Below are 111,939 nucleotides of genomic sequence, written 5' to 3'. Positions count from 1 at the left end.
TTCCTCGGCTACGCCCTGGCCGGGCTCGCGGCCGGGTACGACCTCGACCTGACAACGATGCTCAACGAGCGCGGCAAGCAGGTGCTGGGCGAGGTGGAGAAGTACTGCACAATCGAGGCGGTCGCCAGGTACGCCCTCACCCGGTCGGCCGACCTGACCGTCGACGGCAGGCCGTTCACCGACCACCTGGCGGAGCGCCCGGACCTGCAGAAGGTCGCCGATGAGCAGATCATCGGCAGGCTGAAGCCGAGTGTGCCGCTGCTGGTCAACCACAGTCGGCTCGACGACGTGATCCCGTTCAAGGTGGGCAGGAAGCTCGCCGCCGACTGGTGCGACCTGGGGGCGAACGTCCGGTTCTCGCCGAACCTCGGTCCGACGCATGTCGGGGGCGCGGTGGCGGACCAGCCGGAGATCTATCTCTGGCTCGAATCCCGCTTCGCGCGGGTTCCGGCACTGTCGAACTGCTGGAACGCCCTCCTGCCGTAGACGATCTCAGCCGACCCCGCTTCCTTAGCGTGGCGAACAGCGCGAACAGTTCGCGCGAACAAAGAACGTTGACACCTCCTGGGACCCAGCTCACAGTCAGGCAACGGGTTACTCATCGGTAACCATCCCTGCCGTTTCCAGGAGATAACTGTGACGTTTCGACTCTCCCGCCGCTTAGGGGTCTTGGCCGTCGCCGTGGGCGTGGCCGCCACCGGGCTGTTGGCCATCCCGAGCGCGAGCGCCCAGCCGTTCTACGAGACCCCGACGGCCCTGCCCGCCAACAACGGCGACATCATCCGCAGCGAGCCCTCGATCTTCTACCTGGACCCGATCAACCTGATCAAGATCGACGCCAACGTGCGGCGGATCCTGTACCGGTCCACCGACCGCACCGGCAAGCCGATCGCGGTCAGCGGCACGGTGATCACCCCGAAGTCCGCGTGGTTCGGCGTCGGCGAGCGGCCGATCGTCGGGTACGCCCCCGGCACCCAAGGCCTTGCCGACCACTGCGCGCCGTCGCGGCAGCTGACCGTGGGCACCGAGTACGAGGGCCCGTTCGTGCTGGGCATGATCACCCGCGGCTACGCCGTCGCGCTCACCGACTACCAGGGCCTCGGCACCGACGGCGCGCACACTTACATGAACCGGGTCGTGCAGGGCCACGCCGTCCTCGACTCGATCCGCGCGGCCCAGCGGCTGCCCGCGGCCGGTGTCCCGGCGAACGGGCCGGTCGCCGTGCACGGGTACTCCCAGGGTGGCGGCGCGGCGGCGGCGGCGGCCGAGTTGGCGCCGACCTACGCGCCGGAGCTGAAGCTCAAGGGCGTGTCCATGGGCGCGGTGCCCGCCGACCTGTCCGCGGTCGCCCGCACCCTCGACGGCAGCCTGTACATGGCGTTCCTCGGCTACGCGACCTACGGCCTGGCCGCGGGCTACGGCATCGACATGGCCCCGTACCTCAACGCGACCGGAAAGCAGGTCTTCGCCGACGTCGTGGGCAAGTGCACCCTGGAGGCGCTGCCCGCGGCGGCGTTCAAGAAGTCGGCCACGCTGACCGCCGACGGCAAGCCGATCACCGAACTGCTGGCGAACAACCCGCTGTTCAAGACCGTGATCGACGAGCAGCGGATCGGCCGGATCAAGCCCACCGTCCCGGTGCTGATCTCGCACAGCGCACTCGACGACGTCATCCCGTACAGCGTGGGCAAGACCCTGGCGTCGACCTGGTGCGACAAGGACGCCAACGTCCGGCTCGCCCCGAACCTGGGGCCGACCCACGTCGGCGGCGCGGTCGCGAGCTACCCGGGCGCGTTCGCCTGGCTGGAAGCCCGCTTCGCCGGACTGCCCGCGCTGTCCAACTGCTGGGCGGTGCCGTTCCTCTAGTGGGGATCAACACAGCATCGACACGTCTTATCGACACAGCGTGCCCATGAGGTCCTGTGGGCCGTCGACGCAAGGGACGTATCCGGCGCGGCGGAGGATGTTCTTCGCCGCGTCGGAGTTCATGTACTCCAGCAGCGAGTCCACCAGCTTGCCGTTCTGCGGCGGGCCGTAGGTGTAGAGGTACTCGACGGCCCAGAACGGGTAGCCGCGCTTGATCACCGAGTCGAGGTCCGGGTCGCGGTCGTCGAGTTTGACGCGGTTGAGGTTGGCGTACTTCGTCGTCGCGGTGACCTCGGCGTAGCCGATGGCGCCGGGCAGTCGGTCGACCTCGTCGAGCTGCGCGGACGTCGAGTCGTATTCGCAGCGGGTGACCTTCGCGTCCGGGTCGCGGTCGCGGCGGACACAGTCGTTGGACGACAAGCCGGGTTCCGGCCTGCCTAAGACCTTCTCCTCGAACGCCAGCCGAGTGCCCGATCCCCCGCCGCGGCTGACGACACTGATCGGCAGGTCCGGGCCGCCGACCTGGTTCCAGTTCGTCACCGCGCCACTGAAGATCGCCTTGACCTGGTCGCCGGTGAGCGCGTGCCGACCGGTGGCCTTGTTGACCACGACGGAGAACGCCACCACGCCGACCGGGTGCGGGGTCAGGTTGTGGTAGTTGCGCGACGCCGGGCCGTCGGACATCACGATCCGGGCCTCGCGCTGGGCCGGGTCGTTGCGGGCGAGGTTGTCGAGTTCGCGCAGCCCGTCGAGGCTGCCGCGACCCTGCACCGTGACGGCCGCCGAATCGCACTGCTTCAGGTAGGCGTCCACGATGTCCTTGGCCACCGGGTCGAACGCGCTCGAGCCGGTGAGCTTGACCTCGCCCGCCGCGCACGTTGTCGGGCGAGGGCTCCACGGGCTGCTGATCAGCAGCGCCAGGGACGCCCCGACGAGCAGCATGGCGATGCCGCTCAGCACGACACTCCGTTTGCTGGGGCCGTTCCCGGTCGTCGTGTCGCGGACGATCTTGCCGCCGCTGAGGAAGCCGACACACGCGACGGCGGACTTCGGCTCCGGCTTGCCGGTCAGCAGGACCAGCACCTTGATCCGGTTCTTGCGGTTGAGCGGGACCTTGGGCAGCACCAGTTCCGCGTCGCCCACCGGCGGCCACGACTTGTCCCGCGCGACGATCCGCATGAGAGTGTCGTCGGCCTCGATCACCTTTGCGTCGACCACCCGCCTGCCGCCGAACTCCAGTGTCAGCGGTTCACGGAAGTCGTCCTCGCGGATCTCCAGGCTGCCGGTGTTCATGATGCGCACCAGCGCGAAGCTCGGGTCCTTGACGACCTCGCCCTGGTAGCGCCACTCGACTTCGATCGCGCCGCCGTGCGCGGGCGTCACCCCGACCGGAGTGTCCAAATGGACCCGGTAGCTGATGCGCTTTCGCTTGAGCCACAACGCGGCAAGATAGCCGACCACCGAGGCCGCGAGTCCCGCGAGCCCGACCGTCGCTTCCAGATTGTTCGACACCCAGGACATCGCAGGCGCCACCTCCTTGGCACACCGTAGAAAGCACAGCCTGCCGCGAAGATCGGCTTAACCCGACGTTCGCCCGATGTTCAGCGCCCCGCGCGGTCAGTAGACCAAGTGCCAGCGGGGCGGTTCCCCCGGACCGGCGCTGCGGCAGACCACCGCGCGGAACCCCACGAACGCCAACTCGCCTGGGGTGTCGCACTGTTCGCCGACGGTCACGGTGCCGGGTGCGGGCTTCTTCGTCTTGGTCGGACGGCCCGTCGTCGTGGTCGTCGTCGGGACGACGGAGGCGGGCGGACCGGCGAGGACGGCCGACGCGACCGGTGGCGCCGCCTGCACGACCGACGGCTCCGCGGGCGGGCTGCCCTGGTCCACGGTCGTGGTGGTCGTCGTGGTGGCCGGCCTGCGTGGGTCGGCGCCCGCGGGCTGTGGCCGTGGACTGTCGGACAGCACCGACACGACCCCGACGACGATCCCCAGCGCGACGACGAACGCGCCGAACTTGAGGCCGAGCAGCACCCCGTCACGCTTCTCCGGCTTGCGGTGGCGGGCGCGGGGCGTTCTTTCGGGCTCAGGCATGCCGCCGTCCTCGACGGGCGGTATCACCGTGGACATGGTCCCCCGAGTGCGCGATGGCCGATTTGGTTTCAAGACCATAACGCACCGCTGTGGCTGCTTGGCAATACCACGATCTTATGACAAATGCGGTCACACAGCGTTTATCGAACGGTGAGCGGAAGCGCTGTCGGGTGGACCGGCGCGGGCAAATCGGACGCGCCGGTGAGATAGGTATCGACTGAGTGGGCCACCGAGCGGCCCTCCGCGATCGCCCACACCACCAGCGACGCGCCGCGGTGGGCGTCGCCGCACACGAACACGCCCGGTGCGGTCTGCCAGTCCTGCCCGCACGACAGCGTTCCGCGCGGAGTCAGCGACAAGCCGAGGCCGTCGAGCAGGGGCATGTGCTCCACCCCCTCGAAGCCGATGGCCAGCAGGACCAGGTCGGCGGGCAGCACATGGACGTCCTCGGTGACCGGCACGACCTGCCGGATGCCATCGATCCGCCGGACCTCGACCTCGCGCAGCTGCACGGAGGTCAGATTGCCGTCGGAGTCGCCGACGAACCGCTCGACAGCGACGGCGAAGCGACGCGTGCCGCTCTCCTCGTGCGCCGGGTAGGTCCGCAGGATCCACGGCCACACCGGCCACGGCGAGACCTCGTCGTCGCGGATCTCAGGCGGGCGCGGGTACTGGTCCAACTGGGTGACCGACGCCGCGCCCTGCCGGGTGGCGGTGCCATAGCAGTCCGCGCCGGTGTCGCCGCCGCCGATGATCACCACGTGCTTGCCGCGGGCGTCGATCGGCGTCGGGCCGTCGCCCTCGACCTCCTTGTTTGCGGGTACCAAGTGGTCCATCGCCAGGTGCACGCCGCGCAGGTCGCGCCCCGGGGTCTCCGGCGCGTCGCGCCCGCGCAGCGCGCCGACTGCCAGCACGACCGCCGCGTGCCGCTCACGGAGCTGCTCGACGGTCAGGTCGACACCCACCTCGCAGCCGGTGACGAACCTCGTCCCCTCGGCACGCAGTTGGGCGAGCCTGCGGTCCAGGACGCGCTTCTCCATCTTGAACTCGGGGATGCCGTAGCGCAGCAGCCCGCCGAGGCGGTCGTCCCGCTCGTACACCGTGACGTCATGCCCAGCCCGGGTCAGCTGCTGGGCGGCGGCCAGACCGGCGGGCCCGGAGCCCACGACGGCGACCGACTGGCCGGAGGACACAGTGGACACCTGAGGCTTGACGTCGCCGCGTTCCCAGGCGACATCGGCGATGGTGTTCTCCACCCGCTTGATCGTCACCGCTCCCCCGGCGTCCGGGGTGATGGCCAGCACGCACGCCGACTCGCACGGCGCCGGGCACAGGCGGCCGGTGAACTCAGGGAAGTTGTTGGTGGCGTGCAGCCGCTCGCCCGCGAGCGCCCAGTCGCCCTGGCGGACAAGGTCGTTCCACTCAGGGATGAGGTTCCCGAGTGGACAGCCCGCGCTCACCGAGTGGCAGAACGGGATGCCGCAGTCCATGCACCGGCTCGACTGCCCACGGACCTGCTTGTCGCGCTCGGCCGGGTCCAGCTCGGCGTAGACCTCGCGCCAGTCGCCGAGCCGGTCGGCCACCGGCCGCTTCGGCGCGTCTTTGCGCGGCTGCTTGAGGAAACCGTTCGGATCAGCCACGGGACGCCTCCATCACGGCTTCGTCGACATCGCGGCCCTCGACCCGGGCGATCCGCATCGCCTCCAGCACGCGCTGGTAGTCGCGGGGCATGACCTTGGCGAACGCGGCGGCCCGGCGGGTCCAGTCGCCCAGCAGCGACGCGGCGACGGCCGACCCGGTGGCCTTGTGGTGTTTGCCCACGATCTCCCGTAGCCAGCGCAGGTCGTCGAAGCCGGGTCGCTGGATCTCGACCATCGCCGGGTTGACCTTCGCCGGATCGAGGGCCAGCACGTAGCCGATGCCGCCGGACATACCCGCCGCGAGGTTGCGTCCGGTCTTGCCGAGCACCACCGCCCGACCGCCGGTCATGTATTCGAAGGCGTGGTCGCCCACGCCCTCGGCGACGATCACCGCGCCGGAGTTGCGCACGCCGAACCGCTCCCCCACGCACCCGCGCAGGAAGATCTCCCCGCTGGTGGCGCCATAGGCGATCACGTTGCCCGCGATCACCTGACGCTCGGCGGCGAACGGCGCCTCCGGGTGTGGACGCACGATGATCCGACCGCCGGAGAGTCCCTTGCCGACGTAGTCGTTGGCGTCGCCGACCAGGTCCAGGGTGATTCCCTTGGGCAGGAAGGCGCCCAGGGACTGGCCAGCGGAGCCGGTCAGTGTCACGTGGACGGTGTCCTCGGGCAGCGTATCGCCGTAGCGGCGGGTGACCTCCGCGCCGAGCAGAGTGCCGACCGTGCGGTTGACGTTGCGCACCGGCAGGTCCAGCCGCACCGGGAGAGCGTCCTCCAGTGCGGGCTCGGCCAGCCGCATGATCGTCCGGTCGAGCGCCTCTGCCAAGCCGTGGTCCTGCGCGCGGACCCGCCTGCGCGCGCCTGCCACGGGCGCCACCTCGAAGACCGGGGCGAGGTTCATGCCCTCGGTCTTCCAGTGCGACACCGCTTCGTCGACGTCGAGCAGTTCGGCGTGGCCGACGGCGTCGTCGATCGTGCGGAAGCCCAGCGCGGCGAGGTGCTCGCGGACTTCCTCGGCGACGAACCGGAAGTAGTTGACGACGTGCTCGGCCTGGCCGGTGTAGCGCTTGCGCAGCACCGGGTTCTGGGTGGCGACGCCGACCGGGCAGGTGTCGAGATGGCAGACCCGCATCATCACGCAGCCCGCGACGATCAGCGGCGCGGTGGCGAAACCGAACTCCTCGGCGCCCAGCAGCGCGGCCACGATCACGTCCCGGCCGTTTTTGAGCGCGCCGTCGACCTGCACGGTGATCCGGTCGCGCAGACCGTTGAGCATCAGCGTCTGCTGGGTCTCGGCGAGGCCGATCTCCCACGGCGTGCCCGCGTGCTTGAGCGAGTTGAGCGGCGACGCGCCGGTTCCGCCGTCGTGCCCGGAGATCAGCACGACATCGGCGTGCGCCTTGGAGACGCCCGCCGCGACCGTGCCGACCCCGGCCTCGCTGACCAACTTCACGTGGACGCGGGCGTTCTCGTTGGCGTTCTTCAGGTCGTGGATGAGCTGGGCGAGGTCCTCGATCGAGTAGATGTCGTGGTGCGGTGGCGGCGAGATCAGCCCGACCCCCGCGGTGGAGTGCCGGGTCCGCGCGATCCACGGGTAGACCTTGTTCGGCGGGAGCTGACCGCCCTCACCGGGTTTCGCGCCCTGGGCCATCTTGATCTGGATGTCGTCGGCGTGCACGAGGTACTCGCTGGTGACGCCGAACCGTCCACTCGCGACCTGCTTGATCGCCGAGCGCCTGCGCGGATCGTGCAGTCGGTCGGGGTCCTCGCCGCCCTCGCCGGTATTGGACCGGCCGCCGATGCTGTTCATCGCGATGGCGAGCGTCTCGTGCGCCTCGGCGGAGATCGAGCCGTAGGACATGGCGCCGGTGTTGAACCGGCGCAGGATCGACTCGACCGGCTCGACCTCGTCGATCGGGATCGGCGTGCGGCCCTCGGTCTTCATGTCGAACATCCCGCGCAGCGCGCCGCCCTCGCGGTTGAGCCGGTCGACCTCGGCGGAGTACTCGCGGTAGACGTCCTCCCGGCCGGTCTTCGTCGCGTGCTGCAACAGGAACACCGTCTCCGGGGTGAACAGGTGCAGCTCGCCCTCGCGGCGGTAGGCGTACTCCCCGCCGACCTCCAGCCGCCGGTAGACGCGGTCGGTCGGGTTCTCCGGGTGGGCTCGGCGGTGCCTGCTCTGGGCCTCGCGGGCGATCACGTCGAGGCCGACGCCGCCGAGCTTCGACTGCGTGCCGGTGAAGTACTCGTCGAGCAGGTCCTGGGCCAGGCCGAACGACTCGAAGACCTGCGCGGCGGTGTAGGCGCCGACGGTCGAGATGCCCATCTTGGACATGATCTTGAGGACACCCTTGACCAGCGCCTGGACATACCGGCGGATCGCCGTGCGCGGCTCGACACCGGTGATGGCGCCGTTGGCGATCAGGTCCTCGATCGTCTCGAAGGCCAGGTACGGATTGACCGCCGCCGCGCCGTAGCCCAGCAGCAGCGCGATGTGGTGGACCTCGCGGGCGTCGCCGCTCTCCACGACCAGCGCGACGCGCAGCCGCTCCTTCGTGCGCACCAGGTGGTGGTGCACCGCGGAGACCAGCAGCAGCGACGGGATCGGGGCCATGCGATGGTCGGAGTCTCGGTCGGACAGCACCAGGATGCGCGCGCCCGCCTCGATCGCGGCCGAGGCCTCACGGCGGACGCGTTCGATCGCGGACGCGAGCGCCGCGCCGCCGCCGTCCACCTCGTACAGTCCACTCAGGACAGTACTGGCGTAGCCGGGGAGGTCGCCGTCGTCGTTGACGTGGATGAGCTTGGCCAGCTCGTCGTTGTCGATGACCGGGTAGGGAAGCTGGATGTGCCTGCACGAGGCGGGCCCGGGCTCCAGCAGGTTCTGCTCCGGGCCCATGATGCGCCGCACGGACGTGACGATCTCCTCGCGGATCGCGTCCAGCGGCGGGTTCGTCACCTGGGCGAAGTTCTGCTTGAAGTAGTCGTAGAGCAGCCGTGAGCGCTGCGACAGCGCCGCGGGCGGGGTGTCGGTGCCCATCGAGCCGATCGGCTCGGCGCCGGTGATCGCCATCGGCGTGAGGAGGATCTTCACTTCCTCCTCGGTGTAGCCGAATGTGACCTGCCGGCGCTGCACCGACTCGTGCGTCTGCACGACGTGCTCGCGGTCGGCCAGGTCGGCGATCTTGAGCAGGCCGGCGTGCAGCCACTCCTCGTACGGGAGCTGGTCGGCCAGCTCGGACTTGACCTGGTCGTCGTCGACGATCACGCCCGCCGCGGTGTCGACCAGGAACATCCGGCCGGGCTTGAGCCTGCCCTTCGCGACGACCTCGCTCGGCGGGACGTCCAGCACGCCGGTCTCGCTGGCCAGCACGATCCGGTCGTCCTTGGTCCGCCACCAGCGCGCGGGCCGCAGGCCGTTGCGGTCGAGCACGGCGCCCACGAGCGCGCCATCGGTGAACGTCACGCAGGCCGGGCCGTCCCAGGGCTCCATCAGGCTGTTGTGGAACTGGTAGAACGCGCGGCGCTTCGGGTCCATGGTGGTGTGGTTCTCCCACGCCTCCGGGATCATCATCAGCACCGCGTGCGGCAGCGAGCGCCCGCCCAGGTGGAGCAGCTCCAGCACCTCGTCGAAGGACGCCGAGTCGGAGCCGTTCGGGTCGACGATCGGGTAGAGCCTGGTCAGGTCGCCCGGAATGCGGTCCGAAGCCAGCAGGGCCTCACGGGCGCGCATGCGGTTGCGGTTGCCGCGGACGGTGTTGATCTCGCCGTTGTGCGCGACGTAGCGGAACGGGTGCGCCAGCGGCCAGGACGGGAAGGTGTTGGTCGAGAACCGGCTGTGGACCAGGGCGATCGCGCTGGTCAGCCGCTCGTCGCGCAGGTCGGCGAAGAACGCGGGCACCTGGGCGGTGGTCAGCATTCCCTTGTAGACCAGGGTGCGCGAGGACAGCGATGGGAAGTAGATCTCGCTGCCCGCGTGCTCGACCCGCTTGCGCAGGCAGAACGCGAGACGGTCCAGCTCGATCCCGGCTGGGGAGGCCCCGGGGTCAGCAGACTCGGCGACCAGGAACGGCATGGCGAAATGCGGCATGACCGACAGTGCGGTCGGGCCGAGTCCGGCGCCGACCGGGTCGACCGGGACGTCACGCCAGCCCAGCACGCGCAGCCCCTCTTCCACGGCGATGCGCTCGATCAGCTCGACGGCCTTGGCCCGGTCATCGGCGTCGGCGGGCAGGAAGGCCAGGCCGGTGGCGTAGCGGTGGTGGCCGTGCTCATCGGACTCCGGCAGCTCGACGCCTGCTTCGGCGCGCAGCAACTCGTCCGGCAGCTGCACGAGGATGCCCGCGCCGTCGCCACTGGTCGGCTCCGCGCCCGCGGCGCCCCGGTGTTCGAGGTTGGCCAGGGCGGTCAGGGCGTCGGTGACGATGGCGTGCGAGCGGCGGCCGTGGATGTCGGCCACCATCGCCACGCCACAGGCGTCGCGCTCCGCTGCCGGGTCATAGAGGCCCATGGGCGACGGGAGTGCGGAAAAGATCATGCTGCGCCGGCCTTCCACTGTCTTGATCTCGCGCTCAGGAGCGGTCTTGCTTCGTCGATGGTGACTGAACGAAGCCACTCTGGCGCGGGACGGCAGCGGCCCGCGGGTCACCCGAGTTTAACAGTCCTGAAACGAGTCAGCCTGGGCGCGCGGGGTAGGGCGGGCAGGCGGCTGCTAGCGTCAGCGGGCCGGGCGGTTACGCCGTTCGGCGGCGTGCGCGGAAAGCGAAGTCCGGTGCGAATCCGGCGCTGTCCCGCAACTGTGGTGGCTCCTCGCGGAGCCGAGCCAGGTCGCCTGCCGACGCACGCCGACGCCTTCCGCCTCCGGCGCAGGGGTGCGGCGTCGCGACCGCGTCGAGCGGGGGCGGCCCGTGCCCGGCCCGGTCCCATGACTCGAGGTTCGCATGATCCCGCAGACCCCCAGACGCGCGCGACGTCTGGCACTCGTCCTTGTCGGCGCGCTCGCCATCGCCGGGTGCGCCACCCGCGCCGAGGAGCCCGCCCCGGCGGCCCCGGCCGACGCCTTCCCCCTGACCCTGACCGCGCCCGACGGCAAGCCGCTGACCTTGGCGGCCAAGCCCGAGCGCATCGTGTCGCTCTCGGCCAGCGCGACCGAGAACCTGTTCGCGGTCGGCGCGGGCAAGCAGGTCGTCGCTGTCGACAACCAGTCGACCTTCCCGGCCGACGCGCCCAAGACGACGCTGTCGGGTCTCACGCCGAACGTCGAGGCCATCGCCGGGCACACGCCCAACCTGGTGATCGCCTCCGGCGACGCGGGCGACCTGGTCGCGGGCCTGGGCAAACTGGGCATCCCGGTGCTGATCCTGCCCGCCGCGAAGAATCTCGACGACGTCTACGCACAGCTCGACCTGGTCGGCAAGGCCACCGGGCACGCGGCTGAGGGCGCGGATGTGGCGCGGCGGACAAAGGAGGACATCGAGAAGATCGTCCGCGACACGCCCAAGCCCGGCAAGCCGCTGAGCTACTACCACGAGTTGGACACCGACCTGTACTCCGTGACGTCGAAGACGTTCATCGGGCAGGTCTACGGCCTCTTCGGGCTGACGAACGTCGCCGACGCGGCCGATACCGACGCGAGCGGCTACCCGAAGCTCTCGGCCGAGTACCTGATCAAGGCGAATCCGTCGCTGATCTTCCTCGGCGACACCAAGTGCTGTGGGCAGACCGCGCAGACCGTGGCGCTGCGACCGGGCTGGAACACGATCGACGCCGTCACCGGCAACCGGGTGGTGGCGCTGGATGACGACATCGCCTCGCGCTGGGGTCCGCGGGTCGTCGACCTGGTCCGCGCGGTGGCGGACGCGGTGGCCGCGGCGAAGTGACACGCGCGCGACTCACCCCGGCGGTCCTGGCCACGGCACTGGTGGCCCTGGTCGCCGCCGTGTCGGTCTCGACCCTGATCGGCGCGGCCGGGCTGGGGTGGACGCGGGTGGTCGGCGAGATCGTCGCGCAGCTCACCGGCGGCGTGTCGCCGCTGAGCGAGCGGGAGGCGGCGATCGTGTGGCAGGTCCGCTTCCCCCGGGTGGTGCTCGCCGGTCTTGTGGGCGCGGCGCTGGCCGTGTCCGGGGCCGCCTACCAGGGCGTGTTCCGCAACCCGCTGGCCGACCCATACCTGCTCGGGGCCGCGGCGGGGGCGGGGATGGCGGCGACGCTGGTCGTCGTCACCGCTCCGTCGGCGGCGGGCTGGATCATCGGGCCGCTGCCGCTGGCCGCCTTCGCCGGAGCGCTCGGCGGGGTGGGGCTGACCTGGGTGTTGGGTCGCTCCGCCGGTGGCGGGACGGCGGTGCTGCTGCTCTCGGGGATCGCGGTGGCGGCGTTCCTGACCTCGATCCAGACGTTCGCGCAGCAGCTGAACACGGACACGATCAAGCAGGTCTACACGTGGATGCTGGGCGGGCTGAACACCAGCGGGTGGCATGAGGTGCTGCTGACGCTGCCGTACATCACGGTGTCGGCCATCGTGCTGTGCCTGTGCGGGCGGCTGCTCGACGTGCTCGCGGTCGGTGATGAGGAAGCCGCCTCGCTGGGTATCCGGCCGGGGCGGGTACGGGTGCTCGTGCTGCTCGCGGCGTCGCTGGCCACGGCGGCGGCGGTCGCGGTGAGCGGGCTGATCGGGTTCGTGGGGATCGTGGTCCCGCATGTCGTGCGGCTGCTGGCCGGGTCGAGCTACCGGGTGGTGGTGCCGCTGTCGCTGATCGGAGGGGCGGTGTTCCTGATCGTCGCCGACCAGGTGGCGCGGACGGTGGTGGCGCCCGCGGAGTTGCCGATCGGTGTGATCACGGCCTTCACCGGGGCGCCGTTCTTCCTGCTTGTGCTGCGGATGAACAGGGGGCGTGTGCGATGACACTGGTGCTTCGCGATGTCTCCGCCGGATACGGCGGGCGACCCGCGGTGTCCGGGGTGTCGGTCGAGGTGCCCGCCGGGAGCTGGCTCGCCGTGATCGGACCGAACGGGGCGGGCAAGTCGACGCTGCTCAAGTCCATCGCCGGGCTGGTGCCCAGCGAGGGCACGATCACCCTGGACGGCCGGGCCACCTCGTCGATGGCCGCGCGCGACCGGGCCCGCGCGATCGGGTACGCGCCGCAGACGCCGCTGATCCCCGAGGGGCTGTCGGTCACCGACTACGTGCTGCTGGGGCGGACACCGCATCTGGCGACGCTGGCCCGTGAGGGGCCGCGCGATGTGGCTGTGGTCACCCAGGTGCTTGCTCGGCTCGACCTGACCGGGCTGGCCGGACGGCGGCTGCGGACCCTGTCCGGCGGCGAGCGGCAGCGGGCGGTGCTGGCCAGGGTGCTGGCCCAGCAGGCGGGCCTGCTGCTGCTCGACGAGCCCACCACGGGCCTCGACATCGGGCACGCGCAGTCGCTGCTGGAACTGGTCGACCGCCTGCGCGCTGAGGACGGGACCACGGTGGTCAGCACGCTGCACGACCTGACCCTCGCCGCCCAGTACGCCGACCGGCTGCTGCTGCTGGACGCGGGCGCACCAGTCGCGACAGGGACACCGCACGAGGTCCTCCGCGCGGACCTGATCGCCGAGCATTACGACGCCGCGGTCGAAGTGTTATCCACAGGCCAAGGTCATCCCGTGGTGGCGCCCGCACGTCCCGTGACACACTCGTCGCATGGGGAATAAGCGCCTGGGGGCCGCGCTCGCAGTGATCATCGGCGTCATGCTGGCCGCCGTCGGACTGTGGGCGTGGGCAGGCGGGACACCGACCCAGGCGGGCTCCGACGGCCCACTGTCATCGACGGCGTCGACGCCGACGGACCCGGTGGCGCAACGAACTGTCGGCGGCTCGGCATACCAGGGCGACGGCCCGCCGAACCACGCCGACAACCGCGGTCACCCGCAGCCCCGGGAACTGACCCCGGAGGCCCGCGCCCTGTTGGAGACGAAGGCCGTCGAGGTCCAGACAGCACTTGACCGCCTGCGTGCCCCCGAGTTACCGCGCGCGGCGGCGGTCGAGGAGACCCTGGTCTCCCTCGGCTACCCCGCCGACTCCGTCTTCGTCGAAGACGTCGCGGCGGCGTCGGACCAGCGGGCGGTCGTCTTCGGCATCTCCACCTCGGGTGGCTGCGTCAAGGGGTCGATGCTGAGGACCCAGACGCGGGTCGAGGTGGACGGGCTGATCCCCGAGTGGGGATGCCGGACCCCGAAGACCCGCTAAGCCCGCCTCCCCGGAATTCTGGGTTTGGGTCACCTATCGCGCGATGGTGCGGCTTGCTGGTAACCGGAGTCGGCCACCATCCCGGCCCCTTAGGTGGGTTGTTTCCGGCACGAACGGACACGGCTCGCCTTCCGGGCCGACCTGCCCGCACCGACGGTCACCACGACGGTTCGGCTCTCCTGGTCTCACGTTCCCGGAGCATCCATGCGTGTTCCCGACACCTGAAGCGCCGCCCCCACCCGGCGGAGCGGGTGAGGGCGGCGCTTCAGGTGTTGAAGGCGGCTTCGAGGGCTGATCAGCTGGTGGGCTTGGCCTCGTTGCCGGACTTCGCGGTCTCGGTGGACTCATCCGGTGCGTCCGGGCTGTCGGTATCCGGGTTGTCGGTATCCGGGCTGTCGGTGTCCGTGCCGTTGGTGTCCGGGGTGTCTGTGGTCTCGTCGACACGCTCGGAGTCGATGGGGTCCACGGCTTCGAGGTCGGTGTCCTCGTCGATCACGGTGACCGGCGCGCCGTCGATTGCGTCCACTGTGGACAATTCCTCGCGGGGGCCGCGCCTGCGGGCGATGATGATGTAGGCCACCGCACCGACGAACAGCACCGCCGAGGTGAAGACGTTGATCCGCAGGCCGAGCACCTGGGTGGCCGGGTCGGTCCGCATCATCTCGATGATTCCGCGGCCCACCGTGTAGCCCGCGACGTAGACGGCGAAGGCGCGGCCATGGCCGAGGCGGAACTTGCGGTCGGCCCACACGATGAGCAGCGCGACGAGCAGGTTCCAGATCAGTTCGTAGAGGAACGTCGGGTGCACCGGGCTGCCGTCGATCAGGGTGTGAGTGGCCTCGGCGACCCCGTTGAGCGGGTCCTCGACGCCGAACTCGTTTTCCCGGCGGTAGATCTCCAGACCCCAGGGCAGATCCGTCGGACCGCCGTAGAGTTCCTGGTTGAAGTAGTTGCCAATCCGGCCGATGGCCTGCGCGGTCACGATGCCGGGCGCGACGGCGTCGGCGAAGACGGGCAGTGGGACGCCCCTGCGCTTGCAGCCGATCCACGCTCCGACAGCACCAAGGGCGATGGCGCCCCAGATGCCGAGGCCACCGTCCCAGATGCGCAGGGCGTCGAGCGGGTTCTTGCCCTCGCCGAAGTAGCGGTAATAGTCGGTGGCGACGTGGTAGAGCCTGCCGCCGACCAGGCCGAACGGGACGGCCCACACCGCCACGTCGATGACGGTGCCGGGGGCGCCGCCGCGGGCGATCAGCCGCCGCTCCCCCCACCAGATCGCGATGACGATGCCCACGATGATGCACAGGGCATAAGCCCGGAGCGGAAGCGTGATGAACCCGAGGTCGAGTTTCCACACGCCACGGTCGGGGCTGGGGATGTTCGCCAGGATCAGGCTGGAAGCGCTTGTCACGGGGCACACGGTAACGGCTCGCCGTCTCCTCGGCGTGAAGAGGTGGCCTCCAGGGCGTGGGCGCGCGACAATGCGCGCACCCCAGCAGTGCCAGGAGGCGGACGATGCCCAGCGTCGAAGAGAACCTCAACCAGTGGTCGAACCATGAGTGGTCCTCGGGTGGTGACGAGTGGTCGGTCGGCTACGGCGGCACCGAGGCGATGTGGACGTGGACGATCCGTCCCCGCATCGGCCCGTTCCTGCCCGCCGGGCACATCCTTGAGATCGCCCCGGGTTTCGGGCGCGCCACCCAGTACCTGGCGCCTTCGTGCAACCGGCTGACTGTCGTCGACCTGACCCAGCGGTGCGTCGACGCCTGCAGGAAGCGCTTCGCCGACCTCGACCACATCGAGTACCACGTCAACGACGGCTTGTCCCTCGACATGGTCCAGGACGACTCGGTCGACTTCGTGTTCAGCTGGGACTCGCTGATCCACGTCGAGGAAGACGTCATCCGCGGCTACCTGGCCCAACTGGCCAAGAAGCTGGTCCCCGGCGGCACGGGCTTCCTGCACCACTCGAACATGGCCGCCTACCGCGGCGCCGACGGCGAACTCACCATCGAGAACAAGCACTGGCGCGCGACCAGCATGTCGGCGGAGAAGTTCCGCCAGTTCTGCCGCGAAGCAGGCCTGCGCTGCCTGGTCCAGGAACTGGTCCCGTGGGGCGGCGTCGACTACACCGACTGCTTCTCCGTCTTCCGCCGCGAATCCCCCGGCCTGCTGCGCCGCAAGCCCCAGGTGATCGAGAACCGCGACTTCTTCGCCAACGTGCAGAAGCGCCAGGCCACGGAGATCCGCGAGATCACCCGGGCCTACCGAGAGGCGTGATCAGACCAGTTCGATGTCGACGGGAAACGGCTCGCTGAACCGCAGCCTGCCGATCTTGCTGACCGCGATCTCGACATACTCCTTGCCATCCAGGCGATACAAGGTCGCCGCTGAGGGACGAAGAGCAGGATCGACAAGCAGGTAGTAGCGACCACCAGCCTCGGCATACAGCATCCGCTTGAGCGACTTGTCGTGTGAGCGTGACGCGGGCGAGATGATTTCGACGGCCATCAGGAGGTCGGCGCTGTCGTAATAGGTCGCCTCAAGCCCTGGGCAAGTCATGATCGCCAAGTCGGGAATCAGCATGCGATGTGGGCCGAGGACCACGTTGATTCCAGGAAAGTGCTCAAGGTGGAGCGGCAGCTCACCGTCAAGCGCGACCTGCATGCGGTGCTGTACTTTCTGGTGCCTGCCGCCCGGCGTGGGGCTCACGTGGAGCGCTCCGTCGATGAGTTCGACGCGCTGACCATGGTCTTCGGGCATGGCCAGGACTTCCGCGAGCGTCCAAGGTTGCGGATGCCGCGGTATGTGCGGTCGTTCTTCGGGCGTGACGGGCATGCCGACTGTCACCAGTGACATGCCGGACCGGAGCAACTGGCGTACATGACGCCACTTTGATCAGCACCACCGACAGAAACGGCCCTCGTCAGCGCCTTGGCCCAGCCATTCACCCGATGGGGGTCGGTGCCTTCCGGACGCCCGCCGCCAGCTCCGCGGCCAGCTCTCGGACCGAGTCGACGCCCGAGGCGGCGCGGGTGACGAAGGCGGAGCCGACGATCACCGCGTCCGCGAAGGCGGCGACCTCAGCGGCCTGCGCACCCGAGCGGACACCCAGGCCGACGGCGACCGGCAGCGTGGTGTGCGCGCGGGTGCGGGCGACCAGGCCCGCCGCGGCCGAGCCGACCGCGTCGCGGGCACCGGTGACGCCCATGACGGCGGTGGCGTAGACGAAGCCGGACGACGCCTTCACCGTGCTCGCGATCCGCTCGTCCGACGACGACGGCGCGACCAGGAAGATCCGGTCCAGGCCGTGTTCGGTGGACGCGGTCATCCACTCGGCGGCCTCGTCCGGGATCAGGTCCGGGGTGATGATGCCCAGGCCACCGGCCGCGGCGAGGTCACGGGAGAACGCATCGACCCCGTAGCGGTGCACCGGGTTCCAGTACGTCATCACGACGGCCTTACCGCCGTGCGCCGACACCGCCTCCACCACGCGGAACACGTCACGCAGGCGGAAGCCGTTGCCCAGGGCCTCCACGGCGGCGGCCTGGATGACCGGGCCGTCCATCACCGGGTCGGAATATGGGACGCCGACCTCGACCAGGTCGCAGCCCGCGTCGATCATGCCCTTGAGCAGCTCGATCGAGGCATCGACGGTCGGGTAGCCCGCGGGCAGGTAACCCACCAGGGCGGCCCGCCCCTCGGCCCGGGTGCCCTCGAAAAGCGTGGCCAGCCCCATCAGGACTCCTCGTAGAAGCCGAAGTACTTCGCGGCGGTGTCCATGTCCTTGTCGCCCCGACCCGACAGGTTGACCAGGATCAGGCCCTCAGGACCGAGTTCCTGCCCAAGCTTGAGCGCACCGGCCAGCGCGTGCGCCGACTCGATCGCCGGGATGATGCCCTCGGTGCGCGAGAGCAGCTTGAACGCGGCCATGGCCTCGTCGTCGGTGACCGAGCGGTACTCGGCGCGGGCGGTGTCCTTGAGCCACGCGTGCTCGGGGCCGACGCCCGGGTAGTCCAGGCCCGCCGAGATCGAGTACGCCTCGACCGTCTGGCCGTCCTCGTCCTGCAGCAGGTACGACAGCGCGCCGTGGAGCATGCCGGGGCTGCCCTCGGACAGCGTCGCGCCGTGCTCACCGGACTCGATGCCGTGTCCGCCGGGCTCGATGCCGACCAGCCGCACGTCCGCGTCGTCGATGAAGCCGTGGAAGATGCCGATCGCGTTGGAGCCGCCGCCGACGCACGCGGTCACCACGTCGGGCAGCCTGCCCGCAAGATCCAGGATCTGGGCGCGGGCCTCGATGCCGATGACCTTGTGGAAGTTGCGCACCATCAGCGGGAACGGGTGGCCACCGGCCGCCGTGCCCAGCAGGTAGTGCGTGGTGTCCACATTGGTCACCCAGTCGCGCAGCGCCTCGTTGATGGCGTCCTTGAGGGTGCGCGAGCCGGACTTGACCGGGATGACCTCGGCGCCGAGCAGCTTCATCCGGGCGACGTTGAGCGCCTGGCGTTCGGTGTCGACCTCGCCCATGTAGACGACGCAGTCGAGGCCCATCAGCGCGCACGCGGTGGCCGTGGCCACGCCGTGCTGGCCGGCGCCGGTCTCGGCGATGACCCGCTTCTTGCCCATGCGCTTGGTCAGCAACGCCTGACCCAGCACGTTATTGATCTTGTGCGAGCCGGTGTGGTTCAGGTCTTCGCGCTTGAGGAACACCCGGGCGCCGCCCGCGTGCTCGGCGAAGCGGGGAGCCTCGGTCAGCAGCGACGGCCTGCCCGCGTAGTCCCGCAGCAGCCGGGCGAACTCGCCGGTGAACTCCGGGTCGAGCCGCGCCTTGTCGTACTCCGCGGTCAGCTCGTCGAGTGCCCCGATCAGCGCCTCCGGCATGAACCGGCCGCCGTACGGACCGAAGTGGCCCCGCTCGTCGGGATCGTGCGGGCTCGGCGCCTCGGCTTGGTGCGCCGTGCTGTTCGGACTCATCGACTCGGCCTCGGGCAAGCGGGGTGCGAACCGGCCGTGACCAGCTGAATCAGCGCGGCCCGCGGGTCGTCGGAGGCGACGAGGCCCTCACCGACCAGCACCGCGTCGGCGCCTGCTCCGGCGTAGGTCATCAGGTCGCTCGGGCCGCGGACACCGGACTCGGCGATCTTGACGATGCCCGAGGGCAGCCCCGGCGCGAGCCTGCCGAAGACATCGCGGTCGACTTCGAGGGTGTGCAGGTCACGGGCGTTGACGCCGATCACCTGGGCGCCCGCTTCCAGCGCGCGGTCGGCCTCTTCGGCGGTGTGCACCTCGACGAGCGCGGTCATGCCGAGCGACTCGACCCGGTCGAGCAGCGACGCCAGCGCGTTCTGCTCGAGCGCCGCGACGATCAGCAGCACCAGGTCGGCGCCGTGCGCGCGGGCCTCGTGCACCTGGTACGGGCTGACGATGAAGTCCTTGCGCAGCAACGGAATGTCCACGACGGCGCGGACGGCGTCAAGGTCGGCGAGCGAGCCGCCGAAGCGCCGCTGCTCGGTGAGCACACTGATGACCCGTGCGCCCGCCTCGGCGTAGTCCTTGGCCAGTGCGGCCGGGTCGGCGATGGCCGCCAGATCACCCTTGGAGGGGCTGCGCCGCTTGACTTCGGCGATCACGCCGACATCCGAGCCGCGCAACGCGCTCATCGCGTCCCTGGGCGCGGGCGCCTTGGCCGCCAGTTCCTTGATGGCGTCGAACGGAATCGCCGCCTCGCGAACGGCAAGGTCCTCCCGGACACCGTCGACAATCGATTCCAGGATGCTCACTGGCCACCCTCGATCGATGTTCGGCTCGTGTAGTGCCTCACAAGCATTGCCCCTTCCGCCTAAATGATGCTAACTCCGAGCCTTCCGACGGTCTGGCACCGGGTCCGCGCTTCAGCTCTCCCGCGCGGTGGGATCGTCCCCCTCCGACAGTGCCCGCCAGAGATCCGGTTCGGACTCGGTAGACTCGTTGGCCGCCTTCGGAGTCCGGTACTTGGAGCCGAGCCGGGGCATGCGGTGCCCGCGGACGACCAGCAGCGTTCCGGCGGCCACCATGAGCGCCCCTCCGGTCACCCCGAGTGCGTGCCCCCACAGCAGCGGCCGTTCGGCCAGCGCGATCAGCGGCGGAACCAGGCCCAGGGCCGCGACCAACCCGCCCACCACCCGACGGGCGAGGCCGCCCAGCGCGATGACCGCGGCGATGGCGGCGAGCGCGAACAGCGCCAGTGGCACCAGGGCGGGCAGCATGTCGGCGCCGACCACCGGCACCGACTCGTAGGCGTCGATGTCGAACGACGGCGACTGCGAGCGGTAGTCCTCGCCCCAGCTCAGCCGCGACGACCCCCACAGCGCCGAAGCCGACAGCGCCAGCAGCAGGCACACTATCCACAGTGGACGCTTAGCGTTCATGGCCGCGCACAAGGGAAAGCTCAGCCACCGGTGGCCTCACGCATGGTCTCCGCGGTGGCGATGGCGGCCAGGACCGCGCCCGCCTTGTTGACACACTCGGTGTCCTCGGCCGCGGGGTTCGAGTCGGCGACGACGCCCGCGCCCGCCTGCACGTACGCGACGCCGTCGCGGATGAGCGCGGTGCGGATGGCGATGGCGGTGTCGCCGTCGCCCGCGAAGTCGAGATAGCCCACGACACCGCCGTAGAGGCCGCGTCGGGTGGGCTCCAACTCCTCGATCAGCTCCATCGCCCGCGGCTTGGGCGCGCCGGACAGCGTGCCCGCCGGGAAGCAGGCCGCGACCGCGTCGAACGCGGTCTTGCCCTCGGCCAGCTCACCGGTGACCGTGGAGACGATGTGCATGACGTGGCTGTAACGCTCGACCCGGAAGAAGTCGACGACGTGCACCGTGCCGGGCTTGCAGACCCGACCCAGGTCGTTGCGGCCGAGGTCGACGAGCATGACGTGCTCGGCGCGCTCCTTCTCGTCGGCCAGCAGGTCCTTCTCCAGGATCTGGTCTTCCTCGGGGTCGACCCCGCGCCAGCGCGTGCCCGCGATGGGGTGCGTGGTGGCGCGGCCGTCCCGGACGGTGACCAGGGCCTCGGGGCTGGAGCCGACGATGCTGAACCCGTCGAGCTTCAGCAGGTACATGTACGGGCTCGGGTTGGTCGTGCGCAGCACCCGGTAGACGTCGAGCGGGTCGGCCTGGGTGCGCATCTCGAAGCGCTGCGACACGACGACCTGGAACGCCTCGCCTGCCCGGATGGCTTCCTTGGCGGTCTCGACGGCGGCCTGGTACTCGGCGGGCTCGCGCCTGCGCACGTAGTCCGGCTTCGGCCGGTCGAAGACCGCGGCGGTGGGCGCGGCGGGCGTCTGCAGGTCGTGGGTCATCGCGTTGAGCCGGGCGACCGCGTCGTCGTAGGCCGCGTCGACCCGCTCGGGCGAGTTGTCCCAGTTCACGGCGTTGGCGATGAGGGTGATCGTGCCCTCGTGGTGGTCGAGCGCGGCCAGGTCGGTGGCCAGCAGCATGACCAGCTCGGGCAGCTTCAGGTCGTCCTCGGCCAGCTCGGGGAGCCGCTCCAGCCTGCGGACGGCGTCGTAGCCGACGTAGCCGACCATCCCGCCGGTCAGCGGCGGCAGCCCGGGCAGCGGGTCGGTGTGCAGCGCCTTGACCGTCTCGTTGAGCGCCTCCAGCGGGTCGCCGCCGGTCGGCAAGCCCACGGGCGGGGTGCCGAGCCAGTGCGCCTCCCCGCCGGTCGCGGTGAGCGCCGCTGGGCTGCGCACGCCGACGAACGACCAGCGCGACCAGGAGCGGCCGTTCTCGGCGGACTCGAAGAGGAAGGTGCCCGAGCGGTCGCCCGCGAGCTTGCGATAGACCCCGACGGGTGTCTCGGCGTCGGCGAGGACGCGGCGCACGACCGGGATGACGCGCCGGTCCGCCGCGAGGGCGTGGAACTCCTCGCGGGTGGGGCTGATCTCACCCATCCCGATGGTCGAGGGGACCCGGGACGCGATGCCGATGGCGCTGACCATGGCGACATTCTGCCGGGTGCCGCGCGGGCGCGTGGGGGGTGGGCTAATTCAACATATGTTGAACTATTATCGCGTCTGCCTCATCATGGTCCTATGGCGGACGAAGTTCAGCAGACCCCGAAGCGCGGGCGTCGACCCGGTGGCACCGACACGCGCGCGGCACTGCTCGCCGCCGCCCGCGAGGTGTTCAGCGAACAGGGGTACGACGGGGCCACCGTCCGGACGATCGCGGCGCGCGCCGGGGTGGACGCCGCGATGGTCAACCACTGGTTCGGCGGCAAGGAGGCGCTGTTCGGGGAGGCGGTGCTGCAGCTCCCGTTCAACCCGAAGGAGATCATCGCCCACCTGCTCGAAGGCGGGATCGACGATCTGGGCACCCGGATCGTCCGCGCGTTCCTCACCACCTGGGACGCCCAGGGAGGCGGGGTGTTCGCCGCGCTGATCCGCAGCGTCGCCGCGCATGAGCAGGTGGCCGACGTGCTGCGTGAGTTCTTCCTCAAGAACGTGTTCGCGCAACTCGCGGGGAAGGTGGCGGACGACCGGCCGGATCTGCGGGCCAACCTGGTGGCCTCGCAGATGATCGGCCTCGGCGTGGTGCGCTACGTCGCCAAGTTCGACCCGCTGGCCGAGAGCGACGTGGAGGCGCTGGTTAGAGCGATCGGTCCGAACGTCCAGCGCTACCTGACTGGCCCCCTCGACTGACCTTACGGCTTCAGGAGTTGCCGGGCGTCAAAACAAGTGCGGTCGCCGGTGTGGCAGGCGGCGCCTTCCTGGTCGACGGTCAGCAGAACCGTGTCGCCGTCGCAGTCCAGGCGGACGTCGTGGACCTGCTGGGTGTGGCCTGAGGTCTCGCCCTTGACCCACAGCTTGCCGCGGCTGCGGGAGAAGTACGTCGCCCGGCGGGTGGTCAGGGTCAGGTGGAGCGCCTCGTCGTTCATCCAGGCGACCATGAGCACCTCGCCGGTGCCCCGCTGCTGGGCGACGGCGCACACAAGGCCCTCGGCGTTGCGCTTGAGGAGGCCGGCGATCTCCGGGTCCAGCTCAGTCATTCGGCACTCCAGTGAAATGGGCCCGCGCGGGGCCGGTCAGCAACAAGATCACCACGTACACGTGCGCCGCGGCCAGCAGGCCCGACGACACCCGGACCCACCACGGCAGCGCGCCGAGGGCGATCACGGTGTGCGCCAAGGCGAGCAGCCCGACCGCCACGACGGCGATCAGGCGGGCCGCTCGGAGCCGGGTCCACATCGCCGCGAGGGCGACGGCCGCGATCACCGCCAGCACCAACGGGAACCGCAGCACACCAGGATCTTCGCGCAGCAGGGCGTGCCCGAGGAAAACCACCGCGGCGGCGAGGACGATCGCCGCCGACAGCCGGACTTCCAGCGGTCTCACCGCACCTCGACCCCGGCCGCCCGCAGGGTGTCCTTGACCTCGCCGATGCGCAGCTGTCCGAAGTGGAACACGCTGGCGGCGAGGACCGCGTCGGCGCCGTGGGCGACGGCGGGTGGGAAGTGCTCCAGCGCGCCCGCTCCCCCGCTGGCGATCAGCGGCACGTCGACGACGGCGCGGACGAGGTCGATCAGGTCGAGGTCGAAGCCGGCCTTGGTGCCGTCGGCGTCCATCGAGTTGAGCAGGATCTCGCCGACGCCCAACTCCTGGCCGCGGGCGGCCCACTCGACGGCGTCGATGCCGGTGCCGCGCCTGCCGCCGTGGGTGGTGACCTCGAAGCCGGACGGCGTAGGCGCGGACCCCTCGGGCACGCGGCGGGCGTCGACCGACAGCACGATGCACTGGGCGCCGTAGCGGTGGGAGGCCTCGCGGAGGAACTCGGGACGGGCGATGGCGGCGGTGTTGATGCTGACCTTGTCGGCGCCCGCGCGCAGGAGCTTGTCGACGTCGCCGACCTCGCGGACGCCGCCGCCCACGGTGAGCGGGATGAAGACCTGCTCCGCGGTGCGGCGGACGACGTCGAAGGTGGTCTCGCGGTCCGAAGAGGACGCGGTGACGTCGAGGAAGGTCAGTTCGTCGGCGCCTTCGGCGTCGTAGGCGGCGGCCAGCGCCACCGGGTCGCCCGCGTCGACCAGGTCGGCGAAGTTGACCCCCTTCACCACCCGACCCGCGTCGACATCGAGACAAGGGATCACGCGCACCGCTACAGACATGCCTTCGAGCCTACGTGGCGACGATACTGGGCAGCGAACGACCATGAAGGGGAGGCGATGGCAGGCCGCAGACCGGGACAGACCCAGACACGCGAGCACATCCTGTCCGCCGCGCGCACCCAGTTCGGCGCGCTCGGCTACGGCGGCGCGACCATCCGCGGGATCGCGGCGGAGGCCGAGGTCAACCCGGCGCTCATCCACCACTTCTTCGGCACGAAGGAGCAGGTCTTCGTCGAGGCGCTGAGCCTGCCGGTCAACCCGACGGTGATGGCCGAGGTCGTGCTGAGCGGCCCCCGCGACCACGCGGGCGAACGGCTCGTGCGGCTGATGCTCGGCCTGTGGTCGGCGCCGGAGCCCGGCAAATCCTTTCTGGCCCTGCTGCGTTCGGTGTCGACCAACGAACAGGCCGCCAAGATGCTCCGCGAATTCCTGGAACGCGCGGTGCTGACGAAGGTCGCCGACGCGCTGGGTGTCCCCCGCCTGCGGATGACGGCGATGGCCGCACAGCTGGTGGGCCTGGCGATGGTCCGGTACGTCGTCCGGGTGGAGCCGATGGCCTCGGCGACGGACGACGAGGTTGTGGCCGTGGTGGCGCCGGTGATCCAGCACTACCTGGACGGCTGATCGGGCCGGTGTGGCGGCCTCGACTCCCACCGGGCGAAACCTCTTCTGGCGTGAGCGACGATTCCGTGCCGTCGGCGCGGTCTCACCTGTGGACGACCGAGACCGACTCACCCCATTCAGGAGCTCTGCCGAATGACCACACCAGAACGGAATACAGACCGCACGACCGGCATCTGGCCGCTGGCGCACGCCGAGCGCGCCGCGCTGGCTGCCGACCTCGCCGATCTGACCGACCTACAGTGGGCGACGCCGTCGCTGAGCACCGGGCTCACGGTGCGCGAGGTGCTCGCGCACCTCACCGCGGCGGCGAGTCTCACCCCCGCCCGCTGGCTGGCGGGGGTGATCCGCTGCCGGTTCGACTTCGACAAACAGGTCGCGACGCGCCTGGCCCAGCACTTGGGCCTGACGCCCGCGGACACGCTCGCACGGTTTCGCCAGGTGATCACCAGCACCACCAAACCACCGCTTCCGGTCGTCGCGATGCTCGGCGAAGCGGTGGTGCACGCCGAGGACATCCGGCGGCCACTGGGTCTCCGACGCGACTACCCGATCACCACACTCACGCGGCTGGCCGAGTACTACCGGGGTTCCGACCTCGTCGTCCTCGGCAAAGGCCGCGTCGGCGGCCTCCGACTCGTCGCCACCGACGGCCCCTTCACCACGGGCTCCGGACCGTTGGTGTCCGGCACCACCCTGGCCTTGATCATGGCCATCACCGGCCGCGCCCACTACTGCGAGGAACTCGACGGCGACGGCGTCGCCGTTCTCCGCGACCGTTGCGCGACAACGCGACCGTGACCCCGCCACCACCGCTCTCGCCAATCAAGGGGACGTCAACGGCTGTGTCCGACCGGTTTCGTGGCCAGCCGGACCAACCGGAGCGTCCGGCTGGGCCGGGCGACCGTCCACGCGGACCGCTCGACGGGAGCCTTGCCGTACGAGGGGATCCCGTCAGTGATCAGCTCGGTGATCCTCGGTTCGTCCAGCGACTTCGCCGCGAAGTCGTAGAGCTGTTCCAGTCGCGGGATGATCACGCCGAAGTCGAGCAGGCGCGGGAGGCTGCCCTCCTCGGCGACGAGGCGGGTCAGGGAGCCGCCCGCCACCGGGTAGTGCTGCGGGAACACCCGGCGCAGGCTGAGGAACAGGCCGACCGTCCCATAGCGAGGGTCGCCGAGGTGCCTGGCCGCGCGGCCCAGTCTGCCCGCGGCCAGTCGGGGCTCGGCGACCAGCGCGTGCGCGTAGAGGGCCCGGACCAGAGTCACGTTGATCATGAAGCGTTCTAGCGGGGTCTCGTCGTGGGCGAGTTCCTCGTGTTCGAGGTAGCCCGCGACGATGCTGGCGTTGTGCGCCCGGTACCAGGTGACCGGCGTCGGCCTGCGGACGAACTCGGTCCACAGTTCGACCGCGCGCGAGGACACCTCGCCGCCACCCGCCAGGTCGGCCTCGATCTTGTCGCGCAGCAGGCGCTCGTTGACCGCCCGCCACCACGGGCTCCCCCGCACCGACGACAGCACACCGCGCTCGAACTCCCAGCGCAGGAAGCTCAGCTCGCCCCGCGCGAAACCGCGGCGGCCCGGGGCGGCGTAGAACTCCCCCGCGAGTCGGAAGCGGCCCGCGGCGTCGTCGCGGACCTGCTCGACCCGCCCGTCGGCGGCCTCGCGGTGTGGTGTCATCGACACCAGGGTGTCAGCTATGCGACCGGTTGCGCGCGCCAGCGGTGCATGAGGTCCGCGACAGCGCGGGCGTCGTCGAGCAGGACGCGCACCTCGACCCGCGCTTCCTCGAGTTGCAGGTCCCGATCGACGAGCAGGCCCATGCGGCCCTCCGCCCCGCGCCAGCGGCTGGTCGCGCGGCGTTCCATCTGGGCGGCCTTGCGGACCATGGCGACCGGCCTGCGGTTCTCCTTGACCAGTTCGCCGTGGACCTTGAGCAGCCCGACGACCAGTTTGTCGATCGGCTTGCCGACGCCGAACCGCACGGAGTCCTCCGCGGCGGCCGCCGCTTGCGCGATCGCGGTGTCCGGTTCAAACAGCGTCTCGACCCCGGGCAGGGCCGCCGAGGCCTCACCACCGGCGTCGAAGGACGCCACCGCCGCCTCCCACGCCCCGATCCCGCCCCGCACGGTGGAAAGGAACCGTTCCGGCATCACGTCGACGCGCAACCTGGGACGGTCGGCGGACATGGCCAGCAACAGGGCGGACATGGCTTGGGCGGCGGGCATCAGACCTCCGATAGTGCGTGGGCGTGATCACCGTACGACTCGAACGGTCCCGTGCGTACCTCTTGACGGGCGAACTCCACGGGCGCAGAATTAAACACATGACTAATTCTGCGGTGCTGGTACGCGGCTTACGGGTCCGCCGCGGCGGTCTCGAAGTGCTGCGCGACGTCGGGTTCGAGGTGCCACGCGGATCGGTCACCGGTCTGCTCGGGCCCAGCGGGTGCGGCAAGACGACCTTGATGCGCGCGATCGTCGGCGCGCAGATCGTCGAGAGTGGCGAGGTGACCGTGCTCGGCCTGCCCGCGGGTGACCCGAAGCTGCGCGCCCGGGTCGGCTACGCGACCCAGAACCCGGCCGTCTACGCCGACCTGACAGTGACGGAGTGCCTGCGCTACTTCGCATCCGTGCTCAGGGCGCCCGCGTCCGATGTGGACCGGGTGATCGCCGACGTCGACCTCCACGGCCAGGCGAACCAGCTCGTCGGCAAGCTCTCCGGTGGCCAGAGCAGCCGGGCCGGCCTGGCGGTCGCCCTGCTCGGCAAACCGGAGCTGCTGGTGCTCGACGAGCCCACGGTCGGCCTGGACCCGGTCCTGCGCGACGAACTGTGGGCCCTGTTCGCCAGGCTCGCCAAGGCGGGCACGACGCTGCTGGTGTCGAGCCACGTGATGGACGAGGCCGCCCGCTGCGAGCGGCTGCTGCTCATGCGCGAGGGCATCATCCTCGCCGACGACACCCCGGAAGGCTTGCGCGTCGACACCGGCAAACACGACCTGGAGCAGGCGTTCCTGCACCTGGTGCGATCGAGGGAGGCGGCGTGAACGCGACCATCACCCTGGCCACGGCCCGGCGAATCCTGACCCAGCTGCGACATGACCCGCGCACCATCGTCATGCTGCTGCTGGTCCCCACGCTGCTGATGACCCTGCTGCGGTTCGTGTTCAACGACGAGCTGGTGTTCAGCCGGATCGCGCCCGCACTGCTCGGCGTGTTCCCGTTCGTGATCATGTTCCTGATCGCCTCGGTCACCACCCTGCGCGAGCGCACGACGGCCACGCTCGAACGGCTGATGACGATGCCGATGGCCAAGCTCGACCTGATCCTGGGCTACGCCATCGCGTTCGGCGGGATCGCGGTGTTCCAGGTGGGCATCGCCACCGGCGTCTCGGTGCTGTGGCTGGGACTCGACGTCGCCGGTTCGGTGTGGACACTGCTGTTCATCGCCGTGCTCGACGCGCTGCTGGGCATGGCGCTCGGGCTGCTGGTCAGCGCGTTCGCGACGAGCGAATTCCAGGCGATCCAGTTCATGCCGGTGTTCGTCCTGCCGCAGTTCCTGCTGTGCGGGCTGTTGCAGCCGCGCGACAGCATGGGCTGGGTGCTGAACGCCCTGTCCGACGTGATGCCGCTGTCCTACGCCGTCGACGCCCTCACCCACGTCACCAGGTCCGCCGAGGTCGACCTGACCCTGCTGCGGAACCTGGTGGTCGTCGGGGCCTGCGTGGTGCTCGCCGTGGTCCTGGGTGCGGCGACCCTGCGCCGCCGCACCCCATAAGCCACTAGGGCATGGCCTGGACGACAGGAGCTCCCGCGGGCTTCACCCGCTGCGTGCCGACCGGCGTGGCCAGCGACTTGGCGTGCTTCGCGCCGGAGGTCGGGCTGAGCCGGTCGGTGACGTAGTACCAGTCCATCTGGACGCGCTCCGGATTCACGTCGACGACCGAGTAGCCGTGCGAGTCCAGCTCGATGTACTTGAGGTGCCAGTTCCCCGCGTACAGCGCGGTTTCCGCGACCACGGAACCGGTCCGAGCGGGGATCTTGAGGATGTCGTCGATGTTGTCGCTGGTCACGGAGGTCGTGACGAACTCGGTGGCCACGCTGTTGCCGTTGTACCAGTAACTCGAGCGGTCGATCGGCACGTCCGCGCCCCACGACGAGTGGATGTCGCCGGTGAGGAAAACGGTGTTCTTGACCCGGTTGTCCTTGAGGTGCCCCAACAGTTCCCGCCGGTCGGCGGTGTAGCCGTCCCAGGCGTCGGCGTTGGCCGCCACGCCGCCGATCGGCAGGCCCAGCAGACTGCCGAGAGCTTCGAGGAACCGCGCCTCGACGTTGCCCACCGCGATCGGCGTGATCATCACCGAGTTTCCGACGAGCTTCCAGGTCGCGTCGGTGCCTGACAGTCCGGACTTGAGCCACGCCATCTGCGGGTCGCCGGTGATCGTGCGGGCCGGGTCGTGCGGGTCGCCGGAGGACGGCGTGGTCTGCAGCGAGCGGTAGCTGCGCAGATCGAGCAGGGACAACTCGGCCAGCCGCCCCCAGCGGAACCGGCGGTAGATCTGACCGTCGGGCCCCTGGCGCACCGGCATCCACTCGAAGTACGCCTGCCGCGCCGCGGCCTTGCGCGTGTTCCAGTCACCTTCGTTCGGCTGGTGGTTGTCGGCACCGCCGGACCAGGTGTCGTTGGCGTACTCGTGGTCGTCCCAGGTGATGAACCACGGCTGGGCGGCGTGCAGTGCCTGAAGGTCGGGATCGGTCTTGTACTGGGCGTGGCGGCGCCGGTAGTCGGCGAGGGAGAGCATCTCGTGGCTGGGCTCGTGCGGGCGGACGGTCACGCCACCGGCCCCGAAACCGCCCACTTGATACTCGTAGAGGTAGTCGCCGACGTGCAGGACACCGTCAAGGTCGGAGCGCGCCGCGAGGTGGCGGTAGGCGGAGAAGTAGCCGGCCTGCCAGTTCGAGCAGGACACCTGGCCGAGGCGCAGCTTGCGCACGTCGGCGTCCACGGCCGGGGCCGTGCGGGTGCGGCCGGTGGCCGAGGCGACGCCGTCGAGGGTGAACCGGTAGTAGTAGACGGTCGCCGAGGCCAGTCCCCCGGCCTCGACTTTGACGGTGTGGTCGCGCGCGGGTCCGGTGGCGGCGGCCCCCGACTGGACGACGTCGGTGAACGCCGGGTCGGTGGCGACGTCCCAGCGGAGCTCGACCTCCGGGCCCGCGCCGGAGCCGGGCGTGGCGTCGGGTGTGGGCGTGACGCGGGTCCACAGCAGCACGCCGTCGGGTAAGGGATCACCTGAAGCGACGCCGTGCGCGAACTGCGGCACGGCCGCCGCGCCGGCGGAGGTAGCCAACGCGGCCGGGACGAGCAGGGCGCCACCGGCCACCGCGGAGGTGCGGAGGAAGGCGCGACGGTCGAACGACGTGGTGGGAGTCACGCCTACAAGTGGTACACCTTGATAAGAAGTGTCACACCCACTGTTCGGATGAACTTGCCGGTAACTTACGCCGACGAATGGCCCCCGAGAAAGGTCGTGCGCCATCCACCCCCGCCGCCGAACGGGGTTGTCAGCACGCGAATCCGAGTACTGTCCTCCCATGGCATCGGACGGACTGACCCGACTCGGCGACGGCAAATACCTCCTCGTGACCACCTTCAAGCGCGACGGCACCGCCGTGCCCACCCCGGTCTGGGTCGCGCGCGACGGCGACGCCCTCTACTTCTGGACCGTCGCCGACTCGGGCAAGGTCAAGCGCATCCGCAACAACGGCCGCGTCCAACTCGCCGAGTGCGACTTCGGCGGCAAACCACTCGGCGACACCGTCGAGGGCAAAGCCCGCATCCTCGACGCCGACGGCTCCGAGCGGGCCCGCTCGCTGATCCAGAGCAAGTACGGGCTGGTCGGCCGGATCACCATGCTCGGCAGCAGGCTGCGCCGCGGCTCCGAGGGCACCATCGGCGTCGAGATCACCGTGGGCGCCACCGACTGAGGCGTCAGCGCCGGTCGTACTCGTGGAACGCCTCGTCGACATCGCCGTCGAGAACGCAGAAGAACGCGTAGGAGATCGTGCAGATCCAGTCGTCGAGCCGTTCGATGTCCGCGTCACCGATCAGGCCGTTCCTCCGAAGCATCCCACCGGGCTCAAGACCCCAGGCGCGGCCGAGATGGCAGATGTTGACGAGGCTCGACACGACCTCACGCGGCACCTGATCGGCCTGCAAGGGCTCGGCGAGCACGCGCAGCGCGGCCATCACTTCGTGGAAGTTCTCCTCACGGAGCCCTTTGAACGGCCGCAGGGATCCCAGGAACCCGTTCTCCCACCGTGGATCGTCGATGTCCGGGTGAAGTGCCGAGTGGAACAGCAGCGCTTCGCGGGCCTCGGCCGGAGTCATCTCGTCAGCGCAGCGCTGACAGCGCCTGCGGGAGCGTGAAGTTGCCGTTGTACAAGGCTTTCCCGACGATCGCCCCTTCGACGCCGATCTCCGCCAGGGCGGCCAGCGCGATCAGGTCGTCCACACTGGACACGCCACCGGAGGCGATCACCGGGGCGTCGGTGCGGGCGCAGACGTCGCTGAGCAGCTTCAGGTTCGGGCCTTCGAGGGTGCCGTCCTTGCTCACGTCGGTCACCACGTAACGCGAGCAGCCGTCCTTGTCCAGGCGCTCCAGGACGTCCCACAGCTCGCCGCCGTCGGTGGTCCAGCCCCGGGCCGCGACCCGGTGGACGCCGTCGGTGATGCGCACGTCCAGGCCGACCGCGACCTTCTCGCCGTGCTCGGCGATGGCCTTGGCGCACCAGGTGGGGTCTTCCAGCGCCGCGGTGCCCAGGTTGACCCGGGCGCAGCCGGTCGCCAGGGCGGCGGCCAGGGACGCGTCGTCGCGGATGCCGCCCGACAGCTCTACCTTCACGTCGAGGGTGCCGACGACCTCGGCGATGAGGTCGCGGTTGCTGCCTCGGCCGAACGCGGCGTCGAGGTCGACCAGATGGACCCACTCGGCGCCGTCGGTCTGCCACGCGAGGGCGGCGTCCAGCGGCGAGCCGTAGTCGGTCTCGGTGCCCGCGGCACCCTGGACGAGTCGGACGGCCTGGCCGTAGGCCACGTCGACGGCGGGTAGCAAGTAGAAGCTCACCGGAGCAGCCTATGTGGCCGGGTGCGCGCGGCGGTGCATGAGGTAGCCCACGCCGAGGCCGACCACCAGGAGCAGTGCCCACACCCACAGCGGCAGGGTGCCGACCAGCGCGGTCAGCACCCCCGCGAGGGCCGCGCCGACCGCTCCGCCGAGCGTCGTCGCGGTCGACCGCCTGCGCCTGCGCGCCGTAGTCGACCGACGCCTGCTGGCGGGCGTGGTGCGCCGCTTGCGCGGGGCGGTCATCCGGTGACGTCCTTGAGCCAGTTCTCGAGCAGCTGCGCGCCCGCGTCGCCGGACTTCTCGGGGTGGAACTGGGTGGCCGAGAGCGGCCCGTTCTCGGCCGCCGCCACGAAGTCGCCGCCGTGGTTCGCCCAGGTGACCAGCGGCGGGATCATCGGCGGCTCGGGGCGCAGGTCCCAGGTGCGCGCCGCGTAGGAGTGCACGAAGTAGAACCGGGTGCCCGGGTCCATCCCGCCGAACAGGACCGACTTCTCCGGCGCGCGCACGGTGTTCCAGCCCATGTGCGGCACGATCGGGGCGTCGAGGCGATCGACGACGCCGGGCCACTCGGCGCAGCCCTCGGTCTCCACCCCGTGCTCGATGCCGCGCTCGAAGAGGATCTGCATGCCGACGCAGATGCCCAGCACCGGACGTCCGCCCGCGAGCCTGCGGCCGATGATCCGGTCGCCGCGGATGGCGCGCAGGCCCTCCATGCAGGCGGCGTAGGCGCCGACACCGGGGACGACCAGCGCGTCGCACTCGACGGCGGCCTGGAAGTCACCGGTCACCTCGACCTCGGCGCCGACGCGGCGCAGGGCTCGCTCAGCGGAGCGAAGGTTTCCGGATCCGTAATCAAGTACGACGACTCGTGCCACGTCGTTCAGCCTAGTCGCTGGATCGACGTGACCTAACCGTGACCAAACTCGGGTGTGAATTCACTCGAAAGTGGGTAATTAGCTGGTCACGGCCAGGTCGGAGCCGAAGCACAAGGAGGCCGGCATGACCACCAAGACCCGGTTGGTGCGCTGGGGTTTGGCTGTCATCTTGTTCGTGGCCGCGGTCGTGGACGCCTACCTGGCGATGTCGGAGTCGGTGGCGTGGCCCGCCGTGCTCGCCGTCGTCTGGATCGGCGTCGCCGCGGCGCTGATCATGCCGCGACCGGCCCCCCGGGTCGTCGAGGTGCCCCGACCCCGCCGCGCGCCCGCCACCACACGGGCCGCGCACGTCTGAGACCTCACCAGGCCAGGAACTCCCGCAGGGTCTTCGCGATCCCGGCCGCGTCCAGGCCGTGGATCTCGTCGTGCTGCCCAGGCGTCCCGTAGGCGTGTACCTCAAGGTCGCGCCGCACGCCGATCGACCGCTGCCGGTGCGGCACGTCGGCGAGCGCCTCGGCGACCTGGGCGGCCGAAGTCCCCTGGAGATACGGCTCCACGACGAGCACGTTCGGCGCGGTCGAGTCGACCGCGGCGCGCAGGCCCGCGCTGTCGAACGGCCGGATCGTCGGGGTGTAGAGCACCGATACGTCGACGCCCTCGGTGGCGGCGAGCACGTTGTCGAGGGTCGGGCCGACGGCGAGGACGGTGCCGAGGCTGCCGTGCCGCACCGGGACGAACTCACCGGTCACCGGCCGCGGGCGGGCGTTGGAACGGGTGGACAGGCGGAGGTAGACCCGGCCCTCGCCCGCGATGGCGCCCGCGAGCAGCGGGCCGACCTCGTCGGGGTGGCCGGGAACGTGCACGGTCCAGCCGGGCAGCGTGTCGAACAGCGCGACATCGGCGGGCGCCTGGTGGGTGCGGCCCATGGCGGGGTTGTCGTAGGAAGCCCCGACGCTGACGAGCACGGCGCCGACGTCTTGGTGGCCGAGGTCGAGCTTGATCTGCTCGTACGGGCGCTCGACGAGGAAGGGGCCGTAGGTGTGCACGACCGGCCGGAAGCCGGTCAGCGCGAGGCCGCCTGCGACCCCGACCATGGCTTGCTCGCGAATCCCGACGTTGACCACGCGGTCCGGGTAGTCGCGCAGGGCGCGGTCGAACAGGTCGCGGGAAATGGCGGCGAGCACGAGGGCGACGCGCGGGTCCTGGTCGAGCGCGTCGTTCAGGTGCACGGCGAACGCCTCGCGCATGGTGTGCTGGTCGACGGTGGTCATGGGTCAGCCCTTCTGGACGTCGGCGACCACGACGAGCGGCCTGCCGGGGTGGTCGGCGGTGAGAGCGGCGTGCAGGGCGTCGTGGTCGCGGCCGTCGACCGTCGCGGTCGCCCAGTTCTCCACCGCGAAGCGCTCGGCGATGCCGCCCGGCCAGCCGTGGTTGGCGCTGTGGTTGTCGATCACGATGGTGGTCAGGCGGTCCAGGCCGTGGCGGCCCGCGACGGCGATGGCCTCGTGGTTGCTGCCCTCGTCGAGTTCCCCGTCGCCGATGAGCACGAACACCCGCGCCGCACGGTTGCGCGCCCGTAGTCCGAACGCCTGTCCGACCGCGATCGGCAGGCCGTGGCCCAGCGAGCCGGAGCCGATCTCGACACCGGGGACGAGCGTGCGGTCGGGGTGCTGGCCCAGGATCGAGCCGAAGTCGGTCCAGGTGTCCAAGATGGACGGATCGATGAAGCCCTTGTCCGCGAGGACGGCGTAGAAGGCCATGGGGCCGTGGCCTTTGGACAGCAGGAAGCGGTCCCGGTCGGGGTCGTCGACGCGGTCGGGGGCCACGTCGAGCACCCGGTCATAGAGGACCCACAGCACGTCGAGCGTCGACGCCGCGGCCCACTCGTGCTTCTCGTCGCCGGTCATCCTGGCGAACAGCGGCGCCAGGTGCGTCGTGTCGGATGTCATGGCTCTACCGTGCAACTTCGAGTTCGCTGGAGGTCAAGAACTTCGTGGCGATCCGGGTGGGCGCTGTGATCCACTGCACTCGTTATGGACATCAGACTTTCCAAGCGCCTATCGAAGGCGCTGCGCCACGACCCCGACCACCTCGGCCTCACGCTCGACGCCGCCGGCTGGACCGACGTGTCCGCGGTCCTCGCCGCCCTGCGCGTCGACCGCGAAACCCTCGACGTCGTCGTGGCCGAGAACAACAAACAGCGCTTCACCTACGACGAGACCGGCACCCGGATCCGGGCCAACCAGGGCCACAGCGTCCCCGTCGACCTGGGCCTGCTGCCCGCCACGCCGCCACACGTGCTCTACCACGGGACTGTCGCGGCGGCGTTGCCGTCGATCAAGGCGGACGGGTTGCGGCCGATGAACCGGCATCACGTGCACCTGTCGGCCACCCGCGAGACCGCCGTGGCGGTCGGGGCGCGGCGAGGGAAGCCGCTGGTCCTGGTGATCGACGCGGCCGGGATGGCGGCCGACGGCCACGTCTTCTACGTCAGCGCCAATGGCGTCTGGCTGACCGACCACGTTCCGGCCGTGTACTTGGAGGAGCCGGGTGACAGGGCCGCAGGAATCATCTAGCTCTGTCTAGACAGAGCTAGCGAGGTGGTCGCCATGTCCGGACACTGGCAGTTACAGGAAGCCAAGCAACGCTTCAGCGAGCTGATCCGGTCCGTCGAGACCGATGGTCCGCAGTTCGTCACACGGCATGGCGCGGAAGTCGCCGTAGTCATCGACATCGGCGAGTACCGAAGGCTTCGCGGAGGTGGCGACGAAGATTTCAAGCAACTCCTGCGCTCCGGCCCTGATCTCGAAGAACTGGGGATCACGCGATCCCGTACGCCTGCGCGAACCATCGATCTGAGCGAGGATGAGTGAGTTTCTTCTCGACACGAATATCGTGTCGGAGATCGGCAAGAAAACCCCGAACTCAGGTGTAGCCGCATGGTTCGACGCCGCGCCCGCGAGTGACCTGTTTCTGAGCGTGCTCGTGATCGGCGAGATCGGGCAGGGCATTGAACGTTTGGTGCGTCGAGACCGCGCTCAGGCCACGGTCTTCGAGCAGTGGCTGACCCAGTTGGTCACGGTCCATGCCGAGCGGATCGTGCCCGTCACGGCGGAGGTGGCTGACCAATGGGGCCACCTCAATGCTCATCGATTGCCGGTCGTCGACGGCCTCCTGGTGGCGACGGCCATGGTCCACGGATGGACCCTCGTGACCCGCAACGGGGTGGACGTAGCCTCGACGGGTGTGCGGCTGCTGGATCCCTTCACGCCGTCCTGAACAGCGGGTATCCGTACTTCGACCTATCTGGAGGTCACGGGTAGGCTCTCGGGGGTGTCCAAGCTTCCAGAGATGTTGACCATCGGCGAGGTCGCCGATCGCAGCGGTGTTCCCCACACGGCCCTACGCTTCTACGAGGAGCGCGGATTGATCACCTCCGAACGCACCGCGGGCAACCAGCGGCGGTACGCGCGGGCGGTCCTGCGGCGGTTGGCGTTCATCCGGACCGCCCAGCGGGTCGGGCTGTCGCTGGAGGAGATCCACGACGCGCTTGACCTGCTGCCGCAGCGGCGGACGCCGACGAAGGTGGACTGGAGCAGGCTGTCCAAGTCCTGGCGCGGCGAGATCGAGGCGCGCATCGACGCTTTACAGCGGCTGCGGGACAACCTGACGTCCTGCATCGGATGCGGCTGCCTGTCCCTCAAGTCGTGCGGGCTGATCAACAGTGACGACGACTTGGCGAAGCTCGGTCCCGGCGCGCCTCGGCTGAAGGCGGCGACCGAGGGCGGGATTTGATGTCGCTGCCCCGATTAGTCCTGATCGCGGCCCTGTTCACGACTGGCGACAGCGCGCTCGCCGAGGCCAGGGATCTTGCCCAGTTCGGCGACCGCGCGATGGCTCGGGCGGAAGTCTGGTTCCAGGCCGGGCCGACGTACTCGCAGGACCACTGCTTCACCGTCGACGGCGGGTACTCCCCCACTGACTGGGACGGCATGCTGGGCGGCTGCCACCAGCCGTACTACCGGACCGATTGCTCCGGTTTCGTTTCGATGACCTGGGGCCTGTCGGTCAGCTACGCCACTCCCCGCCCTGGCGGCGGCCGCGACCTCGGCGACATCACCGACCCGATCCGGCGTGAGGATCTGCGCACGGGGGACGCGCTGGTGGCATCGGGGAAGCATGTGCGGCTCTTCGAACGCTGGACCAGCCGGGACTACAGCAGCTACCTCGCCTACGACTTCGGCGAGACACCGGTCAAGCACCAGGAGTACCGGTGGGGCGGGCCGGACGAACTCGCCTACATGCCGGTCCGCTACCGAGGAGCCTGAACCTCCGAGCGCAGCCCCAGGGGATCAAGCACCGGGAACTGCTGACGCCACCTGGATGCGGCGGAAATCACGGCCACCAGGTCGATGGCTGCCACCGGCACCATCAAGATAAGGCACCATTGGAGAAGCAGCGGCAAGGCTTCGAGATCAAAGTACACCAGCGCGGCTACGGTGAAGGGCAGTGTCAGCACCCGTATGCCCACTTCGAACGCACCACGGGAACGCCGGTACCAGCGCCGGTCGGTGACTCGCTCGCCGAACAGCTTCTCCCACCACGGCCGCGGATGGGTGGGTACCGTGGTGTCGGCGCCGCCCTGGTCGAGCCAGCGGATGAGTTCGGCCTCGGCGGGCAGGCCCTCCCGCTGGAACAGTTCGACAGCAGGCAGTGCGGGGTCCGCGTCGAGGTAATCCGCATGCTCGACCACGATCCCTGTATCGGTCCACATCAGACCGATCCCGCCGCTGAGCACCGCGCGCGTGTCCTTGATCGTGCGCTCGGTCACCGGGTTCGGCCCGACGACGAACGTCCCATTGGGCGTGGGCACCAGCAACCGCCGCCTGCCTGACCGGTCGAGCAGGCGGGTCCTCACCTCTTCGAGATCGTCGCGGACCCAGACTGCCGTCCGTCTCATGAGGAGAGGTGCCAGGCCAAGGCGCCGCCACCTGCCATCAGGGCGAAGAGGGACAGCAGAATCGCCATTCCCTTCGCTGTCTTCCACGTCGTGTAGACGCCTCCGATGAGGATTCCCGCCAACGCGATCAGGCCGATGACGACGAGGTCCTTCGACACCAACTCAGTCTCCCGACTGCTCAGAGAACGCCCTTGGTCGACGGCACTCCGCCGACCCTCGGGTCCGATTCGGTCGCCGCGCGCAGGGCTCGGGCGAAGGCCTTGTACTCGGCCTCTGTGATGTGGTGGGGGTCGCGGCCGTGGATCACGCGCAGGTGCAGGGCGATCTGGGCGTGGAAGGCGATCGACTCGAAGACGTGGCGGTTGAGGACCGTCGGATAGTTGTTGCCGACGACGAAACCGGTCATCACGTCGGGCTCGCCCAGGTGCACGCAGTACGGCCGCCCGGAGACGTCGACCGCCGCGTGCGCGAGGGTCTCGTCCATCGGGATCCAGGCGTCGCCGAAGCGGCGGATGCCGGACTTGTCGCCCAAGGCCTCGCGCAGAGCCTGACCCAGGACGATGGAGACGTCCTCCACCGTGTGGTGGGCGTCGATCTCGATGTCGCCGGTGGCGCGGACGGTCAGGTCGAATGAGGCGTGCGAGCCGAAGGCGGTGAGCATGTGGTCGAAGAACGGGACCCCGGTCGACACCTCGACCTTGCCCGAACCGTCGAGATCGACCTCGACGAGGACGGACGACTCCTTGGTGATCCGCTCCACGCGGCCGACACGGTTCACTTGATGATCTCCTTACTGGCGGCCAGGAAAGCGTCGTTCTCCACTGGAGTACCCACGGTCACCCGGAGGAACCCAGGGATGCCGACATCCCGGATGAGCACGCCTTCATCCAAATAGGACTTCCAGGCGGCGGGCGCGTCGTCGAACTGTCCGAAGAGTACGAAATTGGCGTCACTGGGCACCACGTCGGCGCCGAGCACGGCCAGTGCGGCGGCCACCCGGTCGCGTTCGGCGGCCAGCGCGTGCACCGAGGCCAGGGTCTGGTCGGCGTGGCGCAGGGCGGCGCGGGCGGCGGCCTGGGTGAGCGCGGAGAGGTGGTATGGCAGGCGCACCAACAGAAGCGCGTCGACGACGGCTGGGGCCGCGGCCAGGTAGCCGAGCCGACCACCCGCGAAGGCGAAGGCCTTGCTCATGGTGCGGCTGACGATGACCTGCGTGGGGAACTCGTCGATGAGGGCGACGGCGCTCTCCTGCGGGGAGAACTCCGCGTATGCCTCGTCGACCACCACGATGCCCGGCGCGGCCTCGACCAACGCACGCAGGTCGTCGAGCGGGATCGACTGGCCGGTCGGGTTGTTCGGGCTGGTCACGAAGACGACGTCCGGCGACCGTTCGGCCAGCACCTTCACCGCTTCTTCGACGTCGAGCGAGAAGTCGGTGCGGCGCGGTGTCGGCGCCCACTCGGTGCGGGTGCCCCCGGCGATGATCGGGTGCATCGAGTACGACGGCTCGAACCCGAGCGCGACCCGCCCAGGGCCGCCGAAGGCCTGCAGGATCTGCTGCAGGATCTCGTTGGACCCGTTGGCGGCCCACAGGTTCGCCACCGTCAGCGGCACACCGGTCGACTCGGCGAGGTAGCGCGCCAGGTCGTCGCGCAGCGCGATGGCGTCGCGATCCGGGTAGCGGTGCAGCGTGCCCGCGATCTCCTGGACGGCCGCGGTGATGTCGGCGACCAGCTCGGGCGGCGGCGGGTACGGGTTCTCGTTGGTGTTCAACGGGAACGGGACGTCGAGCTGCGGCGCACCATAAGGCGAGCGGCCGCGCAGGTCGTCGCGCAGGGGCAGGTCGGCCAGGACCGCCCGTGATCCGGGGGCGCTCACGACTCGAACCTCGCGGTGACGGCTTCGCCGTGCGCGGGCAGGTCCTCGGCGTTGGCCAGCGCGACGACGTGGCCGGCCACCTCGCGCAGCGCGTCCTCGGAGTAGTCGATGACGTGGATGCCGCGCAGGAACGTCTGCACCGACAGCCCCGAGGAGTGTCGCGCGCAGCCACCGGTGGGCAGCACGTGGTTGGACCCGGCGCAGTAGTCGCCGAGCGAGACGGGGGCATACGCGCCGACGAAGATCGCGCCCGCGCTGCGGACCCGGGCGGCGACCGCACGCGCGTCGGCGGTCTGGATCTCCAGGTGCTCGGCCGCGTAGGCGTCGACGACCCGCAGTCCGTCGTCCACTGAGGACACCAGGACGCAGCCGGACTGCTTGCCGCGCAACGCGGTCGTGACCCGGTCGGAGTGCTTGGTGGCCTTGGCCCGGATCTCCAGCTCGGCGTCGACGGCGTCGGCCAGCTCGACCGAGTCGGTGACCAGCACGCTCGCCGCGAGCGGGTCGTGCTCGGCCTGGCTGATGAGGTCGGCGGCGACGTGCGCCGGGTCGGCGGTCGCGTCGGCCAGGATGGCGATCTCGGTCGGCCCGGCCTCGGAGTCGATGCCGATGAGACCGCGCAGCAGACGCTTCGCCGCGGTCAGGTAGATGTTGCCCGGCCCGGTGACCATGTCGACCGGGGCCAGTTCGGCGCCGTCGGTGTCGACGCCGCCGTAGGCCAGCAGCGCCACAGCCTGCGCGCCGCCCACGGCCCAGACCTCCTCGACGCCGAGCAGTTCGGCGGCGGCCAGGATCGTCGGGTGCGGACGGCCGCCGAACTCCGCCTGCGGCGGCGAGCAGACGACCAGCGACTCGACCCCGGCGGCCTGCGCGGGGACGACGTTCATGACCACACTCGACGGGTACACCGCGAGCCCGCCGGGCGCGTAGAGCCCGACCCGGGCGACCGGCACCCAGCGCTCGGTGACCGTGCCACCGGGGACGACCTGGGTGGTCACGTCGGTGCGGCGCTGCTCGGCGTGGACCACGCGGGCGCGCGCGATCGACTCCTCAAGGGCCGCACGCACCGCCGGGTCCAGCTCGTCCAAGGCGCGTGTCAGCTCGGCGGCGGGCACCCGGACCGACTCGGGGCGGACCCGGTCGAACCGCTCGGTGAACTCCAGGACGGCCTCGACCCCGCGCTCACGGACCCCGTCGACGATCGGCCGCACCTGATGGATGACCGCGTCCACGTCGACCTCGGCCCGGGGCAGCGCGTGGCGCAGCTCGACGGGCGACGGGACGGCGGAGCGCAGGTCAGTACGGGTGAGCATGGGGTCCTTCCATCAGCGCTGGGACCCCTCAAGAGTAAGGCGTCGCCCTCCCCGGGTGACCGTCGCGTCCGTCACCGCAGGGCGGCGACCGCCTCGACTGCTGTATCGATCTGGTCCGGGGAGATGAAGTAGTGCGGCGAGGCCCGGACGATCTCGCTGAGACCGCGCCGGGTCATGTCGTACCGGGTGGACGGCAGCCCGCTGACCGTGACGGTGATGTCCTGACCGCGCAGCTTGTCTCGAACCTCGGCCGCGGCCATCCCTTCGACGGTGAAAGTGACCAGGCCGCATTGGCGTTTGCCCTGGTCACGAAGCTGGACGCCGGGGATTTCGGCAAGCCCGGCACGCAGTCGGCCCGCCCGGTCGGCGACCTCGGCGGCGATGGCGTCGACGCCCAGGTCGAGGGCGTAGCGGGCGGCGGAGATGAAGCCGAGGCGCTCCGCGACGCCGCACTCCCACAGCTCGAAGACCCGGGCGTCGTCGCGCAGCTCGAATTCGGCGGCGCCCGTCCACTCCCCGCTGTGCAGGTCGACCAGCCGGGGGCGCAGCCGCTCACGGGCCGCCCGACTCACGGCGAGCACCCCATTTCCGCGCGGGCCGCGCAGCCACTTGCGACCGGATCCGCTGATGATGTCAACGCCCATGCCGCGCAGCGACAGCGGGAGCTGGCCGATCGACTGGCAGGCGTCAAGGGCCACCAGCGCGCCCACCTCGTGCGCCGCCTCGACGACCGCTTCGACCGGGTTGACCAGCCCGTTGTTGGTCGGCACGTGCACCAGCGAGACGAACTTGACCCGCTCGTCGAGCATCCCTCGCAGCGCGGCGACATCGACCTCGCCGTCGGCCGTGGACGGGATCGGCTCGACGGTGGCCCCGGCGAGCTGGGCCCGACGCAGCAGCGGGATCGCGTTGCCGCCGTATTCGGCCTCGGTGGCGAGCAGCCGGTCGCCCGGTTCGAGCGGCAGCGCGTCGAACGCGGCGAGGTAGGAGCGGGTGGAGCTGTCGGTGAAGGCGATCTCGTCGGGCTCGCAGCCGAGCAGGTCGGCGAAGACGCCGTAGCCCGCTTCGAGGTCGTCGCCGCGTTCGGCGCCCGCGCGGTAGCCGCCGACCTCCTCCTCGCGGCGAAGATGAGCGATCACCTCCTCGACGATCGGACGCGGGACCAGGGATGCTCCGGCGCTGTCGAGGAACACACCGTTCGCCGCACCAGGTGTGAGGGCACGCGCTGCGTCCAAGTCCAGGTTCAGGTCGATCATCGAGGTGCCCAGGTCTGCAGGTTCCACCATGCCCCCCACGTGTGGTCTGTGCCCGGGCCGTCGACGACGGCCCGGTATCCGGTCCAGTTCTGGCGAATCACGTAGCTGTGCCCGGTCTCCGCGAGCACCACGGCGGTCGGCGCGGCGAGGTAGGCGCGGGTGAGCGCCCGGTAGGCCACCGCGCGCTGGGCCGGGTCGGTGACGGCGCGCGCCGTCGTGTCGCCCAGCCACGACAGGGCCCGGCTCGGGTCGAACGGGTCCCCCACGGCGCGCAGTTCGGCGGTGGCCCCGGTGAGGGCCTCGCGCGCGACCGGCTCGGCGGTGACCCGCACGCCGATCATGGCGGCGGCGCGGGCAAAGCCTGCGACGAGGTCACGCGCGGTCAGATCACCGGCGGGGTAGCCGACGGGGATGGCGGCGAGCACACCCGCCTTGGCGCGGGGACCGTCGTCCGCCGCGGCCGACCACCCGGCCGCGTCCAGCAGTTGCTTCGCGCGGGGGATGTCAAGGTCGAAGCGCGCGCCCGGCTCGGCGAACTCGGCGAGCGCGGCGGGCAGCGGCAGCGACGTCGCCGCGCCCTTGCCCGCCAGTGCCTCCTCGACGAGTTTGCGGCGGTCGACCACCAGATTCAGCGCGCGGCGCACCGCCGGGTCGCCGGTGACGGGACCGTCGGGCAGGGAGATCAGCCGGACGTCGCCCGCGGCGTGGTCCACGACGCTGAGACCGGAGGTGGTGCCGAAACCCGACGCCAGGCTCGCGGGCAGCACGGCGCCGTCGAGTTTGCCGTCGCGCAGCAGTTGGGCGCGGGTCTCGTCGTCGGCGACGAACTCGACGGTGATCTCGCTGAGCTTCGGCGGGCCGAGGTAGTAGGCGGAGTGGGCTTTGAGGACGAGCTTGCGGCCGGGCTCCCAGGCGGTGACCTGGTATGGGCCGGTGCCGTTGGTCCCCTCCGCGGCCGGTTTGACGCCCAGCACGAGCAGGCAGGCGAACGCCGGGTACGGCTGGGACAGCTCGAAGCGCACGGTTCCCCCGTCGATCGCCCGGACGTCGGAGAGCATCCAGAACTTCGAGCGCAGCGGACCGTCGAGGACGCGCCGGTAGGTGGCCACGACATCGTCGGGGTCGAACGCACTGCCGTCGTGGAACTTCACGTCGGCGCGCAGGGCGACGGTCCAGGACCGGCCGTCGGCGGCGGGAACGGGCATACCGGCGGCCAGCGCCGGACGCAGCGTGCCGCCGGGCTGGTACTCGACGAGTCCGTCGTAGATCTTCGCCGCGCCGAGCGGGGCATACCCGCCCGCCGGGTCCAGAGACTCGGGCGCGACGGCCGCGGCGATCACCATCGAACGACCGTCGGGATCACCGGAGGCGGGCGGGGTAGGTTCGGCCGTGCAGGCGGCCAGGGAAATCATCAGGACGACAGCGGCTACCGCGCGCAGAACCGGCACGATCTCAGCGTAGTGGTCGATCGAATCGTAAGGAGCGACTGTGCGAGTTGCCCTCTGCCAGATCTCCGCCACAGCCGACCCGGAGGCCAACCTCGCTCTGGTCCGCGAAGGCGTGCGCCAGGCCGACGGCGCGTCGGTGGTGCTGTTCCCGGAGGCGACGATGTCGCGCTTCGGCGTCCCCCTCGGGCCCGTGGCGCAGCCGCTCGACGGGCCGTGGCCCACGGCGGTCCGGGCGATCGCCGGCGAGCACGGCGTGGTGGTCGTGGCGGGGATGTTCACCCCGGACCCGGACGGGCGGGTGCGCAACACGCTGCTGGTCACCGGGCGCGGGCAGCACCTCGGCTACGACAAGATCCACCTGTTCGACGCCTTCGGCTTCGCCGAGTCGCGCACGGTCGCGCCGGGCGACGCCCCGGTGACGATCGAGGTCGACGGCATCACCCTCGGCGTCGCCACCTGCTACGACGTCCGCTTCCCCGAACTGTTCCGCGCACTGGCCGACCGCGGCGCCAAGGCGGTCCTGCTCGGTGCTTCCTGGGGGGCGGGCGAGGGCAAACTCGACCAGTGGGAGTTGCTCGTGCGCGCACGAGCACTCGACTGCACGTCCTGGGTGCTCGCCTGCGGGCAGGCCGACCCGGGCCCGGTCACCGGCACGGCCCCGCTGGGGATCGGACACAGCCTCGTCGCCGACCCGCGCGGGCGCGTCGTCGCGTCGCTGGAGGGCAAGCCGGACGTGCTGGTCGTCGACATCGACACCGAACTCGTGGACACCACGCGGGCGGCGATCCCAGTATTGGAGAACCGTCGGCTCTGACTGGAACAATGGGTCTCAGGCGCTCCCATACTGCACGATTTTGTCGGTGCGCGCCCCTATGGTGGCTGCGGGACCTCGGTCATGATCGACCGTGGTGTGATCTGGGGGGATAACTGCCGTGTTCGTCTCATTGCGCACTCGCACGCGCTGCAGGCCGGTCATTCGGCGACGTCCCGTATGGCCGCAAGTCGCCGGGGGCTGAGTGATGAAAATACAAGGATTCCGGGTAGAACTGGCTCCCACAGACGAACAACTGACCCGGCTGGCGCAGCACGCGGGATTGTCGCGGTTGGTGGAGAACTTCGCCCTGGAACGGGTGAAATCGGCACTCGACCAACGCGACGCCGAGACGAGCTACGGTGTGCCTGATGCCCAGTTGACGCCGGTTCCGTGGACCGCGCCTGCGTTGGCGGCGGCTTGGCGCGCCGCGCACCCCAAACGATTCCCATGGTTCACGGGGTCGCGGGTGCCAAAGGAGGCGTGCCGGTTGCGGGCGGCTGGGTTCCGCAACTTCTTCGACTCCCGCGACGGCAAACGCAAAGGGCACAAAGTTGGGTTTCCATCGTGGCGCAAACGCAAGCACGGTGGCCGGTTCCGCTACGACGCTGATCGAGCCAGACCCCTCGACGCACGAACCACCCAACTGCCCGGCGTCGGTAAAGTTGCCGCTCGAGAGGACATGTCCTGGCTGGTGGATCGGCTTTCGGCCAGCCCGGCTCGGGTGCTGGGCGCGACAGTGAAGGAGCGAGCCGGGCGCTGGTGGATCTCGTTTCAAGTCGAAGTCGACCGCTGCGAACTCGACAAGCGGCGTGCCGTCCCGCACGGTAGCCCCGCGTGCGGGATCGACCTCGGACTGAGAACATTCGCCACCGTCGTCGACGACGATGGCACCGTGACCGAGATCCAATCGGCGAAACCACTCAAGGCGGCACTACGCAAGCTGCGAACGGCGAACAAGGCGTTGTCCCGCTCCCAACGCGATTCCGCGAACCGGGCCAAGCGACGCGCCGAGGTGGCCCGCGTGCATCTGCGAGTCGTTAACCGACGCAGCGACTTCATACACAAAACCACCACAATGCTGGCGAGAACCAAGTCGGCCATCGCGGTGGAAACACCCAACATCAAGGGGATGACCGGCAACCGGCGCTTGGCACGCGCGATCTCGGATGCAGGCTGGAGCGAGTTCGTTTCGCCAACTCGACTACAAAGCCGCATGGTACGGGTCGCGGGTATGGAAAGCCGACCGCTGGTTCCCGAGTTCGAAAACCTGCTCCAGCCCCACGTGTGGACAGCGACACGGTGGCCTGACCCTCGCCGACCGTACCTGGACGTGTACCGCGTGCGGCGTCACTCACGAGCGTGACCACAACGCCGCCGCCAACCTGCTGTCCGCGATGCTCGCGGACGCGGCTTGACCACAACCTCGCCGGGAGGTTCCCCGGAGAGGCAAAACGCCTGCGGAGACCACGTCAGACTCCAACTCCGTTGGAGCAATACTCTATGAAACAGGAAGAATCATGGGATTCATTGAACAGGTTGAACTAAGCGCGTTCATCGGTGTCGCACTCGTTTCCCTGGGCATGGTCTTGACGCCCGGGCCGAACATGATCTACCTGGTCTCGCGGTCGGTGACCCAGGGTCGCCGCGCGGGCCTGGTCTCGCTCGCCGGTGTCGGGGCGGGACTGTTCGTGTACCTGGTCGCCGCCACCGCGGGGGTGGTCACGCTCTTCACGTACGTGCCGCAGCTTTACCTGGCGCTCAAGCTGGCCGGGGCGGCGTACCTGCTCTGGCTGGCCTGGCAGACGATCCGGCCCGGTGGCACGTCGCCGTTCGCGCCGCAGGGGCTCTCGATCGACCGGCCGCGCAAACTGTTCGGCATGGGGCTGCTGACCGCCCTGCTCAACCCGAAGATCGCCATCCTCTACGTCTCGCTCCTGCCGCAGTTCATCGACCCGTCGCAGGGCTCGGTCGCGATGCAGAGCCTGCTGCTGGGGCTGACCCAGATCGCGGTGGCGCTGACGTTCAACGCCGCGTTCGTCCTGGCCGCGGGCGCGGTGGGCACGTTCTTCGCCCGGCGGCCGGACTGGCTGCGGGTCCAGCGCTACGTGACCGGCGCGCTGCTGGCGTTCTTCGCGATCACCGTCGCCACCGACCGCGGCAGGCCCCTCCCCGCCTGAGTCAGCCTTCGTCGCGGGCGAGCAGGTCGTCCTCGGTCTCCCGGCGGACCAGCAGCCGGGCCACACCGTCGCGCACGGCGACCAGCGGGGGCCTGCCCACGGCGTTGTAGTTGGACGACAGGCTGTGGTGGTAGGCGCCCGTGGCCGCCACCGCCAGGAGGTCGCCCGCGGCGATGTCCGCCGGGAGGTCGACGCCGGTGGCCAGGACGTCGCCCGCCTCGCAGTGGCGGCCGACCACCGTCACCGGGACGGCGGGGGCCGAGGAGGCGCGTCCGACCATCCGCACGGTGTACCGAGCGCCGTACAGGGCGGGCCGGGGGTTGTCGCTCATGCCGCCGTCCACCGCGACGAACGTTGTCGCGCCGCGCTTGACGACCGCGACCCGGTAAAGCGTCACACCCGCCGGGCCGACGATGCAGCGGCCGGGCTCGATGGTGAGCGCGGGCACGGGAAACCGTCGCCTGCCGGATTCGTAGTTCACCGCGCAGCGCAGGCGGTTGGCGAATCCGGTGAGGTCGAACTCGGCTTCACCTGGGAGGTAGGGGATTCCGTGGCCGCCGCCGACGTCGAGCTGCCGCAGCACCACCTCGTGCCGGTCTCGGATGAGCGCCAGCAGTCCGACCATCCGGCGGGCCGCTTCCTCGAAGGCGGCCACCCGGGTGATCTGCGAGCCGATGTGGCAGTGCAGCCCCACCAGGCGCAGCCCGGGTTCGGCCAACACCCGCGCGACCGCCCGTTCGGCCGCGCCGTCGGCCAGGGAGAAGCCGAACTTCTGGCCGTCGACGCCGGTGGCGATGGCGTGGTGGGTGCTCCCGTCGACACCCGGCGTGACCCGGATCAGCACCGGCTGGGCGGCAGTGGTCAACGCGCCCAGTTGGTGGATCTCATCGAGCGAGTCGATCACCACCCGGCCCACCCCGTAGCCAAGCGCGGCCTTGAAGTCCTCGGCGGTCTTCACGTTGCCGTGCAACAGGATCCGCTCCGCCGGGAAGCCGATCGACCGGGCTACCGCGAGTTCGCCCGCCGAGCAGACGTCCAGCGACAGGCCTTCCTCGGCGATGATCCGCAGCACCCCGCGGCACAGCAGCGACTTGCCCGCGTAGGCGATCTCGACGTCCGGGAGCGCGGCGCGGTAGGCCCGGCAGCGGGCCCGGATGTCGTCCTCGTCGAGCACGTAGGCGGGGGTGGCGAAGCGCGCGGCGAGCTGAGTGGTCTCGACCCCGCCGATCTCCAGTTCGTTGTCGGTACGCAGGTGGGCGCCGCGGGGCCAGAGGCCGGGTTCGAGTCGCCGGTTCAGCGAGCCCCGCAGCGTGGGTATGTGGTCGACAAGTGTCACGGTGTCCTCCGCGTAACGGTGGTGTCATCCATGGACAACACAACGCCGAGCAGGGGCACGGTGGTGGATTCGGCTACGCGATCTTTACGGGCTCAGCGCTCTCGTTGACGCTGCGCTGACCCGGCTGTGACCGGCGCCATCAGCGGCGGCGGGCCACGATCCGGGCGCCCTTCGCGGGGACCAGGGTGATGTTGCGGGTGATCGTGGCCTCCGGCGGGCCCACCGGCTCGATCTCGTACCGGACGAGGACCGCGCGCAGAACGGCCGCGGCCTCCTGCAGGGAGAACCCGGCGCCGAGACAGCGTCGGACACCGCCGCCGAACGGGATCCAAGTGCCCGCCTCGGGTTGGGCGCCGATGAAGCGCTCCGGGTGGAACTCCTCGGGCTCGGCGAAGTTGTCGGGGTCGCTCTGCACGAGACCGATGCTGGGCGTGACGATCGTGCCCTTCGGCAGCAGGTGTCCACGCACGACAGTCGGCTCGGTCAGCCTGCGGGCGACGCTGTAGATGACCGGGCGCAGCCGCATGGCCTCCTTGGTGACGGCCTGGAGGTAGTCGTCGTCGCCGTTGTCGGCCGCTTCCTGTGCGGCGCGAAGGATTTCCGGGTTTCGGGCCAGTTCGTGCAGCGACCACGCGAGCGCGGTGGCGGTGGTCTCGTGGCCCGCGAGGAGCAGGGTCATCATGTGGTCGCGCAACTCGGCGGCGGGCGCCTCGGGGTCGGCGGCGAGCAGGCGGGACAGGACGTCGTCGCGGTCGGTCAGATCCTCGGTGCGACGCTCGGCGATCTCCTCGTGCAGGAGTGCGTCGGCGTCGGCAAGGTTCTGGGCGTTGCGCTTCCATGGCCAGTACCGGCTCAGCGCCGGGTAGGTCCAGCCGAGGATCGCGATCGGGCCGATGTCGACGACCTTGTTGATCAGTGGCCGCAGCTTGGCGAGCCGGTCGCCCTCGGCCATGCCGAACACGACCCGCAGGATGATCTCCAGGGTGAGCGCGTTCATCACCGGGTGCACGGCGAAGGGCTTACCGACCGGCCAGCGGTCGGCGGACTTCTCGGCCAGCTCGGTCATCATCCCGGCGTAGCCGCGCAGGGCGGCGCCGTTGAACGCGGGCATCAGGCGCTTGCGGGAGCGCAGGTGGACGTCCTCGTCGAGGATCAGCACGGATTGGCTGCCCATCACCGGTTCGAGGATCGCGTTGCCCTCGCCCGCATGGAACACCGACGACGGGCCGGCGAAGATCTCGCGGATGTCCTCGGGCCTGCTCACCACGACGACGGTCCGGTCGGCGGCGAGGCGGACGGTGAACGTGTCGCCGTGCTTGCGGCGCCAGATCGGTCCGAAGCGGTGGCGGGAGCGCAGAAACAGGATCGTCTGGATGGGTCGTGGCAGCCGGGACCCGGGCGGGAGCGACTCGCGCATGGCGACCTCGGCAGAACTCATGGCGCACCCTCCGGCGTTGTGACCCGCTCCACGATTCATACACCCGTATAGATCCGCCGGTCAACTAGGCTTGGCCGGTGGGACATCGAGAACTACTCCTCGCGGCGGCCGGAAGGCTGTTGCAGGACAAGGGATACGCGCACATCACCACGCGCGACCTGGTCGCCGAATCGGGCACCAACCTGGCTTCGATCGGCTACCACTTCGGCTCGAAAGCGGGGCTGCTCAACGAGGCGCTCGGCGCGATGTTCGAGGAGTGGAGCGAACGCCTCACCCAGGTGGCGCTGGCCGACCCGAACGCCTCGCCGATCGCCCGGGCCCACCTGACGTGGGCCACGGTCCTGACCCACCTCACCGACCACCGGGCCCTGCTGCTCAGCTTCGTCGAAGCCCTGGCACAGGCCGAGCGCGACCCGGCGTTGCGCGAACAACTCGCCGCCTTGCAGCACCGCACCCGGGTCAGGATCGCCGAGATCGTCGCCACCTCGTACGGGGAGGACGTCGCCGCGGACGACCCTCGCTGCCTGGCGGTGGCCAGCTTCGTCCTCGCGGTGTGCGACGGGTTCGCCTTGCAGTGGATGCTCGCGCCGGACCGCACCCCGAAGGCGGAGGACCTGCTGGCGGGACTCGCGGAGATGATCGAACGCTCGAAGGACTGAGGATGCCGACCCTCTACCGGATCGCCGTGGACGGTCCGGGCCTCCTCGCCACGATGGCCAAGCCCAGCGGTCGCCTGGCCGACGAGATCGCCACCTTGGTCGACGAGGGAATCGAGATCCTCGTGTGCGCGATGCCCGAGGACGAGCGCGAGTTGGCCGGGCTGGGCCGGGAGGCCGAACTGGCGGTCGCGGCGGGGCTCGCGTTCGTGGCCATCCCGATCCCGGATTTCTCGGTGCCCGACCATGCCGAGGTCCGCCCCGAACTGGTCGATCTCGCGGACCGACTGCGGGCCGGGGCGAGCATCGCCGTGCACTGCTGGGGCGGAATCGGCCGCTCCTCACTGCTCGCCGCCGCGATCCTGATCCTGACGGGAGTGACCACCGAGGACGCGTGGGCCCGCGTCGAGTCGGCGCGCGGCCAGACCGTCCCGGAGACGGCCGAACAACGGGACTGGACCACTCTGCTCACCCCGCGGTGATGTGACACCACCTTCTTGATCAAGAAGCGAGAACCCAGTGCGCTCGACCCTGCATCTCATCGACACGCCCGGCCCCGGATCGCTCGCCACCATGGCCAAACCGCGCGGCGGCGACTGGCTCGACGACGAGATGGTCGCGCTCGCCGAGGCAGGGGTTGATGTCCTCGTGTGCGCGATTCCCGCCGCCGAGCGCGCCGAGGTCGGGCTGCGCGGCGAAGCCGCCCGCGGGATGCCGGTGCCGGACACACCGGAACAGCGGGAGTGGGTCGCCGGACTTCTGTAGTACGCTGTACGGTACAGCGTACGAGAAGGTGGGGTGCTGATGTATCAGCCGACCGATGAAGCCGTGGAAAGCGTCCGCCAGTGGTTCGTCGACTACGACGCCCTAGCCGAACGCGGAGCCGTCGAGGAGATGGCGGATCTGGCGGTCTTCCCGCTGAACCTGGCCACCGACGTGCCCGGCGGCCACGCCGCGGTGGCGCAGTGGACCCGTGAAGAGTTCGTGCGGACCATGAGCGAGGTGGTCGGCGGCGGAGCGGCCATGGAATCGACGCGGACGCCGCGTTTCCTGAGCGAGAACCTCGTCGTCGTGGTCACCGAAGCCGCCGTCACCGTCGAGGGCGAGCGGCAGGAGCTGACCTATGCCGACGTGCTCGTGCGGACCCCGAACGGCTGGGCGTTCCAGACGATGATCCAGGGCGGCTGGGGCCACGGATGGGACCCAGCCCGCCGAGGTTAACCGCGCAGATCCATACCCAGGTCCAACACCGGCGACGAGTGCGTCAGCGCCCCGACCGCGAGGTAGTCGACGCCGGTCTGGGCGTACTCCCGCGCGACGGCCAGGGTCAGGCCGCCGGAGGCCTCCAGCCGGGTGCCCGTGCCCTGCGCCCGCTGGACGGCCTTCGCGCAGTCGCTGGCGGTGAAGTTGTCCAACAGCACCAGTTGCACGCCTTCGGACAACGCTTCGTCCAGTTGCGCGAGGCCGTCGACCTCGACCTCGAGGAACAGGTCTGGCGCGTGCGCGCGGGCCGCGGCGATGGCCTTGCTGACCGAGCCCGCGGCGACGACGTGGTTGTCCTTGATCAGGATCGCGTCACCCAGACCGAGCCTGTGGTTGACGCCGCCGCCGCAGCGGACCGCGTACTTCTCCAGCAACCGCAGGCCAGGCAACGTCTTGCGTGAGTCGCGGACGGCGGCCTTGGTGCCCGCGATCTCCCGCACCCACTCGGCGGTCGCGGTGGCGATGCCGGACAGGTGACAGACCAGGTTCAGCGCCGTCCGCTCGGCGGTCAGCAGCGCGCGGGTGTTGCCCCGCAGCACCAGCGCGGGCTGACCGGGGACGGCCGCGCTGCCATCTTCCTGCGCGGACACCACGACCAGGTCCGGCACCACCTGCTCGAACACGGCCAGCGCGGCCGGGATGCCCGCCAGCACACCGGCCGACCGCGGGGTGATCTCCGCGGTCGCCACGGCGTCGGCGGGCACGGTGGCCTCGGTCGTCGCGTCGGGGCCGTAGCGGAGGTCTTCCTCCAGCGCGGTCCGAATGACCCGGGTCAGGTCGTCGCGGTCGATCAAGCGGCACCTCGCAGAGCGGTCGGGGCGGCAAGAACCGGCTGGCCGGACGGGTTGAGCCGGACGACGAGGCTGCGCCGCCAGTTGGCGTCGTCCCGGATCGGGAAGTCGGTGCGCACGTGGCAGCCACGCGACTCCGTCCGGGCCGCGGCGGCGGCGATGAGCGAGCGGGCCACCAAGGTCAGTGCCGCGTCCTCCACCGCCTCGCGCGTGTCGAGTGGACGGACGACAGCGGACACGTCAAGCACCGAGCCGACCACGGCCAGCCCTTCGGCCTCGCGACCGATCGCGGCATAGCGGCTCATCACGCGCTGCAGGGAGTCGCGGTCGGCGACGGGCGCGACCGGGATGTCGGAGACGACGGCGAGCCGGGGATCGCCCAGCCTGCCGTCGGCGAGATCGGCCGCGATGGCCTCCGCGGCCCGCGCGCCCACGACCAGCCCCTCGAGCAGGCTGTTGGACGCCAGTCGGTTCGCGCCGTGCAGGCCGGTGCTGGCGACCTCGCCCGCGGCGTACAGACCGGGCACCGCCGTGCGGCCGTCGACCGTGGCGATCACGCCGCCGCACGAGAAGTGCGCGGCGGGCGCGACCGGGATCGGGGTGACGGCCGGGTCGATGCCCGCGGCCAGACAAGCCGCGTACACCGTCGGGAAGCGGGTCGCGAAGTCCACGTCGGCGAGCCGGGTGGCGTCGAGGAAGACGTGGTCGTCGATCCCGCCGCGTCCCTCGGCCATCCGCCGGGTGATCGCCGCGGCGACGACGTCGCGCGGGGCCAGGTCGGCCAGCGGGTGCACACCCCGCATGACCGACGCGCCGGTGGCGTCGATCAGGACCGCGCCCTCGCCGCGCACCGCCTCGGTGACCAGCGGGCAGCGACCACGCGCGCCCTGGCCGGTGTAGAGCACGGTCGGGTGGAACTGGACGAACTCGATGTCGGCGACCGGCGCCCCCGCCCGCAGCGCGAGCGCGATGCCGTCACCGGTGGCGACCTCGGGGTTCGACGTCGCCTGGTAGAGCTGCCCGAGTCCGCCGGAGGCCAGCAGGACGGCCGCGGCGGTGATGACGCCCGGCACGCCGCAGTCGTCGAGCACCGTCAGCCCGGTCACGGACCCGGCGGGCGTGCGCAGCGCCTGCACGGCGACGTGGTGCTCCAGGATCGGCAGCCTGCCGTCGCGGGTCGCCGCCAGCAGCGCGCGCTCGATCTCCGCACCGGTCGCGTCGCCGCCCGCGTGGACCACACGGAACGCGCTGTGGCCGCCTTCGCGGGTCCGGGCGAGGTTGCCGTCCGCGCCCGGGTCGAAGACCGCGCCCAGCTCGCGCAGCCGGGTGACGGCGGCGGGCCCGTCGGCGATGATCGCCCGGACCGCGTCGTCGTCGCACAGGCCCGCGCCCGCGACCAGGGTGTCGGCGACGTGCTTGTCGACCGAGTCGCCCGCCTCGTGCTCACCGGGCAGGACGACGGCCACGCCGCCCTGCGCCCAACGCGTGTTGCCCTCGTCGGCGGCGCCCTTGGTCACGACCAGGACCCGCAGACCCAGCGAGTGGGCCCGCAGCGCGGCGGTCAGACCCGCGACTCCGGTGCCGACGACGGCCAGGTCAGCCGAGGCTTCCCAGCGCGGGCTGGTCACTCCCCACCACCAGGTTGACCGATCTCGATCATCCGCTGGACCGCGCCCTTGGCCCGGCGCGCGATCTCCAGGTCGACGTGGACCTCGTCGCGGTTCTCCCGCAGCGAGCGCAGCAGCGCCGCCGGGGTGATCATCTTCATGTACCGGCAGGACGCCCGGTCGTTGACCGCGTTGAACTCGATGTCAGGGGCGGCCTTGCGCAGCTGGTGCAGCATGCCGATCTCGGTGGCGACCAGGACCGACTTCGCCTTGGTCGACCGCGCCTGGGTGACCATGTCGCCGGTCGAGAGGATCTTGACCTTCTCGCTCGGCACGATGCCCTCACCGGCGAGGTAGAGCGCCGAGGTGGCGCAGCCGCACTCGGGGTGGATGAACAGGTCGGCCTCGGGGTTCGCCGCGGCGCGCTCGGCCAGCTCCGGGCCGTTGATGCCCGCGTGGACGTGGCACTCCCCCGCCCAGATGTGCAGGTTCTCGCGGCCGGTCTCGCGCTTGACGTGCGCGCCGAGGAACTGGTCCGGCAGGAACAGCACCTCGCGGTCCTCCGGGATCGACCGCACGACGTCCACGGCGTTCGAGGACGTGCAGCAGATGTCGGTCTCGGCCTTCACCTCGGCCGTGGTGTTCACGTACGACACGACGACGGCGCCCGGGTGCTCGGCTTTCCAGGCCCGCAGCTCGTCGGCGTTGATCGAGTCGGCCAGCGAGCAGCCCGCCCGCTCGTCCGGGATGAGCACGGTCTTCTCGGGGGCCAGGATCTTGGCCGTCTCGGCCATGAAGTGCACGCCGCAGAAGATGATCGTGGACGCGGTGCTCTGCGCGGCGATCCGGCTCAGGGCCAGGGAGTCACCGGTGTGGTCGGCGATGTCCTGGATCTCCGGGAGCTGGTAGTTGTGCGCCAGCAGCACGGCGTCGCGCTGCTTGGCCAGCCTGCGCACTTCGTCCCGCCACGCGCTGTTCGCCTCCACCCCGCCATAGGGGGTCAGGTCGATCAGTTCCGCGGTCATCGGGCCTCCTCGTTGGTCAGATTTCCGATCCAGAGGTTTTCGCCTTAGGATCGAAAACATGACAGATGCTACCACCGGCACAACGGCTCTCGCGCACGAAGTCCTAGCCGCCGTGCTCCAGGTGAGAGCGGGATCACTGCAGGTGGTGCTCTGGGAGCGCGCGATGGAACCGCACGCGCACAAGTGGTCACTGCCCGGTGGCAGCCTGCGCGCCGACGAGGACGTCGAGGCCTCGATTCGACGGCAACTGGCCGAGAAAGTCGATGTGCGAAAGGTCTCCCACGTCGAACAGCTCGCGGTTTTCAGCGCCCCCGACCGGGTTCCGGGACCGCGGGTGGTGGCCACCGCGTTCCTCTGTCTCGTGCCGTCGCACCTGGATCCCGAGTTGCCGCCCGACACCGCGTGGCATCCCCTCGATGCTTTGCCCCCCACCGCTTTCGACCACGAGACGATCGCCATTCGGGCGCAGAACCGGCTGCGGTCGAAGCTGTCGTACACGAACATCGGCTTCGCCCTGGCTCCTCCCGCCTTCACGATCTCGGAGCTGCGCGAGCTGTACTCCGCGGCGCTTGGCTACCGCGTGTCCGCGACCAACCTGCAACGGGTCCTGGCCCGCCGCGGGCTCCTCGTCCCGACGGGTGAGACAGCCAAGCCCGGGCGGGCAGGCGGGCGCCCCGCCGCGCAGTTCAGGTTCGCCGACACCCGAATGGCGGTCACGGATCCCTTCGCCGTCCTCCGACCACCTGCCGGTGACGGTGCGATAGGCCGTACGTACTAACCGTGACCTATCGGACAGCGGAGTGGGCTGCTTCGTCGTAGCGTGGTCCGCGTGGCTGATTCGCTTCCCCTGTTTCCCCTGCAGGCCGTGCTCCTGCCGGGCGCGAACATGCCGCTGCACATTTTCGAGCCGCGCTACCGGCAGCTGACGGTCGACCTGGTGACCGGCACCGTGCCGGACCGGCGGTTCGGGGTGATCGCGATGCGGCCCTCGTCGCACCACGAGATCACCGACGTGGCGCAGCTGCGGGAGATCGGTTGTTCGGCGGCGTTGCGCCAGGCCAAGCGGCTGCCCGACGGGCGGTTCGACATCGTCTCCACCGGCGAGCGGCGGTTCCGGCTGCTCGAGTTGGACTCGACGAGCGCGCCGTATCTGATCGGGCAGGTGGAGTGGATCCCGGACGTCCCGGCGCCGACCGCTCCCGCCGAGTCGGTCAGGATGCTCGCCGAGGCCGCCCGGTCCGCGCACCGCCGCTACTGCGACGCCGCGTGGCAGAGCGAGGACTGGGATGAGCCCGCCGAGGACACCGACACCTGCGAGTTGGCGCACGCGCTCGCCGCGGACTGCCTGCTGACCCTGGAGGACCGGCAGCACCTGCTGGAGGAGACCAGGCCGCTGCACCGGCTGCGGATGGTGGTCCGGCTGCTCAACCGCGAGACCGGCCTGCTCACGACCTTGCGCGCGGTCCCCGCTCCCCCAACCGAGTTCAGCGCACCGGCAAGCCTCAACTAACCGAGGCGACGGCCCAGGTCGTCGTGGCCGTTCCAGGCGGCGGCCAGGCCGTAGGCCATCGCGGTGCCCAGCGGCCACGCGATGACGGCCCACAGGGACTCCAGGCGCGGAGCCACAGCGACTACGTCACCGACCTTCGGGGCGCCGGTCACCATGTAGCGAGCCTCGGCCCACGAGACGCCGACCTGCGCGGCCAGCCAGGCCGCCACGGCGGAGCCGATGACGGCGGCCAGCATGACCACGGGACCACGCCGCTCGCGCAGCATCCACACGCCCGCGCCGGTGACGATGCCCGCGCCGAGACCCAGGAGCACGAACAAGACCAGGTCGTGGAAGCGGTGCAGGCTTTCCCCGCGCACCTGGAACAGCTTGCCCGCCTCGCCGATGATGACGAGCTGCGCCGGGGCCAGCCGCGACCACAGCCAGCCGACCGCCATGCCGAACAGGGACACGAACGACAGGATGCTGATCGCCGGGAGCAGATCCGCCTTGACCACGACCCGGGGCGCCGGGCGATGCCACACGGGGAACTCGGGTCCGTACCGCGCGGCTTCAGTGCGCACAGTGGAGTCGTCGGAGTCGCCGGAGTCCTCGGAGACGACGTGCTGCCCTGATTCGACGGGCTGTTCCGTCACTCCTGACCTCCGCTCACGACACCTGACGCTGCGGGCGAGCCTAGTCGGTCAGGGCAAGCGCTTCCGCGCTGGTCGACTCGCCGTGTCGGCTGCAGCGCGCCGACCACCCGGCGGGCGTGATCTGGACGACCATCCGGCGGGCGCACTCACCGCAGAAGCGCGGCGGTTCCAGTGCGGCGCGCCCGCCGCGGCACGGGGTGTGGTCCCCGTCCGCGGGCGGTCGGCCGCAGTGCACGCAGAACGTCATAGCGAGTCGCTCAGCGCCTTGATCGGCATCTTCAGGTCGGCCAGCATGTCGATGTCCTGCTGGGCCGGGCGGCCGAGGTTCGTCAGGTAATTGCCGACGATGATCGCGTTGACGCCGCCGAGCATGCCCTTCTCCGCGCCCAGGTCGCCGAGGGTGAGCTCGCGGCCGCCGGCGAAGCGCAGCATCGTGCGGGGCAGCGCGAGCCGGAACGCGGCGACGACGCGCAGAGCGTCCTTGCCCTCGATCGGCTCGTACTTCTCGTACGGGGTGCCGGGCTGCGGGATGAGGAAGTTCATCGGGACCTCGTGCGGGTCGAGGTCGGCGAGCTGCACGGCGAACTCGGCGCGCTGCTCGTCGGTCTCGCCCATGCCGATGATGCCGCCGGAGCAGACCTCCATGCCCGCCTCGCGCACCATGCGCAGGGTGTCCCAGCGCTCCTCCCAGGAGTGCGTGGTCACCACCTGCGGGAAGTGCGACTTGGCGGTCTCGAGGTTGTGGTTGTAGCGGTGCACACCCATCGCGACGAGCTCGTCGACCTGCTCCTGCGTGAGCATGCCCAGCGAGCAGGCGATCTGGATGTCGTTGCCGGACTCGCGGATGGCCTTGATGCCGTCGCGGACCTGCGCGAGCAGGCGGGCGTCGGGGCCACGCACGGCGGCGACGATGCAGAACTCGGTCGCGCCGGAGTCCGCGGTCTCGCGGGCGGCCTTGACCAGGCCGGGGATGTCGAGCCACGCCGAGCGCACCGGGGTCGGGAAACGGCCCGACTGCGAGCAGAAGTGACAGTCCTCGGGGCAGCCGCCGGTCTTGACGCTGACGATGCCCTCGACCTCGACCTCGGGACCGCACCACTTCATCCGCACGTCGTGCGCGAGCGCGAGCAGGTCGTCGAGCCGGTCGTCACCGAGCCGGAGGACCTGCAGCACCTGGTCCTCGGACAGACCGACGCCGCGGTCGAGAACCTGTTCGCGCGCGACAGTCAGGATGTCGCCCGCGATCGGGCTGTCCTTGGTGTGCTCGGCGGTAGCCGTCACGTTGTTCCTCCTAGTGAGTCCGGTCCGCAGCAGTCTGCCTCATGGCGGACGGACTCGTCAGCGATGTTCCTCACGCCTCAGGCGTGGTCCCGGCGGCGAGCTCTTTCGCGAACTCGTCCGCGTCGAAGTCCCCACCCAGCCGGGGCGCGAGGGACGTGCGGGCCACCAGCGCGAAGTCGGCCGCGTCGAGCGCCCCGGCGCCCGCGGGCACGACGCCGATGAGCGGGGCGCCCGCGGCGACGGGGAGGTCTTCGAGGTTGTGCAGACACGCGAGATCGGGCTCGGTGGGCCAGGAGCCGACGACGACGCCGTCGCAGATGACGCCGCGGCCACGCAGCGCCTCGGCGGTCAGCGCGGTGGCGTTGAGGGTGCCCAGCCCGGCCTCGGCGACGATCACCACGGGCGCGCCGAGAGACCAGGCGACATCGGCCAGGGTGCCGCCCGCGTCGTCGAAGCGGACGAGCAGGCCGCCCGCGCCCTCGATCAGCACGAGGTCGTGGGTGCCGGCCAACTCCCCCGCGACCTGGGCGATCTCCGAGGGCCGCACCGCGGGCATCCCGACGCGGCGCGCGGCCGTGTCGGGGGCGAGCGGGTCGGGGAAGCGGCGAAGCTCCCGGGTGGTCAACTCGCCCGCGAGCCTGCGCACGTCGTCGAGGTCGCCCGGCTCAGCGGCGGAAACCCCGGTCTGCGCGGGTTTGAGAACAGCGACACGAAGCCCCGACCGCAACGCGAGCGCGGCGATCCCGGCCGTGACGACGGTCTTGCCGACGCCCGTGCCGGTCCCGGTGATCACGAGGACACTCACGGGAGGACAGGTTAGACCTGGCAACTGGTAGTGACGTAGTCACCCGTCCTCCTCCGTTAGTGTCGACCCCGTGAACAATCAAGTCGTCATCTACAGCGCGGACTGGTGCGGCGACTGCCGCCGGGCGAAGTCCTGGATGACCGCGAACGGTGTCCCGTTCGTCGAGATCGACGTCGAGAACGACGACGCGCAGCGCGATCGCGCGGTGGAACTCGCGGGTGGACGGAAGAACATTCCGGTCGTCGTGCTGCCGGATGGGGATGTGTTGGTGGAGCCGACGAATTCGGAGCTCGCGGCGGCCTTTGGGGTCGCTGTCGCCTAGGTCTTCGCGGCTCACCCAGGCGCCGCCTCAGCCCGCCTGGGCCGCGGCCATGACGCCCTCGGTGATGGTGGCGACGTCGTCGGTGGAGCTGACGAACGGCGGCATCGTGTAGATCAGGTCCCGGAACGGTCGCAGCCAGACTCCCGCGTCGGTGGCGGCCCTGGTCGCGGCGGCCATGTCCACCGGGTGGTCGAGTTGCACCACACCGATAGCGCCCAGGACTCGGACGTCGCGGACGTGGGGCAGGTCTCGGGCCGGGGCCAGGCCCGAGGTCAGCTCCGACTCGATCCGTTTGACGGTGCCTCGCCAGTCCTGGCTCAACAGCAGGTCGATGGACGCCAGCGACACCGCCGAGGCCAGTGGGTTGCCCATGAACGTGGGGCCGTGGGCAAGGATCGGCACCTCCCCCTTGGAGATCCCGTCGGCGACGCGGGACGTGCACAGGGTGGCGGCCATGCTCAGGTAGCCGCCGCTCATGGCCTTGCCGACACACATGACGTCCGGGCTGATCCCCGCGTGGTCGGCGGCGAAGAGTTCGCCGGTGCGGCCGAAGCCGGTGGCGATCTCGTCGAAGACGAGCAGGACGTCATGGGTGAGGCACAGTTCCCGCAGGACATGCAGGTAGCGGGCGTCGTGGAAGCGCATCCCGCCCGCGCCCTGCACGACCGGCTCGACGATGACGGCGGCGAGATCGTCGGCGTTGGCCTCGATGACCGAGGCCAGGTGGGCGACGTAGTCGTGCTCGAACTCCGCGGGCGGCGCCTCGGCGAAGAGCTGGACGGGCAGGACACCGCGCCACAGGCTGTGCATGCCGCCGTCGGGGTCGCAGACACTCATCGGGTTGAACGTGTCGCCGTGGTACCCGCCGCGCCAGGTGAGCAGCTTGGTCTTGCGGGTGCGGCCCAGGGACCGCCAGTACTGCAGGCACATCTTGATCGCCACCTCGACGCCGACCGAACCGGAGTCGCAGAGGAAGACGTGCTGGAGCGGGGCCGGGGTGATCTCGACCAGCTTCGCGGCGAGCCGGACCGCGGGTTCGTGGGTGAGGCCACCGAACATGACGTGGCTCATCTTCCCGGCCTGCTCGGCCAGTGCGGCGTCAAGGACGGGGTTGCGGTACCCGTGGATGGCAGCCCACCACGACGACATCCCGTCCACCAGTTCACGCCCGTCGGCCAACCGAAGCCGCACCCCCTGCGCCGACTCGACCACCAAGGGATCGTGGGTTCCGGGCATCGGGCCGTAGGGATGCCACACATGCGCGCGGTCGAGGGCGATGAGGTCGTCAGGGCTCACCGTTGCAGGCTAACCGCCGAATCCCGTGCCCCGACCAGGACCTGGGCAACGTCACTGTCCACGTGGGCCTGCCGACAGCCCGAGTGAGCGGTCAGCCGAACCAGGCAAGCCAGTCAGCGGGCGACGGGCACCACTTCGCCCGCGAGTTCCTTGCGGCGGGCGACGAGGCGGGCGAGATCGCGGCCCTGGTCGGTCGGGAGGATCCACTCCCCCGGCGGTACGGCGATGCGCACCGCGGGGCCGGGGGTGACGGTCACGTTCAGCTCCCCCACGCCGGGAAGGTGCAGGGTGGCGCGGCGGGCGACCATGACCTGCTCGATCGTGCCGACGTCGTCGAAGCCGACGGTGGGGCGCGCGGAGCGGAGCCTGCCTCGGCTGCCGATGAGGGTGATCCGGTCGGCGCCGACCAGCAGATCCAGGCCGCGGACGCCGCGGGCGGGCCACGGGACCTCGACCGGGGAGTCGGCGAATTCGGCTGTGTACGGCAGAAGAACCTGCCGACGCGCCCGGTCCGCGACGGTGAAACCCAGCAACCCCAACAAGACCGCGCCGAGCGGGACGGTCATCCAGGCGACGGCGGGAACACTCAGCCCGAGATACGCGCCGGAGAACGCACCGAGCACGGCGGCGGCGGCAGGCCAGCGGCGCGGGCGGAAACGGTGCAGGGCGAAGTAAGCGGCGCCCGCGGTGAGGATGAGAGCGGGCACGGCCAGCCCCGGCAGCCAGCCCCGGAACGCCAGAACCGCGGCGAGACTCAGGAGCGGCCCGAGTGCGACCACAGCGGCGAGTTGTGGTCGCACCCGGCGCAGCCGGGCGGCCACCACGCCACCATTGTCCTGACCATGTTGCCCCCGCACCAGGTCACGGTACCCAATGCTTTGGCCGGAATCGGGGATTACCGGGGCGTGGCGTGCTTCATCCGTCTTCTCGATCCCCTGGTTTATGTGAGTCTCCCTCATGCAGGGGGCAGTGCGGGGATTAAGGGCCGCGCGGTACCCGCCATCGCGGCACGAACACGCGGCGACTCGGCCCGCGCGTGATTGTGTTGGCGCGACGAGAGGCTCGCTGACGCGGCGTTCATAGGCCGGCCGCACTGAAAGGCCAGCCGCGTTGCGAAGCCAACCCGACTCGAGACACAGGCCGCGTCGCGAAGCAGGCCGCGTTGGAAGGCCACCCGCGCTGCGAAGCCACTCGACTTCGAGGTGGGCCGACTTCGAGCGGGCCGCGTTTGCGAAGGCAGCCGTCTTGGGGATCTGGCTCCTGCGCGGGATCAGCCTTGGGGGCGGACGCGTAGTTCCTCCAAGCCGCGGATCATGCTGTTGCGCCAGCGCAGGTCGTCCTCGTCCTGGGCAAGGGTCATGTTGGGGAAGCGGGACAGCAGGCCGCCCAGGGCGATCTCGGCTTCCATGCGCGCCAAGGGGGCGCCGACGCAGTAGTGGATGCCGTGGCCGAAGGCCAGGTGGCCGCCCGCGTTGCGGGTGACGTCGAGTTGGTCGGCGTCAGGGAAGCGGGCTTCGTCGCGGTTGGCGGCGGTGACAGCGACGACGACGAACTCGTCGGCCGGGATCTCGGTGTCGCCCAGCACGAGCGGTTGGGTGGTGAGCCGGAAGGTGGCCAGGTTCACCGGGCCGTCGTAGCGGAGGAACTCCTCGATGGCGCCCGAAAGCAGGGTGGGATCGGCCTTGAGCGCCGCCAACTGGTCGGGGTGGGTGAGCAGGCCGAGCATCGCGTTGCCGATGAGGTTGACCGTGGTCTCATGACCCGCGACAAGCAGAAGGAAGGCCATCGAGACCAGTTCCTCGCCGGAGAGCCGGTCACCGTCCTCGCTGGCTTCGATGAGGGCGCTGAGCAGGTCGGCGCTGGGCTCGGCGCGCTTGGCCTCGATGAGGCCGATCAGGTAGGTCTGCATCGACGACGCCGCGTTGTGCAGCTTCTCGGAGCGGTCGTTCGACAGCAGCTGGTTCGACCACGACCGGAAGTCCTCTCGGTCGTCGACCGGGACGCCGAGCATCTCGCAGATCACGGTGATCGGCAGCGGGAAGGCGAACGCCTCCAGCAGGTCGAGTTCGTCCGCGCCTTCCATCCCCGCGAGCAGCTCTTCGGTGATCGCCTCGATGCGCGGCCGCAGGTGGTCGATGCCGCCCGCGGTGAACGCCTTGTTGACGAGCTTGCGCAGCCTGGTGTGGTTGGGCGGGTCCGTGTTCAGCATGTGCGACGACAGGCTGGTGCTGAAGTCGACGCGCTTGGCCTCGGGCGCGAGGTGGCGGTCGATGATCTCCGCCGACTTGCGGACATTCTTGCTCAGCGTCGGGTCCGCCAGTGCCGCACGCGCCTCGGCGTAGTCGGTGACCAGCCAGACGCGAACCCCCGTCGGCAGCTCGACCTTGCGGACCGGACCGGTGGAGCGCAGCTCGGCATAGATTCCGTACGGGTCTTCGATGAATCGGGCGCCGAGCTTGATGTCGTTGTCCAGCACGGAAATCATCCCCCAGTGGTGTGCGGTTCGAGCCCCCTTGGCTTCCACCGTACCGCTGTCCGTGCTTACCTGTCGTGGCTATGTCGGCTTGGTAGGAGACCGGTGATCAGCTCGGGCCGAGCCGAACAACGAGGTCTTCATCGGCGGTGAGCACCTCGCCATCGAAGGTGGATCGCGCCGCGGCCGCGGCCGTCTCCCGGTTGTTGCCCGGCCAGAAGTGCGTGAGCATCAGTCTGCGAGCGCCTGCCTGGGCTGCCCAGTATCCCGCTTCCTCGGCGGTGAGCAGGTTGCGGTGCTGCTGCTGTCGCTCGCCTGCCCTGTCGGTGGCTTCGACGATGTACAGGTCGGTGTTTCGACCGAGTTCAGCGAGGAGCGGGTCTGGGCCGGTGTCCCCGGTGTAGGCGAGCGCGAACTCGTCCGTCTGCAGTCGGACGCCTGCGTTGGGCACGTAGTGAGGGAGCAGCAGGGCGCTGAGCTCGAACGGGCCGACTCGATATGTCCCTGGCAACTCGTGGACGGTGAACACGGTACGCAGGTCGACCTCGGGTTCCAGTGCACCGAGCCGATCCAGCACGCCCGGCGTGCAGTACAGCGGCAGCGTGCGGTCACGCTTTTCGCCGTAGAGGTGCATCCGGAACAGCCCGTGCAAGTCGATGCAATGGTCGGGATGTTCGTGGGTGATGACAATGGCGTCCACGGCGCCGTCCGGGCAGTGCGCCAGCAGCCGCGGCAGAGTGGCGTACCCGAGGTCGAGCACCACGCGGAAGCCATCCCATTCCACCAGGAAACCGCTGCAGGCCCGGCCTGGCTCCGGATAGGCGCCGCAACTTCCAAGTACCGTGATCTGTCGCATCAGCACAGGATGCAGGTTTCGCGCGATCAAGCCATCCACAGGCCTAGGAGAGGCAGCCCGGCCCCAGTAGCGCCTTCAGGTCCCCCATCAACGACGGCGACGGGCTGACCCGCAGCGTGTCGTCGAGTTTGAGGAGGGTCTGGCGAGGTCCGTTGATCAGTTTCAAGTGGACTTCCGTGGTCCCGGGGTAGGAACCGAGGACGTCCTTGAGCTGCGCGACCAGCGGCGGTGTGCACTTGGTCGCCGCCATGATCAGCCGGAACGGCGCGCCCGCCGCGTTGGACAGGTCCGGGACCGCGAGGTCGTTCGCGATCAGCGAGGTCCGGTCGTCGCGCTTGGCGACCCGGGCCTTCACCAGGACGATCGCGTCCTCCAGCACCCCCATGCCGATCACCGCGTACGTCTTCGGGAAGAACAGCACCTCGATGCCACCCGCGAGGTCCTCGAGCATCGCCGAGGCCCACGGTTCGCCGTTGCGGTTCACCCGGCGGTTGACCGAGGCGAGAATCCCGCCGATCACCACCTGTGTGCCGTCGGGGACACCGCCTTCGAGGATCGCCGCGATGGACGTGTCCGACTGCGAGGTGAGCACGTGCTCCACACCGTTGAGCGGGTGGCCCGAGACGTAGAGGCCGAGCATCTCCCGTTCCAGCGCGAGCTGGTGCTTGGACTCCCAGACCTCGTCGGGCACCCGCACGTCGAAGACGCTGGCCACGTCCTCGTCCGCGCCGCCCGCCGCGCCGAACAGGTCGAACTGACCGACCGCCTCGGCCTTCTTGGTGTCCATCACCGCGTCGATGGCGTCGGTGTGGATCAGGAACAGGCCCTTGCGCGGGTGCTTGAGCGAGTCGAACGCCCCCGCCTTGATCAGCGATTCGACGACCTTCTTGTTGCAGGCCACCGCTTCGACCTTGCGCAGGTAGTCGGAGAAGTCGCTGAACTCCCCCTTCTCCGTGCGGGACTTGATGATCGAGTCGACAGCGTTGGCGCCGACGTTGCGGATCGCGCCGAGGCCGAAGCGGATGTCGCCGCCGACCGGGGCGAAGTCGCGCTCGGACTCGTTGACGTCCGGCGGAAGCACCGAGATGCCCATCTTGCGGCACTCGGCGAGGTAGACCGCGGCTTTGTCCTTGTCGTCACGGACACTGGTGAGCAAACCGGCCATGTACTCGGCGGGGTAGTTCGCCTTGAGAAAAGCCGTCCAGTAGGAGACCAGGCCGTACGCGGCGGAGTGCGCCTTGTTGAACGCGTAGTCGGCGAAGGGGACGAGGATGTCCCACAGGGTCTTGATCGCGTCCTTCGGGTAGCCGTTCTTCTCCATACCGCCGGAGAAGTTGACGAACTCCGCGTCCAGGACCTCTTTCTTCTTCTTGCCCATGGCCCGGCGGAGCAAGTCCGCTTGTCCGAGCGTGTATCCCGCCAGTTTCTGCGCGATCGCCATGACCTGCTCCTGATACACGATCAGGCCGTAGGTCGTGCCGAGGATGTCCTCCAGCGCCTCCGCGAGAGCGGGGTGGATGGGGGTGATCTCCTGCTGCTTGTTCTTGCGCAGCGCGTAGTTCGTGTGCGACTTCGCACCCATCGGACCGGGCCGGTAGAGCGCGCCGACCGCGGAGATGTCCTCGAAGTTGTCGGGACGCATGAGGCGCAGCAGGTCGCGCATGGGCCCACCGTCGAGCTGGAACACGCCGAGCGTGTCCCCGCGCGAGAGCAGCTCATAGGTCGGCTTGTCGTCCAGGCCAAGGGTTTCCAGGTCCGGCACCGGTTTGCCGTTGCGCTCGATGTTGCGCAGCGCGTCGTCGATGACGGTCAGGTTGCGCAGGCCGAGGAAGTCCATCTTCAGCAGGCCGAGCGACTCGCACGTCGGGTAGTCGAACTGCGTGATGATCGACCCGTCCTGCGGGCGCTTCCACAGCGGGATCGTGTCCATCAGCGGCTCGGCGCTCAGGATGACCGCGCAGGCGTGCACACCGGCGTTGCGGATCAGGCCTTCCAGGCCGCGGCCGGTGTCGATGATCTCCTTGACCTGCGGGTCGCTGCCGTAAAGCTCGCGGATCTCGGTGGCCTCGGCGTAGCGCTTGTGCTGCGGGTCGAACAGGTTGTTGAGCGGGATGTCCTTGGCCATGACCGCGGGCGGGTAGACCTTGGAGATCTTGTCCGCCACGGCGTACCCGGGCTGCCCGAACAGCACCCGGGCGGAGTCCTTGATCGCGGCCTTCGCCTTGATCGTGCCGAAGGTGATCACCTGCGCGACCTTGTCCGCACCCCACTTCTCGGTGGTGTAGCGGATGACGTCACCGCGCCGACGTTCGTCGAAGTCGATGTCGATGTCGGGCGGGCTGACGCGGTCGGGGTTGAGGAACCGCTCGAAGATCAGGCCGTGGGCCAGCGGGTCGAGGTCGGTGATGCCCATCGCGTAGGCGATCAGGGCGCCCGCGGCGGACCCTCGGCCGGGACCGACCCGGATGCCGTTGTTCTTCGCCCACTGGATGAGGTCGGCGACCACGAGGAAGTACGCCGGGAACCCCATCTGGGTGATGACGTTGATCTCGAACTCGACCTGCCTGCGGTGTTCCTCGTCGATGCCGCCGGGGAACCGCTTGTGCATGCCCTCCCACACCTGCTGGCGGAAGTACTCGTCCTCCGTCATGCCCTCGGGGATCGGGAACTTCGGCATCAGGTTGCGGAACTCGAACATGCCCGCCGGGTCGACCTTCTCGGCGATCAGCAGGGTGTTGCGACACCCCTCCTGCCACGGGTCGGACGAGTCGACGGCCCGCATCTCGTCGGGCGACTTCAGGTAGTAGCCGTCGCCGTCGAACTTGAACCGCGTCGGGTCCTGCAGGGTCTTGCCGGTCTGCACACAGAGCAGCGCGTCGTGCGACTCGCGCTCCTCCTTGTACGTGTAGTGCGAGTCGTTGGTGACCACGAACGGGATGTCGAGCTTGCGGGCGATCTCGACCAGCCCGCCCCGGACCCGGCTCTCGATCTCGATGCCGTGGTCCATCAACTCGACGAAGAAGTGCTCCTTGCCGTAGATGTCGCGCCAGTCGGCCGCGGCCTGGAGCGCTTCGTCGTACTGGCCCAGCCGGAGCCTGGTCTGCACCTCGCCGGACGGGCAGCCGGTGGTCGCCATCAGGCCCGCCGAGTGCTCGGTGATCAGCTCGCGGTCCATGCGCGGCCACTTGCCCAGCTGACCCTCCAGCGACGCCCGGCTCGACAGCCGCATCAGGTTGCGCAGCCCCTCGTTGTTGCGCGCCCAGATCGTCTGGTGGGTGTACGCACCGCTACCGGAGACGTCGTCGGACTTCTGGCCAGGGTCGCCCCAGCGGACCCGGTCCTTGTTGAAGCGGGAGGCGGGCGCGATGTAGGCCTCGATGCCCAGGATGGGCTTGATCCCGGCGCCGGTGGCCTGCTTGTAGAAGTCGTAGATGCCGTTGGTGTGACCGTGGTCGGTGATGGCCACCGAGGTCATGCCGAGGCGCTCGCACTCGGCGAACATGTCCTTGAGCTTGGCCGCTCCGTCGAGCATCGAGTACTCGGTGTGCACGTGAAGATGAGCGAAGGAGTCAGCCACGGGCACACATTAGTTCGATGGCGGGGGCCGTGGTTGGAGGGGGGGCGGGCGTGTCGACGGACGTCCGATGAGGTAGCGCCACGACGTGCGATTACCCCGCGAAAACGTGCCGGTGCCGGCAGGGGACACGCCCTGCCGGCACCGGGTCTGACGTCGTCAGATCATGAGTTGGGACAAAGGTCACCATGACCTCCCGAGGATGCTCCGGCGTTCACGCTGGGAACCGGAAGTGGGAGGCCCGCCAAGGCCGGAGCGTGCCATGGCTTGCCGGGTCTCATTGGGTCTCCGGGTTTGTCGGTGGTGATGATCGCTCGGTTGATCGGCATGTCCCGGTTCCGTCTCCAACAACACCCGCCCAGGAGCGGGTGTTGTTGGAGCACTGTGGTCATGCCCGGTTCGTGTGAATCCTCGCCAACGGGTGGGGTCTGCTGGTGACTCGCATGGAGCAGAAGGCTCCGGGCAGGGTGGTGAAGGTCGACCCGCGTTTCACGAGTCAGCGTTGTTCGGCGTGCGGGGAGGATGTCAAGGGTCGCGGAAGATGAACAGCCCGTAGTCGCGGTCACTGGCGAGGATCAACACCTCGTCGCCGGTGACGGTGGGGTCGTCGGCCGGGTTGGGGATGACCTCCACGCCCCAGAAGTTGTTCCCGGCCGGGTCGAGGTAGCCGCCCACCTCGACGAGTTCGCACGTGCTGGTGTCAGCCGGGTTGGCGCACTGGATCCGCAGCGCCCGCAGACCGCCCGAGTAGTACGACAGGTACATCAGGCTCGGGTCGGTCGGGTCGGTCGCCACCTCGTGCACCGTGAGGTCGCCGAAGCCGGACGCGAAGGCCGGGTCCATGGCCTCGGGGATGGCGAAGGTGTCCAGCTCCTGGCCGGTGGCGGCGTCGAACAGGTGCACGTAGCCCCACCCGTCGAACTGGCTGGTCACGTTGATCCGGTCACCCACGGTGCCGACGACCGGGGTCGCCTCGGGATAGGTGAAGGACACGGCGCTGTCGAACAGCTCATGCATCGCGCGGTGGCCGATGCACAGGGCCGAGATCTGGATGTCGAACTCGTGGCCCTGGCTGCCGCAGAAGTACGTGTCCGGCCCGAGCCCCTCCTGTGACCCGGAGTGGTGGTTGGCGATGATCGCCGCGTCGTAGCCGAGCAGCTGCGCCGTCTCGACCTTCTCCGAGAAGAAGCACGAGGCGCCCGTGTTGCCCGGGTCCCCGACCGGCCCGCGCTGCACGACCAGGGTCGCCTCTTCGCCCGCGGCCAGGGTCAAGGTCGAGGCGTTGGGGATGGACCCGATGTCAGAGGGACAGCCGTAGCCACCGAAGATCGTCGGACCGTTGAGCGTCCCGTAAAGCTCGTTGATCGGGACGGTCCAGCCGAACTCGCCCGCGTCATGGATGCCGCCGTCGTCGGTGACGACCCGGGCGCGGTACGGCCCGAAGTCCTCGTCGGTGCCGATGAAGAACCGGTTGTCGGCGGTGAACTCGGCCTGGTGGGCGTTGCCCTCGGGGGTGAGGGCGATGCCGGTCTGCTCGAAGAGCTCCGGATCGATCGCGGCGAACTCGGTGTCGTGGATGAACTCCGGACTCGCCGGGTTGGTCACATCGAGCAGGACGTAGCCGCCGTCCCAGTACGAGGCGATCATGATGCACTTGCCCGAATAGACGCCGGTGGTCATGCACTTGACCGTCATGTCGTGCAGGAACGACTCCGCGAGGTTGAGCGCGGGCTGGGCGACGCCGAAGGTGTTGAGGTCGGTTTCGCTGATCAGGATCGGGCGCCGCGGGTTGGTGATGTCGTGGATGTCGACGTCGCGCAGGTCCTCCTCGTCCTGCGCGACGAGGTAGACGCTGGTCGATCCCGGCGGCTGCCACATGAAGACGCTGTGGGTCTGGTGGGCGTCGAACGTGGTGCGGTCGCCGAAGCCCTCCTTCAGCTTCACCGGCTTCAGCGGGTTGGTGACGTCATAGAGCATGAAGCCACCCTTGTAGTTCTTCCCGCAGCCCTCGGCGTTCATGGCGAGGATCTCGCCGCTGAAGAACTTGGTCTCGACGTGGAGCACCTGCATGCCCTCACCAGGGCGGGTGTCCTGCGGCATCGGGATGAAGTTGACCTCGCGGGGGTTGGCGGGATCGGAGATGTCGATCACCCATGCGCCCGCGTCCGGGGAGTGCGGTCCGCCCGTTTCCGGGCCCGCACAGTCGGGCTCACCCCAGTTGGCGAGGTAGGCGTAGTTGCCGTAGGCGGCCACGTCGGCGACGAGCCCCTCGGTCTGCGTCACTTCGACCTGGCCTACCTGGGTGATCTTGCCCCAGGCACCGGATCCGAGAAGGTGCCCTTCGTTGGGGCCGTGCTGTTCTGGGTGGGCGGCGGCGAGGCCCGGTATGACCAGCATGAATGCCGCAGCGGCAACCGCGGGGACGGAGATTTTCCGCATGTCCCCCTCCAGTGCTCGTCCGATGGGGAGAGCCGCAGGCTTTCACTCTTGCGTTACTCCGAATAGGGGCTTTTGTCGCATTCCCGAGCCAGGGCGAGGAACAGGGAAGGATGGGGGTCGTGCGATTCCGACCGGTATCTCCCCCCACGCTCGTCGACGAGGTGTCCGCGCTGGTCGCGGACCGCCCCGACCTCACGCGGGTGATCATCGACGGCGCCCCGCCCACCCGGCCGGATGTCCTCGCCGACGACCTCGGTGAACGGCTGCGGCTGCTCGGCCGCCCGGTGCTGCGGATCTCCGCGGCGGATTTCCTGCGGGCCGCCTCGCTGCGCTTCGAGCGCGGGCGCACCGACCCCGACGCCCGGTACGACGACTGGCTCGACGCGGGCGCGCTGCGCCGCGAGGTTCTCGACCCGATGGGCCCTGACGGGTCGCGGCGGGTCCTTCCCCGGCTGTGGAACGCCGAGACCGACCGCGCCGCCCGGGCTGACTACGTCGATCACCGCGACGGTGTGGTGCTGGTGGACGGCGAACTGCTCCTGGGCCGCGGGCTGCCGCACGACTACTCAGTGCACCTGTGGCTGTCCACTCCCGCGCTCGCCCGCAAGCTCCCGGAGAGCGAGCACTGGGCGCTGTCCGCGTTCGCCCGCTACGACGCCGAGGTGCGGCCGCTCTATGTCGCGGACACCGGCGTGCGCGCGGACGATCCGCTGCGCTTGGCCGTGCTCGACGACGCCCCGGTGTGAGCGGACGATCACACAAACGGATCTTCGTCCGGCCGGTGTGACAGCTTCCGGCGCAGGACGAAGGGCGACCCGGTAGCGTGCGATCCGTGACGGATCCCATGGACGCACGGGTGCTCGGCGTAGTCGCCGAGATGGGCCGTGCCGCGGTGCACGAGGTTGCCGCGCGGCTCGGCATGGACCCTCGCGAGGTGGCGTCCCGGCTGGTCGCGCTGTCCGCGGCGGGGGTGCCGCTGCTCGTCGGCGTCGAGTGCGACCCCAACGGTGTGCGGGCCGCACTGGCCCGGATGGCGGCCCCCACGAACTACGGAGCGCCCGCCCCGCCCGGCCAGGGTGTGCACGGCACGCCGTCCGGGGTCTATGGAGCGCAGGGGACACCGTCAGGCGTCTATGTCGCCCAGCAGACACCGCCCGGTCCGCAGTACGGCGCGCAGGGCACGCCCTCCGGCGCCTACGGAGCGCAAGGGACGCCGTCCGGGGTCTACCCGCCGTCGCCGCCCGCCGGGTACCAGCAGCCCTACCAGCCGGCACAGCAGCAGCAGTTCCCGCCGTCGGGCGCGCATCAGGTCCGCACCGGCCCGCCCAGCCAGCCGTTCCCCACGCCGACCGGCCCGCCGAGCCAGCCGGTTCCGACGCCCGCCGAGCCGATCTCCACCTGGGGACCGCCGGGCAGTTCGTCGTGGGCGCGTGGCGACCAGCCGCCCGCCACGACCATGGCCGACGACCGCACGCGGCCCACGACCCGGCCGCGCAGGCAGGGCGTCTCGGGCGAGACGCTGGAGGCCGAGGGCCTGGAGGGCGAGCGGCTGTCGATCCAGCTCGTCGAGGTCGTCGACCCGGCCGACTACTTGTTCACCGCCGCGGGCTACCGGCTACAGCCGGGCGAACGCTCGGTGGTCGTGCACACCGAGCTGACCAACCGCGGCACGGTCCGCTTCGGCACCCTGCCCGACCTCTACCTGGTCCTGGTCACCCCGGACGGCAAGTCGATGTCCAAGGCGCCGGTGTCGCTGTCCTCCCGGCCGCCGCACCGCATCGGCGTGGCGCCGGGCGAGACCGCGGGGGGACACACCGTGTATGTCGTGCCCGAGGACCTCGAGATCACCGCCGTGCAGTGGAGCCCCCGCCCGGATGAGGAATCCCGGACGCTCACCTGGAAGATCGTGAACTAGCGGCTGAACAGCTTGCCGAACCAGCTCTTCTTCTCGCCCGCCGGGCTCCCGGCCTCCGGATTCGCCACCGGGATCGGCGACGTCGGCGGCTCACGGTCGTAGCGCACCTCGTCCGGGTTCACCCGAACCGTCTCGTCGACGTCGTCGGGCGACCCACCGATCACCGACGGCGCGGCGCCGTCCTGCATGAACCGACCGTGCCCCCCGGTCGCGAACGGATCGCCGTCGTTCGCGCCGTCCCACTTCGCCTCGCGCTGATCGCTCATCGCTCCCCACCCTCTTGCCGACTCTCCGACCCAAACTAGCCCAGAGCGACACCAACGGGTGGGATTCAGTAGTCCGCGGCGAGCAATTCCAGGGCCCGGGCGAGGTCGGCGGGGTACTCGCTGGTGAATTCGACCCACCGGCCGTCGTCGGGGTGGTGGAAGCCGAGCGTGCGGGCGTGCAGCCACTGGCGGGTCAGGCCGAGGCGCTTGGCCAGGACCGGGTCGGCGCCGTAGGTGAGGTCCCCGACGCACGGGTGGCGCAGTGCCGAGAAGTGCACCCGGATCTGGTGCGTGCGCCCGGTTTCGAGCTTCACGTCCAGCAGCGACGCCGCGCGGAAGGCCTCGATGGTCTCGTAGTGGGTGATGCTCGGCTTGCCGCCCGCGACCACGGCCCAGCGGTAGTCGTGCTTGGGGTGCCGGTCGATCGGCGCGTCGATGGTGCCGACGCTCGGGTCCGGGTGGCCCTGCACGAGCGCGTGGTAGCGCTTCTCGACAGTGCGCTCCTTGAACGCGCGCTTGAGCACGGTGTACGCGCGCTCGCTCTTGGCGACCACCATGACGCCGGTCGTGCCGACGTCGAGCCGGTGCACGACGCCCTGGCGCTCGGCGGCGCCGGAGGTGGAGATGCGGATGCCCGCGCCCGCGAGGCCGCCGATCACGGTCGGGCCGGACCAGCCCGGGCTGGGGTGCGCGGCGACGCCGACGGGCTTGTCGACCACGACCACGTCGTCGTCCTGGTGCAGCACGATCAGCCCTTCGACGGCGATCGCCTGGACCTCGATCGGCCGCTGCGGCTCGGGCAGCGTGACTTCGAGCCACGTACCCGCGAGCAGGCGGTCGGACTTGCCCGCGGGCCTGCCGTCGACCAGCACGTCGCCGGACTCGGCGAGCGCTGCGACGACGGTGCGCGACAGGCCGAGCAGCTTGGACAGGCCCGCGTCGACCCGCATGCCGTCTAGACCGTCGGGGACGGGAAGGGTGCGCGAGTCACTCATGCGGTTTCTTTCGCCTTGGCTGAGGTGTGGGTGCCGTCGTAGTCGCGGCCGAGCATCGCCATGAGGACGATCAGGCCGCCGCCGACGCAGATCGCCGAGTCGGCGACGTTGAACACCGGCCACACCTCGCCGTTGGGGCCGAACACCGACACGAAGTCGATCACGTGGCCCTGCAGGACGCTCGGGGCCCGGAAGATGCGGTCGGTCAGGTTGCCGAGCGCGCCCGCGAGGACCAGGCCCAGGCCCAGCGCCCACCCGGCCGAGCGCAGCTTCGGGATGATCCAGATGATCGCCACCACGACCCCGAGCGCGACCAGGCTCAGCAGCCAGGTCATGCCGGTCGCCATCGAGAACGCGGCGCCCGGGTTGCGCACGAGCTGCAGGTAGACGGCGCCGCCGAGCAACCGGATCGGCGCCTCGCCCTCCAGCGTCGCGACCGCGATGATCTTGGTGACCAGGTCCGCGATGAACACGACCAGAGCGGCCGAGATCAGCAGCAGGCGGCGGCGGGCGGGCGGTGCGGACGTGTCCGGTTCCGACTCGGTCGGGGTATCACGGTCGTCGCCGCGCTCAGTGTTCACCGCTCCATTGTCCACGGTGTGCGTAGCGGCCGGTCAGGACACCTCTCGCAGGAACGACGGCAGCGGCCGCGCGTCGTCCGCCGGGACCCACCTGCCGTCCACCTGGGTGTAGGTGAAGGCCGGTCCGTCGGCGGCCAGCGACCGCAGCGCGGCGACGAGCCGGTCGACGTGTTCGGCGGTCGAGCCGAGGCCGAGGCTGGCCCGGACGGCCCGCTGCTGGTCGGCGCCGGAGCGGTCGAGGAGCCTGCGGGTGGCGAGGTGCGCGCAGAAGGCCCCGTCGCGCACGCCGATGCCGTGCTCGGCGGACAGGACGGCCGCGGTGAGCCCCGCGTCGAGGCCGTCGACGCTGAAGCTGACCACGCCGACCCGGTCCTGCGCGGGTCCGAACAGTTCGAGGACCCGCAGGCCGGGGATGCCCGCCAGGCCTTGGCGCAGCCTGCGCAGCAGGGTGCGCTCGTGCGCGGCGATGTCGTCCCAGCACTGGGAGAGGGTCTCGCAGGCGACCGCGAGCGCGTGCACGCCGACGACGTTGGGCGAGCCTGCCTCGTGCCGCTCGGGCACGGCCGTCCAGGACACGCCGAGGTGGTCGCCCCAGTCGACGACCTGGCGGGTGGCGCCACCGCCGACGAGGTACGGCTCGGCGGCCTGGAGCCAGTCGGAGCGGCCGATCAGCGCGCCCGCGCCATAGGGGGCGTAGAGCTTGTGGCCGGACAGGACGACGTAGTCCACGTCCAGCGCGCGGATGTCGACCGGCCGGTGCGGCGCCAACTGCGCGGCGTCGAGCACGACCCGGGCGCCGTGGCGGCGGGCGACCTTGGCGAGTTCGGCGATGGGCCACACCTCGCCGGTGACGTTGGACGCGGCCGTGAGCACCACCAGCCGGGGACCGACCGGGCAGGCGCGGAGGGCGGTGTCGAGGGCGGCGATGGTGGCGTCCGCGTTGGCGGGGGTCTCGATCCGCTGGACCCGCGGGCCGCGCCACGGCAGCAGCGCCGCGTGGTGCTCGGTGTCGAACAGCACCACCGAGGTGCCCTTGGGCAGCGCGCGGGCGAGCAGGTTCAGGCTGTCGGTGGTGTTGCGGGTGAAAACCACCGCGTCGGTCGCGCGCGCGCCCACGAACCGGCGCAGTGTGTCACGCGCCTGCCCGTAGACCCGGGTGCACACCTGGGAGGCGAAGCCCGCGCCGCGGTGCACGCTGGCGTACCAGGGAAGAAGCTCGTCCACGGCGTCGCGCACCGCGTCCAGACAGGGCGCGCTGGCGGCGTGGTCGAGATTGGCGTAGCCGACTTTGCGGCCGTCGAGCAGCGGCACGGTCAGGCGGGCGCCGACGACTGTGGGCACGGTGGACTCACTCGGGTCAGCGGTGCGTGCTGTCGGGAAGTTGATGGCGAGCGTCAAGGCAGGCCTCCGGGTCCTGGGACCCGCGTGGGTCCGCGCTTGCCCGCTCGCACCACGCGACGGGCCAGGTCCTCACCCGGGGCACCCCACCGCGGAAGGAGGGTTGCCGGTCAGCGAGCCGGGGCTTGACGCTGACACTCATGACCTTGGTCTCGACCCTAGCGGACAACCGCACCCGCACACAGCGCCGTCCAAATCCTGGGAGCAGGTCGTGTTCATAACCCGCCTCGGACTAGTCCTTGCCGGATTCGCCCTTCCAGCGGGCGTAGCGGCCCGCCCGGTCGACCGCGCGGATCCGGGTCTCGGTGGCCGAGCGCACCGCCTGGGTGGTGACCACGAGGATCTGGTCGCCCTCCTGCAGCCGGGTCGTCGGGCCGGGGGTGAAGCCCTTGCCGTCGCGCGCGACCAGACTGACCGTGGCGCCGGGCGGCAGCCGCAACTCGGCCAGGTACACGCCGTGCAGCTTCGAGCCGAGCGGGATGGTCACCTGTAGCAGCTCGGCGTCGAGTTCGTCGAGGGTGGCGACGTCGACCTCGACCTCCTTCGGCTTGGCCCCCGGATCGAGTCTGAGGACGCGCGCCAGCAGCCCCAGGGTGCTCCCTTGCACCAGCGTGAGCACGATGACCAGCACGAACACCGCGTCGACCAGCAGGGTGGCGCCGGGCACGCCCTGCGACAGCGGGATCATCGCGAGCACGATCGGCACGGCCCCGCGCAGGCCGGCCCAGGAGAGGAACACCTGTTCTCGCCATGGGACCCGGAACGGCGTGGTGGAGATCAGCACGGACAGGGGTCTCGCGAGGAAGGTGACCACCGCACCGGCCACCAGCCCAGGCACGATCGCGTCGAGCAGCCGCGACGGAGAGGCGAACAGGCCGAGCAGGACGAACAGGCCGATCTGGGCGAGCCAGCCGAGACCTTCGGCGAAGGAGACGGTGTCGGCCCGGTGGGGCAGCTTGGAGTTCCCCAGCACCAGGCCCGCGATGTAGGTGGCCAGCAGGCCGGAGGCGTGCACGGCCTGCCCGCCGGCGAACGCCAGGATGCACACGGCGACCGTCGCGAGCGGGTAGAGGCCGGTCGCGGGCAGGGCGGCCCGGCGCAGGGCGTGGGTGCCGAACCAGCCGAGTCCGACGCCGATCACCGCGCCGACGCCGAGTTCGTAGGCGAGGGTGAGCGGCAGGGTCCAGGTGACCGGGTCGGTCGAGGCGAGCAGCACGACCGCGATGTAGCAGGGCGCGTCGTTCATGCCGGACTCCAGCTCCAGCGAGCCGACGAGCCGTCTGGTGACCGACAGGTTGCGCAGGACGCTGAACACGGCGGCGGCGTCGGTGGAGGCCAGCACGGCTCCCCAGAGCATGGCCATGCGCCAGTCCAGGCCGAGGATCCAGTGCAGCATCGCGCCCGCGACCCCGACACTGATCACGACCGCCACTGTGGACAGTGCGATTCCCGGCCACAGCGCGGGTTTCACCTCGTCCCACCGCGTGGTGAGACCACCTTCGGTGAGGATGAGGACAAGTGCGGCCAAGCCGAGGGCCTGGGTCAGCTCGGCGTTGGAGAACTCGATGCCGAAGCCCGCTTCGCCGAGCAGGACGCCGATCCCGAGGTAGAGCAGCAGCGAGGGCAGACCGACCTTAACCGACACCCGCACCGCGAGCACGGCCGCGAGGATCACGGCCGCTCCGATGCCGAGCGCCAAGGTCAGGTCAGCCACGCCGCCTCCAGGTTTGTCAGACGCATTCTCCCCTGCCGCGGGCCTACCAGCGTCTCTTCGACGACCAGCCCCGCGTCACCGCTCGTCGAGCAGCCGGTCCAGAGTGGATTTAGCGTCGTCGGGAGGGGGATCGATCTCGACGACCTTGTCCCGGCCGCGGTCCCCGGTCACGATGGTGATGTCCTGGCGGCGGACGCCGAAAGCCGCGGCGAGCGCGCGGCGCACCGCCTCATTCGCCTTGCCCTCGACCGCGGGCGCGGCGACGGCCACGACCAGCGCGTCGGCCCACCGACCGCCGACTTTGGCCTTGCGCGCGCCCGGCTTGACCCGGACCCCGAAGCGGAACGCCATTCACCGCTCCGCGGGCGGCGCGAGGATGACCCGCAGCACGTCGTCGACGTAGGCGCGCCTGCTCGGCGCCGAGCGGGGCAGCATCTCCGGTGCGACGCGCCTGAGCTGAGCCTGCCCGAGGTAGGCGGAGTACGCGAAGACAGCGCGCCTGCGCGCCGTGGCGCGAGCGAAGCCTAGATGCGCGAACTGTGTGACCAGATAGGCGATCCGGCGTTCGGTCACCCGCGAAACCGCCGCCGAGACCACGGGATCGGCGGTGGAGGCCAGCAATGCCAACTCGATGTCGACGCCGTGGTCGCCCGCGAGGATGGCGCTGAAGAGCAACCGCAGCCGTTCTTCGGCGGTGGCGCCCTGGTCGGCCAAGTCGATCACGCTTTCGGTGTGCTCCCGCTCCCACCGGGCGAGCGCGGCTTCGAGCAGCGCGTTCCGGGTCGGAAAGTGCCAGTAGAGGCTGCCTTTCGTGGCTCCGACGCGGGCGGCGAGCGGCTCGACGGCGACCGCGGCCGCGCCGCCTTCGGCGATCGCCTCGAGCGCGATCGCCGTCCAGTCGTCCTTGGTCCTTCTCGTCGGCACACCCATACGCTACCGTACGTCGCGTACCATACGGTTCCGTACGGAAGGCTGTGGCGATGATTCACAATGTGCACCAACGGGAATTCCCGGTCAGCCGCGCGACAATGGGCGAGCTCATCGACCGGATCGCGGGACCCGAAAGCCCCCTGTGGCCGGTCGACGCCTGGCCCGCCGTGCTGTTGGACCGACCGCTCTCGGTGGGCGCCACCGGTGGGCACGCGGACATCCGCTACACCTGCACCGCCTACCAGCCGGGCGAACTGGTCGAGTGCACGTTCATCCCCGGCCCGCTCAAGGGCACCCACACGCTCGACGTGCTCGACGGCCCCACACCGGACTCCTGCGTGCTGCGCCACGTCATCAGCGCGCGCCCCAACGGAATCGGCCACCTCCTCTGGCCGCTGGCCGTGCGGTGGCTGCACGACGCGCTCCTGGAGGACCTGCTCGACCGCGCCGCGGACTCCGTCGGACACCCTCCCGCGCGGCGCGCGAAGTGGTCGCCCTGGGTGCGGATCATGCACGCGGCGGCGCGCAAGCGCGCCGGGGCGGCGGTCTAAAAGTTGCACCCGAATGGCGCATCAAGCGTTCCTGCATCACCCGTAAGGCGGCATGGTCCTTTCACGGAAAGTTGCAGTACGCAAGGGGAAGATCTGCGTTTAACATGGGCGAACGCAGCGTGCGACGGACCGCTCCACTCCCCTGCCGGACTCGCCCACCGAAGGAGGCTCCGCTCGCATCCGGCCCAGTGTCGGATCGCCGAGCAGGCAACCAGATGACCGCACACCGATGGAGTGCCCTCTCCTCGGTCCGCCTCATCGCGCGTTCCTGGCGTTTGCGCGCCGAAGAACGGACAGCGACCGCGGGCCACGCCTCAGTCAGACTCATCGTCCCGCTCGGCTTGGCCGGGCTGACCGCCGCCCTCCGGGTGGGAATGCTCAACTCCCCCGCCCAGCCCGTCGAAGCCCAGCACGTGGCCCAGGTCTACGCGGTGGCCGAACTCGGCAAGCTGCTCGACCCGCTCGGCGCCGCGGCGGCACCGCTGGCCTGGTTGCAGATCGGCGGCTACACCGCCCTGACCGACGCCTTCACCCGGCACGCGACCGGCACCGCCGCCGTCCGCGAGTCGATCCTGTTCGCCTCCGCCTGCTGCGCCCTGCTGGTATGGCTCTTCGCCCGCCGGATGTCGCTGTCACGATGGACCGCCGCCGCCGCGGTCGTCATGGTCGCGCTGTCACCGCTGGCGATCTCCATGCAGACCGCGGTGCGGCCGGAGAACGTGGCATTGCCGTGGGCACTGGCCGGACTCGGTTTGCTGTGGACCCAGACCCGGCACCGCTCGCTCGCCCCGGACCTGTGGGCAACGGCGTTCCTGGTGATCGCGGTGATCACCGCCCCGGTCACCCTGGCGCTGGTCCCCACCGGCGCCTGGTTGATCTGGCGGCGCAAGCGCAAGCGCTTGTCGCTGATGGTGGCCTCGCTGTTCACCCTCGGCGTCGGCATCGGCCTGGGCACCACGTCGGTGCTCAACGGCGTCTACCTCACCGGCGACGGTCCCGTCCCGACGCACTGGGTGGGCATGGACCCGGTCCTGGCCGCCACCGCCGTCTTCGCCGCCTGCGGCGCCCTGTTCTCCTACCGGCTGCGCCCGCTCGCCGTCGGCGTCCTCACCCTGATCATGACCGCGCTGATCCCCGGCGGACCCGGAACCGCGGCCCTGGCCGTGGTGCCGCCCCTGGCCGCGCTGCTGATCGCCGGGACCGTCGAACTCGGCGTCACCCACCGGGAACGAGTCGGCAGACACCAATTGGTCCGGCCGTTCCTGGTGCCCACGACGGCGCTCGCGGTGACGGTGGCGGCGTTCGCGATTCCGGCGTGGGCGAGCCCGGTGGGCGCTACCGAGCGGCCCGACCTCGCGCCTGCCGTCGCGGCGGCGGTCTGGCTGCGGGTGAATCTGCCCGAGGAACGGATCTTGACCGACGATTCGACTTGGGTGGACCTGGTTCTCGATGGACGGCCGATTACCGCCACCACCCGTCCGGACGAGTGCGTCGACACCTGTATGGCCCAATCGTGGCTGCTGCTCACCCCGGCGCTGCGTCAGGAGATAGACGTCCGGCCGGGGCTCGCGAGCGCGGTGGACCGAAGCAAGGTGGTGGCGGTGTTCGGCGCGGACGAGACCCGGGTGGAGGTACGCCGCCGTCCATAGTGGACGACCGGGTTCCCTCAGCCGATCCCCGCCAAGAACGTTCCCGCCACCGCCACGGCGGGCGCGGCCGAACCGGCGTCCTCGACCAGCACCGCGAACGCGACATCGCCCCGGTAGCCGGCGAACCAGCCGTGGGAGTGGGTGCCGTCGCCGAACTGGGCGGTGCCGGTCTTGCCCGCCACCGCGCCGTATTTGGACAGCGCCTTGGCGCGGCCGACCGTCACGACCTCTCGCATCATGGTTCGCAACGACTTGACGGTGCCCGCCGACGGGCCCTGGTAGCCGGTCTTCACGACGGTGTCCACGCCGGCGAACAGCCGGGGGGTGACCGCCGAGCCCTTGGCCACCGTGGCGGTCATCAGCGCCAGACCGAACGGGCTGGCCTGGACCGTGCCCTGGCCGATGCTGTTCTCCACCTGCTCGGGGATGCCGCGGGCGGGCTGGACCCGGCCGGTCTGGGTGCTGATGCCGGGGATCTCGAAGTCCGCCGCGAAGCCGAACTGCGCGGCCGAGGCGGGCAATGAGCCCGACGCCAGGTCGGCGGCCAACGCGGCGAACGTGGTGTTGCACGACTGGGCGAAGGCCGTGCGCAGCGGGCCGTCGGGAAGTTCGAAGTCGGCGTTCTTGATGCTTCGGGTGCCGATGGTCTGCCTGCCGGGGCAGGTCACGACGGTGTCGATGCCCGCCTTGCCCGCGTTGAGGAGCGCGGCGGCGGTGACGACCTTGAAGGTGGAGCCCGGCGGGTAGAGGCCGTTGAGCGCCTTCGGGCTGCTCCCGGCCGCCGCGTTCTGCGCGACGGCGAGGATGCCGCCGGTCGACGGCTGGATGGCCACGACGATGGCGGCGCCCGGGGCCGAGTCCACGGCGGCCTGGGCGGCCTTCTGGGTGGCCGCGCTCAGCGTCGCGGTGACCGGCGGGGCGGGTTTGGCTTCGACGCCGAAGAGGTTCTCGACTTCGGCGCCCGCCTTGTCGACCAGCACAACCCGCACGGGGGCCGGAGCTCCCGCGGGCTGCACCTGGTTCTTGATCGCGCCCGCGAGCAGCGGCGCGGCAGCGGGGTCCAGCGGCTTGCCGTCGCGGTCCATCACGGCGTTCGGCGAGGCCGCGGGCTGCCGCACGCCCAGGGCGAAGCCGGGTGTCAGCTTGGGATGCACGATCGCGAGGTCCCAGCGGACCCGCCAGCCCGCGGCGGCACGTTCCATCGTCAACGCGGTCGGATACGTCCACACCTGGTCGAGACCCAGGGTCCAGCTGATCTGGAACTGCTGGGCGACCTCGGTCGCGCCGGCGGCGGGGGCGGCCTGGTTCGTCCACGCCGTGGCGACCTTGGTAGCCCCCAGCATGGACTTGATCTCGGTCAACACCCGCGAGGCGCCCTCACGGTCCGAAGTCATGGTCGCGGCGGTGACCATGTCCTGCGCGGCGAGCGACTTGATGAATCGGTCGCCGACCTGCAACGCCGTCGCCGTCGGCCGCGCCGCGGTCGTCTGCGTCCCCGCGACGGCCTGCGGCCCGCGTTGTCGCGGCATCAACACATAGACGGCGGCGCCCAGGCAGGCGATCACCGCCAAGGCCCCTATGGACAGAATCCAGCGCTTCCGTGTCGGTGACACGTCGAACCCCCAGTACCGCACATCCCCCGACGCGCGACAGTCACGCTTTCACCCACGATGCCAGGGAGGCGACTCCCGGACCACCGAAAGTCGCCTCCCTGATACCCGCACGTGATGTGAATTACCGCCGAACTACCGCTTGCGCACGAGAACCCGCACCTCGACGCCGTCGCCGACGGTCCCGTCGAAACCGGCCTCCACCTGGCCGTACTCCACGGCCTCGGCCAGCGTGTCACCGGCGACGATGCCCTCGTGCGTGCGGACGGCCGCGACCACGTCGTCGGGCGCGTGCACCGTGAGGCTGATCCGGTCGGACACATCGAGGCCTGCCTCGCGCCGGGCCTGCTGCACGACTCGGATCAGGTCGCGGGCGATGCCCTCGGCGGTGAGCTCCGGGGTGACAGCCGTGTCGAGCACGACCAGACCCGAGCTGGCGGGCAGCTCGGCGGTCGCACCCGGGTCGGTGGCGACGAGCCGCCGCTCGTACTCGCCGTCGAGCAACTCGATGCCCGCCGCGACGACCGCACCGCTGTCGGCGGTGGTCCACTCCCCCGCCTTCACCGCCTTGATCACCTTCTGCACGTCGGCCCCGAGCCGGGGCCCGCACGCGCGGGCGTTGACCACGAGTTCGAAGTGGCCGTGCGCGGCGACATCGGTGGTCAGCTCGACCTCCTTGACGTTCACCTCATCGCGGATCAGCTCGACGAACGGTTCCAGCACGGCGGCGTCCTCCGCCGCGACCAGCAGCCGCGCCAGCGGCAGGCGCACGCGCAGCTTGTTCGCCTTGCGCAGCGCCAGCGCCGACGAGCACACCTGCCGGACCCGGTCCATGCCCGCGACCAGCTTGTCGTCTGCGGGCAGGTCGTCGGCCGACGGCCAGTCCGCCAGGTGCACCGAGCGCTCGCCGGTCAGACCGCGCCACACGGCCTCCGCGGTGAGTGGCAGCAGCGGCGAAGTCAGGCGGGACACCACTTCCAGCACGGTGTGCAGGGTGTCGATAGCGTCGGTGTCGCCCGACCAGAAGCGGTCACGCGAGCGGCGCACGTACCAGTTCGTCAGCACTTCAAGGTATTCACGCACCGAGGCACACGAGCCGGAGATGTCGTAGGCGTCCATCGACTCGGTAACCGACACCACGAGCTGCCGGGTCTTGGCCAGCACGTAGCGGTCGAGCACGTGCGTCGAGTCGACCCGCCAGGCGCCTTCCTTGCCTTCGGCGTTCGCATACAGGGCAAGGAAGTACCACGAGTTCCACAGCGGCAGCACGGCTTGGCGCACCGCGTCGCGGATGCCGCGCTCGGTCACCACGAGGTCGCCGCCGCGCAGGATCGGGCTGGCCATGAGGAACCAGCGCATCGCGTCGGAGCCGTCGCGGTCGAAGACCTCGTTGACGTCCGGGTAGTTCTTGCGCGACTTGGACATCTTCTGCCCGTCGTCGCCCAGCACGATGCCGTGCGCGACGCAGTTGGTGAACGCGGGGCGGTCGAACAGCGCCGTCGCGATCACGTGCATCGTGTAGAACCAGCCGCGCGTCTGGCCGTTGTACTCGACGATGAAGTCGCCCGGGTAGTGGTCCTCGAACCACTGGGCGTTCTCGAACGGGTAGTGCACCTGGGCGAAGGACATCGAGCCGGACTCGAACCAGCAGTCCAGCACCTCGGGCACCCGGCGCATGACGGACTTGCCCGTCGGGTCGTCCGGGTTGGGCCGGGTCAGGTCGTCGACGTGCGGGCGGTGCAGGTCGGTCGGACGCACGCCGAAGTCACGCTCAAGGTCGTCGAGCGAGCCGTAGACGTCCACGCGCGGGTACTCGGGGTCGTCGGAGACCCAGACCGGGATCGGCGAGCCCCAGAACCGGTTGCGGCTGATGTTCCAGTCGCGCGCGTTCTCCAGCCACTTGCCGAACTGGCCGTCCTTGATGTGCCCGGGCACCCAGTTGATCTGCTGGTTCAGCTCGACCATGCGGTCCTTGAACTTGCTGACCGCGATGAACCACGACGAGACCGCCCGCTGGATCAGCGCGTTGTCGCAGCGCCAGCAGTGCGGGTACGGGTGGTCGTAGGTCTCGTGCCGAAGCAGCAGACCGGCTTCCTTGAGGTCGCGGATGATCGGCTTGTTCGCCTCGAAGACCTGCAGGCCCTCGTAGGGCGCGACCTCGGCGGTGAACCGGCCGTGCGGGTCGACGGGGACGACGACCTCGATGCAGGCGGCGTCGGTGACGAGCTTGTCCTCCTCACCGAAGGCCGGGGCGATGTGCACGATGCCCGTGCCGTCCTCGGTGGTGACGTAGTCGGCGGCGAGGACCTGGTGGGCGTTCTCCCGGCCCGCGAAGAAGTCGAACGGCGGCGCGTACTTCGTGCCGAGAAGGTCGGAACCGGTGTAGCGCGCGAGTACCGCGGGCTCCTCACCGAGTTCGCGCGCGTACGCCGGGACGCGCGCCTCGGCCAGCAGGTAGCGCTTGTCCTCGGGTCCCTGCACGACGACGTAGTCGACCTCGGGATGCACGGCGGCGGCGAGGTTGGACGGCAGCGTCCACGGGGTGGTCGTCCACACGAGAGCCTCGACGCCGTCGAGGTCGGTGCCCGGCGCGAGCAGCCGCAACCCGACGGTGACCGCCGGGTCCTGGCGGTCCCGGTAGGTGTCGTCCATTTTCGTCTCGGTGTTCGACAGCGGCGTCTCGCAGCGCCAGCAGTACCACAGCACGCGGAAGCCCTCGTAGATCAACCCCTTGTCGTGCAAGGACTTGAAGGCCCACATGACGCTTTCCATGTAGTCCAGGTCGAGGGTCTTGTAGTCGTTGTCGAAGTCGACCCACCGCGCCTGGCGCGTCACGTAGTCGCGCCACTGGTCGGTGTAGCGCAGCACCGAGGATCGGCACGCCTCGTTGAACTTCTCGATGCCGAAGTCCTCGATCTCGCTCTTCGACGAGAACCCGAGCTGCTTCTCGGCCTCGACCTCGGCGGGCAGACCGTGGGTGTCCCAGCCGAAGCGGCGCTCCACGTGCTTGCCACGCATGGTCTGGTAGCGCGGGACGACGTCCTTGACGTAACCCGTCAGCAGGTGACCGTAGTGCGGCAGGCCGTTGGCGAAGGGCGGGCCGTCGTAGAAGACGAACTCGTTGCCGCCGTTGTCGCCCGCCGGGCGTGCGTCCACAGTGGCCTTGAACGTCTGGTCGGCGGACCAGTAGTCGAGCACGGCCCGTTCCAGCTCAGGGAAGCAGGGCTGCGCGGGGACAGCGGCGGTCTCGGTGTGATGCGCCCTGGGGTACGGCATCGGTGGTACTCCTCGTACGGATCGGTCGGACCCACACGGGGACGACTCGCGCCGGCCTCCATGCCGCCGCTCGCCGCGGTACCACCCCGCTTGCCGCCGACGCCGAAGCGCCGATGACCGCTCTAGGTCGGCTGTGACGGGCCGATCCCGTCCGGTTCTACTGAGGCTCGCGCCCGTTCTTCCGGAGGCTCCCCGGTGATGGCCGGATCAGTGCCTTGACATCCAGGGTAACGGGTCCGCGCAAGCCGGTTCACGCAGCCAGGTGTTTGACCATGATCGTGGTCGGTGCGAGGACACCGTCCGGGGTCAGCGCGAAGTCGTCCACCGTGCCCACCCGCTGCCATCCCCGCCGGGCGTAGAGGCCCTCGGCGAGGCTGCCGGTCTGGGTGTCGAGCACCAGGACCCGCCGGCCGAGCGCGCGTGCGGTGTCCTCCAGCGCGGCCATCAGCGCACTCGCGCAGCCCTTGCCCCGGGCGTCGCGGTGCACCAGCAGTTTGACCACCTCGGCGCGGTGCGGGCCGTTGTCCTGGGTGGCCAACGCCAGGCGCACGGTCCCGACGACCCGGTTGGTCTCGTCGCGGGCCACCCAGGTCAACGCGTCGGGGTCGCCGATCACGCTCCGCCACCAGGCGCGGGCCCGCTCCTGGGCGAGCACGCCCACGAACCCGACGCTCGCGCCGCTCGCCACGCAGTCCACCAGGACCTCGGCCAGCCCGTCGACGAGACCGTCATCGAACTCTTTCACCAACTCGACCCGCATGGGCACATTCGACCGGCGCGACCCTCAGGCCGTCGAGACTCCCGTGACGAACGCCTCCCGGCGAAAGTGCCGCCAGGCGAACGCCGTCAGGACGATCATCGCCGTCCCGGCCGCCCACATCGGCGCGGTGACGCCCCACTGTCGCGCGATCAGCCCGCCGATCAGCGAACCGATGGAAGCGCCGCCGATCACCAGCAGGAAGTACACACTGCCGACCCGACCTCGCAGCCGGTCAGGGACCACCCGCTGACGGACCGACATGGCGACGACGCCCCAGATCGAGGCATGGATTCCGAAGGCGAGCAGGGTGGCCCCGGCGACCCACGCGTCACTGGCCAGGGCCAAGCCGAAATGGGTCACGGTCTCGATGACCATGCCCGCCCGCAACAGGGCGCCATCTCCGAATCGCTTCTGCGCCCGAGCGGCGACAGCGGTCCCGATCAGGCCGCCGACCGCCATCACGGCCAGCAGCAACCCGAAGCCGATCTCGGGCAGGCCGAGGTGCTCCTTCGCGTAGAGCACGAGGATCGCCGAGGGTGCGAAGAACGCCACATTCATCAGACACAAGACCACCGCGAGCGCTCTCAGTAGCTCGTGCCGCCACAGCCAGCGCAGCCCTTCGCCGATCTCCTGGCGCAGCGGCCGCCGCTCGACGGCCTGGGCAGGCGGCGGGCGGTAGCGGAGGGTGGCCAGCACGGCGGCGCCGAGCAGGAACATCACGGCGTTGATTCCGAAGGGAAGCGCGGCGCCGATCACGAACACCGCCGCGCCCACCGGGGGCGCGACGAGCATGTTGCCGACAAAGTGCAGGGCGTAAAGCCTGGCGTTGGCCTTGGGCAGCAGGTCCGGCGCGACGACGGCGGGGACCATGGCGGCAGAGGCGTTGTCGGCCAGCGTCTCGCCGATGCCGAGAAGGAAGAACGCCGCGTAGACGATCACGATCGTGACGTGGCCGGTCCAGATCGTCACCGCGAGCCCGCCGATCACAGCGGCGCGGAAGATGTTGACCGAGATGATCAGCAGCCGACGGTCTATTCGGTCGACGAACGCCCCACTGATCAAGGAGAACAGCAGCCAGGGCAGGCGCTGGACAAAGGCCGCGCCGGAGACGACCACCGGGTCGGAGGTCAGGCCCGCGACCAGCAGCGGTCCCGCGGCCAACGCGATGCCGTCACCGAGGTTGGCCGTGGCCGTCGACGCCCAGAGCTTGCCGAAGTCCGCACCGAGACGCTTGGTCCCCTCACCGGACAGGACCATGCGAAACCGCGCCCCCTAGGTCAGCTGTAGCCAACTGTTCCAGGGGCAGGTCGCACGCCGCGACCGGTTTCGTCCTCGGCTGAAACTACCTCTCGCCGGAGGTCCTGGCTCCGCGGCCCGCGCGGTGCTTCGCCGCCAGGGTCGCGTCCGGACCGCAGCGCGCGCACGGGGTGAACCCGAGCTGGCGCGCTTCCGCGACCGGGAGTCCGATCGATGACCGTCCACCCAGCCAGGCGCACTTGGCCAGGTGGTAGCGCGGACGCTCGTCCAACACCCGGACGTCGGCCGTGAGCCCAGAGATCACCAACAGGTCGGCGGCGTCCGTCTGCTCCTCGCCGGGCTCGTTCTCGGAGGACGCCTCGGGGACGACAGCGACCGCCTCGACAGGCTCGACAGGCTCGACCGACTCGACAGGCTCGACCGACTCGACGACAGGCTCCTGCACGGGCTCGTCGACAGCTTCGTCGACGTACTTCGGCTCGGGCTCGTCCTGGGACTGCGCGACCGACTCGGGCTCGGCAGCCCGGCGGCGGCGGTTGCCCAGCCAGTCGTAGACCAACAGGCCCGCGGCGGCGATGCTGATGCCGACCGAGAGCCACGCCCAGAGGGTGTTGGCCGTTGTCAGAGCCGTGACCAGCAACCCGAGGGCGGCCAGCACCAAGATCAAGACGATGTACAGCACCGTGTGCCCTACTGCCTTGATCGAGACGCCTCATCGCTGAGGCGTCCCGATCAGTGGCTCGCTAGGTCAGCCCGCTTCCGCACGCGGGCCGAAGGAGTAGCCGCTCTGCTGACCCGCGCCGCGTCCGCCTTCGGTCGTCGGGGCCGCGGAACCGCGGTCACCGAGTTCACGCAGGCTGGACTCGAGGAAGGTCTTCAGACGTGTGCGGTACTCGCGCTCGAAGGTGCGCAGCTCGTCGATCTTCTTCTCCAACGTGGTGCGTTCCTGCTGCACCGCGCCGATGATCTCGGTGTGCTGCCGCTGGGCATCTCGCTCCAGCGTGGTCGCCTTCTCCCTGGCCTGACGCTCCAGGGTCTCGGCCCGGGTCCGGGCGTCGTTCAGCATGGTCTCCGCGCGCGTACGCGCCTCGGTGACCATGGTGTCGGACTTCGCACGCGCATCGGACAGCAGCTGCTCGGACTTGGTCCGAGCCTCCGACAGCATCCCGTCGGCTTCGGCTTTCGCCTCGCCGGTGAGCCGGTCGGCCATCTCCTGTGCGAGGCCCAGAACCTTGGCGGCCTGCACGTGGTGATCACCGCCGCCCCCGGGACTGGTCTGCTCCAGCGCACTGGGCGGCGGAACCGGAGTGAGCCGACGCGGCTCCTCGGCCTGACGCGGCGCCACGCTGGGCACGCCACCTCCGGACCGAGCGTCGTCGAGGTCGGCGCGAGCCGACTCCAACTGCGCGTCGAGCTGCTCGACCTGCGCGCGCAGGTCGTTGTTCTCCTCGATCAGGCGGGAGAGCTCCACCTCGACCAAGTCGAGGAAGGCGTCCACCTCGTCCTCGTTGTAGCCCCGCTTGCCGATGGGAGGCTTGCTGAACGCGACGTTGTGCACGTCAGCGGGGGTCAACGACATCTGATCACCTCACGCACTCCAGGGCTGCCATCAACCCAAGTCTCCCCGATCACCCGGGATACGCCAGTTGCATCAGAATGAATACAACCAGCAGCAGCACCATAATCGATAGGTCCAGGCCTACACCCCCGATTCGGACTGTCGGTATCAACCGACGGACCAAACGCACCGGGGGATCGGTCACTGTGTAGATGGTCTCCAGCGCTACCGCAACCCCACCGGCTGGTCGCCACTCGCGCGCGAACGTGCGCACGAGTTCCACGACCACCCTGGCGGTGAGCAGCAGCCAGAAGGCGAACAACACCCAATAGACGGCAAGAAGCACTGGTTCCACAGCTCAACTGTGCCATCACTCAGCTTCGGGTGGCGAACCCACCCTCCGCCAACCGCCGCTTGTCCTCCGCGGTCGGGTCGGCATTGGGTGGTGAGATCAAGAACACCTTGTTCGTGACCTTGTCGATGGAGCCGCGCAGCGCGAACGCGAGCCCGGCCGCGAAGTCGACGAGACGCTTGGCGTCCGCGTCGTCCATCTCGGTCAGATTCATGATCACGGGGCGGCCGTCACGGTAGTGCTCACCGATGGTGCGCGCCTCGTTGTAGCTGCTCGGGTGCAGTGTCACGACGCGGCCCATCGGGTACCCACCTGCCTGTACAGCGGGCTCCACCTGCCGCAGCCGGGGAGCCGGGTCGCGACGGGCGTCCATGGCGAGTGCGCCATGGGTCTGGGGCTCGGAGGTCGATCCGGCCCACGCGGGCCGCTGACGGCCTCGGTCGACCGGCTCGAAGTCGTCGTCGACGTCGTCGCGGTAGCCCGCGCGAGCGCCGCCGAACCACCGTCGGCGTCCCCCGGCGTACTCGTCGAAGTCGTCGTCGAGGTACTCCGGACGGCGGCCGTAGGGGCGACGGTCGTACTCGTCACCCTCGTAGTCCTCGAGCTCTTCGGCAGGCACCATTCCGAAGTAAGCCTTCAGCTTCTGCAGCGTACTCATGGCGTTCCTCCGCGACTCCCCTTGCGTGGTCCCACATGGCGCACCGTCAAGGGGAGGCTAGCCCGCGTCCCCCTAGCAGAGCAGTTCCGACACGCACGCACGTCGACCCATGGTCCACCGCTTCTTCAAGATCGTTACTCATGCCGCACGACAGCTCACGCGCCGTTGGGTACAGCGCCTGTAGCTGGTGTGCCACACCCGCTAGACGTTCGAACGCCCTCGAAGGTTCCATGCCGAGGGGCGCCACAGCCATGATCCCCTTCAGCGCTAATTCACTCGATCGAATTACGTGATCCGCGAGGTAATCAAGATCACCCAGGGGGCAGCCGCCACGCGCGGGGTCGCCGTCGATGCTCGCCTGCAGGAGGACGTCGAGCGGCTCGGGACGATCTTGGGCGGCCTTGGCCAACGCGTCGGCCAGCCGGGTCGAGTCGACCGACTGCACCTCGTCGGCCCAGCGGACCACCGAGCGCACCTTGTTGCGCTGCAGCCGCCCGACCATGTGCCAGCGCGGCTTCGCGGCGGGCCGGAGCTCCTTGAGCTCGTCGAACTTCACGCCTGCCTCTTGATCACGGTTTTCCGCCAGATCAAGCACCCCGAGGTCGGCCAAGATCGCCGCGTCGGTGGCCGGGAAAGTCTTCGTGACGGCGAGAAGTCGCACGTCAGAAGGGTTTCGGCCGGCGTTGCGGCAGGCGGCGTCGATCCGCTCGCGGACGTCGGCGAGATTCGCCGCGATCTCCGCGGCGCGGTCCGTCATGGCTCGAGCCAAGTGATCGCGGCCAATCGCCCAGTGGTCCCTTCCCTGCGGTGACTGAACAGCGAACGCTCTTCATTCGTGCACCGCGGGTCGATCCCGATCTTGCCGACACCCGCGTCGGCGAGCTGCCGCCAGAGTCCCGCGCGCAGATCGAGCCCGGGCGTGCCCTTGCGGGTGCGGCACGCGCTTCCCGGCAGGTGCTTCTCGACGTCGTTCTGCATCGCCTGCGGCACCTCGTAGCACTCGCCGCACACCGACGGCCCGAGAAGGCCCTCGATCCGGGACAGGTCGGCGCCCGCCTCGCGCATCGCGGCGAGCGCCGCCGGGACCACACCGATCCGCGCGCCAACGCGCCCCGCGTGCACCGCGGCCACGACACCGGCCTGCGGGTCGCCGAGCAGGAGCGGGACACAGTCCGCGACGAGCGCGATCACCGCGAGACCCGGCTCGGCGGCCACCAGGGCGTCGGTCGCCTCGACCGGCTCGGCCCGCGGTCCGTCCACGATGGCGGCGGTGCGCCCGTGGACCTGCTCCATCCAGACGAGCCGGTCCGGCGCCAGCCCGAGCTCGCGGGCGAGCCGCGCCCGGTTGGCCGCCACGGCCTCCGGCGCGTCCCCGACGTGGTCGCCGAGGTTGAACGAGTCGTACGGCGCGGCGGAAGCCCCGCCCTCGCGTGTGGTGACCACCCGACGAATCCGCACCAGATCTCCTCAATCGACCGATAACGAACACGAACCCCGGCGGGGGAACGCCGGGGTTCGTATGGTGCAGGAGCGGTGCTACCTGCGCATGAACGGGGGTACGTCGACCTCGTCGTCCGGGTCGTCGCCGACCGGGACGGCGCGGCCGGGCAGGGTGCCCTGGGTGCCGCGGACGTTGGGCAGCGGCTGTCCGCCGCCGACGGGCGGCGGGGCCTGGGTGGCCTGCTGCGAGTAGCCCATGCCGTTGCCCGTGGGCGCGGGCGTCTGCGTCTGGTAGCCGTTGCCCTGCTGCGGCGCCTGCTGCTGGTAGCCAGTGTGCTGCTGCTGGGGGGCTGGCTGCTGCTGAGTGGCAGGCGCCGGCCGGTCGGTCGACACCTGACCCGCCTTGGCGGTCGCCGTGGCGCCCGTCGTGGTGCTGCGGGTGCCGAGCGCCGTCGGATCGAGTTTCTTGTGGGTCGGCGCACCCGCGTCAAAACCCGCGGCGATCACCGTGACCCGGACCTCGTCGCCGAGGGAGTCGTCGATGACCGTACCGAAGATGATGTTGGCCTCGGGGTGCGCGGACTCCTGCACCAGCGACGCCGACTCGTTGATCTCGAACAGGCCCAGGTCGGACCCGCCCGCGATGGCGAGCAGAACGCCGTGGGCACCGTCCATCGACGCCTCCAGCAGCGGCGAGTTGATCGCCTTCTGCGCGGCCTGCACCGCACGGCCCTCGCCGCGGGCGGAGCCGATGCCCATCAGCGCGCTGCCCGCGCCGGACATGACGCTCTTCACGTCGGCGAAGTCGAGGTTGATCAGACCCGGCGTGGTGATCAGGTCAGTGATGCCCTGGACACCGGAGAGCAGCACCTCGTCGGCGGAGCGGAAGGCGTCCATCAGGCTCACGCCGACGTCGCCGAGCTGCAGCAGCCGGTCGTTGGGGATCACGATGAGCGTGTCGCACTCGTTGCGCAGCTCGGTGATTCCGTCCTCGGCCTGCTTCGCGCGGCGCTTGCCCTCGAAGGAGAACGGCCGGGTGACCACACCGATGGTCAGCGCGCCGAGCTTGCGGGCGATCGAGGCCACGACGGGCGCGCCGCCGGTGCCGGTGCCGCCGCCCTCACCCGCGGTGACGAAGACCATGTCGGCCCCCTTGAGGACCTCCTCGATCTCCTCGCGGTGGTCTTCGGCGGCCTTGGTGCCGACCTCGGGGTTGGCGCCCGCGCCAAGGCCTCTGGTCAGTTCGCGGCCAATGTCGAGCTTGACGTCGGCGTCGGACATGAGCAGGGCCTGCGCGTCGGTGTTGACGGCGATGAACTCGACGCCCTTGAGGCCGACCTCGATCATGCGGTTGACGGCGTTCACGCCGCCGCCACCGATGCCGACGACCTTTATCACGGCGAGGTAGTTGTGCGGGGGCGTCATCAAAGGCCGCCTTCCTGAATCGTGTCGAGCATGATCGTGTCCGGACGGGAAACCCTCGACCTCAACCAGAGACTGAGAGTTATGTCAACCCCGGACCACGCAAGGAAGGTAGGCACTGGCCGGCCGCCGATCCAGCCGCCACGCCGTAATGCGTGGCGGATGTTCGTCACGGGACGTAAGGAATGCCGTTTATCACTCGCCCGTGGCGCCGTCGAGCTGTTCGCGGATGAGGTCGAGGTGCCCGACATGGCGGGCGGTCTCCTCGATCATGTGCAGGATCACCCAGCGCACATTGACTTGTCTGTCGCCGCGGAAGTCCACGATGTCGTCGAGTGCGAGTTTCGCGACGGTCGCACGGCTCGACGCGCACTGCGCACGGTAGTCGTCGATCACTTGCGCGAGGCTCAGGTCGGCGGCGACCTCGAACTCGCCGTCCGGGTGCTCCTTGCTGTACGGCGCGCGGTCCGGCTGTCCGTCGAGCACCACGTCGAACCAGTAGGCCTCGACCCAGCGCAGGTGCGAGAGCAGACCCGCGACCGTCATCAGCTCCGAGGGCAGGAGGCTGCGGTGGGCGTCCTCTTCGGACAAACCCGCGGCCTTGGTGACGACGGTGGCGCGGTGGTAGTCCAGGAACGCGTTGAGCTGTGTCGACTCGTCCGCCACATACGGCGGGTCGATCCGGGTCTCGGTCGTGGTCATGTCGGCGAGTCTGCCCGACACCACCGACAGCCCGCACCAGGTTTTCGCCGTGCGGTCAGGAGATCGTGGGGAAGTCCGGGGTGCCCACGTCATAGACCTTGCCCGGCTGGGTCAGCAGCGGGCCCAGCACCGCGGCTTTGCGATCGGAGTGCTCGGCACTGCCCCACTTCACGAGCCTGCCGTCCGCCAGGGTGATCTTCACGTTGCCCACCGTCTCCGCCGACACCGAGGCGACCTGCGGGCGCAGCGGGTCCGGCACGGCGGCCAGCACCGTCACCGCGGCCTTGATCGTCGGCGGGTCGGCCGCGGCGAGCTGCGGCAGACCCGGCGGGGCCACCGGCACGACGCCGAAGTCCACGCCGTCGACATCGACCAGGTGCACGCCGTCGGGCTTGGTGATCACCGCGAACGGCGTCCGCTCCACCAGCGTGATCCGCACCGTGACCGGGTAGGACCGGCGCACGTCCACGGAACGCACTCGGGGCAGGGCCGCGACCCGCGCGGCGATCTCGTCGGTGTCGAGCCGCACGAGGGGGCTGCCCGCCTCCACCGCCGCGGCCTTGCGCACGTCGTCGTGGGTGAGGACCGTCGTGCCGAAGACCTCGACGCCGCGCACACCGAACACCGAGGTGAACAGGACGACGTAGACGAGGGCGATCACGCCGAGGAAGGACCCGAGCACCGTCGCGCGGCGGACGAGGTAGCGACGCCGGGTCAGCCTGCGCGGCCGGTCGGCGGCCCGAGGTGGCCTGCGCCGCTGCCTCGTCTGCGCGGAGGTCATTCGGTCGCCGCTCGCCGGTCGAGCTCGGCGATCAGCTCCGGACCGAGCGACGTCACGTCGCCCGCGCCCATGGTCATCACCAGGTCGCCGGGCTCGACCAGGTCGGCCACGAGGGTGGTCACCTTGTCGAAGGCGGGCTCGTAGTGCACCTCGGCGCCGGTAATCGCGTCGGCGATCAGCGCGCCGCTCACGCCCGGCTGGGGCTCCTCACGGGCGCCGAACACGTCGAGCACGACGACCACGTCGGCGAGGCCGAGGGCTTGGGCGAACTCGGCGGCGAACGCCTCGGTCCGCGAGTACAGGTGCGGCTGGAAGATCACCACGATCCGTCCGCCGTCGGCGGCGGGCCGGACCGCGCGCAGCTGCGCGTCGACCTCGGTCGGATGGTGGGCGTAGTCGTCGTAGACCCGCACGCCGCCGGAACGGCCCTTGAACTCGAAGCGCCTGCGCACCCCGCCGAACGCGGCGATGCCCTCGCCGAGCCCTTCGAGCGGGGCGCCCAGCTCCAGGCCCGCCAGCAGCGCGGCGAGGGCGTTGAGCGCCATGTGCTCGCCCGGGACCGCGACGCCGAGCTCGAACTCCTGGCCGTCGAGGGACACCCGGGCCACGCTGCCGCCGTCGACCGGGCGGTAATCAAGCAGGGTGGCGTCGGACTTCGCCGTGGCCGCGCGCCCGTAGCGGCGCACGCGGATGCCCTTGGCCTCGGCGCGCCCGGCCAGGGCGACCGCGCCCGGGTCGTCGGCGCAGGTGATCAGCACGCCGTCGGCGGTGAGCTGGTCGAGGAAGGAGTCGAACACCGCGACGTAGGCCTCGACGGTGCCGTGGTGGTCGAGGTGGTCGGCCTCCACATTGGTCACCACCGCGACGGTCGGTCGGAACACCAGGAACGAGCCGTCGCTCTCATCGGCCTCGGCCACGAAGATCCCGCCGCTGCCGTGGTGGGCGTTGGCGCCGGAGTCGTTGAGGTCGCCGCCGATCGCGAACGACGGGTCGAGCCTGCAGTGCTGCAGCGCGACGGTGAGCATCGAGGTGGTCGACGTCTTGCCGTGCGTGCCGGCGATACAGGCCACCAGGTGACCCGTCATCAGCTCCGCCAGCGCCTGCGACCGGTGCACGACGACGATCCCGCGCTTGCGGGCCTCGACGAGCTCCGGGTTGTCCTCCTTGATCGCCGTCGACACGACGACCGCGGTCGGCGACTCGGGCAGCTGGTCGAGGTTCTCGGCGCGCTGCCCGATCGCGATCTTCGCGCCCTGGGCGCGCAGGGTCAGGAAGGTGCGGGCCTCCTTGGCGTCCGAGCCGGACACCTCGCGCCCGCGGGCGAGCAGGATTCGGGCGATGCCACTCATGCCGGCGCCACCGATGCCGATCAGGTGGGCGCGGGTCAGGAGTTTGTCTGTCGTCGTCATTGTGACCTCTTGTCGATGGCGTCGAGCACCATGCGGGCCAGGACGTCCGCGGCCTCGCGGTGTCCGCTGCCCTGCGCGGCGGCGCTCATCGCGGCGAGCCGGGCGCGGTCGGCGAGCATCGGGACGACCAGCTCGGTGACCGCTTCGGTGGTGAGTTCGGAGTCCGGCACCATGATCGCGCCGCCTGCCTTGACCACCGGTTCGGCGTTGAGCGCCTGTTCGCCGTTGCCGATCGGCAGCGGCACGTACACCGCGGGCAGACCGACGGCCGACACCTCGGCGACGGTCATCGCGCCGCAGCGGCACAGCGCCGCGTCGGCGGCCGCGTAGGCCAGGTCCATCCGCTCCAGGTACGGCACGGAGACGTACCTGGGCGCACCGGGGACCTCCTGCACCACGAGCGAGTTCTTCGGCCCGTGGGCGTGCAGCACCCCGATGCCCGCGTCGGCGAACGCGCGAGCGGCCCCGGACACGGCGTTGTTGATCGAACGCGCGCCCTGGGAGCCGCCGAAGACCAGCAGCGTGGGGGCGTGCGGGTCCAGGCCGAAGAACTCGCGGGCCTGAGCGCGCAGCGCGGCGCGGTCGAGGTTGATGATCGACTCGCGCAGCGGGATGCCGACGACCTCCGCGTTGGGCAGGCCGGAGTCCGGCACCGCCACCGCGACCCGGTCGGCGAACCGCGCGCCGACCTTGTTGGCCAGCCCGACCCGGGCGTTCGAGTCGTGCACGATGATCGGGATGCGGCCGCGGGCGGCGAGGTAGGCGGGCAGGGCCACGTAGCCGCCGAACCCGACGACGACATCGGCGCCGATCCGGTCGAGGACCTCGCGGGTCTGCTTGATCGCGGCGCGCACCTTGAGCGGCAACTTGAGCAGGTCGACGTTGGGCTTGCGCGGCATCGGCACCGGCGGGATGAACTCCAGCGGGTAGCCGCGCGCGGGAATGATCGTCTTCTCCAGTCCGCGCTCGGTGCCCAGCGCGACCACGCGGGCGTCCGGGCGCAGCCGCATCACCGCGTCGGCCAGGGCCAGCGCGGGCTCGATGTGTCCGGCCGTGCCGCCTCCCGCGATCACTACGCACGGGCCTTTACGGGCGGCCTGACTACCACCGGTCAACGACGTCCTCCTTTAGCGATTCGCGGATTCCCGCGACTTGCCTTCTGCCGCGCCCGCTCGGGCGTGCCCCGCCTGCGTTGCTCAGCGCCGCGCGGCGGTGCCGTCGGCCGCACGGGCTTGCGCTTCTTCGGCGGCTGGTACGGGTCCGGTGCGGGCAGGTGCAGCAGCTTGCCGAATCGGCCCGGCCCTTGCGAGCGTAGTGCCGACACGGCCTCGGGCTCATGGCGCGCGCAGTTGCCCAGGATGCCGAACACCAGCATGGTCACCACGACCGAGGTGCCGCCGGAGGAGATGAGCGGCAGCGTGATGCCGGTGACCGGCAGCAACCCGACGACGTAGCCGATGTTGATCGCGGCCTGGGCGACGAGCCAGACGGTCAGCGTCGCGGCGACCATCCGGATCCACGGGTCGATGTTGCGGGTCGCGATACGCATGCCGACGACCGCGACCATCGCGAAGAGGGCCAGGACCAGGCCGCAACCCAGCAGACCGAGTTCGTCGCCGATGAGCGCGAAGATGAAGTCGTTGTGGACGTTCGGCAGGAAGTTCCACTTCGACGAGCCCTGGCCGAGCCCGCGGCCGAAGAACCCGCCGTCGGCGAGCGCGAGCTGCGCCTGGACGGCCTGGTAGTTCTTGCCGCCGAGGTCGTCGTCGGGGCTGAGGAAGCTGACCACCCGGTCGAGCCGGTACTGGGTGCCCACCGCGAGCAGGGCGACGCCCGCGAGGCCGCCGAGGGCCAGCGCGCCGAACAGCCGCAGCGGCGCACCCGCGAACCAGAGCAGCGCGATCAGCACGACGCCGAGGGTGATCGTGCCGCCGAGGTCGGGCTGCAGCATGACCAGGGCGAACAGCAGCAGGGCCACCGGCAGCACCGGGACCAGCAGGTGGCGGTACCGGTGCAGGACCGCGCGCTTGACGACCAGGACATGGGCGCCCCACAGGGCGAGGGCGAGCTTGCAGACCTCGATCGGCTGAAACGAGACGGGGCCGACGACGAACCAGCTGCGGGTGCCGTTGACCTTCGCCCCGAGCGGGGTCAGAACGGCCACCAGGATGATGACGCCGAACATCATGCCGATCGGACTCAGCGCGCGGATCGTGGGCAGCGGCATCCGCAGGCCCACCCAGAACAGGACCGAGCCGACGAGGACGTACAACAACTGCTTCTTGAAGACGGTGTAGAGGCCCGAGCCCTGGGTGTTGAACGAGACCACGACCGACGCCGAGAGAACCATGACCAGACCCAGCGCGGTGAGCAGCGCGAACACCGCGAGGACGAGGTGGAACGAGGCCAGCGGCCTGCCCAGCCACGCGGTCAGCGCGGTGCGCAGCGCGCCCAACCTGCCCGCGACCTGGACCGCGCGCCGAGGCCGGATCGTCTTCTCGATCTCGGTGACGGCCATCAGCTCGACCCGGTGTCGCCGTCGTCTTCCTCGACAAGCCGGTGGACGGCTTCGGCGAACGCGTCACCGCGGTGCGCGTAGCTGCGGTACATGTCGAGGGAGGCGGCCGCGGGTGCAAGCAGGACGACGTCACCCGATCGGGCCATGGCGCGTGCCGCGCGAACCGCTGCGATCATGGGTTCATCGTCTCCCGGAGCCACCCGCTCGACACGGACATCTGGCGCGTGTCGCGCGAGCGACGCGGAGATCACCTCGGCGTCGACGCCCAGCAGAACCACTCCGCGTAGTCTGCCCGCCACCTCTTTGACCAGGTCGTCCACCGAGGCGCCCTTGAGCTGTCCCCCCGCGATCCACACCACCGAGGTGAAGGAGCGCAGCGAACCCGACGCGGCGTGCGGGTTGGTCGCCTTCGAGTCGTTGACATACGCGATCCCGGCCGACTCGGCGACCGGGACGGCCCGGTGCGCCCCCGGGACGAACGCGCGCAGACCGTCCCGCACCGCGTCGGTGGAGACGCCATACGCGCGCGCGAGAGCGGCGGCGGCCAGGGCGTTGGCGACGTTGTGCGGGCCCGCCGGCCGGACGTCGGCCAACGTGGCGAGTTCGACGGCGTTGTTCGCCGGGTCGTCGACGAAGGCGCGATCGACCAGCAGGTCCTCGACGACCCCGAGCTCGCCGATCCGCGGCGTGTCGAGGCGGAGGCCGACGTGGGTGCCGTCGTGCTCGGCGGCGAGCCGGGTCGACCAGTCGTCCTCGGTGTTGCGGATGACGAACTTCGCTCCCGCGTAGACGGCGCCCTTCGCGTGGGCGTAGTCCTCCAGCGAGCCGTGCCAGTCGAGGTGGTCCTCGGCGAGGTTGAGCACCACACCCGCGTGCACCCGCAGCGAGGACTGCCAGTGCAGCTGGAAGCTCGACAGCTCGACGGCGAGCACCTCGTGCCCGGCGAGCACCGCGTCGATCACCGGCAGGCCGACGTTGCCGCAGGCGACCGCGTTGGCACCGTGGGCGCGCAGGATCGATTCGAGCATGCCGACGGTCGTGGTCTTGCCGTTGGTGCCGGTGACAGCGAGCCACACGGGCGGCTCGGGCAGCCGCTGGGAGATCCGCCAGGCCAGCTCGACCTCGCCGATGACCTCGATGCCCGCGGCCGCCGCCGCGACGAGCAGCGGGCTGCTCGGCCGCCAGCCGGGGCTGGTGACGACCAGGTCGGTCCCCGCGGGCGGTTCGGTCAGGCCCGCGGCCAACTCGGCACCGGTGTCGGCCAGCTCCGCCAACCGGCCCGCGTCGGCGTCGGCGACCGTGACGGTCGCGCCCATCCCCCGCAGCGCGACCGCGACCGAGCGGCCGGTGACCCCGGCGCCCGCGACCAGCACCGACCGTCCAGTGAGGGCGGGCGAGCTCACACGCCGCCGCCGAGAGCGAGCCAGTCGGCGTAGAACAGGCCGAGGCCGAACATCGCGCACACGCCCGCCAGCAGCCAGAACCGAATGATGACAGTGGTTTCCGCCCACCCGGCGAGTTCGAAGTGGTGATGGAACGGCGCCATTCGGAACAGCCTTCGCCGGGTCGTGCGGAAGACCGCGATCTGCAGCACCACCGACACCATCTCGACCACGAACAGGCCGCCGATGACGATCATCAGCAGCTCCGTGCGGGTGGTCATCGACAGACCGGCGACAAGACCGCCGAGTGCCAGCGAGCCGGTGTCACCCATGAAGATCTTCGCGGGGGCGGCGTTCCACCACAGGAAGCCGATGCACGCGCCCATGGCCGCCGCCGCCACGACGGCGAGGTCGAGCGGGTCGCGCACGTCGAAGCAGGCCGCTTCGCGCACGCGCGAGCAGTCGTGGCTGAACTGCCAGAACGAGATGACGACGTAGGTGCCGAGCACCATCGCGGACGCGCCGCCCGCGAGACCGTCGAGGCCGTCGGTGAAGTTCACCGCGTTCGACCACGCCGAGACGGCGAGGTAGCAGAAGACGATGAAGCCGATGCCGCCGAAGGACACGATGGCGATGTCGCGGACGAACGAGAGGTGGTCCGAGGCAGGCGTCAGGTCGCGCTCGTCGGGGAACCGCAGCGCGAGGATGGCGAACACGATCGCCACCACGAGCTGGCCGACCATCTTCGCGGTCTTGTTGAGCCCGAGGTTGCGCTGCTTGCGGATCTTGATGAAGTCGTCGAGGAAGCCGACGATGCCCAGGCCGGTGCCCAGCAGCAGCACCAGCAGCCCGGACGCGGTCGGGGTGTCGCGGCCACCGGTCATCGCGCTGAAGATGTGGGACGTGCCGTAGCCCGCCCACATCGCGACGATGATCGCGACGCCACCCATGGTCGGCGTGCCGCGCTTGGCCTTGTGGCCCTGTGGGCCCTCTTCACGGATCTCCTGGCCGAAACCCTGCCGGGAGAACACGCGGATCAGGTACGGGGTGAGCAGGATCGAGACGACCATCGCGATCGCGGCCGCGATGAGAATGCTCTTCACTGGGCATCCTCCGCCAGCAGCGCGTCGGCGACGCGCCACAGCGCGGCCGCCTTGGAGGCCTTCACGAGCACCACGTCACGTGGTGCCAGTTCGGCGCGCAGCAGCGCCACCGCGGCATCGACGTCCGGCACGAGCACCGACTCCTCTCCCCACGAACCTTCCAGGTGCGCCCCTTGGTGCATCGCGCGGGCTCCGTCGCCCACCACCACCAGGCGGTTGATGTCCAATCGCACGGCGAGTCTGCCGATCTCGTCGTGCGCGCTCACAGCCGAGTCGCCCAACTCGCCCATCACGCCGAGCACGGCCCAGGACCGCCGCCGCTCACCCGTGCGAGCCATCGTCGCCAGGGTCTTGAGGGCGGCGCGCACCGACTCGGGGTTGGCGTTGTAGGAGTCGTTGACCACCGTGACACCGTCCGCGCGGGTGGTCACCTCCATCCGGCGCGCCGAGACCCGCCGGGCCCCGGAGAGCCGCTCGGCGATGTCGTCCGGTGTGGCGCCGAGTTCCAGCGCGACCGCGGCCGCGGCGAGCGCGTTGCCGACGTGGTGGGCGCCGTGCAGGCCGAGCTTGACCTTGGCCTCGCCGACGGGCGTGACCAGCGTGAAGCTCGCCCTGGCGGATTCGTCGATCTCGATGCCGACCGCGCGCACCTGCGCGTGCGGCGCCTCGCCGACCATGACGACCCGGGCGGCGGTGCGCTCGGCCATCGCGGCGACCAGTGGGTCGTCGGCGTTGAGCACGGCGACGCCGTCGGCGGGCAGCTTCTCGACCAGTTCGCCCTTGGTCCTGGCGATGTCTTCGCGCGAACCGAACTCGCCGAGGTGCGCGCTGCCGACGTTGATCACCACACCGATACGCGGGGGCGCGACGTCGCAGAGCGCGGCGATGTGGCCGGGGCCGCGGGCGGAGAGCTCCAGCACGAGGTGCCTGGTGTTCTCGTCGGCGCGCAGCACGGTCCAGGGGTGACCGAGTTCGTTGTTGAAGGAGCCGGGGGGCGCCACGGTCGGGCCCATCGGCTCGAGCAGCTGCGCGATCAGGTCCTTGGTGGACGTCTTGCCCGACGAGCCGGTCACGCCGACGACGGTGACGCCGTCGAGCCGGTCGACCACGGCCCGGGCGAGCGCGCCGAGCCCCGCGAGGACGGCGGCGCCGGACCCGTCGGTGTCGGCGACGAGGGCGACGGACCGGGTGTGCGCGTCGGTCGCCGCGGGCACGATCACCGCGGGCGCGTCGACGGGCCGCGCGGCGAGGACGCCCGCCGCACCCGCCTCGACCGCCGCGGCGGCGAAGTCGTGGCCGTCGACCCGCTCCCCCGGCATCGCGATGAACAGTCCGCCCGGCGCGACCGCGCGCGAGTCGAACTCGACCGAGCCGGTCACCATTTCGGACCCGTCGGCGTTGTGCAGCTCACCACCGATCGCGTCGGCGATTTCCCGCAACGTCAACCGGATCACGCCACCACCTCCGCGAGTCGCACACTCAGAACACCGAGTCGCACATTCACAACATCGAGTCGGACGTTCAGGACACCGAGTTCGTTGTTCGCGCGGCCCGATTTGTTCCCGATCATGTCCGCACCCCGCGCGAGCGGATGGCCGCGGCCAGTTCGTCGCGGTCGGAGAACGGGTGCACCACGCCGGCGATCTCCTGCCCGGTCTCGTGACCCTTGCCCGCGACCACCACGACGTCGCCGGAGCCCGCACGGGCCACCGCGGCCGCGATGGCCTGCCGCCGATCACCGATGTCGACGACCTCGCCGCGCTCGACCTCGGGCACCGACTCGGCACCCGCGAGCATCGCCGCGCGGATCGCGGCCGGGTCCTCGCTGCGGGGATTGTCGTCGGTGACGACCAGCAGATCGCTGCGCCGGGCCGCCTCGGCGCCCATGATCGGGCGTTTCGCGGTGTCGCGGTCGCCGCCGCAGCCGAGCACGACGATCACCTTGCCGTCGGACCGGGCCTTGATCGCGTCCAGCGCCAGGGCCACAGCCTCAGGCTTGTGCGAGTAGTCGACCACGGCGGTGAAGTCCTGGCCCAGGTCGACCCGCTCCATCCGGCCGGGAACCTGCACTGTGGACAGTCCACTGACGATCGCGTCGATCCCGACGTCCGCCGAGCTCAGGCAGGCGGCCGCGACGAGCGCGTTCGCGATGTTGAACGTCCCGGGCATCGGCAGCGTGGCGGGGACCTTCGCGCCGTCCGGGGTGTGAATGACGAAGGACTGCTCACCCGACAGCGAGGTCCGCGCGTCGCTCGCGGTCCAGTCGGCCTCGCCGGTCGTGGAGACCGTCACGGTCTCGGGGGTCACCAGCCTGCGGCCCCATTCGCCGTCGACGCAGACGACCTCACGCGCCGAGCGGCCGTCGAACAGGAGGGCCTTGGTCTGGAAGTAGTCCTCCATGTCGGGATGAAAGTCCAGGTGGTCCTGGGAGAGATTGGTGAACGCGCCGACGGCGAACTTCGTGCCCGCCGCGCGGCCCAGGGCGAGGGCGTGGCTGGAGACCTCCATCGGCACGTGCGTCACGCCGCGCTCGACCATCACCGCGAGCAGGGCCTGCAGGTCCGGGGCCTCCGGGGTGGTGAACGCGCTGGCCAGTCGCTCACCCGCGATCCGGGTCTCGACGGTGCCGATCAGGCCGGTGGTGTGGCCCGCGGCCGCGAGGCCGGACTCGATCATGTAGCTGGTGGTCGTCTTGCCGGACGTCCCGGTGACCCCGATGATCGCCAGCTTGGCGGACGGATTCCCGTAGATCATCGAGGCCATGGGGCCCAGCGCGGCTCTTGGGTCGTCGTGCACGAGCACGGGAAGGCCCGAGTCGCGCACGGCGGGCCGGGCGGCTCCGGCTTCGTCGGTGAGCACGGCGGCGGCGCCCGCGGCGATGGCGTCCGCGGCGAAGTCGGCGCCATGCACGCGCGCACCCGGCAGGGCGGCGAACAGGTCGCCGTGTCGCACGTGCTGGGCGCGCAGCGTCGCTCCGGTGACCGTGGTTCCCGGAGAGCTGGTGATCAACCGCGCGGCTGACGCCTCGGACAACGAGGACAGCGCGACGGGATCGGTGTGGGAGGGGCGAGGCGGGGCCGTGACAGCCTTGCCTTCGAGCTTGGCGGGCACGCCGCGAAGGCTACCTGCGCACTCTCGGCGACCGTGTGGCCCCTCGGGCACGGCGTTTCGCGCTGATGCGGTAGGCCCCAGCACGACCATTCGGCGACACGTTCGAGTGGCGCCCATCAGTGCAGCTCACATGCCGCGCCCGACGTGTATGATCGAACACATGTTCGAACGTCTGTCGCACACGCTCCGGGCCACGGTCCGTGGCGTGGCGGCGGGTCCGACCGCGACTGTCCTCAGCGGACTGTTCGGGCGGTCACTTGATGAGCGGCACGATCGGCGTCGGCTCCTTCGACATGGGGATGTTGTAGCGCTGGGTAAGGAACGAGGCCACATCGTGGAAGAACGGCGCGGCACTGTGCCCCTCGGGCGTCGAGTAGACCGGGGTGTCGTAAACCATGCCGACCACGAAGCGCGGGTTGTCCGCGGGCAGGATCCCGGCGAACGTGATCCAGTACTTCGAGTCGCTGTAGCGGCCCGCCGCCTTGTCGAACTGCTGCGCCGTACCGGTCTTTCCCGAGATCTGGTAACCGGTGACGGCCGCGAGGGGCGCGGTGCCGCTGTTGCCGTTCGGCGCTTTCTGCGTCACGGCACGGAACATGTCGCGAGTCGTCTTCGCCGTTTCCGGGGAGACGACGCGGATCCCTTCCGGGCGCGGCTCTTCCACCCGCGTGCCATCCGGCCGCACGGTCGCCCGCACGATCCGCGGCGGAACGCGGACCCCGTCGTTGGCCAGGGTCTGGTACATCCCGGCCATCTGCAGCACGGTCATCGACAGACCCTGGCCGATGGGCAGGTTGCCGAAAGTGCTGCCGGACCACTGCTTCTGCGGCAGCAGCGAGCCGGGGCTCTCACCGGGCAGGCCGATGCCGGTCCTGGTGCCGAGGCCGAGCTTGCCCAGCAGTTCGGCGAACCTGGTCTCGTTGATCTCCTTGGCCAGCAGCAGAGTGCCCACGTTGGACGACTTGGCGAAGATGCCGGTCGTGGTCATGTTGAGCCTGCCGTGGTCCCACGCGTCCCTGATCACCCGGTCGGCGACCTTGATCGAATCGGGCACCGAGTGCACGGCGTCCGGCGTGGTGATGCCGTATTCGATCGCGCCCATGGCGGTGACGACCTTGTTCACCGAGCCCGGCTCGAAGGGCGTGGTCACCGACGGGTCGGACATCAACTTCGGGTCCACGCCACCAGGTGCGGACGGATCGAAGGCCTTGTCGTTGGCCAGCGCGTAGACCTCGCCGGTCTTCGCGTCCATCACCACCGCGCTGACCCGCTTGGACCCGCTGCGCTGCCCGTATTCGGCCGTCTTCTGCTGCAGAAAGAACTGCAGGTCGGCGTCGATCGTCAACTCCATGTCGGAGCCGTCGACCGCGCCCTGCAGATCGCGACCACGGCCGGGGATGACGGCGTCGGTGCGTTCGCCGGTCTCGACGATCTGCTTGCCCGGCTTACCGGCCAGCAGGTTGTCCCGGAAAAGCTCCAACCCGCTGAGCCCGTGCAGGCTGTGGTTCGCAGGCACCGGGTCCTCCATGCGCCAGTTGGCCCGTCCCACGACGTTCGACGCGAGGCTGCCTGCCGGGTACTCCCGCTGGGCGCGGTATTCGAGGGTGAGGTGGGCGAATTCTTTCTGGAGCTCACGGGCCTTGGCGGGTTCGACCTTGTCGACCAGGTAGACGTACTTCTTGTCCGAGCGCAGCTTCGCCAGCACCTCGGCCTCCACCACCTGGTCCCCCAACACCTCCCGCATCCGCTTGGCCAGCGCCGCGGTCTCCTTGTCGAAGTCCAGTTGCACGTCCGCGTGCGTCTTGTTCCACTTGTCGATCTCGGCGCGCCGGGCGACAGGCCGGTAGGCCAACGCGCGAGCCTCGACGGAGAACGCCAACTCCACGCCGTTGCGGTCGACGATCGACCCGCGGTGCGCGGGGATCGGGATGGTCATCGCCCGCTGCTGCTCGGCACGGGCGGCGAGCGCCTCGCCTTCGAAGATCTGGACCTGCACCAACTTCAACCCGGCGACCACCAGCGACGCGATCAGCAGGAACCGGATCACCACCACCCGCACGCGGTGATCGGTGCCCTGCGCGCGTTTGCGGACCTGCCGCATCCGCCCGGGCGCGGGCGACGGCCGCACGGCCGGACCACGACCCGCCGCGGCCCACGGCCGAGCACCGCCCGATCCACCGGTGCCACTCCCCCGCCGCAGCGCACCAGCGGCCCGCTGGGCGACACCACCCCGTGGGTCGCCGGCAGCGGGCCTGCCCTGCCCGGCAACACTTTCCCGACGTCCGGCACCGGCAGCCCCCGCCTGTCCCCGACGCGCGGCACCCTTGCCGACCGGCGCTCCCCCACGCCCATCGGCACGCGGCCAGTCGCCACCGCCGGAGCCCACACCACGGCTGCCCGAGCGCGATCCACCCGCACCGGCAGCCTCGTCCCCGTAGCGGCGACCACGTTGACCCACCGGACTGTCCGCGTACCGGGAACCCTTGCCCACCGGGCCGTCGCCGTAGCGCGGGCGACCCTTGCCCACCGGGCCATCCCCGTGCCGGGAGCCTCTTATGCCCGCGGGGTCCCCGCCATAGCGGGAGCCACCCTTTGCCGCGGGATCGTCTCCGTAGTCGGAACCACCCTTGCCCACAGGGCCACCGCCGTATCGCGAGCCCTTGCCCACCGGGTTGCCTCCGCGACCGGCGAAGCCCGAGTCGTCCCGTCCGTCCGCGCCGCCGCGGGAGCTGTCACCAGTCGCGCCGCGGCGACGGCCGGATCCCGTCGGCACCCCGTGCCCCCGTGCCGCGCCACCGGGCTGCCCGCCGCCGCTCCCACCGCGAGACCCCGCCGAACGCCGCTGATCGCTATCCCACGGCCCGGCACCGAAACCCCGTCCGAAGTCCGCCGGATCGGCGCCATACCCCGGAGAACGGCCACGACCGTCGTCCGGCCCGTCGTACCGGCCCGACATCAGTCGCCACCTCCCTGTGTGGCGCCTACCGCTCGATCCACGACTCCCCCTCGCGAGAACCCACTCACCGAACAACCAAACCCGTCACTGCTTGTCCCGACACCGACTCCCGCACCGACCCCCTCGGCACGACCACCCCACGCGGTCCCGAAACCCCTACTCAAGATCATTTCACCAACCACCGGCCGACGACATCGCTCCCCGGAACGACGCTCGGTGCCAACTCCCACATCCGACGAAAATCCAACTACGCCACCGAAAGGCCGTAGCACGCCCGAACTGGCCGCCATTCCCGCCGAGAATCCACACGTCACCCACGGGCGCGAAATCGGGATCACACCCAGGCCACGCCCCACCGGCATGCCCTGCGAGACAGACACCAAGGCGCCCACGCCACGCGTCGCCACCGGTCCACACGCGACAGACCGGAGGGCACTCACTTCATGCCCCACCGTCAGGCCGCGCCGAACACCGGCCACACACGCCACCCTCAGGCCGTGCCGAACAGAGGTCACACACACCATCGGCAAACCGCGCGAATCGGGCGTCAAAGCACCGAGGCCCCGCGCCGCGGGGGGCGGCGTGGGGCTTGGGGTGGAGACGATCACGCTCCCGCAGGTGGCGGCGGGAGCGTCAGCGCGTGGCGCGCCTGGTGGCGCGGCCGTCATCAGCCGCCGCCTGGCGCGGGGACCTCCGCGCCGTCGGGGGCGGTCTGACCCGCCGCGGGTGGTGTCGCGCCTGCGGGCGGCGCCCCGGCGGCAGGCGGTTGCTGGGTGCCGCCCGCGGGAGGCGGCTGGGTACCGCCCGCGGGCGGTGCGCCCGCCGCGGGAGGCTGTGCGACCGCTGCGGGTGGGGGCTGGGTTCCCGCCGCCGGGTCGGCGGGCGATGCGGGTGGCGGCGGGGCCTGCACCGGCTTCGCCTCACCGACGACCGTGACCGCACCGTCCGGGCCGACCACGATGCGCGCCGGGTCGCCGGCGGGCACCATCCCGAGTTGGCGGGCGCGCTCGGCCAGCACCGAGGCGGACTCCTTCTTGGTCACCTCGCGCTGGAGTTGGGCGGCGTGTTCGGCCAGGCGGTTGGCTTCCTCCTTGGCCCTCTCCAGGCGGTACGAGTCGGCGACAGCTTGCGTGGTCAGCCACAGCGTGGCGGCGACACCGACCGCGAGCAGCGCCATGATCAGGACGACGAAGGAGGCACGACCGGAAGCGACTTCCTCGTCGGACACCTTCGCGCGCGCCACCGAACCGTGGCCGTCGCGGTGCGCGCGGCGGGCGTAGGCGCGCTCGGCGGCGGCGGTACGGGGGCGCGACGGGCCGGTGACCCTTTCCGGGCGGTCGATACTTGGCGTGCGCGAGGGCTTCGGCGGCGCGTCGACCGTGGCGGCCAGTGCGGGGTCGGCGACCCCACCGTGCGTGCGGACCGGGACCTCCGGCTCGCCGATCGTGACGCTGACCCGCGCCGTGCCAGTGGCGGCGCGAGAACGGGCGGAGCCAGAACCGGTGGAGAGGCCGTCGACACCGGATCCGCGCGACCGAGTTCCCCGAGAACCAACCGACACCTCGGCACCGCTCGACCGGCGCGAACGCCCCGCGCGCGAACCGGACACACCGTCGACCTCAGCACCATCGGAGCCGCGCGAACGACTCCTGCGCGAGCCAACTGCCGCACCTTCGACGTCGGAACGAGAACCAGCCGACACACCATCCACATCGGACCGAGTGGCGCGCGAACGGCCCGCTCGGGAGCGGGTGGGCTCGGCGCCGCCGTCGGGGTCCGCGCCGGACGCGGCTCGGGAACGGGTGCCGCGGCGGGAGCGGCGGTCGGCCGACGACTCGGCATCCGTGCCCGCGGCACGGCGGGACCCCGAGCGGCGGCGAGCGCCCGCGTCCTCGTCCGAGGCCGCGCGGGTGCTCGCCGAGGTGTCGTCCACCGGGCGGCGACGGCGTGCGCGGCCGGCGCGCTCGTCGGTGTCCACGGTTTCCGGGGACTCGACGGCCTCGTCGACGGACTTCTCGGTCGGCTTCGTGGCAGCGCGCGCGGAGTTCTTGTTGCGCGTGGGTGCGGTCATGATGCCTCCCGAATTCGTTCGGCGGCGCGCAGTCGGACGGACTGGGCGCGGGAGTTGAGTTCGATCTCCTGCTCGTCGGCCTGCTCGGCCCCCCTGGTCAGCATGCGGATCTGGGGGCCGTGGCCGGGCAGTTCGACCGGGAGTCCTTCGGGCGTGGTCGACTTCGCGAGTTCGGCCATGGCCCTCTTGACGATCCGGTCCTCCAGCGACTGGTAGGCCTCCACCACGATCCGGCCGCCCACGCGCAGCGCCGAGAGCGCGGCCGGGATGGCGCGGCGCAGGACGTCGAGTTCGGCGTTGACCTCGATGCGCAGCGCCTGGAAGGTGCGCTTCGCGGGGTGGCCGCCGGTGCGGCGGGAGGCCGCGGGCACGGCGGAGTAGAGCAGCTCGACCAGCCTGGCGCTGTTGGTGAACGGCTCCTTCTCGCGTTCGTTCACCACCGCGCGGACGATCCGGGTCGCGAACTTCTCCTCGCCGTACTCGCGCAGGATCCGGACCAGCTCGCCCGGCGCGTACGTGTTGAGCACGTCCGCGGCGGTCGGGCCGGTGGTCGGGTCCATCCGCATGTCGAGCGGAGAGTCCTTCGAGTAGGCGAAACCCCGCTCGGCCACGTCCAGCTGCATCGACGAGACGCCGAGGTCGAAAAGCACACCATCCACCCGCGACAGTCCCAGACCGCCGATGGCCTCCAGGATTCCGTCGTAGACGGTGTGCACCAGGTGGACGCGGTCGCCGTGGCGCGCGAGGCGCTCGCGGGACATGGCGAGGGCGTTGGGGTCGCGGTCGAGTCCGATCAGGGTCAGCTCGGGGTGCGCAGCCAACAAGGCGTCAGCGTGGCCGCCGAGCCCTAGAGTGGCGTCGACGAGGACGGCGGGGTGGCCGGACAGAGCCGGATCGAACAGCTCCAAGATCCGGTCCAGCAGCACCGGCACGTGCCGCGGCTGGTCCGTCATGTGGCCACACCCCCTTTCCACTTTCCGGCCGAAAAGGCCGGGTGCCGCCAGGTCCCCGCCCGCTCGTCGAACCTGGCACCGGGGAAGGTGCGCCAGGGCCGAAAGCGAGCGGACCGAGGCCTCACGGCACCCGCGTCCTCTGCCCCCCAACTCAGAACACTCCGGGCAGCACCTCCTCCCGAGCCTGGGAGTAGCTGTCCTCGTGCTCGTCCAGGTAGGTCTGCCACGCTTGCGCGTCCCAGATCTCCAGCCTGGTGATCGCCCCGATGACCACGCACTCCTTGGTCAACCCGGCATAGCGCCGGAGTTCCGGTGCGACCGCGATCCGGCCTTGGCTGTCCGGACGCTGCTCATCGGTCCCCGCGAACAGGTACCTCTGGTAGGCCCGGACGGCCTCGTTCGTCAGGGGCGCGGCAGCGACCTTGCGCGCCATCTCCTCGAACTCCGCGCGCGGGAACACGTAGAGGCAGTGATCCTGACCCTTCGTGACCATGAGTCCACCCGCGAGAGCCTCTCGGAACTTGGCCGGCAGTGTCAGCCGCCCCTTGTCGTCGAGCTTGGGGGTGTGCGTGCCGAGGAACATCCGGACACTCACCTCCCCACCGAACCGGTCGGATCGGCCATGAGGCTCCCGTCTGCCCCACTTGGCGCCACAGTACCCCACTTTTCACCACAGTCAACGCGAAATGGCATGGTTCGACCCGGCCGTGGATGACGTTTTCCCAGCTAGAGGGCGCGTCACCGGAGGGGGGCACGGTGGGGGACCTGACCGCCGCGGGCGAAGTCCCACGGGTCAAGATCGCTCGAAATCCGGACGCAACCCCGGGTTACCCCGCACGTCCTTCGGTATGTGGGGCTCTGTGGGGAGCTTGTGGGGGACGGGGCCGGGGGCCGTGGGTGATCGTGGGGCGGGTGCATGGGGGCGGCTTGACGTCCCATCGCTCAGCGTGAGCACGTCAGACATCAGTAGCGGAGGGACTGTGGCGCCCCGGCGGCGGGAGCGCCCGATCATGGTCGTGGGCCACCTGGCACTATCCACCCTGGGCCACGGGTCCGATCAGCTTCCCTGGAAACGCTGGGGTACTTCGCCCTGGTTTGACACACTCCATGGAAGGCTGTCGCGGCCACGGGACGTGGCTGGCGACGTCAGGCGCCGAGCGCGTCCATGCCCGGATCGGGCGATGGATTCCCGGACAGCCGTTTTGAGACGCATCAGGAGGTCGCGTGACGTCAAGTTCCCCCGCCGCTCTGCCTGGGCATCCCCCTTTCGGCGGCGGCCAAGGGCAAGAGCCGCAGTTGGGGCCGATCTCCGGGTACGCGGGCCAGCAGGACGGGCTGCGGTCCGGCAGGCTCGACGAACTGCATGTCTGCGCGCAGCGGATCGCCGCGAACGTGGAACGGGTGCTGGTCGGCAAGCCCGAGGTGGTGCGGATCGCGCTGGTCACGCTGCTCGCCGAAGGGCACCTGCTGGTCGAGGACGTGCCCGGCGTCGGCAAGACGTCGCTGGCCAAGGCGCTCGCGCGGTCCATCGACTGCTCCGTGAGCCGAATCCAGTTCACCCCCGACCTGCTGCCCAGCGACGTCACCGGGGTGTCGATCTTCAACCGGCAGACCAACGAGTTCGAGTTCCGCCCCGGGCCGGTGTTCGCGAACATCGTCGTGGGCGACGAGATCAACCGCGCCTCGCCGAAGACCCAGTCCGCGCTGCTGGAGTGCATGGAAGAGCAGCAGGTCACGGTCGACGGCAAGACCTTCGAACTGCAGTCGCCGTTCATGGTGATCGCCACCCAGAACCCGATCGAGATGGAGGGCACCTACGCTCTCCCCGAGGCGCAGCGCGACCGCTTCACTGCGCGCGTGTCGATCGGCTACCCGGACCCGCAGGCCGAGCTGGCGATGGTCGACGAGCACGCGGGCCACGACGTGTTCAAGACGCTCAAGCCGGTGTCGGACGCCGACCAGGTCCGCGGTCTGATCGAGACCGTCCGCGGCGTCCAGATCGCCCATGAGGTGCGCCGCTACGCCGTCGAGCTCGTATCGGCGACGCGCAGGCTCTCGGAGATCCGGGTCGGCGCCTCCCCCCGCTCGACGCTGCACCTGGTGCGGGCCGCGCGGGCGCAGGCGGCGCTGTCCGGCCGCGACTACGTGGTGCCCGACGACATCCACCTGGTGGCGATCCCGGTTCTGGCGCACCGGCTCAACCTCACCCCGGAGGCGCAGGCCGCGCGCCGGTCCCCCGCCGAGCTCATCCGCGGTCTGATCCAGCGCGTGCCGGTCCCGCAGGCGGAGCCGAGCGCGCAATGGGCCGCTCGCGGCCGTCAGTAGGAGTGGTCCATGCGCGGTGCGCTGTCGGGGCTGACCACGCGGGGCCGGTGTCTGCTGGCCGCGGGGATCGCCGCCGCGCTGTGTTCTGTGGTGCTCAACGAGCGTGACCTGCTCCGGGTCGCGGTGTTCGTGGTGGCGCTTCCGCTGATCGTCTGCCTGATAACAGCCGTGGCCAGGGTCGGTCTGCACGCCGAGCGTCACATCAACCCCGCGCGCGTCCCCGTCGGCGGGCGCGCCGAGGTGGCGCTGACAGTCCGCAGCACGGGCAGGCTGCCCACCGGCGGGCTGCTCATCTCCGATGGCGTGCCCTACGCGCTCGGCGGCAAGCCCCGGTTCGTCATCGAGCATCTGCCCCGGCACACCGGCACGCAGCTGCGGTACGCGGTGCAGCCGATGCTGCGCGGCATCCAGCAGCTCGGGCCGCTCAAGGCCACGATCACCGACCCGTTCGGTCTCGCCGAGTTCGAACGCGAGCTGGCGCGGACGTCACGGCTGGTCGTGGTGCCCAGGGTCGTGCCGCTCAGCGGCGTCCCGGGCGGCTCCGGTCTGGGC

General features: G+C 70.3%; 112 protein-coding genes, 1 pseudogene and 2 riboswitches (2 of these 115 cut by a window edge). Of the genes and pseudogenes, 37 read left to right on the top strand and 76 right to left on the bottom strand.

Annotated features, from left to right (window positions below):
- Both GPZ80_RS11470 and GPZ80_RS11465 read left to right on the top strand, forming a co-directional pair.
- Positions 1-486, top strand: partial view of a lipase family protein gene (locus GPZ80_RS11470; RefSeq protein WP_312880259.1) — the final stretch only. It extends 759 nt beyond the left edge of the window; the window shows 486 of its 1,245 coding nt (coding positions 760-1,245); its start codon lies beyond the left edge, outside the window; the stop codon is at positions 484-486.
- 150 nt (positions 487-636) lie between these two features.
- Entirely contained in the window at positions 637-1,866 is a 1,230-nt protein-coding gene (locus GPZ80_RS11465; RefSeq protein WP_222719145.1) for a lipase family protein, read from the top strand.
- 27 nt (positions 1,867-1,893) lie between these two features.
- Here GPZ80_RS11465 and GPZ80_RS33680 read toward each other — a convergent pair whose 3' ends face one another.
- The 4 genes from GPZ80_RS33680 to gltB all read right to left on the bottom strand — a co-directional run bounded on the left by GPZ80_RS33680 (position 1,894) and on the right by gltB (position 10,140).
- Positions 1,894-3,378 carry a PstS family phosphate ABC transporter substrate-binding protein gene (locus tag GPZ80_RS33680; protein ID WP_187220294.1) on the bottom strand — a complete coding sequence of 495 codons (1,485 nt, stop codon included), beginning with the start codon at positions 3,376-3,378 and terminating at the stop codon, positions 1,894-1,896.
- Positions 3,379-3,483: 105 nt separating this feature from the next.
- Positions 3,484-3,960: a hypothetical protein gene (locus GPZ80_RS11455; RefSeq protein WP_187220293.1), complete on the bottom strand. Its 477-nt coding sequence runs from the start codon at positions 3,958-3,960 to the stop codon at positions 3,484-3,486.
- Positions 3,961-4,100: 140 nt separating this feature from the next.
- Entirely contained in the window at positions 4,101-5,600 is a 1,500-nt protein-coding gene (locus tag GPZ80_RS11450) for a glutamate synthase subunit beta (RefSeq protein WP_187220292.1), read from the bottom strand.
- Positions 5,593-10,140: a glutamate synthase large subunit gene (gltB, locus tag GPZ80_RS11445; protein ID WP_187220291.1), complete on the bottom strand. Its 4,548-nt coding sequence runs from the start codon at positions 10,138-10,140 to the stop codon at positions 5,593-5,595. Before gltB ends, GPZ80_RS11450 begins: the two co-directional genes overlap by 8 nt.
- A 192-nt stretch (positions 10,141-10,332) precedes the next feature.
- A riboswitch (cobalamin riboswitch) is annotated at positions 10,333-10,456 on the top strand.
- Positions 10,457-10,543: 87 nt separating this feature from the next.
- On the opposite strand from gltB, the gene GPZ80_RS11440 reads away from it, so the two are divergent.
- Genes GPZ80_RS11440 through GPZ80_RS11425 form a run of 4 tightly spaced genes read left to right on the top strand, consistent with a single transcriptional unit; the run spans position 10,544 to position 13,830 of the window.
- Positions 10,544-11,482 carry an ABC transporter substrate-binding protein gene (locus GPZ80_RS11440; protein ID WP_187220290.1) on the top strand — a complete coding sequence of 313 codons (939 nt, stop codon included), beginning with the start codon at positions 10,544-10,546 and terminating at the stop codon, positions 11,480-11,482.
- Entirely contained in the window at positions 11,479-12,504 is a 1,026-nt protein-coding gene (locus tag GPZ80_RS11435) for a FecCD family ABC transporter permease (protein WP_376771671.1), read from the top strand. The genes GPZ80_RS11440 and GPZ80_RS11435 overlap by 4 nt, the downstream gene beginning before the upstream one ends.
- On the top strand, positions 12,501-13,295 hold the full coding sequence (locus GPZ80_RS11430) for an ABC transporter ATP-binding protein (RefSeq protein WP_187220289.1): 795 nt from the start codon (positions 12,501-12,503) through the stop codon (positions 13,293-13,295). The genes GPZ80_RS11435 and GPZ80_RS11430 overlap by 4 nt, the downstream gene beginning before the upstream one ends.
- Complete coding sequence (locus tag GPZ80_RS11425) at positions 13,285-13,830, top strand: hypothetical protein (RefSeq protein WP_187220288.1); 546 nt, start codon at positions 13,285-13,287, stop codon at positions 13,828-13,830. Before GPZ80_RS11430 ends, GPZ80_RS11425 begins: the two co-directional genes overlap by 11 nt.
- Before the next feature lie 295 nt (positions 13,831-14,125).
- On the opposite strand, the gene lgt is transcribed toward GPZ80_RS11425, so the two are convergent.
- Positions 14,126-15,241, bottom strand: coding sequence for a prolipoprotein diacylglyceryl transferase (gene lgt, locus GPZ80_RS11420; protein WP_187220287.1), 1,116 nt, complete (start codon positions 15,239-15,241; stop codon positions 14,126-14,128).
- A 104-nt stretch (positions 15,242-15,345) separates the two neighbouring features.
- On the opposite strand from lgt, the gene GPZ80_RS11415 reads away from it, so the two are divergent.
- A complete protein-coding gene (locus tag GPZ80_RS11415) occupies positions 15,346-16,110 on the top strand; it encodes a class I SAM-dependent methyltransferase (protein ID WP_187220286.1) in 765 nt (254 codons plus the stop codon).
- On the opposite strand, the gene GPZ80_RS11410 is transcribed toward GPZ80_RS11415, so the two are convergent.
- The 6 genes from GPZ80_RS11410 to GPZ80_RS11385 form a co-directional block, all read right to left on the bottom strand.
- Positions 16,111-16,668 (bottom strand): Uma2 family endonuclease, encoded by a 558-nt coding sequence (locus GPZ80_RS11410; RefSeq protein ID WP_187220285.1) that lies wholly within the window; start codon positions 16,666-16,668, stop codon positions 16,111-16,113.
- A 109-nt stretch (positions 16,669-16,777) separates the two neighbouring features.
- The gene (gene trpA, locus GPZ80_RS11405; RefSeq protein WP_376771670.1) at positions 16,778-17,569 is read right to left on the bottom strand and encodes a tryptophan synthase subunit alpha; all 792 of its coding nucleotides are present in this window, start codon (positions 17,567-17,569) and stop codon (positions 16,778-16,780) included.
- Positions 17,569-18,807, bottom strand: a complete 1,239-nt coding sequence (gene trpB / locus GPZ80_RS11400) for a tryptophan synthase subunit beta (RefSeq protein WP_187220284.1) — start codon at positions 18,805-18,807, stop codon at positions 17,569-17,571. Before trpB ends, trpA begins: the two co-directional genes overlap by 1 nt.
- Complete coding sequence (gene trpC / locus GPZ80_RS11395; RefSeq protein ID WP_187220283.1) at positions 18,804-19,613, bottom strand: indole-3-glycerol phosphate synthase TrpC; 810 nt, start codon at positions 19,611-19,613, stop codon at positions 18,804-18,806. The genes trpB and trpC overlap by 4 nt, the downstream gene beginning before the upstream one ends.
- Positions 19,614-19,724: 111 nt before the next feature.
- The gene (locus GPZ80_RS11390; RefSeq protein ID WP_187220282.1) at positions 19,725-20,213 is read right to left on the bottom strand and encodes a Trp biosynthesis-associated membrane protein; all 489 of its coding nucleotides are present in this window, start codon (positions 20,211-20,213) and stop codon (positions 19,725-19,727) included.
- Positions 20,214-20,260: 47 nt separating this feature from the next.
- Positions 20,261-21,811: an anthranilate synthase component I gene (locus GPZ80_RS11385; protein WP_187220281.1), complete on the bottom strand. Its 1,551-nt coding sequence runs from the start codon at positions 21,809-21,811 to the stop codon at positions 20,261-20,263.
- 93 nt (positions 21,812-21,904) lie between these two features.
- Here GPZ80_RS11385 and GPZ80_RS11380 point away from each other — a divergent pair, with 93 nt between their 5' ends.
- Entirely contained in the window at positions 21,905-22,513 is a 609-nt protein-coding gene (locus GPZ80_RS11380) for a TetR/AcrR family transcriptional regulator (RefSeq protein ID WP_187220280.1), read from the top strand.
- Between the two features lie 2 nt (positions 22,514-22,515).
- Here GPZ80_RS11380 and hisI read toward each other — a convergent pair whose 3' ends face one another.
- The 3 genes from hisI to hisF are packed head-to-tail and all read right to left on the bottom strand — an operon-like array spanning position 22,516 to position 23,976.
- Complete coding sequence (gene hisI, locus GPZ80_RS11375; protein ID WP_187220279.1) at positions 22,516-22,860, bottom strand: phosphoribosyl-AMP cyclohydrolase; 345 nt, start codon at positions 22,858-22,860, stop codon at positions 22,516-22,518.
- Positions 22,853-23,206 carry a hypothetical protein gene (locus tag GPZ80_RS11370; protein ID WP_187220278.1) on the bottom strand — a complete coding sequence of 118 codons (354 nt, stop codon included), beginning with the start codon at positions 23,204-23,206 and terminating at the stop codon, positions 22,853-22,855. Before GPZ80_RS11370 ends, hisI begins: the two co-directional genes overlap by 8 nt.
- On the bottom strand, positions 23,203-23,976 hold the full coding sequence (hisF, locus tag GPZ80_RS11365; RefSeq protein WP_091374586.1) for an imidazole glycerol phosphate synthase subunit HisF: 774 nt from the start codon (positions 23,974-23,976) through the stop codon (positions 23,203-23,205). Before hisF ends, GPZ80_RS11370 begins: the two co-directional genes overlap by 4 nt.
- A gap of 57 nt (positions 23,977-24,033) precedes the next feature.
- On the opposite strand from hisF, the gene GPZ80_RS11360 reads away from it, so the two are divergent.
- Together GPZ80_RS11360 and GPZ80_RS11355 are read left to right on the top strand one after the other, a co-directional pair.
- Positions 24,034-24,600 (top strand): TetR/AcrR family transcriptional regulator, encoded by a 567-nt coding sequence (locus tag GPZ80_RS11360; RefSeq protein ID WP_187220277.1) that lies wholly within the window; start codon positions 24,034-24,036, stop codon positions 24,598-24,600.
- 132 nt (positions 24,601-24,732) lie between these two features.
- Positions 24,733-25,398 carry a maleylpyruvate isomerase family mycothiol-dependent enzyme gene (locus GPZ80_RS11355; protein WP_187220276.1) on the top strand — a complete coding sequence of 222 codons (666 nt, stop codon included), beginning with the start codon at positions 24,733-24,735 and terminating at the stop codon, positions 25,396-25,398.
- A 35-nt stretch (positions 25,399-25,433) separates the two neighbouring features.
- Here GPZ80_RS11355 and GPZ80_RS11350 read toward each other — a convergent pair whose 3' ends face one another.
- Together GPZ80_RS11350 and GPZ80_RS11345 are read right to left on the bottom strand one after the other, a co-directional pair.
- Positions 25,434-26,273, bottom strand: a complete 840-nt coding sequence (locus GPZ80_RS11350) for a hypothetical protein (protein WP_187220275.1) — start codon at positions 26,271-26,273, stop codon at positions 25,434-25,436.
- Positions 26,274-26,290: 17 nt separating this feature from the next.
- On the bottom strand, positions 26,291-26,821 hold the full coding sequence (locus GPZ80_RS11345; protein ID WP_187220274.1) for a hypothetical protein: 531 nt from the start codon (positions 26,819-26,821) through the stop codon (positions 26,291-26,293).
- 98 nt (positions 26,822-26,919) lie between these two features.
- Between GPZ80_RS11345 and GPZ80_RS11340 the strand changes: the two genes are divergently transcribed.
- Together GPZ80_RS11340 and GPZ80_RS11335 are read left to right on the top strand one after the other, a co-directional pair.
- Positions 26,920-27,639, top strand: coding sequence for an ABC transporter ATP-binding protein (locus GPZ80_RS11340; protein ID WP_187220273.1), 720 nt, complete (start codon positions 26,920-26,922; stop codon positions 27,637-27,639).
- The gene (locus GPZ80_RS11335; protein WP_187220272.1) at positions 27,636-28,370 is read left to right on the top strand and encodes an ABC transporter permease; all 735 of its coding nucleotides are present in this window, start codon (positions 27,636-27,638) and stop codon (positions 28,368-28,370) included. The genes GPZ80_RS11340 and GPZ80_RS11335 overlap by 4 nt, the downstream gene beginning before the upstream one ends.
- A 4-nt stretch (positions 28,371-28,374) precedes the next feature.
- Here GPZ80_RS11335 and GPZ80_RS11330 read toward each other — a convergent pair whose 3' ends face one another.
- Complete coding sequence (locus GPZ80_RS11330) at positions 28,375-30,024, bottom strand: alkaline phosphatase D family protein (RefSeq protein WP_187220271.1); 1,650 nt, start codon at positions 30,022-30,024, stop codon at positions 28,375-28,377.
- A 160-nt stretch (positions 30,025-30,184) separates the two neighbouring features.
- On the opposite strand from GPZ80_RS11330, the gene GPZ80_RS11325 reads away from it, so the two are divergent.
- Entirely contained in the window at positions 30,185-30,577 is a 393-nt protein-coding gene (locus tag GPZ80_RS11325) for a PPOX class F420-dependent oxidoreductase (RefSeq protein ID WP_187220270.1), read from the top strand.
- A gap of 4 nt (positions 30,578-30,581) precedes the next feature.
- Here GPZ80_RS11325 and GPZ80_RS11320 read toward each other — a convergent pair whose 3' ends face one another.
- From GPZ80_RS11320 to hisH, 4 genes are read right to left on the bottom strand one after another with little or no spacing between them, the layout of a single operon-like run.
- Complete coding sequence (locus tag GPZ80_RS11320) at positions 30,582-30,980, bottom strand: hypothetical protein (RefSeq protein ID WP_187220269.1); 399 nt, start codon at positions 30,978-30,980, stop codon at positions 30,582-30,584.
- Between the two features lie 4 nt (positions 30,981-30,984).
- On the bottom strand, positions 30,985-31,716 hold the full coding sequence (gene priA / locus GPZ80_RS11315) for a bifunctional 1-(5-phosphoribosyl)-5-((5-phosphoribosylamino)methylideneamino)imidazole-4-carboxamide isomerase/phosphoribosylanthranilate isomerase PriA (protein WP_187220268.1): 732 nt from the start codon (positions 31,714-31,716) through the stop codon (positions 30,985-30,987).
- 9 nt (positions 31,717-31,725) lie between these two features.
- Positions 31,726-31,959: a hypothetical protein gene (locus GPZ80_RS11310; protein WP_091374559.1), complete on the bottom strand. Its 234-nt coding sequence runs from the start codon at positions 31,957-31,959 to the stop codon at positions 31,726-31,728.
- Positions 31,956-32,591: an imidazole glycerol phosphate synthase subunit HisH gene (gene hisH / locus GPZ80_RS11305; protein WP_187220267.1), complete on the bottom strand. Its 636-nt coding sequence runs from the start codon at positions 32,589-32,591 to the stop codon at positions 31,956-31,958. The genes GPZ80_RS11310 and hisH overlap by 4 nt, the downstream gene beginning before the upstream one ends.
- Before the next feature lie 124 nt (positions 32,592-32,715).
- Here hisH and GPZ80_RS11300 point away from each other — a divergent pair, with 124 nt between their 5' ends.
- A complete protein-coding gene (locus GPZ80_RS11300; RefSeq protein ID WP_187220266.1) occupies positions 32,716-32,946 on the top strand; it encodes a hypothetical protein in 231 nt (76 codons plus the stop codon).
- Between the two features lie 4 nt (positions 32,947-32,950).
- Here GPZ80_RS11300 and GPZ80_RS11295 read toward each other — a convergent pair whose 3' ends face one another.
- A complete protein-coding gene (locus tag GPZ80_RS11295; protein WP_187220265.1) occupies positions 32,951-33,862 on the bottom strand; it encodes a transketolase family protein in 912 nt (303 codons plus the stop codon).
- A 3-nt stretch (positions 33,863-33,865) separates the two neighbouring features.
- Positions 33,866-34,540 (bottom strand): thiamine pyrophosphate-binding protein, encoded by a 675-nt coding sequence (locus GPZ80_RS11290; protein ID WP_222719143.1) that lies wholly within the window; start codon positions 34,538-34,540, stop codon positions 33,866-33,868.
- Positions 34,541-34,624: 84 nt separating this feature from the next.
- Between GPZ80_RS11290 and GPZ80_RS11285 the strand changes: the two genes are divergently transcribed.
- The 5 genes from GPZ80_RS11285 (at position 34,625) to GPZ80_RS11265 (ending at position 36,919) form a co-directional block, all read left to right on the top strand.
- Positions 34,625-35,167 (top strand): RNA 2'-phosphotransferase, encoded by a 543-nt coding sequence (locus GPZ80_RS11285; protein ID WP_187220264.1) that lies wholly within the window; start codon positions 34,625-34,627, stop codon positions 35,165-35,167.
- A gap of 33 nt (positions 35,168-35,200) precedes the next feature.
- Entirely contained in the window at positions 35,201-35,464 is a 264-nt protein-coding gene (locus tag GPZ80_RS11280; RefSeq protein WP_187220263.1) for a type II toxin-antitoxin system Phd/YefM family antitoxin, read from the top strand.
- The gene (locus GPZ80_RS11275; protein ID WP_187220262.1) at positions 35,457-35,870 is read left to right on the top strand and encodes a type II toxin-antitoxin system VapC family toxin; all 414 of its coding nucleotides are present in this window, start codon (positions 35,457-35,459) and stop codon (positions 35,868-35,870) included. Before GPZ80_RS11280 ends, GPZ80_RS11275 begins: the two co-directional genes overlap by 8 nt.
- A gap of 72 nt (positions 35,871-35,942) precedes the next feature.
- Positions 35,943-36,386: a redox-sensitive transcriptional activator SoxR gene (gene soxR / locus GPZ80_RS11270; protein WP_187220412.1), complete on the top strand. Its 444-nt coding sequence runs from the start codon at positions 35,943-35,945 to the stop codon at positions 36,384-36,386.
- A complete protein-coding gene (locus GPZ80_RS11265; RefSeq protein WP_187220261.1) occupies positions 36,386-36,919 on the top strand; it encodes a hypothetical protein in 534 nt (177 codons plus the stop codon). The genes soxR and GPZ80_RS11265 overlap by 1 nt, the downstream gene beginning before the upstream one ends.
- On the opposite strand, the gene GPZ80_RS11260 is transcribed toward GPZ80_RS11265, so the two are convergent.
- The 7 genes from GPZ80_RS11260 to GPZ80_RS11230 form a co-directional block, all read right to left on the bottom strand.
- Positions 36,904-37,509, bottom strand: a complete 606-nt coding sequence (locus tag GPZ80_RS11260; RefSeq protein ID WP_222719142.1) for a hypothetical protein — start codon at positions 37,507-37,509, stop codon at positions 36,904-36,906. The two genes, GPZ80_RS11265 and GPZ80_RS11260, sit on opposite strands and share 16 nt — an antisense overlap.
- A 38-nt stretch (positions 37,510-37,547) precedes the next feature.
- Positions 37,548-37,709, bottom strand: a complete 162-nt coding sequence (locus GPZ80_RS11255) for a CG2302 family histidine operon protein (RefSeq protein ID WP_187220259.1) — start codon at positions 37,707-37,709, stop codon at positions 37,548-37,550.
- Positions 37,710-37,729: 20 nt separating this feature from the next.
- Positions 37,730-38,329, bottom strand: a complete 600-nt coding sequence (hisB, locus tag GPZ80_RS11250) for an imidazoleglycerol-phosphate dehydratase HisB (RefSeq protein ID WP_187220258.1) — start codon at positions 38,327-38,329, stop codon at positions 37,730-37,732.
- Positions 38,326-39,429, bottom strand: a complete 1,104-nt coding sequence (locus GPZ80_RS11245; RefSeq protein ID WP_187220257.1) for a histidinol-phosphate transaminase — start codon at positions 39,427-39,429, stop codon at positions 38,326-38,328. Before GPZ80_RS11245 ends, hisB begins: the two co-directional genes overlap by 4 nt.
- Positions 39,426-40,742: a histidinol dehydrogenase gene (hisD, locus tag GPZ80_RS11240; RefSeq protein ID WP_187220256.1), complete on the bottom strand. Its 1,317-nt coding sequence runs from the start codon at positions 40,740-40,742 to the stop codon at positions 39,426-39,428. Before hisD ends, GPZ80_RS11245 begins: the two co-directional genes overlap by 4 nt.
- A gap of 71 nt (positions 40,743-40,813) precedes the next feature.
- On the bottom strand, positions 40,814-42,028 hold the full coding sequence (locus GPZ80_RS11235) for an aminotransferase class V-fold PLP-dependent enzyme (RefSeq protein WP_187220255.1): 1,215 nt from the start codon (positions 42,026-42,028) through the stop codon (positions 40,814-40,816).
- A complete protein-coding gene (locus tag GPZ80_RS11230) occupies positions 41,995-43,446 on the bottom strand; it encodes an ABC transporter substrate-binding protein (RefSeq protein ID WP_187220254.1) in 1,452 nt (483 codons plus the stop codon). Before GPZ80_RS11230 ends, GPZ80_RS11235 begins: the two co-directional genes overlap by 34 nt.
- A 40-nt stretch (positions 43,447-43,486) precedes the next feature.
- Here GPZ80_RS11230 and GPZ80_RS11225 point away from each other — a divergent pair, with 40 nt between their 5' ends.
- The 4 genes and pseudogenes from GPZ80_RS11225 (at position 43,487) to GPZ80_RS11215 (ending at position 46,437) form a co-directional block, all read left to right on the top strand.
- Positions 43,487-44,260, top strand: a complete 774-nt coding sequence (locus GPZ80_RS11225) for a carbon-nitrogen hydrolase family protein (protein ID WP_187220253.1) — start codon at positions 43,487-43,489, stop codon at positions 44,258-44,260.
- A 205-nt stretch (positions 44,261-44,465) separates the two neighbouring features.
- Positions 44,466-45,437: pseudogene (locus GPZ80_RS11220) on the top strand (RNA-guided endonuclease InsQ/TnpB family protein); the annotation flags it as partial.
- Positions 45,427-45,675 carry a zinc ribbon domain-containing protein gene (locus GPZ80_RS33990; RefSeq protein ID WP_376771669.1) on the top strand — a complete coding sequence of 83 codons (249 nt, stop codon included), beginning with the start codon at positions 45,427-45,429 and terminating at the stop codon, positions 45,673-45,675. The pseudogene GPZ80_RS11220 and the gene GPZ80_RS33990, both read left to right, overlap by 11 nt.
- Before the next feature lie 102 nt (positions 45,676-45,777).
- Entirely contained in the window at positions 45,778-46,437 is a 660-nt protein-coding gene (locus tag GPZ80_RS11215) for a LysE family translocator (RefSeq protein ID WP_187220252.1), read from the top strand.
- A 1-nt stretch (position 46,438) separates the two neighbouring features.
- Here the strand turns inward: GPZ80_RS11215 and lysA are convergent, their stop codons facing one another.
- Positions 46,439-47,773, bottom strand: coding sequence for a diaminopimelate decarboxylase (gene lysA / locus GPZ80_RS11210; protein ID WP_187220251.1), 1,335 nt, complete (start codon positions 47,771-47,773; stop codon positions 46,439-46,441).
- 139 nt (positions 47,774-47,912) lie between these two features.
- Positions 47,913-49,211, bottom strand: coding sequence for a cytochrome P450 (locus GPZ80_RS11205; RefSeq protein ID WP_187220250.1), 1,299 nt, complete (start codon positions 49,209-49,211; stop codon positions 47,913-47,915).
- A 77-nt stretch (positions 49,212-49,288) separates the two neighbouring features.
- Between GPZ80_RS11205 and GPZ80_RS11200 the strand changes: the two genes are divergently transcribed.
- From GPZ80_RS11200 to GPZ80_RS11185, 4 genes are read left to right on the top strand one after another with little or no spacing between them, the layout of a single operon-like run.
- Positions 49,289-49,870: a TetR/AcrR family transcriptional regulator gene (locus tag GPZ80_RS11200; RefSeq protein WP_187220249.1), complete on the top strand. Its 582-nt coding sequence runs from the start codon at positions 49,289-49,291 to the stop codon at positions 49,868-49,870.
- A gap of 2 nt (positions 49,871-49,872) precedes the next feature.
- Complete coding sequence (locus tag GPZ80_RS11195) at positions 49,873-50,349, top strand: protein-tyrosine phosphatase family protein (protein ID WP_187220248.1); 477 nt, start codon at positions 49,873-49,875, stop codon at positions 50,347-50,349.
- Between the two features lie 37 nt (positions 50,350-50,386).
- Positions 50,387-50,632, top strand: coding sequence for a hypothetical protein (locus tag GPZ80_RS11190; RefSeq protein WP_187220247.1), 246 nt, complete (start codon positions 50,387-50,389; stop codon positions 50,630-50,632).
- A gap of 39 nt (positions 50,633-50,671) precedes the next feature.
- Positions 50,672-51,088 (top strand): nuclear transport factor 2 family protein, encoded by a 417-nt coding sequence (locus GPZ80_RS11185; RefSeq protein ID WP_187220246.1) that lies wholly within the window; start codon positions 50,672-50,674, stop codon positions 51,086-51,088.
- On the opposite strand, the gene nadC is transcribed toward GPZ80_RS11185, so the two are convergent.
- From nadC to nadA, 3 genes are read right to left on the bottom strand one after another with little or no spacing between them, the layout of a single operon-like run.
- Complete coding sequence (gene nadC / locus GPZ80_RS11180; RefSeq protein ID WP_187220245.1) at positions 51,085-51,924, bottom strand: carboxylating nicotinate-nucleotide diphosphorylase; 840 nt, start codon at positions 51,922-51,924, stop codon at positions 51,085-51,087. The two genes, GPZ80_RS11185 and nadC, sit on opposite strands and share 4 nt — an antisense overlap.
- Complete coding sequence (locus tag GPZ80_RS11175) at positions 51,921-53,549, bottom strand: L-aspartate oxidase (RefSeq protein ID WP_187220244.1); 1,629 nt, start codon at positions 53,547-53,549, stop codon at positions 51,921-51,923. The genes nadC and GPZ80_RS11175 overlap by 4 nt, the downstream gene beginning before the upstream one ends.
- On the bottom strand, positions 53,546-54,553 hold the full coding sequence (gene nadA, locus GPZ80_RS11170) for a quinolinate synthase NadA (protein ID WP_187220243.1): 1,008 nt from the start codon (positions 54,551-54,553) through the stop codon (positions 53,546-53,548). Before nadA ends, GPZ80_RS11175 begins: the two co-directional genes overlap by 4 nt.
- 58 nt (positions 54,554-54,611) lie before the next feature.
- Here nadA and GPZ80_RS11165 point away from each other — a divergent pair, with 58 nt between their 5' ends.
- On the top strand, positions 54,612-55,331 hold the full coding sequence (locus GPZ80_RS11165; RefSeq protein WP_187220242.1) for an NUDIX hydrolase: 720 nt from the start codon (positions 54,612-54,614) through the stop codon (positions 55,329-55,331).
- Positions 55,332-55,382: 51 nt separating this feature from the next.
- Complete coding sequence (locus GPZ80_RS11160; protein ID WP_187220241.1) at positions 55,383-56,063, top strand: LON peptidase substrate-binding domain-containing protein; 681 nt, start codon at positions 55,383-55,385, stop codon at positions 56,061-56,063.
- Here the strand turns inward: GPZ80_RS11160 and GPZ80_RS11155 are convergent.
- From GPZ80_RS11155 to bioD, 4 genes are all read right to left on the bottom strand, one after another.
- A complete protein-coding gene (locus GPZ80_RS11155) occupies positions 56,060-56,698 on the bottom strand; it encodes a DUF2567 domain-containing protein (protein WP_312880253.1) in 639 nt (212 codons plus the stop codon). The genes GPZ80_RS11160 and GPZ80_RS11155 overlap by 4 nt on opposite strands.
- A gap of 40 nt (positions 56,699-56,738) precedes the next feature.
- Entirely contained in the window at positions 56,739-56,945 is a 207-nt protein-coding gene (gene bsaP / locus GPZ80_RS11150; RefSeq protein WP_187220240.1) for a biotin synthase auxiliary protein BsaP, read from the bottom strand.
- A complete protein-coding gene (gene bioB / locus GPZ80_RS11145) occupies positions 56,942-57,979 on the bottom strand; it encodes a biotin synthase BioB (RefSeq protein ID WP_187220239.1) in 1,038 nt (345 codons plus the stop codon). Before bioB ends, bsaP begins: the two co-directional genes overlap by 4 nt.
- Positions 57,980-58,049: 70 nt before the next feature.
- Positions 58,050-58,784, bottom strand: a complete 735-nt coding sequence (gene bioD / locus GPZ80_RS11140) for a dethiobiotin synthase (RefSeq protein WP_187220238.1) — start codon at positions 58,782-58,784, stop codon at positions 58,050-58,052.
- Between the two features lie 70 nt (positions 58,785-58,854).
- On the opposite strand from bioD, the gene GPZ80_RS11135 reads away from it, so the two are divergent.
- On the top strand, positions 58,855-59,106 hold the full coding sequence (locus tag GPZ80_RS11135) for a glutaredoxin family protein (RefSeq protein WP_187220237.1): 252 nt from the start codon (positions 58,855-58,857) through the stop codon (positions 59,104-59,106).
- Positions 59,107-59,133: 27 nt separating this feature from the next.
- On the opposite strand, the gene GPZ80_RS11130 is transcribed toward GPZ80_RS11135, so the two are convergent.
- The 5 genes from GPZ80_RS11130 to dnaE form a co-directional block, all read right to left on the bottom strand.
- Positions 59,134-60,402 (bottom strand): adenosylmethionine--8-amino-7-oxononanoate transaminase, encoded by a 1,269-nt coding sequence (locus GPZ80_RS11130; RefSeq protein WP_187220236.1) that lies wholly within the window; start codon positions 60,400-60,402, stop codon positions 59,134-59,136.
- A 113-nt stretch (positions 60,403-60,515) separates the two neighbouring features.
- On the bottom strand, positions 60,516-61,259 hold the full coding sequence (locus tag GPZ80_RS11125) for a hypothetical protein (RefSeq protein ID WP_187220235.1): 744 nt from the start codon (positions 61,257-61,259) through the stop codon (positions 60,516-60,518).
- Positions 61,260-61,672: 413 nt separating this feature from the next.
- A complete protein-coding gene (locus GPZ80_RS11120; RefSeq protein WP_187220234.1) occupies positions 61,673-62,887 on the bottom strand; it encodes a cytochrome P450 family protein in 1,215 nt (404 codons plus the stop codon).
- Between the two features lie 97 nt (positions 62,888-62,984).
- Complete coding sequence (locus GPZ80_RS11115) at positions 62,985-63,770, bottom strand: MBL fold metallo-hydrolase (protein ID WP_312880251.1); 786 nt, start codon at positions 63,768-63,770, stop codon at positions 62,985-62,987.
- 4 nt (positions 63,771-63,774) lie between these two features.
- Complete coding sequence (dnaE, locus tag GPZ80_RS11110; RefSeq protein WP_187220233.1) at positions 63,775-67,308, bottom strand: DNA polymerase III subunit alpha; 3,534 nt, start codon at positions 67,306-67,308, stop codon at positions 63,775-63,777.
- A 431-nt stretch (positions 67,309-67,739) separates the two neighbouring features.
- Here dnaE and GPZ80_RS11105 point away from each other — a divergent pair, with 431 nt between their 5' ends.
- Positions 67,740-67,850: a zinc ribbon domain-containing protein gene (locus GPZ80_RS11105; protein ID WP_446678425.1), complete on the top strand. Its 111-nt coding sequence runs from the start codon at positions 67,740-67,742 to the stop codon at positions 67,848-67,850.
- Here the strand turns inward: GPZ80_RS11105 and GPZ80_RS11100 are convergent.
- Positions 67,831-69,744, bottom strand: a complete 1,914-nt coding sequence (locus GPZ80_RS11100) for a PA domain-containing protein (protein WP_187220232.1) — start codon at positions 69,742-69,744, stop codon at positions 67,831-67,833. The two genes, GPZ80_RS11105 and GPZ80_RS11100, sit on opposite strands and share 20 nt — an antisense overlap.
- A 110-nt stretch (positions 69,745-69,854) precedes the next feature.
- On the opposite strand from GPZ80_RS11100, the gene GPZ80_RS11095 reads away from it, so the two are divergent.
- A complete protein-coding gene (locus tag GPZ80_RS11095) occupies positions 69,855-70,490 on the top strand; it encodes a nucleoside/nucleotide kinase family protein (RefSeq protein WP_222719138.1) in 636 nt (211 codons plus the stop codon).
- A 98-nt stretch (positions 70,491-70,588) separates the two neighbouring features.
- The gene (locus GPZ80_RS11090) at positions 70,589-71,659 is read left to right on the top strand and encodes an AsnC family protein (RefSeq protein ID WP_187220409.1); all 1,071 of its coding nucleotides are present in this window, start codon (positions 70,589-70,591) and stop codon (positions 71,657-71,659) included.
- On the opposite strand, the gene GPZ80_RS11085 is transcribed toward GPZ80_RS11090, so the two are convergent.
- From GPZ80_RS11085 to GPZ80_RS11055, 7 genes are all read right to left on the bottom strand, one after another.
- Positions 71,656-71,925, bottom strand: coding sequence for a hypothetical protein (locus GPZ80_RS11085; RefSeq protein WP_187220230.1), 270 nt, complete (start codon positions 71,923-71,925; stop codon positions 71,656-71,658). The genes GPZ80_RS11090 and GPZ80_RS11085 overlap by 4 nt on opposite strands.
- A gap of 65 nt (positions 71,926-71,990) precedes the next feature.
- Positions 71,991-72,920, bottom strand: a complete 930-nt coding sequence (locus tag GPZ80_RS11080; protein WP_187220229.1) for an RluA family pseudouridine synthase — start codon at positions 72,918-72,920, stop codon at positions 71,991-71,993.
- Complete coding sequence (lspA, locus tag GPZ80_RS11075; protein WP_187220228.1) at positions 72,917-73,501, bottom strand: signal peptidase II; 585 nt, start codon at positions 73,499-73,501, stop codon at positions 72,917-72,919. The genes GPZ80_RS11080 and lspA overlap by 4 nt, the downstream gene beginning before the upstream one ends.
- A 33-nt stretch (positions 73,502-73,534) precedes the next feature.
- Positions 73,535-74,899 carry an aminotransferase class V-fold PLP-dependent enzyme gene (locus GPZ80_RS11070; RefSeq protein ID WP_187220227.1) on the bottom strand — a complete coding sequence of 455 codons (1,365 nt, stop codon included), beginning with the start codon at positions 74,897-74,899 and terminating at the stop codon, positions 73,535-73,537.
- A 30-nt stretch (positions 74,900-74,929) separates the two neighbouring features.
- Positions 74,930-75,045: riboswitch (SAM riboswitch) on the bottom strand.
- 86 nt (positions 75,046-75,131) lie between these two features.
- On the bottom strand, positions 75,132-76,613 hold the full coding sequence (locus GPZ80_RS11065) for a potassium/proton antiporter (RefSeq protein ID WP_187220226.1): 1,482 nt from the start codon (positions 76,611-76,613) through the stop codon (positions 75,132-75,134).
- Between the two features lie 75 nt (positions 76,614-76,688).
- Positions 76,689-76,964, bottom strand: coding sequence for a DUF167 domain-containing protein (locus GPZ80_RS11060; protein ID WP_187220225.1), 276 nt, complete (start codon positions 76,962-76,964; stop codon positions 76,689-76,691).
- Positions 76,965-77,537 carry a TetR/AcrR family transcriptional regulator gene (locus tag GPZ80_RS11055; RefSeq protein WP_312880250.1) on the bottom strand — a complete coding sequence of 191 codons (573 nt, stop codon included), beginning with the start codon at positions 77,535-77,537 and terminating at the stop codon, positions 76,965-76,967.
- Between the two features lie 68 nt (positions 77,538-77,605).
- Between GPZ80_RS11055 and GPZ80_RS11050 the strand changes: the two genes are divergently transcribed.
- Both GPZ80_RS11050 and GPZ80_RS11045 read left to right on the top strand, forming a co-directional pair.
- Positions 77,606-78,094 carry an SRPBCC family protein gene (locus GPZ80_RS11050; protein WP_222719137.1) on the top strand — a complete coding sequence of 163 codons (489 nt, stop codon included), beginning with the start codon at positions 77,606-77,608 and terminating at the stop codon, positions 78,092-78,094.
- A gap of 215 nt (positions 78,095-78,309) precedes the next feature.
- Positions 78,310-79,743 carry a hypothetical protein gene (locus GPZ80_RS11045; protein ID WP_187220222.1) on the top strand — a complete coding sequence of 478 codons (1,434 nt, stop codon included), beginning with the start codon at positions 78,310-78,312 and terminating at the stop codon, positions 79,741-79,743.
- Between the two features lie 17 nt (positions 79,744-79,760).
- Here the strand turns inward: GPZ80_RS11045 and GPZ80_RS11040 are convergent, their stop codons facing one another.
- From GPZ80_RS11040 to mraZ, 24 genes are all read right to left on the bottom strand, one after another.
- Positions 79,761-81,356, bottom strand: coding sequence for a penicillin-binding transpeptidase domain-containing protein (locus tag GPZ80_RS11040; RefSeq protein ID WP_312880249.1), 1,596 nt, complete (start codon positions 81,354-81,356; stop codon positions 79,761-79,763).
- A gap of 132 nt (positions 81,357-81,488) precedes the next feature.
- Entirely contained in the window at positions 81,489-84,629 is a 3,141-nt protein-coding gene (gene ileS, locus GPZ80_RS11035) for an isoleucine--tRNA ligase (protein ID WP_187220221.1), read from the bottom strand.
- A gap of 250 nt (positions 84,630-84,879) precedes the next feature.
- On the bottom strand, positions 84,880-85,389 hold the full coding sequence (locus tag GPZ80_RS11030) for a GNAT family N-acetyltransferase (RefSeq protein ID WP_187220220.1): 510 nt from the start codon (positions 85,387-85,389) through the stop codon (positions 84,880-84,882).
- Between the two features lie 24 nt (positions 85,390-85,413).
- The gene (locus GPZ80_RS11025) at positions 85,414-86,646 is read right to left on the bottom strand and encodes an MFS transporter (protein WP_187220219.1); all 1,233 of its coding nucleotides are present in this window, start codon (positions 86,644-86,646) and stop codon (positions 85,414-85,416) included.
- Positions 86,647-86,731: 85 nt separating this feature from the next.
- Entirely contained in the window at positions 86,732-87,328 is a 597-nt protein-coding gene (locus GPZ80_RS11020; protein ID WP_187220218.1) for a hypothetical protein, read from the bottom strand.
- A 66-nt stretch (positions 87,329-87,394) separates the two neighbouring features.
- Positions 87,395-88,225, bottom strand: a complete 831-nt coding sequence (gene wag31 / locus GPZ80_RS11015) for a DivIVA-like cell division protein Wag31 (RefSeq protein ID WP_091574649.1) — start codon at positions 88,223-88,225, stop codon at positions 87,395-87,397.
- A 49-nt stretch (positions 88,226-88,274) separates the two neighbouring features.
- Complete coding sequence (locus GPZ80_RS11010) at positions 88,275-88,550, bottom strand: YggT family protein (protein WP_091374428.1); 276 nt, start codon at positions 88,548-88,550, stop codon at positions 88,275-88,277.
- 28 nt (positions 88,551-88,578) lie between these two features.
- A complete protein-coding gene (locus GPZ80_RS11005) occupies positions 88,579-89,214 on the bottom strand; it encodes a cell division protein SepF (protein WP_187220217.1) in 636 nt (211 codons plus the stop codon).
- Positions 89,215-89,260: 46 nt separating this feature from the next.
- A complete protein-coding gene (locus tag GPZ80_RS11000; protein ID WP_187220216.1) occupies positions 89,261-89,971 on the bottom strand; it encodes a YggS family pyridoxal phosphate-dependent enzyme in 711 nt (236 codons plus the stop codon).
- Positions 89,968-90,672: a peptidoglycan editing factor PgeF gene (pgeF, locus tag GPZ80_RS10995; protein WP_187220215.1), complete on the bottom strand. Its 705-nt coding sequence runs from the start codon at positions 90,670-90,672 to the stop codon at positions 89,968-89,970. Before pgeF ends, GPZ80_RS11000 begins: the two co-directional genes overlap by 4 nt.
- A 78-nt stretch (positions 90,673-90,750) precedes the next feature.
- A complete protein-coding gene (gene ftsZ / locus GPZ80_RS10990) occupies positions 90,751-92,079 on the bottom strand; it encodes a cell division protein FtsZ (RefSeq protein WP_187220214.1) in 1,329 nt (442 codons plus the stop codon).
- Positions 92,080-92,271: 192 nt separating this feature from the next.
- Positions 92,272-92,778, bottom strand: a complete 507-nt coding sequence (locus tag GPZ80_RS10985; RefSeq protein WP_187220213.1) for a DinB family protein — start codon at positions 92,776-92,778, stop codon at positions 92,272-92,274.
- 55 nt (positions 92,779-92,833) lie between these two features.
- Positions 92,834-93,559, bottom strand: a complete 726-nt coding sequence (locus tag GPZ80_RS10980) for a cell division protein FtsQ/DivIB (RefSeq protein ID WP_187220212.1) — start codon at positions 93,557-93,559, stop codon at positions 92,834-92,836.
- Positions 93,556-94,968 (bottom strand): UDP-N-acetylmuramate--L-alanine ligase, encoded by a 1,413-nt coding sequence (gene murC / locus GPZ80_RS10975; protein ID WP_187220211.1) that lies wholly within the window; start codon positions 94,966-94,968, stop codon positions 93,556-93,558. Before murC ends, GPZ80_RS10980 begins: the two co-directional genes overlap by 4 nt.
- Complete coding sequence (gene murG, locus GPZ80_RS10970) at positions 94,965-96,083, bottom strand: undecaprenyldiphospho-muramoylpentapeptide beta-N-acetylglucosaminyltransferase (protein ID WP_187220210.1); 1,119 nt, start codon at positions 96,081-96,083, stop codon at positions 94,965-94,967. The genes murC and murG overlap by 4 nt, the downstream gene beginning before the upstream one ends.
- Positions 96,080-97,486: a putative lipid II flippase FtsW gene (ftsW, locus tag GPZ80_RS10965; RefSeq protein ID WP_187220209.1), complete on the bottom strand. Its 1,407-nt coding sequence runs from the start codon at positions 97,484-97,486 to the stop codon at positions 96,080-96,082. Before ftsW ends, murG begins: the two co-directional genes overlap by 4 nt.
- Complete coding sequence (murD, locus tag GPZ80_RS10960) at positions 97,486-98,889, bottom strand: UDP-N-acetylmuramoyl-L-alanine--D-glutamate ligase (protein WP_187220208.1); 1,404 nt, start codon at positions 98,887-98,889, stop codon at positions 97,486-97,488. The genes ftsW and murD overlap by 1 nt, the downstream gene beginning before the upstream one ends.
- Positions 98,886-99,971 (bottom strand): phospho-N-acetylmuramoyl-pentapeptide-transferase, encoded by a 1,086-nt coding sequence (gene mraY / locus GPZ80_RS10955; protein ID WP_187220207.1) that lies wholly within the window; start codon positions 99,969-99,971, stop codon positions 98,886-98,888. The genes murD and mraY overlap by 4 nt, the downstream gene beginning before the upstream one ends.
- Entirely contained in the window at positions 99,968-101,425 is a 1,458-nt protein-coding gene (locus GPZ80_RS10950; RefSeq protein WP_187220206.1) for a UDP-N-acetylmuramoyl-tripeptide--D-alanyl-D-alanine ligase, read from the bottom strand. The genes mraY and GPZ80_RS10950 overlap by 4 nt, the downstream gene beginning before the upstream one ends.
- Before the next feature lie 112 nt (positions 101,426-101,537).
- The gene (locus GPZ80_RS10945; RefSeq protein ID WP_187220205.1) at positions 101,538-103,172 is read right to left on the bottom strand and encodes a UDP-N-acetylmuramoyl-L-alanyl-D-glutamate--2,6-diaminopimelate ligase; all 1,635 of its coding nucleotides are present in this window, start codon (positions 103,170-103,172) and stop codon (positions 101,538-101,540) included.
- 163 nt (positions 103,173-103,335) lie between these two features.
- Positions 103,336-105,183, bottom strand: coding sequence for a peptidoglycan D,D-transpeptidase FtsI family protein (locus tag GPZ80_RS10940; protein WP_187220407.1), 1,848 nt, complete (start codon positions 105,181-105,183; stop codon positions 103,336-103,338).
- Positions 105,184-106,705: 1,522 nt separating this feature from the next.
- A complete protein-coding gene (ftsL, locus tag GPZ80_RS10935) occupies positions 106,706-108,109 on the bottom strand; it encodes a cell division protein FtsL (protein WP_187220204.1) in 1,404 nt (467 codons plus the stop codon).
- Positions 108,106-109,062, bottom strand: a complete 957-nt coding sequence (gene rsmH, locus GPZ80_RS10930; RefSeq protein ID WP_187220203.1) for a 16S rRNA (cytosine(1402)-N(4))-methyltransferase RsmH — start codon at positions 109,060-109,062, stop codon at positions 108,106-108,108. The genes ftsL and rsmH overlap by 4 nt, the downstream gene beginning before the upstream one ends.
- Positions 109,063-109,213: 151 nt before the next feature.
- A complete protein-coding gene (gene mraZ / locus GPZ80_RS10925) occupies positions 109,214-109,645 on the bottom strand; it encodes a division/cell wall cluster transcriptional repressor MraZ (RefSeq protein ID WP_091374372.1) in 432 nt (143 codons plus the stop codon).
- Between the two features lie 641 nt (positions 109,646-110,286).
- On the opposite strand from mraZ, the gene GPZ80_RS10920 reads away from it, so the two are divergent.
- Both GPZ80_RS10920 and GPZ80_RS10915 read left to right on the top strand, forming a co-directional pair.
- Positions 110,287-111,387, top strand: coding sequence for an AAA family ATPase (locus GPZ80_RS10920; protein WP_376771668.1), 1,101 nt, complete (start codon positions 110,287-110,289; stop codon positions 111,385-111,387).
- A gap of 9 nt (positions 111,388-111,396) precedes the next feature.
- Positions 111,397-111,939, top strand: the 5' end (the start) of a protein-coding gene (locus GPZ80_RS10915; protein ID WP_187220202.1) for a DUF58 domain-containing protein. The gene runs 723 nt beyond the window's last position; 543 of the gene's 1,266 nt are visible here — the first part of the coding sequence; it begins with the start codon at positions 111,397-111,399; its stop codon lies off the right edge, out of view.

The sequence above is a fragment of the Actinokineospora xionganensis genome (genome assembly GCF_014323725.1).
In the GTDB taxonomy this organism is placed as follows: Bacteria; Actinomycetota; Actinomycetes; order Mycobacteriales; family Pseudonocardiaceae; genus Actinokineospora; species Actinokineospora xionganensis.
Note: the sequence above shows the minus strand (reverse complement) of the source record. Positions and strands in the feature narration are given on the sequence as shown.

What these genes read in the sequence shown, in the direction of transcription:
- GPZ80_RS11300 (WP_187220266.1), top strand. Translation starts at nt 32,716, where the DNA reads ATGACCACCAAGACCCGGTTGGTGCGCTGGGGTTTGGCTGTCATCTTG.
- GPZ80_RS11195 (WP_187220248.1), top strand. Translation starts at nt 49,873, where the DNA reads ATGCCGACCCTCTACCGGATCGCCGTGGACGGTCCGGGCCTCCTCGCC.
- GPZ80_RS11340 (WP_187220273.1), top strand. Translation starts at nt 26,920, where the DNA reads ATGACTAATTCTGCGGTGCTGGTACGCGGCTTACGGGTCCGCCGCGGC.
- GPZ80_RS11030 (WP_187220220.1), bottom strand. Translation starts at nt 85,389, where the DNA reads ATGCGGGTCGAGTTGGTGAAAGAGTTCGATGACGGTCTCGTCGACGGG.
- bsaP (WP_187220240.1), bottom strand. Translation starts at nt 56,945, where the DNA reads ATGACGTTCTGCGTGCACTGCGGCCGACCGCCCGCGGACGGGGACCAC.
- GPZ80_RS11320 (WP_187220269.1), bottom strand. Translation starts at nt 30,980, where the DNA reads ATGACTCCGGCCGAGGCCCGCGAAGCGCTGCTGTTCCACTCGGCACTT.
- hisI (WP_187220279.1), bottom strand. Translation starts at nt 22,860, where the DNA reads ATGACTGAGCTGGACCCGGAGATCGCCGGCCTCCTCAAGCGCAACGCC.
- GPZ80_RS11440 (WP_187220290.1), top strand. Translation starts at nt 10,544, where the DNA reads ATGATCCCGCAGACCCCCAGACGCGCGCGACGTCTGGCACTCGTCCTT.
- GPZ80_RS10980 (WP_187220212.1), bottom strand. Translation starts at nt 93,559, where the DNA reads ATGACCTCCGCGCAGACGAGGCAGCGGCGCAGGCCACCTCGGGCCGCC.
- GPZ80_RS11280 (WP_187220263.1), top strand. Translation starts at nt 35,201, where the DNA reads ATGTCCGGACACTGGCAGTTACAGGAAGCCAAGCAACGCTTCAGCGAG.
- GPZ80_RS10945 (WP_187220205.1), bottom strand. Translation starts at nt 103,172, where the DNA reads ATGGTCGTGCTGGGGCCTACCGCATCAGCGCGAAACGCCGTGCCCGAG.
- GPZ80_RS11310 (WP_091374559.1), bottom strand. Translation starts at nt 31,959, where the DNA reads ATGACCGCCCCGCGCAAGCGGCGCACCACGCCCGCCAGCAGGCGTCGG.
- GPZ80_RS11275 (WP_187220262.1), top strand. Translation starts at nt 35,457, where the DNA reads ATGAGTGAGTTTCTTCTCGACACGAATATCGTGTCGGAGATCGGCAAG.
- GPZ80_RS11045 (WP_187220222.1), top strand. Translation starts at nt 78,310, where the DNA reads ATGACCGCACACCGATGGAGTGCCCTCTCCTCGGTCCGCCTCATCGCG.
- GPZ80_RS11185 (WP_187220246.1), top strand. Translation starts at nt 50,672, where the DNA reads ATGTATCAGCCGACCGATGAAGCCGTGGAAAGCGTCCGCCAGTGGTTC.
- GPZ80_RS11295 (WP_187220265.1), bottom strand. Translation starts at nt 33,862, where the DNA reads ATGACCACCGTCGACCAGCACACCATGCGCGAGGCGTTCGCCGTGCAC.
- GPZ80_RS11090 (WP_187220409.1), top strand. Translation starts at nt 70,589, where the DNA reads ATGGACGCACGGGTGCTCGGCGTAGTCGCCGAGATGGGCCGTGCCGCG.
- GPZ80_RS11360 (WP_187220277.1), top strand. Translation starts at nt 24,034, where the DNA reads ATGGCAGGCCGCAGACCGGGACAGACCCAGACACGCGAGCACATCCTG.
- GPZ80_RS11415 (WP_187220286.1), top strand. Translation starts at nt 15,346, where the DNA reads ATGCCCAGCGTCGAAGAGAACCTCAACCAGTGGTCGAACCATGAGTGG.
- GPZ80_RS11410 (WP_187220285.1), bottom strand. Translation starts at nt 16,668, where the DNA reads ATGCCCGTCACGCCCGAAGAACGACCGCACATACCGCGGCATCCGCAA.
- GPZ80_RS11265 (WP_187220261.1), top strand. Translation starts at nt 36,386, where the DNA reads ATGTCGCTGCCCCGATTAGTCCTGATCGCGGCCCTGTTCACGACTGGC.
- GPZ80_RS11120 (WP_187220234.1), bottom strand. Translation starts at nt 62,887, where the DNA reads ATGATTTCCGTGCTGGACAACGACATCAAGCTCGGCGCCCGATTCATC.
- murC (WP_187220211.1), bottom strand. Translation starts at nt 94,968, where the DNA reads ATGACGACGACAGACAAACTCCTGACCCGCGCCCACCTGATCGGCATC.
- GPZ80_RS11430 (WP_187220289.1), top strand. Translation starts at nt 12,501, where the DNA reads ATGACACTGGTGCTTCGCGATGTCTCCGCCGGATACGGCGGGCGACCC.
- GPZ80_RS11325 (WP_187220270.1), top strand. Translation starts at nt 30,185, where the DNA reads ATGGCATCGGACGGACTGACCCGACTCGGCGACGGCAAATACCTCCTC.
- hisD (WP_187220256.1), bottom strand. Translation starts at nt 40,742, where the DNA reads ATGCTCACCCGTACTGACCTGCGCTCCGCCGTCCCGTCGCCCGTCGAG.
- GPZ80_RS11080 (WP_187220229.1), bottom strand. Translation starts at nt 72,920, where the DNA reads ATGAGTGACTCGCGCACCCTTCCCGTCCCCGACGGTCTAGACGGCATG.
- GPZ80_RS11100 (WP_187220232.1), bottom strand. Translation starts at nt 69,744, where the DNA reads ATGCGGAAAATCTCCGTCCCCGCGGTTGCCGCTGCGGCATTCATGCTG.
- GPZ80_RS11025 (WP_187220219.1), bottom strand. Translation starts at nt 86,646, where the DNA reads ATGGTCCTGTCCGGTGAGGGGACCAAGCGTCTCGGTGCGGACTTCGGC.
- soxR (WP_187220412.1), top strand. Translation starts at nt 35,943, where the DNA reads ATGTTGACCATCGGCGAGGTCGCCGATCGCAGCGGTGTTCCCCACACG.
- nadA (WP_187220243.1), bottom strand. Translation starts at nt 54,553, where the DNA reads ATGACCGCGGAACTGATCGACCTGACCCCCTATGGCGGGGTGGAGGCG.
- GPZ80_RS11385 (WP_187220281.1), bottom strand. Translation starts at nt 21,811, where the DNA reads ATGGTCAGCGCCATCGGCATCGCGTCCCGGGTCCCCTCGACCATCGGG.
- wag31 (WP_091574649.1), bottom strand. Translation starts at nt 88,225, where the DNA reads ATGTCGTTGACCCCCGCTGACGTGCACAACGTCGCGTTCAGCAAGCCT.
- GPZ80_RS10940 (WP_187220407.1), bottom strand. Translation starts at nt 105,183, where the DNA reads ATGCGGCAGGTCCGCAAACGCGCGCAGGGCACCGATCACCGCGTGCGG.
- GPZ80_RS11060 (WP_187220225.1), bottom strand. Translation starts at nt 76,964, where the DNA reads ATGGCGTTCCGCTTCGGGGTCCGGGTCAAGCCGGGCGCGCGCAAGGCC.
- gltB (WP_187220291.1), bottom strand. Translation starts at nt 10,140, where the DNA reads ATGATCTTTTCCGCACTCCCGTCGCCCATGGGCCTCTATGACCCGGCA.
- hisF (WP_091374586.1), bottom strand. Translation starts at nt 23,976, where the DNA reads ATGTCTGTAGCGGTGCGCGTGATCCCTTGTCTCGATGTCGACGCGGGT.
- GPZ80_RS11455 (WP_187220293.1), bottom strand. Translation starts at nt 3,960, where the DNA reads ATGCCTGAGCCCGAAAGAACGCCCCGCGCCCGCCACCGCAAGCCGGAG.
- ftsW (WP_187220209.1), bottom strand. Translation starts at nt 97,486, where the DNA reads ATGGCCGTCACCGAGATCGAGAAGACGATCCGGCCTCGGCGCGCGGTC.
- GPZ80_RS11290 (WP_222719143.1), bottom strand. Translation starts at nt 34,540, where the DNA reads ATGACATCCGACACGACGCACCTGGCGCCGCTGTTCGCCAGGATGACC.
- rsmH (WP_187220203.1), bottom strand. Translation starts at nt 109,062, where the DNA reads ATGACGGACCAGCCGCGGCACGTGCCGGTGCTGCTGGACCGGATCTTG.
- ftsZ (WP_187220214.1), bottom strand. Translation starts at nt 92,079, where the DNA reads ATGACGCCCCCGCACAACTACCTCGCCGTGATAAAGGTCGTCGGCATC.
- GPZ80_RS11425 (WP_187220288.1), top strand. Translation starts at nt 13,285, where the DNA reads ATGGGGAATAAGCGCCTGGGGGCCGCGCTCGCAGTGATCATCGGCGTC.
- GPZ80_RS11005 (WP_187220217.1), bottom strand. Translation starts at nt 89,214, where the DNA reads ATGAGTACGCTGCAGAAGCTGAAGGCTTACTTCGGAATGGTGCCTGCC.
- GPZ80_RS11350 (WP_187220275.1), bottom strand. Translation starts at nt 26,273, where the DNA reads ATGACACCACACCGCGAGGCCGCCGACGGGCGGGTCGAGCAGGTCCGC.
- trpA (WP_376771670.1), bottom strand. Translation starts at nt 17,569, where the DNA reads ATGGGGCTGGCCACGCTTTTCGAGGGCACCCGGGCCGAGGGGCGGGCC.
- ileS (WP_187220221.1), bottom strand. Translation starts at nt 84,629, where the DNA reads ATGCCGTACCCCAGGGCGCATCACACCGAGACCGCCGCTGTCCCCGCG.
- trpB (WP_187220284.1), bottom strand. Translation starts at nt 18,807, where the DNA reads ATGAGTCCGAACAGCACGGCGCACCAAGCCGAGGCGCCGAGCCCGCAC.
- GPZ80_RS11235 (WP_187220255.1), bottom strand. Translation starts at nt 42,028, where the DNA reads ATGGTGGAACCTGCAGACCTGGGCACCTCGATGATCGACCTGAACCTG.
- GPZ80_RS33990 (WP_376771669.1), top strand. Translation starts at nt 45,427, where the DNA reads ATGCAGGCTGGAGCGAGTTCGTTTCGCCAACTCGACTACAAAGCCGCA.
- GPZ80_RS11000 (WP_187220216.1), bottom strand. Translation starts at nt 89,971, where the DNA reads ATGACGGACCGCGCCGCGGAGATCGCGGCGAATCTCGCCGACGTCCGC.
- GPZ80_RS11205 (WP_187220250.1), bottom strand. Translation starts at nt 49,211, where the DNA reads ATGAGTTCTGCCGAGGTCGCCATGCGCGAGTCGCTCCCGCCCGGGTCC.
- GPZ80_RS11380 (WP_187220280.1), top strand. Translation starts at nt 21,905, where the DNA reads ATGGCGGACGAAGTTCAGCAGACCCCGAAGCGCGGGCGTCGACCCGGT.
- ftsL (WP_187220204.1), bottom strand. Translation starts at nt 108,109, where the DNA reads ATGACCGCACCCACGCGCAACAAGAACTCCGCGCGCGCTGCCACGAAG.
- GPZ80_RS10985 (WP_187220213.1), bottom strand. Translation starts at nt 92,778, where the DNA reads ATGACCACGACCGAGACCCGGATCGACCCGCCGTATGTGGCGGACGAG.
- GPZ80_RS11285 (WP_187220264.1), top strand. Translation starts at nt 34,625, where the DNA reads ATGGACATCAGACTTTCCAAGCGCCTATCGAAGGCGCTGCGCCACGAC.
- GPZ80_RS11355 (WP_187220276.1), top strand. Translation starts at nt 24,733, where the DNA reads ATGACCACACCAGAACGGAATACAGACCGCACGACCGGCATCTGGCCG.
- GPZ80_RS11215 (WP_187220252.1), top strand. Translation starts at nt 45,778, where the DNA reads ATGGGATTCATTGAACAGGTTGAACTAAGCGCGTTCATCGGTGTCGCA.
- GPZ80_RS11095 (WP_222719138.1), top strand. Translation starts at nt 69,855, where the DNA reads ATGGGGGTCGTGCGATTCCGACCGGTATCTCCCCCCACGCTCGTCGAC.
- GPZ80_RS11165 (WP_187220242.1), top strand. Translation starts at nt 54,612, where the DNA reads ATGACAGATGCTACCACCGGCACAACGGCTCTCGCGCACGAAGTCCTA.
- GPZ80_RS11085 (WP_187220230.1), bottom strand. Translation starts at nt 71,925, where the DNA reads ATGAGCGATCAGCGCGAGGCGAAGTGGGACGGCGCGAACGACGGCGAT.
- GPZ80_RS11345 (WP_187220274.1), bottom strand. Translation starts at nt 26,821, where the DNA reads ATGCCCGCCGCCCAAGCCATGTCCGCCCTGTTGCTGGCCATGTCCGCC.
- mraZ (WP_091374372.1), bottom strand. Translation starts at nt 109,645, where the DNA reads ATGTTCCTCGGCACGCACACCCCCAAGCTCGACGACAAGGGGCGGCTG.